The 114,370-nt window shown below is 57.2% G+C and carries 113 protein-coding genes, 2 tRNA genes and 2 pseudogenes (1 of these 117 cut by a window edge); 36 read left to right on the top strand and 81 right to left on the bottom strand.

All coding sequences use genetic code 11. The features are described 5' to 3' along the window. The 3 genes from ACW4YW_RS00585 to ACW4YW_RS00575 form a co-directional block, all read left to right on the top strand. Positions 1-236: the end of a cytochrome P450 gene (locus tag ACW4YW_RS00585; protein ID WP_457135771.1), read on the top strand. It extends 1,033 nt beyond the left edge of the window; the window shows 236 of its 1,269 coding nt (coding positions 1,034-1,269); its start codon lies beyond the left edge, outside the window; its stop codon occupies positions 234-236. Continuing rightward, entirely contained in the window at positions 223-417 is a 195-nt protein-coding gene (locus ACW4YW_RS00580) for a hypothetical protein (RefSeq protein WP_457135770.1), read from the top strand. Before ACW4YW_RS00585 ends, ACW4YW_RS00580 begins: the two co-directional genes overlap by 14 nt. A 169-nt stretch (positions 418-586) precedes the next feature. Continuing rightward, complete coding sequence (locus tag ACW4YW_RS00575) at positions 587-850, top strand: hypothetical protein (protein ID WP_457135769.1); 264 nt, start codon at positions 587-589, stop codon at positions 848-850. 80 nt (positions 851-930) lie between these two features. Here ACW4YW_RS00575 and ACW4YW_RS00570 read toward each other — a convergent pair whose 3' ends face one another. The 8 genes from ACW4YW_RS00570 to ACW4YW_RS00535 all read right to left on the bottom strand — a co-directional run bounded on the left by ACW4YW_RS00570 (position 931) and on the right by ACW4YW_RS00535 (position 8,656). Continuing rightward, positions 931-1,365 (bottom strand): GlcG/HbpS family heme-binding protein, encoded by a 435-nt coding sequence (locus ACW4YW_RS00570; protein WP_457135768.1) that lies wholly within the window; start codon positions 1,363-1,365, stop codon positions 931-933. 70 nt (positions 1,366-1,435) lie between these two features. Then, a complete protein-coding gene (locus ACW4YW_RS00565) occupies positions 1,436-2,338 on the bottom strand; it encodes a cytochrome c oxidase assembly protein (RefSeq protein WP_457135767.1) in 903 nt (300 codons plus the stop codon). Further along, positions 2,335-2,745 (bottom strand): hypothetical protein, encoded by a 411-nt coding sequence (locus tag ACW4YW_RS00560; protein WP_457135766.1) that lies wholly within the window; start codon positions 2,743-2,745, stop codon positions 2,335-2,337. The genes ACW4YW_RS00565 and ACW4YW_RS00560 overlap by 4 nt, the downstream gene beginning before the upstream one ends. Before the next feature lie 25 nt (positions 2,746-2,770). Then, positions 2,771-3,382: a cytochrome c oxidase subunit 3 gene (locus tag ACW4YW_RS00555; protein ID WP_457135765.1), complete on the bottom strand. Its 612-nt coding sequence runs from the start codon at positions 3,380-3,382 to the stop codon at positions 2,771-2,773. Continuing rightward, entirely contained in the window at positions 3,379-5,271 is a 1,893-nt protein-coding gene (gene ctaD, locus ACW4YW_RS00550) for a cytochrome c oxidase subunit I (RefSeq protein ID WP_457135764.1), read from the bottom strand. The genes ACW4YW_RS00555 and ctaD overlap by 4 nt, the downstream gene beginning before the upstream one ends. A 4-nt stretch (positions 5,272-5,275) precedes the next feature. Beyond that, on the bottom strand, positions 5,276-6,229 hold the full coding sequence (coxB, locus tag ACW4YW_RS00545; RefSeq protein WP_457135763.1) for a cytochrome c oxidase subunit II: 954 nt from the start codon (positions 6,227-6,229) through the stop codon (positions 5,276-5,278). A gap of 83 nt (positions 6,230-6,312) precedes the next feature. Next, complete coding sequence (locus ACW4YW_RS00540) at positions 6,313-6,822, bottom strand: c-type cytochrome (protein ID WP_457135762.1); 510 nt, start codon at positions 6,820-6,822, stop codon at positions 6,313-6,315. After that, positions 6,806-8,656, bottom strand: a complete 1,851-nt coding sequence (locus tag ACW4YW_RS00535; RefSeq protein ID WP_457135761.1) for a methanol/ethanol family PQQ-dependent dehydrogenase — start codon at positions 8,654-8,656, stop codon at positions 6,806-6,808. Before ACW4YW_RS00535 ends, ACW4YW_RS00540 begins: the two co-directional genes overlap by 17 nt. Positions 8,657-9,087: 431 nt before the next feature. Here ACW4YW_RS00535 and ACW4YW_RS00530 point away from each other — a divergent pair, with 431 nt between their 5' ends. Then, complete coding sequence (locus ACW4YW_RS00530) at positions 9,088-10,095, top strand: mechanosensitive ion channel family protein (RefSeq protein WP_457135760.1); 1,008 nt, start codon at positions 9,088-9,090, stop codon at positions 10,093-10,095. 37 nt (positions 10,096-10,132) lie between these two features. Here the strand turns inward: ACW4YW_RS00530 and ACW4YW_RS00525 are convergent, their stop codons facing one another. Continuing rightward, a complete protein-coding gene (locus tag ACW4YW_RS00525) occupies positions 10,133-10,408 on the bottom strand; it encodes a hypothetical protein (RefSeq protein WP_457135759.1) in 276 nt (91 codons plus the stop codon). 732 nt (positions 10,409-11,140) lie between these two features. Between ACW4YW_RS00525 and ACW4YW_RS00520 the strand changes: the two genes are divergently transcribed. After that, positions 11,141-11,491 (top strand): DUF3147 family protein, encoded by a 351-nt coding sequence (locus tag ACW4YW_RS00520; RefSeq protein ID WP_457135758.1) that lies wholly within the window; start codon positions 11,141-11,143, stop codon positions 11,489-11,491. Positions 11,492-12,726: 1,235 nt separating this feature from the next. Here ACW4YW_RS00520 and ACW4YW_RS00515 read toward each other — a convergent pair. The 3 genes from ACW4YW_RS00515 to ACW4YW_RS00505 all read right to left on the bottom strand — a co-directional run bounded on the left by ACW4YW_RS00515 (position 12,727) and on the right by ACW4YW_RS00505 (position 13,719). Continuing rightward, the gene (locus tag ACW4YW_RS00515) at positions 12,727-12,969 is read right to left on the bottom strand and encodes a DUF2442 domain-containing protein (RefSeq protein WP_457135757.1); all 243 of its coding nucleotides are present in this window, start codon (positions 12,967-12,969) and stop codon (positions 12,727-12,729) included. Beyond that, on the bottom strand, positions 12,950-13,186 hold the full coding sequence (locus ACW4YW_RS00510) for a DUF4160 domain-containing protein (RefSeq protein ID WP_457135756.1): 237 nt from the start codon (positions 13,184-13,186) through the stop codon (positions 12,950-12,952). The genes ACW4YW_RS00515 and ACW4YW_RS00510 overlap by 20 nt, the downstream gene beginning before the upstream one ends. A gap of 89 nt (positions 13,187-13,275) precedes the next feature. Next, positions 13,276-13,719 carry a hypothetical protein gene (locus ACW4YW_RS00505; protein ID WP_457135755.1) on the bottom strand — a complete coding sequence of 148 codons (444 nt, stop codon included), beginning with the start codon at positions 13,717-13,719 and terminating at the stop codon, positions 13,276-13,278. Between the two features lie 255 nt (positions 13,720-13,974). On the opposite strand from ACW4YW_RS00505, the gene ACW4YW_RS00500 reads away from it, so the two are divergent. Further along, positions 13,975-14,586, top strand: coding sequence for a DUF6680 family protein (locus ACW4YW_RS00500; protein ID WP_457135754.1), 612 nt, complete (start codon positions 13,975-13,977; stop codon positions 14,584-14,586). A gap of 276 nt (positions 14,587-14,862) precedes the next feature. Here the strand turns inward: ACW4YW_RS00500 and ACW4YW_RS00495 are convergent, their stop codons facing one another. The 5 genes from ACW4YW_RS00495 to ACW4YW_RS00475 form a co-directional block, all read right to left on the bottom strand. Then, positions 14,863-15,057, bottom strand: coding sequence for a DUF2158 domain-containing protein (locus ACW4YW_RS00495; protein WP_457135753.1), 195 nt, complete (start codon positions 15,055-15,057; stop codon positions 14,863-14,865). A 190-nt stretch (positions 15,058-15,247) separates the two neighbouring features. Continuing rightward, positions 15,248-15,508, bottom strand: a complete 261-nt coding sequence (locus ACW4YW_RS00490; protein ID WP_457135752.1) for a hypothetical protein — start codon at positions 15,506-15,508, stop codon at positions 15,248-15,250. Between the two features lie 133 nt (positions 15,509-15,641). Continuing rightward, positions 15,642-15,729, bottom strand: a tRNA-Ser gene (locus ACW4YW_RS00485). 55 nt (positions 15,730-15,784) lie between these two features. After that, positions 15,785-16,318 carry a peptide deformylase gene (gene def / locus ACW4YW_RS00480; RefSeq protein ID WP_457135751.1) on the bottom strand — a complete coding sequence of 178 codons (534 nt, stop codon included), beginning with the start codon at positions 16,316-16,318 and terminating at the stop codon, positions 15,785-15,787. Continuing rightward, complete coding sequence (locus tag ACW4YW_RS00475) at positions 16,308-17,054, bottom strand: S-methyl-5'-thioinosine phosphorylase (RefSeq protein WP_457135750.1); 747 nt, start codon at positions 17,052-17,054, stop codon at positions 16,308-16,310. The genes def and ACW4YW_RS00475 overlap by 11 nt, the downstream gene beginning before the upstream one ends. Before the next feature lie 99 nt (positions 17,055-17,153). Between ACW4YW_RS00475 and hpnC the strand changes: the two genes are divergently transcribed. The 5 genes from hpnC (at position 17,154) to glgA (ending at position 22,154) form a co-directional block, all read left to right on the top strand. Next, positions 17,154-18,008, top strand: a complete 855-nt coding sequence (gene hpnC / locus ACW4YW_RS00470) for a squalene synthase HpnC (RefSeq protein WP_457135749.1) — start codon at positions 17,154-17,156, stop codon at positions 18,006-18,008. Next, on the top strand, positions 18,005-18,841 hold the full coding sequence (gene hpnD / locus ACW4YW_RS00465; RefSeq protein WP_457135748.1) for a presqualene diphosphate synthase HpnD: 837 nt from the start codon (positions 18,005-18,007) through the stop codon (positions 18,839-18,841). The genes hpnC and hpnD overlap by 4 nt, the downstream gene beginning before the upstream one ends. Next, complete coding sequence (gene hpnE, locus ACW4YW_RS00460) at positions 18,826-20,154, top strand: hydroxysqualene dehydroxylase HpnE (protein ID WP_457135747.1); 1,329 nt, start codon at positions 18,826-18,828, stop codon at positions 20,152-20,154. Before hpnD ends, hpnE begins: the two co-directional genes overlap by 16 nt. Positions 20,155-20,165: 11 nt before the next feature. Then, the gene (locus ACW4YW_RS00455) at positions 20,166-20,576 is read left to right on the top strand and encodes a phage holin family protein (protein WP_407996626.1); all 411 of its coding nucleotides are present in this window, start codon (positions 20,166-20,168) and stop codon (positions 20,574-20,576) included. Between the two features lie 120 nt (positions 20,577-20,696). Next, entirely contained in the window at positions 20,697-22,154 is a 1,458-nt protein-coding gene (gene glgA, locus ACW4YW_RS00450; protein WP_457135746.1) for a glycogen synthase GlgA, read from the top strand. A 247-nt stretch (positions 22,155-22,401) separates the two neighbouring features. Here the strand turns inward: glgA and orn are convergent, their stop codons facing one another. Beyond that, entirely contained in the window at positions 22,402-22,950 is a 549-nt protein-coding gene (gene orn / locus ACW4YW_RS00445) for an oligoribonuclease (protein ID WP_309565302.1), read from the bottom strand. A 105-nt stretch (positions 22,951-23,055) separates the two neighbouring features. Between orn and ACW4YW_RS00440 the strand changes: the two genes are divergently transcribed. The 4 genes from ACW4YW_RS00440 to queD are packed head-to-tail and all read left to right on the top strand — an operon-like array spanning position 23,056 to position 26,604. Next, on the top strand, positions 23,056-24,309 hold the full coding sequence (locus ACW4YW_RS00440; protein ID WP_457136481.1) for a M48 family metallopeptidase: 1,254 nt from the start codon (positions 23,056-23,058) through the stop codon (positions 24,307-24,309). A gap of 2 nt (positions 24,310-24,311) precedes the next feature. After that, positions 24,312-25,184 (top strand): ribosome small subunit-dependent GTPase A, encoded by an 873-nt coding sequence (gene rsgA / locus ACW4YW_RS00435; RefSeq protein ID WP_457135745.1) that lies wholly within the window; start codon positions 24,312-24,314, stop codon positions 25,182-25,184. Then, on the top strand, positions 25,181-26,104 hold the full coding sequence (locus ACW4YW_RS00430; protein WP_457135744.1) for a histone deacetylase family protein: 924 nt from the start codon (positions 25,181-25,183) through the stop codon (positions 26,102-26,104). The genes rsgA and ACW4YW_RS00430 overlap by 4 nt, the downstream gene beginning before the upstream one ends. Before the next feature lie 59 nt (positions 26,105-26,163). Further along, positions 26,164-26,604 carry a 6-carboxytetrahydropterin synthase QueD gene (gene queD / locus ACW4YW_RS00425; RefSeq protein WP_457135743.1) on the top strand — a complete coding sequence of 147 codons (441 nt, stop codon included), beginning with the start codon at positions 26,164-26,166 and terminating at the stop codon, positions 26,602-26,604. 37 nt (positions 26,605-26,641) lie between these two features. Here queD and dnaQ read toward each other — a convergent pair whose 3' ends face one another. From dnaQ to ACW4YW_RS00410, 3 genes are read right to left on the bottom strand one after another with little or no spacing between them, the layout of a single operon-like run. Then, positions 26,642-27,331 carry a DNA polymerase III subunit epsilon gene (dnaQ, locus tag ACW4YW_RS00420; protein WP_457135742.1) on the bottom strand — a complete coding sequence of 230 codons (690 nt, stop codon included), beginning with the start codon at positions 27,329-27,331 and terminating at the stop codon, positions 26,642-26,644. Between the two features lie 8 nt (positions 27,332-27,339). Then, the gene (rnhA, locus tag ACW4YW_RS00415) at positions 27,340-27,795 is read right to left on the bottom strand and encodes a ribonuclease HI (RefSeq protein ID WP_457135741.1); all 456 of its coding nucleotides are present in this window, start codon (positions 27,793-27,795) and stop codon (positions 27,340-27,342) included. After that, positions 27,788-28,510 carry a methyltransferase domain-containing protein gene (locus ACW4YW_RS00410; RefSeq protein ID WP_457135740.1) on the bottom strand — a complete coding sequence of 241 codons (723 nt, stop codon included), beginning with the start codon at positions 28,508-28,510 and terminating at the stop codon, positions 27,788-27,790. Before ACW4YW_RS00410 ends, rnhA begins: the two co-directional genes overlap by 8 nt. 51 nt (positions 28,511-28,561) lie before the next feature. On the opposite strand from ACW4YW_RS00410, the gene gloB reads away from it, so the two are divergent. From gloB to ACW4YW_RS00385, 5 genes are all read left to right on the top strand, one after another. Further along, positions 28,562-29,314 carry a hydroxyacylglutathione hydrolase gene (gene gloB, locus ACW4YW_RS00405; protein ID WP_457135739.1) on the top strand — a complete coding sequence of 251 codons (753 nt, stop codon included), beginning with the start codon at positions 28,562-28,564 and terminating at the stop codon, positions 29,312-29,314. Between the two features lie 114 nt (positions 29,315-29,428). Beyond that, entirely contained in the window at positions 29,429-30,991 is a 1,563-nt protein-coding gene (locus tag ACW4YW_RS00400) for a LysM peptidoglycan-binding domain-containing protein (RefSeq protein ID WP_457135738.1), read from the top strand. Positions 30,992-31,003: 12 nt separating this feature from the next. Beyond that, positions 31,004-32,659: a peptide-binding protein gene (locus tag ACW4YW_RS00395; RefSeq protein WP_457135737.1), complete on the top strand. Its 1,656-nt coding sequence runs from the start codon at positions 31,004-31,006 to the stop codon at positions 32,657-32,659. 58 nt (positions 32,660-32,717) lie between these two features. After that, the gene (locus ACW4YW_RS00390; RefSeq protein WP_457135736.1) at positions 32,718-33,737 is read left to right on the top strand and encodes an ABC transporter permease; all 1,020 of its coding nucleotides are present in this window, start codon (positions 32,718-32,720) and stop codon (positions 33,735-33,737) included. Continuing rightward, a complete protein-coding gene (locus ACW4YW_RS00385) occupies positions 33,734-34,558 on the top strand; it encodes an ABC transporter permease (protein ID WP_457135735.1) in 825 nt (274 codons plus the stop codon). The genes ACW4YW_RS00390 and ACW4YW_RS00385 overlap by 4 nt, the downstream gene beginning before the upstream one ends. 14 nt (positions 34,559-34,572) lie before the next feature. Here ACW4YW_RS00385 and ACW4YW_RS00380 read toward each other — a convergent pair whose 3' ends face one another. From ACW4YW_RS00380 to ACW4YW_RS00300, 17 genes are all read right to left on the bottom strand, one after another. Continuing rightward, positions 34,573-36,315 (bottom strand): putative bifunctional diguanylate cyclase/phosphodiesterase, encoded by a 1,743-nt coding sequence (locus tag ACW4YW_RS00380; protein WP_457135734.1) that lies wholly within the window; start codon positions 36,313-36,315, stop codon positions 34,573-34,575. A gap of 434 nt (positions 36,316-36,749) precedes the next feature. Beyond that, entirely contained in the window at positions 36,750-37,124 is a 375-nt protein-coding gene (locus ACW4YW_RS00375; RefSeq protein ID WP_457135733.1) for a hypothetical protein, read from the bottom strand. 61 nt (positions 37,125-37,185) lie between these two features. Then, positions 37,186-37,956: an MBL fold metallo-hydrolase gene (locus ACW4YW_RS00370; RefSeq protein ID WP_457135732.1), complete on the bottom strand. Its 771-nt coding sequence runs from the start codon at positions 37,954-37,956 to the stop codon at positions 37,186-37,188. Beyond that, on the bottom strand, positions 37,947-38,723 hold the full coding sequence (locus ACW4YW_RS00365) for a TatD family hydrolase (protein ID WP_457135731.1): 777 nt from the start codon (positions 38,721-38,723) through the stop codon (positions 37,947-37,949). Before ACW4YW_RS00365 ends, ACW4YW_RS00370 begins: the two co-directional genes overlap by 10 nt. Positions 38,724-38,769: 46 nt before the next feature. Next, positions 38,770-39,141, bottom strand: coding sequence for a PilZ domain-containing protein (locus tag ACW4YW_RS00360; protein WP_457135730.1), 372 nt, complete (start codon positions 39,139-39,141; stop codon positions 38,770-38,772). 8 nt (positions 39,142-39,149) lie between these two features. Next, positions 39,150-40,154, bottom strand: coding sequence for a DNA polymerase III subunit delta' (gene holB, locus ACW4YW_RS00355; protein ID WP_457135729.1), 1,005 nt, complete (start codon positions 40,152-40,154; stop codon positions 39,150-39,152). After that, on the bottom strand, positions 40,151-40,762 hold the full coding sequence (gene tmk, locus ACW4YW_RS00350) for a dTMP kinase (protein WP_457135728.1): 612 nt from the start codon (positions 40,760-40,762) through the stop codon (positions 40,151-40,153). The genes holB and tmk overlap by 4 nt, the downstream gene beginning before the upstream one ends. Then, a complete protein-coding gene (gene mltG / locus ACW4YW_RS00345) occupies positions 40,752-41,756 on the bottom strand; it encodes an endolytic transglycosylase MltG (RefSeq protein WP_457135727.1) in 1,005 nt (334 codons plus the stop codon). The genes tmk and mltG overlap by 11 nt, the downstream gene beginning before the upstream one ends. A 1-nt stretch (position 41,757) precedes the next feature. Then, complete coding sequence (pabC, locus tag ACW4YW_RS00340) at positions 41,758-42,573, bottom strand: aminodeoxychorismate lyase (RefSeq protein ID WP_457135726.1); 816 nt, start codon at positions 42,571-42,573, stop codon at positions 41,758-41,760. 328 nt (positions 42,574-42,901) lie between these two features. Further along, positions 42,902-44,134, bottom strand: a complete 1,233-nt coding sequence (gene fabF / locus ACW4YW_RS00335; protein ID WP_457135725.1) for a beta-ketoacyl-ACP synthase II — start codon at positions 44,132-44,134, stop codon at positions 42,902-42,904. Between the two features lie 37 nt (positions 44,135-44,171). Next, on the bottom strand, positions 44,172-44,408 hold the full coding sequence (acpP, locus tag ACW4YW_RS00330; protein ID WP_011479726.1) for an acyl carrier protein: 237 nt from the start codon (positions 44,406-44,408) through the stop codon (positions 44,172-44,174). Positions 44,409-44,522: 114 nt separating this feature from the next. Further along, positions 44,523-45,257 (bottom strand): 3-oxoacyl-ACP reductase FabG, encoded by a 735-nt coding sequence (gene fabG, locus ACW4YW_RS00325; protein WP_457135724.1) that lies wholly within the window; start codon positions 45,255-45,257, stop codon positions 44,523-44,525. Between the two features lie 21 nt (positions 45,258-45,278). After that, positions 45,279-46,208 (bottom strand): ACP S-malonyltransferase, encoded by a 930-nt coding sequence (gene fabD / locus ACW4YW_RS00320; protein ID WP_457135723.1) that lies wholly within the window; start codon positions 46,206-46,208, stop codon positions 45,279-45,281. 43 nt (positions 46,209-46,251) lie between these two features. After that, positions 46,252-47,208 carry a beta-ketoacyl-ACP synthase III gene (locus ACW4YW_RS00315; protein ID WP_457135722.1) on the bottom strand — a complete coding sequence of 319 codons (957 nt, stop codon included), beginning with the start codon at positions 47,206-47,208 and terminating at the stop codon, positions 46,252-46,254. Positions 47,209-47,217: 9 nt separating this feature from the next. Next, a complete protein-coding gene (gene plsX / locus ACW4YW_RS00310; protein WP_457135721.1) occupies positions 47,218-48,261 on the bottom strand; it encodes a phosphate acyltransferase PlsX in 1,044 nt (347 codons plus the stop codon). Positions 48,262-48,334: 73 nt separating this feature from the next. After that, a complete protein-coding gene (gene rpmF / locus ACW4YW_RS00305) occupies positions 48,335-48,514 on the bottom strand; it encodes a 50S ribosomal protein L32 (RefSeq protein ID WP_230341835.1) in 180 nt (59 codons plus the stop codon). An 18-nt stretch (positions 48,515-48,532) separates the two neighbouring features. Beyond that, on the bottom strand, positions 48,533-49,036 hold the full coding sequence (locus ACW4YW_RS00300) for a YceD family protein (protein ID WP_457135720.1): 504 nt from the start codon (positions 49,034-49,036) through the stop codon (positions 48,533-48,535). Positions 49,037-49,130: 94 nt separating this feature from the next. Here ACW4YW_RS00300 and ACW4YW_RS00295 point away from each other — a divergent pair, with 94 nt between their 5' ends. The 5 genes from ACW4YW_RS00295 to ACW4YW_RS00275 all read left to right on the top strand — a co-directional run bounded on the left by ACW4YW_RS00295 (position 49,131) and on the right by ACW4YW_RS00275 (position 55,288). After that, positions 49,131-50,549 (top strand): acetyl-CoA carboxylase biotin carboxylase subunit, encoded by a 1,419-nt coding sequence (locus ACW4YW_RS00295; RefSeq protein WP_457135719.1) that lies wholly within the window; start codon positions 49,131-49,133, stop codon positions 50,547-50,549. A gap of 37 nt (positions 50,550-50,586) precedes the next feature. Further along, complete coding sequence (oadA, locus tag ACW4YW_RS00290; protein WP_457135718.1) at positions 50,587-52,437, top strand: sodium-extruding oxaloacetate decarboxylase subunit alpha; 1,851 nt, start codon at positions 50,587-50,589, stop codon at positions 52,435-52,437. 109 nt (positions 52,438-52,546) lie between these two features. Then, complete coding sequence (locus ACW4YW_RS00285) at positions 52,547-53,125, top strand: Maf family protein (protein WP_457135717.1); 579 nt, start codon at positions 52,547-52,549, stop codon at positions 53,123-53,125. Between the two features lie 25 nt (positions 53,126-53,150). Then, a complete protein-coding gene (locus tag ACW4YW_RS00280; protein ID WP_457135716.1) occupies positions 53,151-54,581 on the top strand; it encodes a DUF4139 domain-containing protein in 1,431 nt (476 codons plus the stop codon). Then, positions 54,578-55,288, top strand: a complete 711-nt coding sequence (locus ACW4YW_RS00275) for an SAM-dependent methyltransferase (RefSeq protein ID WP_457135715.1) — start codon at positions 54,578-54,580, stop codon at positions 55,286-55,288. The genes ACW4YW_RS00280 and ACW4YW_RS00275 overlap by 4 nt, the downstream gene beginning before the upstream one ends. A 49-nt stretch (positions 55,289-55,337) precedes the next feature. Here the strand turns inward: ACW4YW_RS00275 and rnhB are convergent, their stop codons facing one another. From rnhB to rpsB, 15 genes are all read right to left on the bottom strand, one after another. Next, positions 55,338-55,919: a ribonuclease HII gene (gene rnhB / locus ACW4YW_RS00270; protein WP_309565333.1), complete on the bottom strand. Its 582-nt coding sequence runs from the start codon at positions 55,917-55,919 to the stop codon at positions 55,338-55,340. Then, positions 55,916-57,052, bottom strand: a complete 1,137-nt coding sequence (lpxB, locus tag ACW4YW_RS00265) for a lipid-A-disaccharide synthase (RefSeq protein WP_457135714.1) — start codon at positions 57,050-57,052, stop codon at positions 55,916-55,918. Before lpxB ends, rnhB begins: the two co-directional genes overlap by 4 nt. A gap of 14 nt (positions 57,053-57,066) precedes the next feature. Continuing rightward, a complete protein-coding gene (gene lpxA, locus ACW4YW_RS00260) occupies positions 57,067-57,849 on the bottom strand; it encodes an acyl-ACP--UDP-N-acetylglucosamine O-acyltransferase (RefSeq protein WP_457135713.1) in 783 nt (260 codons plus the stop codon). Between the two features lie 2 nt (positions 57,850-57,851). Further along, entirely contained in the window at positions 57,852-58,313 is a 462-nt protein-coding gene (gene fabZ, locus ACW4YW_RS00255; protein ID WP_407996658.1) for a 3-hydroxyacyl-ACP dehydratase FabZ, read from the bottom strand. 29 nt (positions 58,314-58,342) lie between these two features. Beyond that, the gene (lpxD, locus tag ACW4YW_RS00250) at positions 58,343-59,395 is read right to left on the bottom strand and encodes a UDP-3-O-(3-hydroxymyristoyl)glucosamine N-acyltransferase (protein ID WP_457135712.1); all 1,053 of its coding nucleotides are present in this window, start codon (positions 59,393-59,395) and stop codon (positions 58,343-58,345) included. 20 nt (positions 59,396-59,415) lie between these two features. Continuing rightward, complete coding sequence (locus ACW4YW_RS00245) at positions 59,416-59,919, bottom strand: OmpH family outer membrane protein (RefSeq protein ID WP_309565338.1); 504 nt, start codon at positions 59,917-59,919, stop codon at positions 59,416-59,418. A gap of 71 nt (positions 59,920-59,990) precedes the next feature. Then, positions 59,991-62,321: an outer membrane protein assembly factor BamA gene (bamA, locus tag ACW4YW_RS00240; RefSeq protein WP_457135711.1), complete on the bottom strand. Its 2,331-nt coding sequence runs from the start codon at positions 62,319-62,321 to the stop codon at positions 59,991-59,993. Positions 62,322-62,338: 17 nt separating this feature from the next. Next, a complete protein-coding gene (rseP, locus tag ACW4YW_RS00235; RefSeq protein ID WP_457135710.1) occupies positions 62,339-63,706 on the bottom strand; it encodes an RIP metalloprotease RseP in 1,368 nt (455 codons plus the stop codon). After that, complete coding sequence (gene ispC / locus ACW4YW_RS00230) at positions 63,700-64,884, bottom strand: 1-deoxy-D-xylulose-5-phosphate reductoisomerase (protein WP_457136480.1); 1,185 nt, start codon at positions 64,882-64,884, stop codon at positions 63,700-63,702. The genes rseP and ispC overlap by 7 nt, the downstream gene beginning before the upstream one ends. Next, positions 64,884-65,714 carry a phosphatidate cytidylyltransferase gene (locus ACW4YW_RS00225; RefSeq protein ID WP_457135709.1) on the bottom strand — a complete coding sequence of 277 codons (831 nt, stop codon included), beginning with the start codon at positions 65,712-65,714 and terminating at the stop codon, positions 64,884-64,886. The genes ispC and ACW4YW_RS00225 overlap by 1 nt, the downstream gene beginning before the upstream one ends. A 1-nt stretch (position 65,715) precedes the next feature. Further along, entirely contained in the window at positions 65,716-66,468 is a 753-nt protein-coding gene (locus ACW4YW_RS00220; RefSeq protein ID WP_457135708.1) for an isoprenyl transferase, read from the bottom strand. A gap of 48 nt (positions 66,469-66,516) precedes the next feature. Beyond that, the gene (gene frr, locus ACW4YW_RS00215) at positions 66,517-67,074 is read right to left on the bottom strand and encodes a ribosome recycling factor (RefSeq protein ID WP_457135707.1); all 558 of its coding nucleotides are present in this window, start codon (positions 67,072-67,074) and stop codon (positions 66,517-66,519) included. 31 nt (positions 67,075-67,105) lie between these two features. Continuing rightward, a complete protein-coding gene (pyrH, locus tag ACW4YW_RS00210; RefSeq protein WP_407994912.1) occupies positions 67,106-67,822 on the bottom strand; it encodes a UMP kinase in 717 nt (238 codons plus the stop codon). Between the two features lie 108 nt (positions 67,823-67,930). Further along, positions 67,931-68,806, bottom strand: coding sequence for a translation elongation factor Ts (gene tsf, locus ACW4YW_RS00205; protein ID WP_457135706.1), 876 nt, complete (start codon positions 68,804-68,806; stop codon positions 67,931-67,933). 99 nt (positions 68,807-68,905) lie between these two features. Beyond that, entirely contained in the window at positions 68,906-69,655 is a 750-nt protein-coding gene (gene rpsB, locus ACW4YW_RS00200) for a 30S ribosomal protein S2 (protein ID WP_309565346.1), read from the bottom strand. Positions 69,656-69,876: 221 nt separating this feature from the next. Here rpsB and map point away from each other — a divergent pair, with 221 nt between their 5' ends. Then, positions 69,877-70,677: a type I methionyl aminopeptidase gene (gene map / locus ACW4YW_RS00195; protein ID WP_309565347.1), complete on the top strand. Its 801-nt coding sequence runs from the start codon at positions 69,877-69,879 to the stop codon at positions 70,675-70,677. A 5-nt stretch (positions 70,678-70,682) separates the two neighbouring features. After that, positions 70,683-73,253, top strand: a complete 2,571-nt coding sequence (locus tag ACW4YW_RS00190) for a [protein-PII] uridylyltransferase (protein ID WP_457135705.1) — start codon at positions 70,683-70,685, stop codon at positions 73,251-73,253. Positions 73,254-73,336: 83 nt separating this feature from the next. Here ACW4YW_RS00190 and ACW4YW_RS00185 read toward each other — a convergent pair whose 3' ends face one another. Continuing rightward, the gene (locus ACW4YW_RS00185; RefSeq protein WP_309565349.1) at positions 73,337-73,612 is read right to left on the bottom strand and encodes a cupin domain-containing protein; all 276 of its coding nucleotides are present in this window, start codon (positions 73,610-73,612) and stop codon (positions 73,337-73,339) included. A gap of 261 nt (positions 73,613-73,873) precedes the next feature. On the opposite strand from ACW4YW_RS00185, the gene ACW4YW_RS00180 reads away from it, so the two are divergent. Both ACW4YW_RS00180 and ACW4YW_RS00175 read left to right on the top strand, forming a co-directional pair. Then, positions 73,874-74,521, top strand: a complete 648-nt coding sequence (locus ACW4YW_RS00180) for a glutathione binding-like protein (RefSeq protein WP_457135704.1) — start codon at positions 73,874-73,876, stop codon at positions 74,519-74,521. A 1-nt stretch (position 74,522) separates the two neighbouring features. After that, the gene (locus tag ACW4YW_RS00175) at positions 74,523-75,293 is read left to right on the top strand and encodes a dienelactone hydrolase family protein (RefSeq protein WP_457135703.1); all 771 of its coding nucleotides are present in this window, start codon (positions 74,523-74,525) and stop codon (positions 75,291-75,293) included. A gap of 31 nt (positions 75,294-75,324) precedes the next feature. Here ACW4YW_RS00175 and ACW4YW_RS00170 read toward each other — a convergent pair whose 3' ends face one another. From ACW4YW_RS00170 to ACW4YW_RS00140, 7 genes are all read right to left on the bottom strand, one after another. Then, entirely contained in the window at positions 75,325-77,088 is a 1,764-nt protein-coding gene (locus ACW4YW_RS00170; RefSeq protein WP_457135702.1) for an ABC transporter ATP-binding protein, read from the bottom strand. A gap of 138 nt (positions 77,089-77,226) precedes the next feature. Beyond that, positions 77,227-78,396 carry an LLM class flavin-dependent oxidoreductase gene (locus ACW4YW_RS00165; protein WP_407994919.1) on the bottom strand — a complete coding sequence of 390 codons (1,170 nt, stop codon included), beginning with the start codon at positions 78,394-78,396 and terminating at the stop codon, positions 77,227-77,229. Between the two features lie 18 nt (positions 78,397-78,414). Then, the gene (locus ACW4YW_RS00160) at positions 78,415-79,479 is read right to left on the bottom strand and encodes an LLM class flavin-dependent oxidoreductase (RefSeq protein WP_457135701.1); all 1,065 of its coding nucleotides are present in this window, start codon (positions 79,477-79,479) and stop codon (positions 78,415-78,417) included. A 742-nt stretch (positions 79,480-80,221) separates the two neighbouring features. Further along, positions 80,222-80,878 (bottom strand): HAD family hydrolase, encoded by a 657-nt coding sequence (locus ACW4YW_RS00155; RefSeq protein WP_457135700.1) that lies wholly within the window; start codon positions 80,876-80,878, stop codon positions 80,222-80,224. 197 nt (positions 80,879-81,075) lie between these two features. Further along, positions 81,076-82,425, bottom strand: coding sequence for an LLM class flavin-dependent oxidoreductase (locus ACW4YW_RS00150; protein WP_457135699.1), 1,350 nt, complete (start codon positions 82,423-82,425; stop codon positions 81,076-81,078). 78 nt (positions 82,426-82,503) lie between these two features. Continuing rightward, positions 82,504-83,193 (bottom strand): class II aldolase/adducin family protein, encoded by a 690-nt coding sequence (locus tag ACW4YW_RS00145; RefSeq protein ID WP_457135698.1) that lies wholly within the window; start codon positions 83,191-83,193, stop codon positions 82,504-82,506. Positions 83,194-83,227: 34 nt separating this feature from the next. Then, complete coding sequence (locus ACW4YW_RS00140) at positions 83,228-84,295, bottom strand: ABC transporter substrate-binding protein (protein WP_457135697.1); 1,068 nt, start codon at positions 84,293-84,295, stop codon at positions 83,228-83,230. Between the two features lie 500 nt (positions 84,296-84,795). Between ACW4YW_RS00140 and ACW4YW_RS00135 the strand changes: the two genes are divergently transcribed. From ACW4YW_RS00135 to ACW4YW_RS00115, 5 genes are all read left to right on the top strand, one after another. Continuing rightward, positions 84,796-87,189 (top strand): TonB-dependent receptor, encoded by a 2,394-nt coding sequence (locus ACW4YW_RS00135; RefSeq protein WP_457135696.1) that lies wholly within the window; start codon positions 84,796-84,798, stop codon positions 87,187-87,189. Between the two features lie 152 nt (positions 87,190-87,341). Further along, the gene (locus ACW4YW_RS00130; protein WP_457135695.1) at positions 87,342-89,123 is read left to right on the top strand and encodes an ABC transporter ATP-binding protein; all 1,782 of its coding nucleotides are present in this window, start codon (positions 87,342-87,344) and stop codon (positions 89,121-89,123) included. Then, entirely contained in the window at positions 89,113-90,954 is a 1,842-nt protein-coding gene (locus tag ACW4YW_RS00125) for an ABC transporter ATP-binding protein (protein ID WP_457135694.1), read from the top strand. The genes ACW4YW_RS00130 and ACW4YW_RS00125 overlap by 11 nt, the downstream gene beginning before the upstream one ends. 226 nt (positions 90,955-91,180) lie before the next feature. Next, positions 91,181-92,224 carry an ABC transporter substrate-binding protein gene (locus tag ACW4YW_RS00120; RefSeq protein ID WP_457135693.1) on the top strand — a complete coding sequence of 348 codons (1,044 nt, stop codon included), beginning with the start codon at positions 91,181-91,183 and terminating at the stop codon, positions 92,222-92,224. Between the two features lie 152 nt (positions 92,225-92,376). Beyond that, positions 92,377-93,018 (top strand): peroxiredoxin, encoded by a 642-nt coding sequence (locus ACW4YW_RS00115; RefSeq protein WP_457135692.1) that lies wholly within the window; start codon positions 92,377-92,379, stop codon positions 93,016-93,018. Positions 93,019-93,199: 181 nt separating this feature from the next. Here ACW4YW_RS00115 and ACW4YW_RS00110 read toward each other — a convergent pair. Then, positions 93,200-93,275: transfer RNA gene (locus tag ACW4YW_RS00110), tRNA-Asn, on the bottom strand. Positions 93,276-93,522: 247 nt separating this feature from the next. Beyond that, positions 93,523-93,675: a hypothetical protein gene (locus ACW4YW_RS00105; RefSeq protein WP_457135691.1), complete on the bottom strand. Its 153-nt coding sequence runs from the start codon at positions 93,673-93,675 to the stop codon at positions 93,523-93,525. Between the two features lie 320 nt (positions 93,676-93,995). Between ACW4YW_RS00105 and ACW4YW_RS00100 the strand changes: the two genes are divergently transcribed. Then, a complete protein-coding gene (locus ACW4YW_RS00100) occupies positions 93,996-95,384 on the top strand; it encodes an exonuclease domain-containing protein (protein WP_457135690.1) in 1,389 nt (462 codons plus the stop codon). Here the strand turns inward: ACW4YW_RS00100 and ACW4YW_RS00095 are convergent. The 12 genes from ACW4YW_RS00095 to ACW4YW_RS00040 all read right to left on the bottom strand — a co-directional run bounded on the left by ACW4YW_RS00095 (position 95,381) and on the right by ACW4YW_RS00040 (position 108,538). Next, positions 95,381-97,219: an ABC transporter ATP-binding protein gene (locus tag ACW4YW_RS00095; protein ID WP_457135689.1), complete on the bottom strand. Its 1,839-nt coding sequence runs from the start codon at positions 97,217-97,219 to the stop codon at positions 95,381-95,383. The two genes, ACW4YW_RS00100 and ACW4YW_RS00095, sit on opposite strands and share 4 nt — an antisense overlap. After that, complete coding sequence (locus ACW4YW_RS00090) at positions 97,209-99,011, bottom strand: ABC transporter ATP-binding protein (protein WP_457135688.1); 1,803 nt, start codon at positions 99,009-99,011, stop codon at positions 97,209-97,211. The genes ACW4YW_RS00095 and ACW4YW_RS00090 overlap by 11 nt, the downstream gene beginning before the upstream one ends. 79 nt (positions 99,012-99,090) lie before the next feature. After that, positions 99,091-99,873 (bottom strand): ABC transporter permease, encoded by a 783-nt coding sequence (locus ACW4YW_RS00085; protein WP_457135687.1) that lies wholly within the window; start codon positions 99,871-99,873, stop codon positions 99,091-99,093. Further along, the gene (locus tag ACW4YW_RS00080; protein ID WP_457135686.1) at positions 99,870-100,688 is read right to left on the bottom strand and encodes an ABC transporter permease; all 819 of its coding nucleotides are present in this window, start codon (positions 100,686-100,688) and stop codon (positions 99,870-99,872) included. The genes ACW4YW_RS00085 and ACW4YW_RS00080 overlap by 4 nt, the downstream gene beginning before the upstream one ends. 147 nt (positions 100,689-100,835) lie before the next feature. Continuing rightward, positions 100,836-101,243 (bottom strand): ExbD/TolR family protein, encoded by a 408-nt coding sequence (locus ACW4YW_RS00075; RefSeq protein ID WP_457135685.1) that lies wholly within the window; start codon positions 101,241-101,243, stop codon positions 100,836-100,838. After that, positions 101,243-101,977 carry a MotA/TolQ/ExbB proton channel family protein gene (locus ACW4YW_RS00070; RefSeq protein ID WP_457135684.1) on the bottom strand — a complete coding sequence of 245 codons (735 nt, stop codon included), beginning with the start codon at positions 101,975-101,977 and terminating at the stop codon, positions 101,243-101,245. Before ACW4YW_RS00070 ends, ACW4YW_RS00075 begins: the two co-directional genes overlap by 1 nt. 37 nt (positions 101,978-102,014) lie before the next feature. Further along, positions 102,015-102,848, bottom strand: a complete 834-nt coding sequence (locus ACW4YW_RS00065) for an energy transducer TonB (RefSeq protein ID WP_457135683.1) — start codon at positions 102,846-102,848, stop codon at positions 102,015-102,017. A 34-nt stretch (positions 102,849-102,882) separates the two neighbouring features. Continuing rightward, the gene (locus ACW4YW_RS00060; RefSeq protein ID WP_457135682.1) at positions 102,883-103,722 is read right to left on the bottom strand and encodes an ABC transporter ATP-binding protein; all 840 of its coding nucleotides are present in this window, start codon (positions 103,720-103,722) and stop codon (positions 102,883-102,885) included. 414 nt (positions 103,723-104,136) lie between these two features. Further along, positions 104,137-105,183, bottom strand: a complete 1,047-nt coding sequence (locus ACW4YW_RS00055) for an ABC transporter substrate-binding protein (protein ID WP_457135681.1) — start codon at positions 105,181-105,183, stop codon at positions 104,137-104,139. Further along, positions 105,180-106,274 (bottom strand): ABC transporter substrate-binding protein, encoded by a 1,095-nt coding sequence (locus tag ACW4YW_RS00050; RefSeq protein WP_457135680.1) that lies wholly within the window; start codon positions 106,272-106,274, stop codon positions 105,180-105,182. Before ACW4YW_RS00050 ends, ACW4YW_RS00055 begins: the two co-directional genes overlap by 4 nt. Positions 106,275-106,736: 462 nt before the next feature. After that, on the bottom strand, positions 106,737-107,795 hold the full coding sequence (locus ACW4YW_RS00045) for an ABC transporter substrate-binding protein (protein WP_457135679.1): 1,059 nt from the start codon (positions 107,793-107,795) through the stop codon (positions 106,737-106,739). A 14-nt stretch (positions 107,796-107,809) separates the two neighbouring features. Beyond that, positions 107,810-108,538 carry a class II aldolase/adducin family protein gene (locus ACW4YW_RS00040; protein WP_457136479.1) on the bottom strand — a complete coding sequence of 243 codons (729 nt, stop codon included), beginning with the start codon at positions 108,536-108,538 and terminating at the stop codon, positions 107,810-107,812. 354 nt (positions 108,539-108,892) lie between these two features. Here ACW4YW_RS00040 and ACW4YW_RS00035 point away from each other — a divergent pair, with 354 nt between their 5' ends. Beyond that, complete coding sequence (locus tag ACW4YW_RS00035; RefSeq protein ID WP_457135678.1) at positions 108,893-110,053, top strand: sigma-54 interaction domain-containing protein; 1,161 nt, start codon at positions 108,893-108,895, stop codon at positions 110,051-110,053. Positions 110,054-110,106: 53 nt separating this feature from the next. Here ACW4YW_RS00035 and ACW4YW_RS00030 read toward each other — a convergent pair. The 6 genes and pseudogenes from ACW4YW_RS00030 to ACW4YW_RS00005 all read right to left on the bottom strand — a co-directional run. Then, positions 110,107-110,367, bottom strand: a pseudogene (locus ACW4YW_RS00030) (DUF5610 domain-containing protein); the annotation flags it as partial. Between the two features lie 303 nt (positions 110,368-110,670). After that, positions 110,671-110,805 (bottom strand): DUF2274 domain-containing protein, encoded by a 135-nt coding sequence (locus tag ACW4YW_RS00025; RefSeq protein ID WP_457135677.1) that lies wholly within the window; start codon positions 110,803-110,805, stop codon positions 110,671-110,673. Positions 110,806-110,908: 103 nt separating this feature from the next. Beyond that, complete coding sequence (locus ACW4YW_RS00020) at positions 110,909-112,189, bottom strand: TrbI/VirB10 family protein (protein WP_457135676.1); 1,281 nt, start codon at positions 112,187-112,189, stop codon at positions 110,909-110,911. Positions 112,190-112,191: 2 nt separating this feature from the next. Beyond that, complete coding sequence (gene trbG, locus ACW4YW_RS00015) at positions 112,192-113,184, bottom strand: P-type conjugative transfer protein TrbG (RefSeq protein ID WP_457135675.1); 993 nt, start codon at positions 113,182-113,184, stop codon at positions 112,192-112,194. Beyond that, positions 113,181-113,885: a conjugal transfer protein TrbF gene (trbF, locus tag ACW4YW_RS00010; RefSeq protein WP_457135674.1), complete on the bottom strand. Its 705-nt coding sequence runs from the start codon at positions 113,883-113,885 to the stop codon at positions 113,181-113,183. The genes trbG and trbF overlap by 4 nt, the downstream gene beginning before the upstream one ends. A gap of 24 nt (positions 113,886-113,909) precedes the next feature. Further along, positions 113,910-114,370: pseudogene (locus ACW4YW_RS00005) on the bottom strand (hypothetical protein); the annotation flags it as partial.

Genomic DNA, 114,370 nt, shown 5'->3' with positions numbered 1-114,370 from the left:
TGATCGCCAATGGCGGCGCAACCTATGAATACCATCACCGTTGCCCGGGGGAATGGATCACGATCGCGCTCATGAAGGCCATCACCCAGGTGCTGGTGCACGAACTGGAATACACCGTCCCTGACCAAGACTTGAGGCTGGACCTTGGCAGGATTCCGGCATCGCCGGAAAGCGGCTTCATTATCCAGCCTGCCATCACGCCTCGCTATCTGGAGAAACAACATGCAAGCCCATGAGCTGACGCCATTGCAGTGGAAAGCATTGAATAAAGTATGGCAAGCCGAACAGGAGGGCCGCGCGGCAGAAATTGCCGACGGCCTGCGCGATTTCCTGATCAAGGCAGAATTGATCTTGCCGGATATGGAGCAGCATCACCGCATCACGGAAAAAGCCAGGTCCATGCTCGTCAAACCCTGACCCAGGCTACCGTATGCATTGTTCCGCATGAACTCCTGAAACCGCACTGGCGTTGGCTTTTCAGACAAGCGTCCATGAGGTTTTCCAGCGCTGTTTCAGTGCCCGGACTACATTGCCTGCCACCTTGCCCGTTTATGCTGGAACTTCATTCATACGAAAGGAGCAGGCCGTGAAATCCATATTATGCATTGCCGCACTTAGCCTCAGCCTTGGCCTATCCAGCGCCTATGCGGCGGAAGAAATCAATCCGCGCGCGCTGGACGATGCCAATACGCCTCGCAACCAGGATGAAAAAGCATCGAAAGACGGCAAACAGAAGGCTATTGAAAACGCCACCGATCAACAGGCGGATCCGAATGTAAAACCTTCCGGTCATGACCAGCGCAACCATGGCTCGACAGAGCAGCCGCGCAGCAAGCAGGAACGCCGCTAATTCCGTTCAGTGGATTGAATCCAATCACGCGTGAATGCCCGCAGGCTCCCTCCTAAATAAAGAGCCTGCGGGCATTTGGTTTATGTACGCCAAGGATGCTTGGGCAGGTCGCAGCTGCCCGCCGCCTCGGCGCCGGCCTTGGCCACGATGTGGTCGTTCTCCACCGTATCGCCGCTGACGCCTATCGCGCCCACCAATATCCCTTCTTCATCCACGATGGGCAATCCGCCCGGAAAGGTGATGAGTCCTTCGTTGGAATGTTCTATGCCGTACAAGGGCTGGCCTGGCTGCGACAATTTGCCGATTTCGCCGGAAGGCATGGCGAAAAAGCAGGCGGTCTTGGCCTTCTTGATGGCGACGTCTATGCTGCCCACCCAGGCATCGTCCATACGCGAGAACGCCTTGAGGTTGGCGCCCGAGTCCAGCACGGCGATACAGCTTTTCACGCCGATGGCCTCGGCCTTGCGCGTGGCTTGTTCAATAATGGTTTTGGCTTGGTCTATCGTGACATGCATGGTGCTTCTCCTTTGCGGTTGATGAAGAAAGGGTCGTGCGGGTTGATTCGTTTATCCAGGTTGCCGATCGTTAGCCCGTCCGTCTTGCCAGCGGCCTCTCTTGGCTTCCCGTATTGAGCAGGCGGTAGCAGATTGCCAAAGCGACAATCAGGTAAGCCATGCCACCCGGTATCCACATGATGAGCCCGCCCAGCTGCTGGTCCTGCAAGGCCAGTTCCAGGCTGCCTGCGGGAATGATGTAGCTGTGGTACCAGACCCGGCTCGAGAAGGTCAGCAGCGCGCCGAGCAAGGCAGTGTGCAGCGCGGTGGTGAACAATGACACCAGGCCGGAGACGGCAGGGCTGCGCGTATTGCTCAGGCGCATGAGCGACCACCAGAACAGCAGCGCGGAGAAAAAGAAGCTGAGGTGCTGCAGGTCATGCACCACCGGGTAATGCAGCGCGGTTTCGAACAATTCCGGCACGTGCCATCCCCACAGCACGCCTGCATGTATGGTCCAGGCGGAGAGCGGGTTGGTGAGCAGGCGCCAGAAGCGAGAGAAGCCGGCACTCGACGTCGTCTTGCCGACCTTGACCGCCGCATCGGGAAAAGCCCATGCCCATATCGGCAGGGGGCGGGCAATGACGAACAGCGGCGCCGCGATGATCATCAACAGCTCGTGCTGCACCATATGCATGGAGAAATAGGCATTGCCCAGCGTATCCACCGGCGAAAACAGCGCCGCCACAAGCGTAACCCAGGCGAGCAGGAAAGCCTTGACGCGCATGGGCGCATAGCGGGTTGGCCTGCCTGCCTTGCGCGTCATGCGGTAGAGCCCGGCAAGGTAGAGGACAAGCGCCAGCCCGACCGGAAGCGCCACCCAGTAATCTTGCAGCAACTGCAGCCAGGGGCTGGCGTGCTGGTGGCCGCCGATCGGGTGCGCCCACGCCTGTGAGCCATAGAGGTAGAGAATGAAGGCGACAAGCCGCTTCATATGCATGGGTCCAGCACCAGGACGGGCAGCCACTGGATCACGATCACCAGCAGGAAGAACAGGCTGAGCATGAAGCCTGCCAGCGCCATGAACTGCCGCGGCGGCATCTCGCTTTCACTCTCGCTGCCGCGCTTGTGCGATTGCGGGTTTTCGTTGATGCGGGCCAGGGTCTTGTGCAGCTGCAGGTTGTGCCAGCTCAGATAGGCGCTGGCGGCGCTGAACAGGAAGGCAAGCACGGTCGCCGCATGCACCGGGATCAATTGCTCTTCCCGGCATGACCAGTCGAGGACCGGATAAGCCACGCTCAACTGCAGACTCCAGCTGACCGGGCCCGCCAGAATGCATATCCAGAGCAATGCGAGCGCAAAGCTGGGATTGTGTTCCGCGATTTTGATCGGGTCGCGCATATTGTTCCTTTACTCAGTCAAAACCTCAGCTCCAGATACGCGAGCCCAGGTAGATGGTCAGGTAAAGCGGTATCCAGGCCGCCGCGACGAAATACCAATACAGCCCGTTCACGGTGACGGCTATCCTTTTTTCCGGCGTGAAGTAACGCCTGCGGGCAAGGTAGACCACCACCAGCGTCTTTAGAATCACCGCGATGACGTGGGCGCTATGAAAGCCGATCATGAGCCAGACCACCGAGCCGTAGGCATGAGTGTCCCAGCGAAAATCGACGTGGCTGGCATATTCGTAGGCCTTGATGCCGAGGAACACCAGCGCCAGGGCGATGCTGACCAGCGGCATCCAGGCCAGCGGCTTGGGGTTGCCGCGTTTGAAGGCCTTGTCCGTGAGGTAGACCGGCACCATGCTGACAAGCAGGACCACGGTGGACAGGGTAGGCAGCAGCAATTCCGGCGGGCTGGTGCCCGCGGGCGGCCAGGCGGTATGGTTGCCTTGCAAGTAGAAGAAGCTCGCAATCAAGGTGGCGACCACCGTGCCTTCCACCGTCATGAGCCCGACGATGCCCCACCACAGGGGCGACCTGAACTCATAGCTGTAATCCGGCAGCTTGCTGGCGTCGATGTCGGCATGCAGGCTCATTTTGCCGCTCCCAGTTGTTTAGGCCATACCCAGCCCGTGATGGCGATAAAGCAAAGTAGAAAGCCCAGCAGCGGGATGGCAATGTGCGCCATCAGGCCGGCGAAGGTGACCGCGGTGGCGACCGCGAGCCAGAAAGGCCACGGCGACGGGCCGGGCAGCGGCTGCCTCGCTTCCGGGTGCGATTCGAGGATGGAGGTGAGCAGGATCTCGCGCCGGTCGCTGCGGATGCCGGTGACCACCGGGTTCTGCTCCAGCCCGCCGGTGCCGGACCATAAGGGGTAGCGGCTGTCCACGGTCCGGATGTGGCGGAAATTGTAGGAAGGTGGAGGGGAGCTGGTGGCCCATTCGAGCGTGTCCGCATTCCATGGGTTGTCGCCGGCGATGTTGCCGCGCTTGAGGCTGACCAGCGCATTGACCAAGGTCAGCAGCAGGCCCAGCGCGAATACGACCGAGCTGATGCTGATGAAGAGATTGGCCTCGTTCCAGCCGAGGCCGTCGAGATAGGTGTAGACGCGCCTGGGCATGCCTTCCAGCCCGAGCTTGTGCATCGGGAAGAAGGTGAGGTTGAAGCCGGCGAAAGTCACCCAGAACGCGATCTTGCCGAGGCGCTCGCTCATCATGCGGCCGGTGAACTTGGGATACCAGTAATACAGCCCGCCCAGCAGCGGGAACACCGCGCCGCCGATCAGCACGTAATGGAAGTGGGCGACGACGAAATAGGTGTCGTGCGCCTGCATGTCGAACGGCACCGAGGCTACCATCACGCCGCTGAGGCCGCCGATGATGAAGATGAGGAAAAAGCCCAGCACGTGCAGCAAGGGCGTGGCAAGCTTGGGCTTGCTGCCCCACAATGTGGCGATCCAGCAGAATATCTGCACGCCGCTCGGGATGGCGATCATGGCGCTGGAAGCCGTAAAGAAATTGGAGCCGAGCTGGGGCAGTCCCGCCGTGAACATATGGTGTACCCACAGCCCGAAACCGATGAAGCCGATGGCGACGATAGAGAGCACGATGGGGATATAGCCGAAGATGGGCCGCTGCGTGAAGGTGATGATGATGCTGGACACCATGCCCAGGGCCGGGATGAAGATGATGTAGACCTCGGGATGGCCGAAGAACCAGAACAGGTGCTGCCACAGGATAGGGTCGCCCGAGGCCGCGGTGAAGAAATGCATGCCGGCCATGCGGTCCAGCGCGAGCATCAGGCTCGCGATCACCAGCGGCGGCAGGGCGAACACGATCATGAACGACATCACCAGCATGGCCCAGACGAAGATCGGCATGCGGTTGAGCGACATGCCGGGCACCTTGCACTTGAAGATGGTGGCGATGAGCTCGATCGCGGCCACCAACGCCGAGATTTCCATGAAGGTGATCACCGTGGTGTAGAAATCCAGCCCCAGGCCAGGCGAAAAGCCGGCGCCCGCCAGCGGCGGGTAGCTGAACCAGCCCGCGTCGGGCGCGATCTTCAGCAGCAGCGCGGCGTACATCATGACGCCGGCGATGAGGTAGATGTAGTAGCCGAAGGCGTTGAGACGCGGGAACGTCATGTCGCGCGTGCCGAGCATGAGCGGGATGATGTAGACCGCGAAGCCTTCCATGACCGGGATCGCGAACAGGAACATCATGGTGATGCCATGCATCGTAAACACCTGGTTATAGGTTTCCGGGTCCATGAAATCGTTCTCGGGCACAGCGAGCTGCAGGCGCATCAGCAGCGCCAATATCACGCCCAGGATAAAGAAGATAAACCCGGTGACGATGAAGCGCATGCCGATATTGGTCTGGTTGACATGGGTGAACCAGGCGAAGAAGCCGGGCGGAGACGCCCAGGTGCGCTCCAGTTGCCGGGTTTCCTCGTCGTGGTGGATGGATGCTGAATCGGTCATTCCGCTACTCCAGGCTGAGCAAGTATTCGACAAGGTTGCCAAGGTCCTCTCCCGCCAGCACCGTCGCCGGCATGTGGCTGCCGGGCTTGAAGCTCTGCGGCGAGAGTATCCACGAAGACAATGTGCCGGGCATGTTCTCCAGCGTGCCCGCCGCCAGCGTCTTGCGCGAGCCGATATGCGTCAAGTCCGGCGCCACGCTGGCGAGGGCAGTGGTGCCGCGGATCGCATGGCACATGGCGCAGCTCGAGCGCAGGAACACCTGCCTGCCCCTGGCTTCGTTTTCAGTGGCTGGCTCGCGTGCCGGCTGCGCCTGCCGCTGCAGCCATGCCTCGAAATCCTCTTCCGGCACCGCATCCACGGTGAAAGCCATCTTGGCGTGCTGCTTGCCGCAGAACTCGGTGCACTGGCCGCGGTAGCTGCCGGGCCTATCGGCCTTGACCCAGGTCAGGTTGCGCTTGCCCGGCACCATGTCCGTCTTGCCATTCAATTGCGGAATCCAGAAACTATGGATGACGTCGCTGGCCTCGAGCGCGATGCGCACAGGCTTGCCGACCGGGATGCGTATCTCGTTGGCCGTCTTGGCGACATGCTTGCCTTCCGTATCGAGATAGTCCACTTCCCACCACCACTGGTGGCCCGTGACCTTGATGGTCAAGGCGCGCTCGGGCATGGGCGCGACGATTTCGCGGTTGACCGCGGCGCTGGAAATCACGAAGACGGTCAATATCAGGGCCGGAATTACCACGCCCGAGACGAAGACCAGGTTGCGGCTTTGCGTGAAGGTCAAGGGCCTGGGTTCGGCTTTATTCCTGGCCCTCAGCAACGCCACGGTCAGCATGGCCAACACGATGAACAGGATGATGCCGCCGATCGCCACCATGCCCCAGAACAGGTCGGCGATTGCCTTGGCCAGCGGGCCTCCGGGCTGCAGGGCGGATTGGCTCGCATATGCTGGCAAACAGACACATATGAACCAGACGTTGGCCGCGGCAATGCCAGGCAGCATAAATTTTTGTCGTAAGCATTTCTCCTGCGGCGGACTCATGGGGTTTCGCCCTCGTGCAGGTTTGAATCTGCCTGTTCCTGCAACGGCTTGCTGCTGGCGCCGGCGGGCAGATCCTTGTCGAGTCCGCCTAGCGAGCGGACATAGGCGACGATCTTCCAGGCTTCCTGCTCGGGGATTTTGCCGTGAAACGCCGGCATGCCGTTGGGGCGCCCTTCCATGATGGAGGCGAATATCTGCGCGGGCTCGCTGCCGTATATCCAGTGCTTGTCGATGAGCGGCGGGCCCATGCCGCCACCGCCGTTGGCATGGCAGCCGGCGCAGTTGAACCAGCTGTAAAGCCGCTTGCCCTCGTTGATCGCATGGCGGTTGTCCATGTAGGGATGTTGCTTGACGGCCGCATCCTCGGTGCCGGGGCCGAACTCCGTCATCCTGGCCGCAGGAGGCGAGGGCGGGTTTTCCGCATTGCGCAGGGCGGCCTGGTCCTCGCAGCCGCTCAGCAACAGTACGGCAAGCGCTGCTGTTAGCTTGTTAGAGGGAGAAAACATACAATTGTCCTCCCTTGTCGGTATGTTGCGGCAGGTCCTTCATGGCGTTGGCGAAGCCCAGCGCCGCTGTGCCGTCGCGCGCGTCCAGCCCGCCGGAAACGATGGCGCCGGACCAGCCGCCCACGCCCGAGAAAATGGCGACGTATTGCTTGCCGTCCTTGTCCTGGAAAGTGACGGGCTGGCCGACGATGCCGGAGCCGACGCGGAATTTCCACAACAGCTCGCCGGTCTTGGCATCCACCGCCTTGAACCAGCGGTCCATGGTGCCGTAGAACACGATGTCTCCCGCGGTCGCCACTGTGCCGCTCCAGACAGGGAAGTCTTCCTTGATGCTCCATACCTTGCCGCCGGCGACTGGGTCCCAGGCGGTATAGACGCCGCGGTGACCGCCCGGCCCGGCGAACATCTTCACGTCGGAGCCGACATAGGGCGTTCCGGCGATATAGTTGGCCTGGGTGCCGTGCATATCCATGCAGAGGTTGTTATGCGGCATATAAATAAGCCCGGTCCTGGGTGAATAGGCCGAAGGCTGCCAATCCTTGCCGCCCGGGGCGGCGGGGCAGATGTTGTGCACGGTCTTGTTGGTGCCGGGCCGCTTGTCCTTCACCTTGCGCAACTGCCCGGTCTTGAGATCGACGCCCTCAGTGACGTTGACCGGCACATAAGTATTGGCGGACAACACCTCGCCGCTGGCGCGGTCCATCACGTAGACATGGCCGTTGCGCTCCGGCCTGACCAGCACCTTGCGCTGCTCGCCGTTGATGGGCAGGTCGAGCAGCAGGCTTTCGTTGACGCCGTCGTAGTCGTAGAGATCGTGCGGCTCGATCTGATAGGCCCAGATCGCGCTGCCATCGTCCGGGCGGCGAGCGAACACCGTCAATGTCCACTTGTTGTCGCCAGGCCGGAAATCCGGGTTCCAAGGGCCGGGATTGCCCGTGCCGTAATAGACCAGGTCCAGCTCCGGGTCGTAAGAGAGCCAGCCCCATACTGTCCCGCCGCCGATCTTCCACATTTCCGGCGGCCAGCTGCTCGCGCCGAGGTCCTTGCCTTGGTCCTGCGGGTAAAACGGCCTGAAATCCTCGCCGATCAATACCTCCTTGTCCGGCCCGGTGCTGTAGGCGGTCCACAGCAGCTCGCCCGTTTGGGTGTCCAGTGCCTTCAGCCAGCCGCGCACGCCCATCTCGCCGCCGCTGTTGCCGACCAGCATTTTCCCCTTGACCACCAACGGCGCCATCGTCATGGTTTCCCCGCGCTTGAGGTCGCCGACCCTGGTCTTCCACAGCTCCTTGCCGGTAGCCGCCTCCAGCGCGATGGCATGATTGTCCAGCGTATTGAAGAACAGCTTGCCGTCCGCATGGACCAGGCCGCGGTTCACCACGTCGCAACATGCCATGCCTTGCGATTCCTGATGCGTGTCAGGCTTGTATTCCCATTTCTTGCTGCCGTCCAATGCCAAGGCATACACCGTATTGGGGTAAGGCGTGACCACGTACAGGGTATCGTCGACAAAAACCGGCGCCGCCTCATGCCCGGGCGTGAGGCCGGTGGAGAATGTCCAAGCCAGCTTCAAGTCTTTCACGTTGTCGCGGTTGATTTGCTCGAGCCCACTATAGCGGGTGCTGGCGTAGTTTTTTGCCGGCATGGTCCATTGGCCGTCCTCTTCAGAGTCCAACCAGGCGGGCGATGTTGATTTGTTATGGAGGCCATTTTCCTGAGTCACCTCAGGAGTAGGTGCAACAGGGTCCGACGGCGCGCTATCTTGACTACAGGAGGCTGTTAAAAAGCAGATCAACAACAACCCTGGATAAAGGAAAAAATCTCTGTAGCTATCCACTCGATAGTTCCTTTTAGCGAATTTATATGGAGATGAAAGATGGCTGGCTGCTCGATCATCACAGGAAGTTTTCCCTGTTGGTATAAATTACAGTCATTAAGTTTCAAAAAATATTTCAAAAAAATATCGTCTGTAATTTTTTGTAATGGATGCAGGATTGAGGTAAAAATGTTGAACGCGGTTGATACCGCTAAATTGCAGCTAATTCAATTTCTACCGTTAATGATCTCCGACAGAGAAATTAGAATTCTCTGATTGAACCAGCTGAAAAATCCCCTAGGCTTGTGTATTGCAGTGAGAATCCAAGGGCAGGGTAGAGGCCTCTGCCCTTGGATTTCCTTTGTTAAAAATAAAGCGATGGAGGGAATTGGATGCAGGAGTTTTTGGAAGTTACTAGCTTTATGGGACTGTCTTTATATCAATGGATTACAGTGAGCATCATTGCAATATCAGCCTATCTCATACTGCACACCATATGGCGCGTCGCCATCAATAAATTGTCGAGAGTTTCCGCCGGAACCCAGCATAAATTCAACAATACGGTTGCTGAAGTGCTTGGCAGTACGCAAAAGATTACCCTGGCATTGTTTGCATTGCTGATCGCACTGCAATTCCTAGAGCTCCCGGAAAAATGGGAGACTCGCCTGAGCCATTTGACCTTTTTCGTGATCGGCATCCAGATCGCATTATGGATAAGCAAGAGCATTACTATCTGGTCAAGCATGCAACTGACGGAGAAGGAAGGCCAAGTGCCTAATCCAGTGATTACCTCCATGCTCGGCTGGATATTGAAAGTCACCGTCTGGTCGATCGTGATATTGGCCATCCTTTCCAACGTGGGCGTCAACATCACTGCATTCATCGCCAGCTTGGGCGTAGGCGGCGTTGCGGTTGCGCTGGCGGTGCAGAACATTCTGAGCGATTTATTCGCCTCGCTGGCCATCGGCCTGGACAAACCTTTCGTCATCGGAGACTTCGTAGTATTCGGCGAAGTGGCAGGCAGCATTGAAAGAATAGGGCTGAAAACCACGCATATCAGGAGCATCAGCGGCGAGCAAATCGTGTGCAGCAATACCGAACTCCTGAAAAACATTATCCATAATTACAAGCGCATGTCGCAGCGCCGGGTGGAATTCAAGTTCGGCGTGACGTACGACACGCCAGCCACCATCCTCGCCAAGATTCCTGGCGTAGTGAAATCTGCAATAGAAACATCTGATCGTACCCGGTTTGACCGGGCTCACTTCAAAGGGTTTGGCACAAGCTCCCTGGATTTTGAAGTGGTCTACTTTGTGGATTCCAGCGACTTCAACTTGTACATGGACACGCAACAGGCCATCAACCTATACATGATCAACGAATTCAAGAAGCTGGGCGTTGATTTTGCATTGCCAACGACCAACATGCATATCCGAAGCCTGGAGGCCGCAGCAGCTTGAATGAGAAAGAAAAATAGGGCGTGGAAGCGGTTAACGACTAAAGCTGCTTGATACTGATAGGATTGCTTTCGCTAGTCTTCTTGTGCGAATCCTGGCTTGCCAGGATTTCGCTTACCTTGGCGTGAATCTCCTCTTCAAACTCCTCAAATACTTCGAGCTTCTTGAGGTCTTCCTTGATATCGATTTTGAGCAAGGCTGCACAGGTTTTCAACGCTGGCTCGGATAAAATGAAATGGTATGTATTACCATCTTCCAACGCTTTAAAATGCACTTCCTGATTGATCACGATCTTATCGAAAAAACTAGCGTTCATATGTTTCCCTTCTAAGAAATAAAATTCCAGTCTCATGATAGGGATGCGTTCCAATATCGTTGAAGAAGAAAACGCTGATATGAATGTAGGAAAAGCAAGCTCGATGAAATCTCCAACCTTCTAATCTTGCTATAAGGCATCTCTACACTGCATTGCCATTGTTTAACGAAGTGTGCTGAGTCTACGTGCCGGTTTTATTAGAAAGCCAATCAGAGATTGGAATCACAGCATACCTTGTCATGGAGCCGGGATGCTTTCCTATAGAAGCAAGGAGTTGAATATTAATAGAAAAAAATCTCCTAAATAAGGAACATTTAGGAGATTTGAGGGAACATCCAGCATCAGATAATTGGAGATGTACCTTCATACACCGTGGATGTTCAAATGCAATTCTGACCGGGAAAAATTCCCAGGTCAATCGCAATCGGTTTCATATAGCCATGCCATAGGCTGTTTATAGCCACTTCTTGCATGAGGTTTTTACCATAAGCGCATAGGGCGGACGCGGACCGCACCCGCGAGTTAAGCTCCTAAGGGTCGATATCTTCGACACATGCTGAAAGCTGATTGAGGCAGGTAAGCTGACGGAGTCCGCTAGGAGCATCAACGGTGCGGATGAGCACTGGATCAACCACATGCTAGACCTGCCGGTGCAAAGTCCTCGGATGCCTAATGCCCGCTGTCATTTGCCTCTTCATTGGATGATTTATAGAAAAAGATTATCATTCAATAATGCTATACATCATCGCTAAATACCTGATTACTGCTGCAATTGTTGTTGCTGTGTCTGAGTTTGCCAAAAGAAGTGATCAGCTTGGAGCTTTGATAGCATCGTTGCCTTTAGTGACAGTCTTAACCCTCATTTGGCTCTATGTCGAAGGCCAGTCATCAGAAAAAATCAGTAATCACGCGTTCTATACATTCTGGTTCGTGCTGCCATCGCTGCCTTTGTTCATATTATTCCCATGGCTGTATCAGCGTTTTGATTTTTGGCCTGCCTTAATGATCTCGTTGATTGGAGCTGTCATTTCAGTGCTGGTAACAGCATTGATCCTCAAGAAATTCGGAATCAACCTGTTTTAGCCGTTTTAATCACGCGATAAAAATGCCTACCTAAGGGTAAGGTATAGGCAACAAGAAAAAAATCGTTCCTGCATGGCGCATTTATACGGATTTCATCATCAAGGCGTTAACCGCCGTCCAGACTGGGTAAGTTACGAACTGCACCTGTGGTATTTCATGCTGCGCGTGGAAAAGCCCAAAGCTGCCAAGCGTAGAAAACTCTATAAAAGGAAAAACTGAGATTAGCAGAAATGGGGATCAATCAAAAGTTGATCGAGGTGACTTGCAGGTACTTAAGCAGCTATAGCGTCGTTGCAGGCAGGAGAATGATTGAATTGATGGATGCGCCGGTAGTGCAGTTGGGGCTTGATTTTTACAACCATGACGATTTTTAGATCTTCGTCTAATTTCGTATAATGTATATTATGTAAAATCAACGGGCAAATTATTATGGTTGGCTCGGTAGCCCAAATCGAGACTTTGTTGAGGACTCGGATTAGCCATGAGCTGCTCCAAACGCCTGCCGCTAACGACGCTCAGTTCACAGTAGTACCTGCATATCGCATTTACTAGTTCCTTTTCATATCCCATTTCTACCAGCCTCAGCTTTTCCTTGAATACATACCTGTAATATCGACGGCGCTTCACCTTGGAATGTCGCTCGATACGAATTACTCAGTACAAATGTCTTAATTTAGTCGCCCAATCAGGGACATCAACATACTGCGTTTGCTTTGGTGAATAACTCATCTATAGGAACGATTTTTTCTTGTTGCTTGATACCTTACCTTGGTCGCTGCATTTAAAACGCAGAATAACAGGTGTATATCCATTAATTTTTGACATTTACTAGCATTCGAGTATTTTCACAACTGCAGAGCTACTCATAAGCCTTGCTTTATTAATTTACTCATAAGGATTGATATGTTTTCCGTAAACAAATGTCCTAAGTGTGAAAAGCTAATAAGTCACGTTAATCTGGGAGATATGGATATCAAAGCTGGCTTGCAGTCAAAATGGCGCGGAATAAGCTACAACTGCCCATTCTGTCAGTCAGTATTAAGCGTAGCAATTGACCCTGTTGCTTTGAAAACAGACATTGTTAATGAGATTGTTAACAAACTACTCAGTTACCAAAGATAATTTCAAATCTCTGGACCCTAAGCACTATCGATGCCATAGCTGGTGTCAAACCAGGATCCTCGATCGGCAAGATCTGACACCAATAAAAAAGCCCTCATTGCGAGGGCTTTGTTCTAGCTGTTGCGCATCAACGTACTGACCGCGATATCTTCATCAATCTCCGGCCAATGCACCCCAATGCCCTTCCCAATCAGCCGCCAGTTATGGCGCTGTGCCTCGTTTGCATCGCGCAGCCTGGGGAACCACTCCAGCGGCGCGGAAATCTCGCGGCCGTCAGCCAGCACCATATGCAGCGCATCATTCGCAAAACTGACCTCAACAGCGTGAGCATCAAGCCTAATTGCTAAAGTACTCATTCCATCTCTCCAAAAACAGTTCCCGGTGTTCAATCACAAGCATCCGCAGCCGCTTCATCTCATGGCTACGGAACCCCTCCGAGCTGGCGAGCTCCACCGGGATCAACCAGTATTTAGCCACCTTGTCGCCATGCTCCACATGAATGTGGGGAGGCTCATTGCCCTCCATGCTGAAAAAGAAGAACCGGAAGCCCTGCGTCAATAAAATCGTTGGCATCTCAACTCCTCATACTGTCATCAATTATATATAAATTGGTGACAAATAATTACCTGGTGCATCACCAACTGTCACCAATTGGTGTCAACTCAGCGCTGTCCAGGAGAATACTGTACCCCATTCCCGAGATAATCCAGCAGGTTCATGCAGTGATACCCCGCAAGCTGCGATTGCCGCTGCAACCACTCCGCCCGCTCCTCCAGCTTCAGGTACTGCTCTCCCCTCTCGATCCCGGCCAACGCCTCGCGTACCTTCTCATCGTCCTGGCCGATATACACCCGCTTCCTCGGCTCCCCGTTTTTGCTCGGATAGACCAGGTACAAATATTTGCCGTTCTTCCAGGTTGTGCCAGCGTAGGTGAGGCCCTGCTTTTTAAGGGCCAGCAACTGCGCCTGCACCCGGTTCCACTCATCGCGCCGTTGCCTGATCCTCTCCGACACATCGAGTAGTTTGCTCTCCACCTTATCCATGCTGGGCCAATCCGCATCCAGTGCCATCTCCCTGGTTGAAACATCTACAAGCTGCTTTGCCATTGCATTAATCCTTTTCGCGTTGAAGGTCTGCCGTGTGGTGAAGGCAGCGTCCGAAGGATGCAGCCCTCGCCATACGGCATGGCCGACCAGCAACATGAGAACAAATAAGCATCAAGGGTGAAACCGGCGTAGCTGGGCGTATAAAAAGTGGAGCAAAGCGGAACGGCTTTATGCCGCCCCTTGATGCTTATTTGTTCTCATGGTTTCCGCGAGTACCTATAATGTAGGTGCTGGTGTTAGATAATGTTTTAACTTATGACGCTGATTAAAACTTTAATTTGCAAGGGAGGTTATATGTGGGAGTTTTTAGGAAGTTTGGGAGCTGGAAATTGGGCGATTATATTTGCTACTTTAATGGGACCAATTTTGGCAGTTAGAGCACAAAAATATATTGAAGAAATAAGGTCACACAGAGCGGGTAAAATTTATGTTTTCACTACGTTAATGTCGACAAGAGCAACAAATATATCAATAGAACACGTCAGAGCATTGAATTCAATTGATTTTGCATTTCATGGGAAAAAAGTGTTTGGGTTATACCATCATAGAACTCGCAAGGAACAATGTGTTCTCGATGCATGGAAAGAGTATTTAGATCATCTTGCTCCCCCAGCCGAAGGCAAGATACAACCATTAAATTGGAATGATACAAGGATAGAACTTATGACAAACCTTTTAGCTTTTATGGCTAATGATTTGGGTTTTTATTTTGATCGAGTGCATTTGAAGCGAGCTATTTATAGTCCTCAAGCTCATACTGATCTAGAGTCGGATTTATTAACAATTCGCAAAGACGTTATTCGACTATTATCTGGAGAGTTGCCGCTAAGTGTGAGAATTGATGATGTTGAATCTGAACTTCAATAATGATTCAAAGTTTGTGTGGGTTTATTTATTTCACAGAGTTTAAAACATTGGGGCCTTAAGGGGCCATTTAGGCCCCTATTTTTATTTACTTAAATTCCCATTATACGAAGTTAAGGATACGTATCCGGCGTCTCCTCTCAAGGCTGAAAAAGGACATTTTTGTCCGATACTTTACGTGTAACTGGCACGTAAAGTTTCTGTAGGATCCGGCGGCGAGATCTTGCGGCCGCAAAAACACAAAAACCTCCGTGGGATCCCATGGAGGTTTTTTATCTTTCAAGCGTTAGGATCTTCCCAATGCTTTAAAACATGACTGGGGAACGTTTCATATTTAATTTCTCCTGTTTTACGATCTCTCCAGCAACAAGTAATTTCAATGGTTCCATTCTCTTGTATATCAACTGCCGATACAGTCATTCGAAAGGAATCACTTTTTAAGGAAACAAAATCTCCATTTTTAAAACTAGCCATTTTCTTACTCCTAAATAATTATCAAGAGCTCGGATGAGCTCTCAACTAGAATATGGCGACGCGGTGGTTTGTTTCCCGATTGTTTTCGGTGAACTGCAGTTTTACTTGTCTACAGGGCGCGTTTAAACGGTCGGCTTGGTGCTCAGGTATCAATTCACGCGGAAAAACGCCTCAGTGCACCGGGACGAGATTACGAAAATAAAAGGATGATCAACGCTGTGATTGCTGGAATGAAAACGATTGAGAACCACCAATACCAGTGGGTGGATAAATCCCGCTTGATAAACCAGACGATGCTCGCATTCATGCTGTGGTGCTGTGCCTCATCCATATCCATATAGCCGGCATAGCGCATGATGACTTCTTGTTCCGTCCTATATACCATGACCGATGGGTAGTCCCCAGAGGCTTTGTAAACCGGGTAATAGAGGCGTTTAGGATAGTCAAACATATGAATGGCTTGCGAAATTCACGGCCATCATACTGTATTTGCCAACACTGAAACTTTCTCACCACAAAATCGGGATTTAATCCCAGGTTGATCCTGTTTTTTGACTTTGTATATAGGGAAAATATGAGGGAACTGGCGGAAGCGGTGAGATTCGAACTCACGAACCCTTGCGGGTCGCCGGTTTTCAAGACCGGTGCCTTCAACCACTCGGCCACACTTCCGTTTTGACATCAGTCATAGTGGTGACTGAAGAAAGGCCGCCATTCTATCACAAGATTAATCGTCTTCCACCACCATCCCGGGGAAAAGCACGTCGGTAAAGCCAAACTGGGCAAGGTCGCGGATCCGCATCGGATAGAGGATGCCGTCCAGGTGATCACATTCGTGCTGTACCACTCTTGCATGAAAGCCGCTTACCAAGCGATCAATCGGCTTCCCGTATTGGTCATAGCCGGTGTAGTGCAGCCGTTGGTATCGCGGTACCACGCCGCGCATGCCAGGGACGGAAAGGCACCCTTCCCAGCCATCCTCCAGATCTTCGCCTATCGGTGTCAGCGTGGGATTGATCAATACCGTATACGGCACTTGTTCGGCATCCGGGTAACGCGGGTTATGGCCAACGCCAAAAATCACGACCCGGAGGCTGACGCCGATTTGCGGTGCGGCTATACCGGCGCCGTTCAAATGCGCCATGGTGTCCTCCATATCCTTGATCAGGGCATGGAGTTCCGGAGTATCGAATTGCTGGACAGGCTCTGCCTTTTGCAGCAGCAGAGGCTCTCCCATTTTCAACACAGGTTTAACAGGCATGGCCTACCACTACCCTTTCTATCAGGTTTCGGACGCGTTGCATGGTTGCATTGAGGACATCGCCCATGTTTTCGTATTGAATGCCGTTCACGCTACTGCCCCGCCCTGCTGCATGATTGGCCACAGGGCAGATGGCCGCGTAATGCAGATCCAGCTCACGCGCGAGAGCGGCTTCCGGCATGCCGGTCATGCCGACCATGGTGGCGCCATCCCTTTCCAGGCGGTTGATTTCTGCTGCGGTTTCCAGGCGAGGGCCTTGCACACATGCGTAGACACCGCCATCGACAACTGATTCATCAATATTGGCCGCAGCCTCCAGGCACAAGCTGCGCAGCCTGTCGCTGTAAGGCACTGTGAAGTCGATATGCTTCACCGGCAGGTCGCCGCCGTCATAATAGGTGTTCTTGCGTGCATGGGTGTAATCGATGATCTGGTCTGGCAAAGCAATCACGCCCGGATTGAGGCTTTCATGGATGCCGCCGACGCTGGCGACGGAGACAATGTCGCGCACGCCTTCGGCATGCAGCGCCCAGATATTGGCGCGATAATTGACGATATGGGGCGGAATGGTGTGCCCATGGCCATGCCGGGGCAGAAAGATCACTTCATACCCGCAAATATCCCCGTAAGTTAAGGGGCCGGAAGGTTCGCCATAAGGCGTGCGTACAATCTGCCTGCGCTTGATCTTGAGATTGGCCAGCTTGGTCAGCCCTGTACCACCAATAATACCTAGCATGAAAACTCCACAATGAAGGATTGGCACATTGTAGCGCAACAATCTTCACTTGCCACAAAGCGCGATAACTGGCGTTTTATGGCATACTTTATGCCGCTTATGACCACATCAGACCAAGCCACTATCCAGCAGAGCATGGCGCTTGCCAAAGCCCATTATGAAAATTTTCCTGTTGCCTCTGTTCTCCTTCCCAAGGATTTGCGCGCTCCCGTTGGCTTGATCTACGCCTTTGCCCGCCAGGCCGACGACTTTGCCGACGAAGGCGAGCTGTTGCCGAAGGAACGGCTGGCATTGCTCGACGGCTTTCGCTCGCAGCTCGATCAAATCAGGGACGGTGTAACGCCTGACACGCCTTTGTTCCAGGCATTGCAAGCCATGATCAAGGAGCGTGGCCTGCCGCTGGCGCCGTTTTACGACTTGCTCTCCGCATTCAGCCAGGATGTGGTCAAGGCCCGCTACGCCAATTTCGGCGAGGTCATCGATTATTGCCGCCGTTCGGCCAACCCGGTCGGTCGGCTGATGCTGCACCTATACAAGGCCGCCACGCCGCGCAACATTGCCTTGTCGGATGCGATCTGCACTTCGTTGCAGCTCATCAACTTCCTGCAGGATGTCGAAATCGACTATCGCAAGGACCGCATCTATCTGCCGCTGGACGAATTGCAGAAATATAAGGTCTCCGAGCAGCAGATTGCCGATAAAAACAGCCAGGGCACATGGGCCCTGTTAATGGAGTTCCAGGTCAACCGCACGCGCAAGCTGCTGCAATCCGGGGCGCCGCTCGGGCTTGCCCTGCCCGGCCGCATCGGTCTGGAAATGCGCATGATCATTGCGGGGGGCGAACGCATCCTGCGAAAGCTCCATCATGTACGCGGCGATGTTTTCAACCAGCGCCCGGTTCTCAAGCCGGCGGACTGGGTTTATATGCTGTACCGTGCGGTGAGGAAAAAATGAGTCCGCAAGAATATTGCCAGAAGAAGGCCGCAGCCAGCGGCTCCAGTTTTTACTACAGTTTCCTGTTCCTACCGAAGCCCAAGCGGGAGGCCATCACTGCCCTGTATGCCTTTTGCCGGGAAGTGGATGATATTGCGGATGAGGTCCAGGATATCAACGTCGCGCAGACCAAGCTCAACTGGTGGCGCGGCGAAATCATCAATCTTTTCGAGGGCAGGCCGCAGCACCCGGTCACCCTCGCCTTGCAGGCACCGGTCACGGAGCTCAAGCTCAAGCAGCAGCACTTCCTGGACATCATCGACGGCATGCAGATGGACCTGGAGCAAAATCGCTACCGCGACTTTGCCGAGCTCGAGCTTTATTGCTACCGCGTTGCCAGCGTGGTCGGCCTGCTCTCGGCCTCCATTTTCGGCTACAGCAACCCGCAAACCCTGCAATATGCGCTGGACCTGGGCATGGCCTTCCAGTTGACCAACATCACGCGCGATGTCGGCGAGGATGCCCGCAGGGGCCGGATTTACCTGCCGCTGGACGAAGCCGCCCGTTTCGGCGTCAGCGAGCAGGATGTCCTGCAGGGCAGGTCCTCCGACAATATGCGGCAATTGCTGGAATTCCAGGCCGAACGCGCTGAACGCTATTATGACAAAGCGCTTGCCGAGCTGCCTCCGGAAGACCGCAAGTTCCAGCGCACCGGCCTCATCATGTCGGCGATCTACCGCACCCTGCTCAAGGAAATCAAGGCGGACGATATCCAGGTAGTGCTGAACGCGCGCGTATCCCTCACCCCTATCCGCAAACTCTGGCTTGCCTGGCTGACATGGGTTCGCAATTAACGCCGCATGTCGCGGTGATCGGCGGTGGCTGTGCCGGGCTGGCGACATCCGTTCGGCTCACGCAAGCCGGCATCAGGACCAGCTTGTTCGACTCCAGCCACCAACTGGGCGGGCGAGCGCGGGGTATAGACTGGCAAGGCCTCACGCTGGACAACGGACAACATATCCTGCTTGGCGCATACTCACAGACATTACAGTTTTTGCAGTCATGCGGCGTGGATATCGGTACCAGCTTGCTGCGCTTGCCGCTCAAGCTGGAAATACCAGGCAAGTTTTCGCTTGAAAGCCAGGCTGCCCTGCCGGCGCCATTGCATATCCTGGTTGGCCTGCTGCAAGCGCAAGGCCTCAGCCTGAGGGAGCGTCTGGCCGCAGTGCGCTTCATGGCCGGCTTGCGGCTCAAGCGATTTCGACTGGTAAAGGACGTTCCATTGCAGCAACTGCTGGCAAGCCAACCTCCCCGACTCACCGCCATGCTGTGGGAGCCGCTCTGTCTTGCGGCCCTGAATACCCCGATTGTCACGGCAAGTGCGCAAACATTCCTCAATGTGCTGCGGGACAGTTTCGCGCACAAGAAATCCGACAGCGACTTGCTGCTACCGCGCGCCGACCTCTCGGCCCTGCTTGCCGAACCCGCGGCCAGCTTCATCGAAGCGCATGGAGGTACAATCAGTCTCAATACGCCGGTAGAAAGCCTGCATACGCTGGATGATGGAATAAGACTGAAACTGAAGGACGCAGTGCAGGATTTCAGCCATGCGGTGATCGCCACCTCCCCCTTTCGCGTCGCCGCCTTGCTGTCCTCGCTGCAAGGCATGGAAAATGTCGTTGCCAGCTGGCAGTCGTTGCAATACCAGCCCATTTACACCGTCTACCTGCAATACCCTCACGACACAGTATTGCCGCAAGTCATGCATGGCCTAGCCGGCCAACTCGGCCAATGGGTGTTTGACCGTGGAAAGCTTTATGGACAACCAGGCCTGCTCGCCATTGTCATCAGTGCCGAAGGCAAACACCAGGCATTGACGCAATCCGACCTCGCCATCAAGATACACCAGGAGCTGCAAGCCGTTTTTCCGGCTATGCTGAAGGCAGCGCCCCTCTGGCATAAAGTCGTCGCGGAAAAACGCGCGACCTTTGCCTGCACGACGGGGCTGGATCGCCCGGGCCAAACCACTCCGCATCCGCGCATACAGCTGGCCGGGGATTATGTCGGCACCGGAAGCCCCTTATTGGATTATCCGGCCACGATAGAAGGCGCGGTCAGGAGCGGTTTCCAGGCGGCTGAAAATATTATTAAATCACATCAACTATAAATTTTAATATTATGATAATAAATGATATTTATGACTTCATTCTGCACTGGGGAATCATGAGCCTGTCCTTATGGGTCGCCAGCCTGATCTTCCCCGGAATCAAGTTTTCCTCGCGGCTTTCGCTGCTGATATCCGCCCTGGCCCTGGGTTTCGTCAATGCCGTCATCCGCCCTTTGCTGCTGGTTCTCACCTTTCCATTGACCTTGGTAACATTTGGCTTTTTCGCACTGGTCGTCAACGCCTTGATGATCATGCTGGTTGCCAAGCTGATCAAAGGGTTCGAACTCTCGGGCTTCTGGACGGCATTCTTCGCCAGTATCTTCATTGCCGTGTTGGGCTTCTTGATCGAATGGATACTGCCGAGCCAGGGGGTCGCCCTGATGGCGCCCATCAACAGCAACCCGGATACCATCTCGATCTAATGATCTTGCATTCAAATCCCCCTGGGCGGCGGATTCTCGCCCCCATGGTTATTTGATATGCTTGAACGATAGAAAAAGCCCAGCCCACTCCCAACTTCAAAAAAGCAAAGAGCACATACCTTGCGCATCCTTTTTGTTAGTTCCGAAGCCTACCCCTTGATCAAGACAGGCGGCCTCGCCGACGTCAGCGGCTCTTTGCCTGCCGCCATTCGCGATCTTGGCATCGACATCCGCATATTGCTCCCAGGCTATCCGGCCGTATTGGCAAAGCTGCAAGACAAGCGCCTGATCACGACAATCCATGAGCTGCCGGAAGTCGGCAGCATCAACCTGCTGGCAGGCAAGATGCCGGACACCGGCGTCGATGTCATGGTGATTGAAAATGCCCAGCTGTTTGACAGGCCCGGCGGCCCTTATAACGACAGCCAAGGCAACGACTGGAACGATAATGCCCTGCGCTTCGGCATCCTGTCCAAGGTGGGCGCCATATTGAGCAGCCAGCACTCGCCTTTGCGCGACTGGATACCCGACGTTGTGCACTGCAACGACTGGCAAAGCGGCCTGACACCCGCATTCCTGCACCATTCGGGCACTCCTCATGCCAAGTCCGTCATCAGCATTCACAACCTGGCATTCCAGGGCAATTTCGCTCCCGAATGGGTACAGCGCCTAGGCTTGCCCGCCCATAGCTACCAGGTAGACGGCCTGGAGTATTACGGCCAGATGTCCTTCCTCAAGGCTGGGGTCTACTATGCCGACAGCATCACCACCGTCAGCCCCACTTATGCGCGCGAAATCCAGACCGAACAATACGGCTTCGGCATGCAGGGGTTGTTGGCAACGCGCAGCCACGAGATTCACGGCATATTGAACGGAATTGAAACCCAGGAATGGAATCCGGCCACCGACCCTTACCTGGCCAAGACCTATAACCTGGAACACCTTGCCGACAAGAAGATCGTCAAGAAAGCGCTCCAGGTGCAATTGGGGTTGGAAGCCGCACCGCACAAGCCATTGCTCGGCGTCGTCAGCAGGCTGACGCACCAGAAAGGCCTGGATATATTCCTGGCCGTGGCGGAAAAACTGCTGGCAAGACATTGCCAGATCGCCGTGCTCGGCAACGGCGAAGCGCAGATGGAAAACGGGTTCAAGGAGCTGGCGAAACGGCACCCGCGCCAGGTGAGCGTGACGATCGGCTACAAGGAGCCGTTGTCGCACCAGATCATGGCCGGCGCCGATATGTTCATCATGCCGTCGCGTTTCGAGCCATGCGGGCTTAACCAGATGTATGGCCTGCGCTACGGCACCCCGCCGGTCGTGACCCGCACTGGCGGCCTCGCCGATTCAGTCAGGGACAGCAACAGCAACACGATGAAGAACAACACCGCGACGGGATTCGTGCTCGAATCTGCGGAACCCCAGCAGTTGCTGAACGCCGTGGAGCGCGCCCTCGTCTATTACCACGATCCCAGGGCATGGCGCAGAATCCAGCGCAACGGCATGCGCCGCGACCTGAGCTGGGCCGGCAGCGCGAAGCTCTACCTCGACTTGTACCAAAGCCTTGCCCAGCCGCGCTGACCAACCTGCTTTTTAATATTTACCGCGCAAATACCCACAATTAGCAAACTGTTACAACTATTTAACAGTTTGCTAACCATTTCGCCTGTCCCGGCAATAATTCAGCAACACTTCCGCCCTAATATGCTACCTAACGCAGAGTAAATGGCAGCAATGCTTTTATATGCGAGCTTTCTCCAAAGCTATACTTCTCCTCCCTTAGCGGGTGCGCCTGACGCACCCCTTTTTTTGCCTGTTATTCCTGACGTTATTCCATGCGGATGAAGTGTTCGCGGTAATACTTGAGCTCGTCGATCGATTCGTAAATATCCGCCAGCGCCTCATGCTTACTGCTTTTCTTGAAGCCTGCAATCAGGGCCGGGCGCCAGCGCCTTGCCAGCTCCTTGAACACGCTGACATCCAGGTTGCGGTAGTGGAAGTACGCCTCCAGCTCAGGCATGTAGCGCGCCATGAAGCGTCTATCCTGACAGATGGAGTTGCCGCACATCGGGGATTTCCCCGCCGGCACAAACTCCTTGAGGAATTCGATCATCTGTTGCGTAGCCGCGGCTTCGTCCAGAGTGGAAGCCTTCACCTTGTCGATCAGACCGGAACGCCCGTGCGTTCCCTTGTTCCAGGCGTCCATGCCGTCCAGCACGGCATCGGATTGATGAATCACCAGCACCGGGGATTCACCCAGCACATTCAGTTCGGCGTCGGTCACGACGGCAGCCAATTCCAAAATACGGTCGCTGTCTGGCTGCAAGCCGCTCATTTCCATATCCAGCCAGATGAGGTTGTCGTTGTGTTGTGACATAATGATTTCCATTAAAATGTGCGCGGATGCAAAGAAAGGTGAACCTTCCACCCCATTCTTGCTTCAAAATAAACATAATATTTTAACTGATAAATAAGCAAAATGATGGCTACGAATCTGACTATCCTGTTCATCTCGCTCCTGGTGCTCACCACAACGATCCGGCTCTGGCTCGGCCGGCGCCATGTCCACTATATCCAGCAGCACCGCGCCAACGTGCCGGAGGCGTTCAGTTCCAGCATCAGCCTGGGCGCCCACCAGAAGGCCGCGGACTACTCTTCTGCCAAGACGCGCCTCGCGCTCATCGAAACCACGGCCCAGGCCGTATTGCTCCTGCTGCTGACCGTAGGAGGCGGCTTGCAACTGATAGACGACGCTTGGCGCGGCGTCTTGCCGGAGCACGACATCATCCGCGGCGCGGCCGTCATCCTGAGCGCCTTGCTCGTCAGCAGCGTGGTGGACTTGCCTTTCGACTATTACCGCACATTCGTCATCGACCAGCATTTCGGCTTCAACAAAATGACGCCCGCGATGTACTTCAAGGACATGGTCAAGCACAGCATCGTCGGCCTGCTGCTGGGAGCTCCGCTGCTGTTCGTCGCGCTATGGCTCATGCAGGGTGCCGGGGACTACTGGTGGCTCTACCTCTGGGTGGTCTGGAGCGTATTCAACCTGCTGATGCTGGCGATCTATCCCACATTCATTGCGCCGATGTTCAACAAATTCTCCCCATTGGGTGACGAATCCCTCAAAAACCGCATCGAGGCCTTGTTGGCCAAATGCGGCTTCAAGTCGCAAGGGCTGTTCGTCATGGACGGCTCCACGCGCAGCAGCCACGGCAATGCCTATTTCACCGGCTTTGGCGCGAGCAAGCGTGTCGTTTTCTTCGATACCCTGCTGGAACGCCTGAACGGCGATGAGATTGAAGCCGTCCTGGCCCACGAACTCGGCCACTTCAAGCACAAGCACGTCATCAAGCGCATTGCCCTGATGTTTTTCGTCAGCTTCATCGGTCTGGCCCTGCTCGGCTGGCTCGCGCAGCAGGATTGGTTCTATGCCGGGCTTGGCGTGCAGCAGCCCAGCGACTATATGGCGCTGATATTGTTCCTGCTGGTGAGCCCGGTGTTTCTGTTCCTGTTGCGTCCGCTGCTTGCCGGCTATTCGCGCAAGAACGAATTCGAGGCGGATGAATATGCCGCGCAGAATGCCGACGCCCGCTATCTGGTCGAGGCATTGGTCAAGCTTTACCGTGACAATGCGTCCACGCTCACGCCTGACCCGCTGCATTCGGCGTTTTACGATTCTCACCCGCCAGCCAGCATCCGCATTTCCCGGCTCAGCACATTTACAGCGCACTAGCCTTGTCGAATGCGCTGTTGAACGGCCTGGTCGTAGCCTCCTACGGCAAGCGCTACGGAGTGGAGCTGGAGGACGGCGCCGAGTTGAGCTGCGTCACCAGGGGCAAGAAAACCGACCTTGCCTGCGGCGACAGGGTCAAGGTCAAGCTGACCGGCCCGAGCGAAGGCGTGGTAGAGCAGCTTGAATCCAGGAGCAGCCTGCTCTACCGCAGCAACAGCTTCCGCAGCAAGATGCTCGCCGCCAATGTCAGCCAGGCCTTGATCGTGCTGGCGACGCAGCCGAGTTTTTACGAGGAGCTCTTGAACCGCTGCCTGGTGGCGTGCGAGGCGGCAGGTGTCAAGGCGGTGATCGTGCTCAACAAATGCGATCTCGACAATGCCGATGACGTCATGTCGCGGCTGCAGGATTATGCCGCATTGGGCTACATCATCCAGCCGCTATCGGCACGGGATGATATCTCCCCGCTCAGGCAATGGCTCGCTGGGGAAACCAGCGTATTGGTAGGCCAGTCCGGCATGGGGAAATCCACCATCGTCAATGCGTTGCTGCCAGATAAGATGGTCAGGACGCAGGAGGTATCGACCGTGCTCGATAGCGGGAAACACACCACCACAGCCGCCCATCTCTACCACCTGGATGCGACAAGCAAGCTGATCGACTCTCCCGGCCTGCAGGAATTCGGCCTGCACCACCTCGACGGCGAGCAATTGGAATTGGCATTCGTCGAGTTCCGCCCCTACCTGGGCAAATGCCGTTTCAACAACTGTCGCCACCTCAAGGAGCCTGACTGCGCCATCCGGGCGGCAGCCGATGCAGGCGCGATATTGCCGCGGCGACTCGCCTACTACCAGCAGCTACGCCAGGAAATCGCATGACGACCGCACTGGTGTCCCATCCCGATACGCTGCTGCATGTCATGGATGGCAAACACCCCGAGTCGCCCGCGCGCATCACAGCCATCATGGATGCGCTTTCGACACAGCAACTGCTTGGCAAGCTGCAGCGCCACGAGGCGCCGCAAGCCGACGATGAAGCCCTGCTGCGCGTGCATGACGCCGCCTATATCGAGCATATCCGCAGCATTGCGCCCCGCGCTGGCATCGTGAGGCTGGACCCGGATACCGCCATGGGGCCGATGTCCTTGACGGCATGCCTGCATGCCACCGGTGCCGTCATCAAGGCTGTCGACCTGGTGATGAAAAAGCAGGCCGCCAATGCCTTCTGCTGCATACGCCCGCCCGGGCACCATGCAGGCAAGACGCGGGCGGCGGGTTTCTGCATCTTCAACCATATTTCCGCAGGCGTTGCCTATGCGCTTGCTGCCTACAAGCTGGACCGTGTCGCGATTCTGGATTTCGACGTGCATCATGGCGACGGCACCGAGGATATATTCCGCAACGATCCGCGCGTCATGTTGTGCTCCACCTTCCAGCATCCCTTCTACCCGCATAGCGGAGCGGACACGCGCTCAGAGCACATGGTCAACGTGCCCCTGGCTGCGGGGAGCGACGGTCAGGTATTTCGCGAAGCGGTCCTGAAGAACTTCGAACCGGCACTGCAACGCTTCCGTCCGCAGATGCTTTTCATATCCGCGGGGTTCGATGCGCATGAAAACGACCCGCTGGCGCACCTGAAGCTCAATAACGATGATTACCGCTGGATCACCAATTTCGCGATGACGGTTGCGGATCGATATGCGGCAAAGCGCATCGTTTCGGTACTGGAAGGCGGCTACCACCTTCCGTCGCTGGCAGAATCGGCGACGACGCATATCCGCACGCTGGCCGGGCTTTGATCGCCGGCAATACGCCAGGATGCTGAAGCCGTTGCGGGCTTTGCTGCTATAATCGCGCCATGCAAATTACCACCCGCCTTGAATTCGACGCTGGACACCGTATCCCTAGCCACAAAAGCCAGTGCCGCAACCTGCACGGTCACCGCTATGCCCTTGAAATCACGCTGTCGGGCAATATCATCGAGCAGGAAGGCGCCTCGGATAATGGCATGGTCATGGATTTTTCCGACGTCAAGGCCATCGCCAAGCGTTGCGTGGTGGACCAATGGGATCATGCCTTCCTGGTATACCAGGGCGATACCGCGGTGCTGGAATTCCTGCGCAGCCTGCCCGATCACAAGACCGTGGTCTTCGGCACCGTGCCGACCGCAGAAAACATGGCGGCGGAAGCGTTCCGCATTCTCAAGGCGCAATACCACGACACCTACGGCACCCAGCTCAAGCTGGAACGGGTGCGGCTCTACGAAACGCCCAACAGCTGGGCCGACGCGCTAACTTAGTCTAGTCTGACCTACCTCGGCGTCCGCCCGGCCATTGCTATTGCGTCCACACGCAGGCGCCGCCCTTGTTCAGGGCTTGCAGATATTCCTCATGCGCCGCCTGCTCAGACTCGCTGGCAGCGAGCACCTGCAATGGCTTGCTGCGCGTCAGCCTGATTTCCCCGTTGCCCTCTATCGGCCCGTGGTCCAGCATATCGATCATCAGGCTTTCCTGGCCGCGCGTCATGGCCATGTAGACGTCGGCGAGCAATTCCGCATCCAGCAAGGCGCCGTGCAGCGTGCGTGACGAATTGTCTATGCCGTAATGCCGGCACAGGGCATCCAGGTTGTTACGCTGCCCTGGGCGCATTTCCTTGGCCATTTTCAGCGTATCGATGATCTCCATCACGCTGTGCTCGATATTCTGACGCTCTATCCTATTGAGCTCGGCATTGAGGAAGCCGATATCGAACGGAGCATTATGGATGATCAGGTCGGCACCGGAAACGAATTGCAGGAACTCGTCCACGACATCGTGAAAACGCGGCTTGTCCTGCAGGAACTCCAACGTGATGCCATGCACCTCCTGCGCCGCCTCGTCGATCTCGCGGTCGGGATTGAGGTAGACATGGAAGTGATTGTTGGTCAGCCTGCGGTTGACCAGCTCCACCCCGGCGATTTCGATAATTCGGTGCCCCTGGGCGTGATAGAGGCCCGTGGTTTCAGTATCGAGAAAAATCTGTCGCATGCTCATCCTTATGCCACCTCGCGGCCCAGCACCTGGTCAACGCCCTTGTTCGCCAACGCATCGGCACGCTCATTGCCCACATTGCCTGCGTGTCCCTTGACCCAAACCCACTCGATCTGATGCTGCTGCACCAGGCTATCCAGGGTCTTCCATAGGTCGACATTCTTCACGGGTTTTTTGTCGCTGGTCAGCCAGTTTCTTGCCTTCCAGCCATGCACCCACTCGGTGATGCCCTTCTGCACATAGACTGAGTCCGTGTAGATTTTCACCACGCATTGGCGCTTCAAGGCTTCAAGCGCCCGGATCACCGCGGTGAGCTCCATGCGGTTATTGGTCGTCACCAGCTCACCGCCCCAAAGCTCTTTCTCATGCCCGGCAAATGACAGCCATGCGCCCCAGCCGCCGGGGCCTGGATTGCCCTTGCAGGCACCATCGGCATAAATTTCGATCACGCTACTACTCATGTTTTTTCTGTATATCCGTTTTTTGGGTTGGTGTGGGCAACAGGCCGGCCTTGAGCTTGGACTTGTTCCATGCAGGTTTGATCAGGCGCATGCTGACGACCCGTTTTTTCGCCAGCACAAAGTATACTCCACCCATCAAGGGCCAAAGCCTTTCCCCAAGACGTTCTGCCATCCGAAGGCGGCCGTGGCCGCTGCTATTGCGGAAAGGCGGCATATGGCATGCCATCGTCACCTCGCCGACTTCGAAATCCAGCAACGCCAGCCAGTCCTTGACCCGCATCAGGCTGAGGAAATTCGCATCCCAGGGATAAACGTCGTGGTCGCTGGCCAGGCGGCGTGCGCCCCAGGCGCTGAGCGGGTTGAAACCGGTGATGACGATATGCCCCTCCGGCACCAGGACGCGCGCGGCCTCACGCAAGGTCTGGTGCGGATGCTCGCTGAAATCCAGGGTATGAGGCAACAGCAACAAGTCCAGGCTGTCAGCCTGCAGCGGGAGCTGGTGCGACGCGCAGCGTATCATGCCATCCGCGACATCGGCATTGAATTGGTAGGGAATGCGGCAATGCCGCAACAATGGCATCTTCAGCATGCCGAACTGCATGGCGTTGAAGCCGAAGATATTGTGGACCACCCGGTCGAACAGTGCCTGCTCCTGCTCCTGCAAGTATTGTCCTAACGGGCTGGCAAGCCATTGCTCCTGTTTCTCTATTGACATCGGGCTTCCAACATATCATTAATAGACATCGCGCTTTGACCGATCACTTAGATGCCTGAGATTATCCCGATTCCCGCCTTCCAGGACAATTATATCTGGCTATTGCACCAGCATGGCCATGCCGTCGTGGTGGATCCGGGCGACGCCCAGCCCGTGCTGGAAGCATTGTCCGCAAATGATTTACAGCTGGATGCCATCCTGGTCACCCATCACCACATGGATCATATCGGCGGCGTGGAAGCGTTGATCCACGCCACGTCAGCCCGGGTATTCGCGCCCGAAAAAGAGCAATATCCGTTTCCGCACCAGCCTGTCGTTGTCGGCGACCGGCTGGATTTTGCCGAGCTTTCACTTTCGCTGGCAGTGCTGGAAGTCCCCGGGCACACCCTGGGCCATGTTGCCTATTGCGGCAACGGCGTGCTGTTTTGCGGCGACACCTTGTTTGGCGCGGGCTGCGGCCGCCTGTTTGAAGGGACGCCTGCGCAAATGTACGCATCGCTGCAACAATTGGCGGCATTGCCTGCGGATACAAAGGTGTACTGCGCGCATGAATATACCGAGCACAACCTCAAATTCGCCCTTTCCCTGCAGCCGGGCCATGTAGCACTGCTTGCGCGCCAGCAGGCGACCGGTATCTTACGGGCCAAAGGCCTGCCCAGCCTGCCTTCCAGCCTGGCGTTGGAGCTGGCCACCAACCCGTTCCTGCGTTGCCACGAACCTGGCGTGATCGCGGCATCTGGCGCTACAGCATCTGACCCGATGAGCGTTTTTGCGGCGATACGGGAAATGAGAAACCATTTTTAATCATTGAGATAATGAAGTTACTTCAAGTCAGGTGTTTATTTTTGCCATAGACTTGACGCTGCATTCCTTCATTCGCTACTATCCTAGCACCCGAAGCCATCACGAGAAGTGTGAATGACTGTGAAGTCCCTGCTGAAGCTGGTATTACTGGCGTCACCTATCATTACAGCTCCCGCAGCTTACGCTGTCACCAATGTGGTCGGCGACGAGATCGTGATTCTCGGCGATTATCCCAGCGATGATGTCGCAGGCTACATGCCTGACAGCGCCAGCCTGCAGGGCCAGGAAAACCTCGCCACCTTCGATTTGTGGCAGCGGATTCGCGACGGCTACGGCATCCCTGAACTGCAGTCCCCGATCACCAGCACGCACGAAAGCTGGTACTCTTCTCGCCCAGACTACGTCAAGCGTATGGTAGACCGCAGTCAGCGCTATCTCTACCATATCGTCGAAGAAGTGCAGAAACGCGGCATGCCCACGGAAATCGCGTTGCTGCCCATGATAGAAAGCGCATTCAATCCACAGGCGCTCTCGCGCAGCAGCGCCTCTGGCATCTGGCAATTCATCCCGTCGACCGGCAAGAATTTCGGCCTCAAGCAGGATTGGTGGACGGACGGACGCCGCGACGTCACTGCCGCGACCAACGCCGCGCTCAACTACCTGCAGAAGCTGTATATTATGTTTGGCACCTGGGACCTCGCCCTGGCGGCCTACAACGCGGGTGAAGGCACAGTGAGCCGCGCGATTGCCCGCAACCGCAGCCTGGGCTTGCCTACCGACTACCAAAGCCTGGAACTGTCCGACGAGACAAAAAACTACGTGCCCAAGCTACAGGCGGTCAAGAACATCATGACCAACCCGCAACGCTACGGCCTGAGCATACAAAGCATTCCCAACCGCCCCTACTTCGTCAAAGTCACCGCCCCGCAACAGATCGACGCGAAACTGGCCGCAGAGTTGGCCGAAATCTCCGCCGAAGAATTCGCTTCGCTCAACCCCGAATACAATCGTCCGGTACTCACCGCCAACGGCCAGGTGCATGAAATCCTGCTGCCGATCAGCGCGGCCGAGATTTTCACCAACAACCTGGCCGTCTACGACAAGCCGCTGGTCAACTGGCAAACTTATCACGCCAAGCGAGGCGAACGTATGGACAGCATCGCGCGTAAGTTCGGCATCGACCCGGCAAAGCTGCGTGACATCAACGGCCTGAGTGCGAACAACCTCAACAGCAACATGCCGCTGCTGGTTCCGGTACGGGCGGACACAGTCAGCGATGCTGCGATTGCCATCGCCGACCATGGGCAGATCGCGATTGCCGCCGCCAGCGTGACGCTACCCAGCACGATCAAGCACACGGTAAAAAGCGGCGATACCATCAGCAGCATTGCCAAACGCTACAACATCAGCAACCAGCAGCTGATGAGCATGAACGGCTTGAAATCCAGCACATTGAAGCCCGGCCAGACGCTCACCGTTACAGGGTCGCCTGCCGCATCTGCCGCAGCGAAGAAGATCGCCAGCCGCCACTACGTCGTCAAACGCGGCGACACCCTGGACAGCATTGCGCGCAAGTTCGACGTGCAAAGCAAGGATTTGAAGCGCTGGAACAACCTGACCGGCTCCCACATTGCACCAGGCAACAAATTGACGGTTTCCCGTCCCGACGAGGCTTGATGGCTTTCCCGCATGCGTGACCTCTTCCAAGCACTGAGTTGCCCTGCCGTCGTGACCGTATTGCTGGCCGCCTGTCTTGCAGCCTGCGGCCGCGCTCCTGTCGAGCAAGCGGTCAACTATGACCTCGAGTACCCGCCGGAAAACGGCGGCACGATGATCGACGCCACGCGCGGCGAACCCAGCGGCTTGATTACGATGATTGCTGGCGAGGCTGCCGCATCCGCAGTGGCGCAGAACATCTTCAGCAGCTTGCTGCGCTATGACAGAAATCTGGAATTCGAAGGAGAGCTGGCTGAATCATGGCAGATTTCCCCGGACCAGAAAGTCATCACCTTCAAGCTCAAGCCCAACCTGAAATGGGCGGACGGCAAACCCCTCACCAGCGCGGACGTCCTATTCACCTGGAAGCTCATCACCGACGACAAGACCAGGACGCCCTACGCCTCAGACTACAAGCTCGTCATCAAGGCCGAAACGCCTGATGCACGCACGTTCAGGGTCAGCTATGCCGAGCCTTACGCCCCGGCGGTCAACTCCTGGGCGGGGCTGGACATCCTGCCCAAGCACCTGTTGGAAGGCAAGGATATCAACAATACGTCCTTTGCCCGCAACCCGGTGGGTAGCCATTACTACAAGCTGGAGAAATGGCGTCCCGGCGAGCAGATTTCCCTCGTGAGCAACCCCCTTTCCACGCAAGGAACACCGAGGATAGAGCGCCTGGTGAGCAGGTTCATTCCTGACGAGGCTTCGCAGTTCCTCGAGTTGATGGCCAACAATATCGACACCATGGCGCTGTCGCCGGTGCAATACGCGCGCATCTTCCCCGCACGGCCAGAGCTGCAGAAAAAATTCTCGCTCTACAAGGAGCTGGGCAATAGCTACACCTACCTTGGCTTCAACCTTAAGCGCAAGCCTTTCAACGATGTCCGGGTGCGCAAGGCCATCAATTACGCCATCAACAAGCAGGAGCTGATCGACGGCGTGTTGCTGGGCATGGGGGAGCCGGTCGCCTCCCCTTACAAGCCGGGCACTCGCTGGTCCAATCCCAACCTCAAGCCATACAGTTACGACCCCGCCAAAGCCAGGGCCTTGCTTGAGCAGGCCGGGTTCAAGAAAAACAGGAACGGCATCCTGGAACGCAACGGCAAGCCGCTTTCCTTCGAGATTCTTACCAACCAGAACAAGCAGCGTGAAATGAGCGCAGTGCTGATTCAGCGCCGACTCAAGGAGATCGGCATCGATGTGCAGATCAGGGTGCTGGAATGGGCCAGCTTCATCGGCCGCTTCATCAAGACCGGCGATTTCGACGTGGTATTGCTCGGCTGGCAATTAGCGGTCGACCCGGACCAGTATGCCATCTGGCACTCATCCCAGCAGGCACCCGGCCAGTTCAATTTCATCGGCTACAAGAACCAGCGCGTTGACCGCCTATTGGAGCGCGGACGCATGGAGCTCAACCCGGACAAGCGCATGAGCACCTACCACGAATTCGCGGAGATCCTGCTTGAGGATAGCCCCATCGTTTACCTGTTCGCAGGCTACGGCCTGCAAGCCATGCACAAGCGCATCAAGGGCATAGACAACCCTGCCCCGCCTGCCGGGATCGGGCACAACTCACAGGACTGGTACATTCCCAGGCCATTGCGACGCACGGAGATCAGCCAGTGATGTCGATTGCTGCCAATATGTTCGCTGACCTTGGACCTTCTTTCAGGAAGGCCTGCGCATGTTGAAATACCTATTAAAGCGCCTGTTCTGGATGGTGCCGCTGCTGATCGGCATCAGCCTGGTTTCTTTCCTGATCATCCATCTCGCGCCTGGCGACATCACCACCACCGAGGCCGGCTTCGACCCCAAGGCCAGCGAGGAGTCGCGCCAGAAGCTGCGCGAACTGTACAACCTGGACAAGCCCGTGATCGTGCAGTACGGCCTGTGGCTGCAGCGCATGGTCAAGCTGGATTTCGGCACTTCATTCGCCTCTCATCAACGCCCGGTGTTCTGGCAGACCAAGGACAAGGATGGCAACGTCACACCGGGCATGATCCAGGAAGCGCTGCCCATTACCCTGCTGATCAATGTATTGAGCCTGGGCTTGATCATCGTTATCGCGCTGCCGCTAGGCGTCGTCTCGGCCTTGACGCAGAATCGCCTGCCGGACCGCGCCATCACGCTGTTCGTCTTCGTCGGGTTTGCCATCCCGGGCTTCTGGCTGGCATTGCTGCTGATGTACTGGACCGGCGTCATCAATGACTGGCTGCCCATTTCCGGGCTGCACAGCCAGGGCGCCGAGCATATGCATTGGCTCGCCTACACCTGGGATGCGTTGAAGCACCTGGCATTGCCGGTCTTCATCTCGGCATTGAGCGGCTTGGCGGGCATTTCCCTGTTTGTGCGCAACGGCATGCTGGACGTATTGCACCAGGATTACATCACCACCGCGCGCGCCAAGGGCCTGCCGGAAAACACCGTGGTCTATGGCCATGCCTTGCGCAATGCGTTATTGCCGCTCATCACGATTTTCGGCCTCTCCATTCCCGGCCTCATCGGCGGCTCCGTGATCGCGGAATCCATCTTCGCCATCCCCGGCATGGGCAAGCTGTTCTATGACGCCGTATTGATGCGAGACTTCCCCGTCATCATGGGCATACTCACCATAGGCTCGGCGCTGACGTTGCTGGGCAACCTGCTGGCCGACCTTGCCTACGCCTGGGCCGATCCGCGCGTACGCCGTGGAGTGATGCAATGAAGCGCGCGCTTTCGAATCCCCTGGCCTTGGCCGGTTTCATCATCATCGTCAGCATTTTCCTGCTGGCATTGCTGGCGCCGTTGATCGCGCCGTACGAACCGGATGCCATCGACGTCAAGGCGATATTGCTCAGCCCTTCGTCCAGCCACTTGATGGGCACTGACGCGCTGGGTCGCGACGTATTCTCGCGCATGCTGTACGGTGCGCGCATCTCCCTGCTTGTCGGCTTGGTCGCCGTCGGCATCGCCACGGCGATCGGCATCGTCCTCGGCGCGATCGCCGGCTATTACCGCGGCTGGGTGGACGTGCTGATCATGCGGACGGTCGACGTGATGCTGTCGATTCCCACCTTCTTCCTGATCTTGGCGGTCATCGCATTCCTGACGCCCTCGATCTGGAACATCATGATCATTATCGGCCTCACTTCCTGGATGGGCGTCACCCGCCTCGTGCGGGCCGAGTTCCTCAGCCTGCGCAACCGCGAGTTCGTCATGGCCTCGGAAACCCTGGGGGCCAGCGACAACCGGTTGATTTTCAGGCACTTGCTGCCCAATAGCATGACGCCCGTGATCGTTAGCTCGGTGCTCGGCGTGGCGAGCGCAGTGCTGATCGAGTCCGGCTTGAGCTTCCTGGGGCTGGGCGTGCAAGCGCCGCAAGCGTCATGGGGCAACATCCTCACCGACGGCAAGGAATATATCCAATTTGCCTGGTGGCTATCCCTGTTCCCCGGGCTGGCCATCCTGATTACCGTGTTGGGTTACAACCTGTTCGGCGAGGGCTTGCGCGACGTATACGACCCGCGCTCGTCGCAATCGCGCTAGTTTTTGCGCCTGCATCAATGCAGCAAGCCCTGAAATTCCTCCAGCGGTAGCGGTCTGGAGAAAAGGTAGCCCTGGAATGCCGTGCAGCCGTACTGTCGCAGCATTTCCATTTGCTCACGGGTTTCCACCCCTTCGGCAATCACTTGCAGGTCCAGCGCTGCCGCCATCGCGATAATGGCTTTCACGATCACGGCATCGTTGGCGTTGTGCACGATATTGCCGACGAAGCTGCGGTCTATCTTGAGCTGGTTCAACGGCAAGCGCTTCAGGTGCACCAATGAAGAGTAGCCGGTGCCGAAATCATCCATGGCAAAATGAATCCCGAGCTGCTGCAGCTCGAGCATTTTCTGCGCATTGTCCGAGGTTCCTTCCATGACAAGGCTTTCTGTCAGCTCGATCTTCAGGCGCGCCGGATTGATCTTGGTCGCTTCCAATATATCCCTGATCTGCTTGACGAAATCCTCCTGGCACAGCTGGCGGATGCTGATGTTGACCGATAGCACCAAATTGCGGGTATGTTCATGCCGCTCCCACGCCTTGAGCTGCCGGCAGGCTGCGCTGAGCACGTAATGGCCGATGGGCAGGATCAGCCCGGTTTCCTCGGCGAGAGAGATGAATTGAGCCGGAGGCACAAGGCCACGCACTGGATGCAGCCAGCGCAGCAACACCTCTGCCCCGTAAGCGTGTTGCTCCGCGTCTACCTGAACCTGATAATAAAGCAGAAGCTGGTTTTGGCTGACTGCCATGCGCAGGTCCGCCTCCAGCCCTGCCTTGCGCTCTATCATTTCCTGCATGTGGGGGTCGAATAGGCAAGAGGTATTGCGCCCGGTCTGCTTGGCCTGGTACATCGCCGTATCCGCACGGCGCAGGATTTCATGGATGTTGTCTTCGCCGCTCAGGATGCTGATACCGACACTGGCCGTGCAGTGGTAGCGGTAGCCTTTTAGCTCGTAGGTATGGCTGATCGCCTGGCATACCTTTTCCGCCACGCGCAAGGCTCCTTGCGTCGCAAGCTGCTCATCGCCGCTGATGTCTTCCAGCACCACCAGGAACTCGTCACCGCCGAACCTGGCCACCATGTCGTTTTGCCGCACCGAGCTGCGCAGCCTGGAGGAAACCTCGGTCAGCAGCAGGTCGCCGAAATCATGGCCCTTGGTATCATTCAGCGTCTTGAAGTTATCCAGGTCGATGAAGAAAATGGCGCCATAGGTTTTATTTTGCTGGCTGTTGACCAATGCCAGCGAAAGCCGGTCCATCAGCAAGCGTCGGTTGGGCAACTGGGTCAAAGGGTCGTAGAAGGCCAGGCGATAGATATTTTCCTTGGCCTCTTTCTGCTGGCTGACATCGGAAAAAGTGGCGATGTAGTTGATGATGTGGCTGCGGTCATCGGTGATTGCCCTGATCGTCAGCAGCTTGGGGTAAATGGTGCCGTCCTTGCGTTTGTCCCAGACTTCGCCCTGCCAGTAATGATGCTCGCGTAACTCATTCCACATCCTGCGGTAAAACAACGCATCCTGCCGGCCGGACTTCAGTAGCGAAGGCGTCATGCCCACCACCTCGTCCTGGCGGTATCCAGTCAGGCGGGTGAAGGCGCTATTGACCTTCAAAATGATATTGTTGGCATCCGTCACCAGAATGCCGTCCTGGCTTTCAAAGGCGTGGCGGGTAATCCTGAGTTCGCTCTCTGCCTTCAGCAGGCGTTTTCTCAACTCGGCGACTTCGTGTTGCAGCAGTTCACATTGATCCCGCAGTTCCATGCTTGGCAGCAAATGGTGCAGCAACCTGCTCAGCCATCGCGGACATTTAAAGCCTTGTAAAGTGGCAGCCAGGGCACCGGTCCGCACAACAAAGCCTACGTCATTCATATTCCCCGTGAAAAACGCCATTTCATCACTTTCGGTGTTATTGATATTGTGACTACTGCAAGACACATAACCACTATTTTAAAATGGTTATTTTGATAAAAAAATATCGCTTGTTTTTACAACGATTGCCATGCGCCTTGAATGCTTGCAATCGAAGCTATGAAGCTTTAATCAATAGTTAAATGTTAAATTGGCGACAAATAAAGCGTCAATCGATTTCCACAATTTGAGAATAGTACATTTGGCCTATTCAATTGCCTTACACAAAATAAATCCTGATTACTTCATTGAATAAAAACAAAAAAGCCGGGATTTCCCGGCCTTGATTATCTGTTGTTGAAAAATGCAATATTGACACATCGGTCATTTACAAAAGTCAACTCGATGGTTTTATAAGTCCGCTTAGGGTCATATTTCACCAAGTCCTTGTAGTACCACATCTCCACCTGGTCAGGCTTGCCCTGCTTGTCCGTCGGGCGTCCAATGACGGTGGACGCGTTGCTTGGCTTGACGGACTGCTCCTTCTTGAGCGGCTCGCCAAGCTGCTTGGCGACAACGCTGCGCGTCTTGTTGCCGAATGCGCTGAGGAATTCCTCTTCGGTGTAGGTCGTCTTTTTAGGCTCGGCCATCACGGGAGCAGCCACCATGATAGATGCGAGCAACGCGCCAACCACCAGTAAACACTTCTTGTGCAATGCCATTACAACAACTCCTTCTTCCTCTGTATATAGGGCCCATCCGTCATGCGGCAAGCCCTTTTCATTAAAAATCAGCTATTTCAAGCTTGAGTCCATCATACCCTACCTGTACGGAGGATGGCAGCATTTTGCTGACCGCCTCGTACTCCATTTCATGGGTCATATGGATGAGGTAGGTTTGCTTCGCGCCGATGATGGCTGCTTGTTCCAGGCTTTGTTCAAGGCTGAAATGCGTATAGTGCGGAGTGTAGCGCAAGCAATCCAGCAACAAGACATCAAGGCCGTGCAACAGTTCCATCGATGTATCGGGAATGGCGGAGGCATCGGTCAGGTATGCCATCCTGCCAAACCGGTATCCATACATTTCCAAGGTGCCGTGCATTATCGGCACCGGGATTATCCGGGCACCGAACAAATCGAATGCGCGCTCGACCGGGTTCACGCTCAGGATGGGCAAGTCCCAGTAACTCCCGGGTTCGCGAATCGCGTAGCCGAACTTGCTGACGATATGCGCCATCGCGTCCGGCTTGCCATATAGGGGGATCTGTTGGCGCTGCTTCTGGCAAAAGGCGCGCAAGTCGTCAATGCCATGCAGGTGATCCGCATGCGTATGGGTGTAGAGCACGGCATCGACACGGGTCATGCCTTCGCGCAATGCCTGCAAGCGAATATCAGGGCCAGTATCGATGAGGATGTTCTTGCCATTGCCCAGGGTGATTAACGAGGAACAGCGGCTGCGCTTGTTCTTGGGGTTGTCTGACAGGCAGGTGGCGCACTGGCAGCCGATCACCGGCGTACCGGCGCTGGAGCCGACGCCCAGCATGGTCAGGCGCACGGGCGCGCATCCTTGAACAGGCGGAAAAAGTTTTCCGTGGTCGCCTGCTCGACTTCCTGATAGCTAATGCCGCGCAGATTGGCGATTTCCTCTGCGACATAGCGCACGTAGGCAGGCTGGTTGAGCTTGCCACGAAACGGTACCGGAGCCAGGTACGGGGAGTCGGTCTCGACCAGGATACGGTCCAGCGGCAATGTCTTGGCCACCTCTTTCAATGCCACGGCATTCTTGAACGTCACGATGCCGGAAAAAGAGATGTAGAAGCCGAGCTCTATCGCAGCCAGGGCAACTTCCAGGCTTTCGGTAAAGCAATGCATGACGCCGCCCACCCGCTCCGCGTGCTCTTCCCGCATGATGCGCAGCGTATCCTCCGCTGCATTGCGCGTATGGATCACCAGCGGCTTTTGCGCACGGATGGCCGCCCGGATATGCGTACGGAACCGTTCCCGCTGCCACTCCAGGTCGCCGGTAAGGCGGAAATAATCCAGGCCGGTCTCGCCGATAGCGACTACCTTGGGATGCGCCGCCAGTTCGACCAGTTGGTCCTCGGTGAAATCCGGCTCGTCTTCATAATCCGGATGCACGCCGACAGAGGCATAGAAATTATCATAGGCTTCAGCCACGGCGAGGACGTCGGGAAAATCAGGCAATGTCACGGAGATGCATAACGCATGCCCGACCCGCTCTTGCTGCATGGTGCCACGCAGGGCCTCAAGGTTTTGACGCAACTCTGGGAAATTCAGGTGACAGTGGGAATCAACCAACATAAAACAAATAAATCAATAAATTAAGAATTAGTATTAAAGCAAACTATTACATCGTGTGTGTAGGCCGCTGCGACTTCAACGCATTACCCAACAAGCCTTCGATCTGGTTGCGCGCCTGCAGGCCGCCGTCCTTCTCGCTCAGCTGCACACCTATCCCCTGCGGGCGGTTGCCATGCGCAACCGGGCTGATCCAGACCACGCGGCCGGCGACTTTGAGCTTGTCGGGGTTGTCAAGCAGGCTAAGCAGCATGAAGACCTCGTCGCCGATATGGAACGACTTGTTGGTCGGGATAAACAGCCCTCCCCCCTGGATAAAAGGCATATACGCCGCATACAAGGCCGCCTTTTCCTTGATCGCAAGCGACAGCACGCTGGGCTTGTGCGTTGCCTGCTTGTCTGCGCCTTCTTGCTCGCTCATGTTGACCCCTATGCGGAAAACAGCTTGCTGTACTGCAGTAACAAATGCTCGAGTTGCAGTTCGTTATTCAAAGGATGGCTGGCTGAACGCCTCGCCTCGTCAACCTGGCGCTGGAACGCCAGCAATGCGCTCAAGTCTACGCTTTTGCTCAATGCTTGCAAAGCCGCGGTATCCCGCACATGGTAACGCGGGTTCGCACCCAAGTTGACGGCGACAAGGTCGTACAGCCATTTCTGCAAGGCGGTCGCCGCCTCTTCCATGCCGATGGCGGCAAACTCGCTGGCCGAGCCGAACGGATCGAGCTTCTGGCCCTGGGCAAGCCGTGCTGGCACTAGTTGCACCTTGTCGCTGCCGGCAGCCGCCTCCGCGGCGCTGAGTGGCGACCCTCCGCTATACGCCAGCCAGTACTGGGCATCGCTTATGCCTTGCTGCTCAAGCCAGGTCAATGCCTCCCGCTCCGAGGGAGCCGGCATTTCCAGTTGCTGGCAACGGCTCATGATGGTGGGCAGCAGGCGTTGCGGATGGCTGGTCACGAGAATGAAAATGACGTCGGCCGGCGGCTCTTCCAGCATTTTCAGCAAGGCATTGGCTGAAGTCTGGTTCAAGGCGTCGGCCGGATGGATCACGACGATGCGCAACCCGTCGTTCTGGTGGCTGGAAAGCTCCAGGAAGCCGGCAAGCTCGCGTATCTGCGCCACAGATATCTGCGTGCTCTTGCGGGCTGGCTTCTTGCTGGCAGCCGAAGGCTCGGCAGCATCCTCCTGCTCCGGCGTCAGCAGGCGGTAATCGGGATGGCTGTTCTGCACGAACCAGCTGCAACTGACGCAATGGCCGCAGGCATAGCCATCATCAGCGGGCGACTGGCACAACAGCGACTGTGCCAATGTATTGGCGAACTCCAGTTTGGCGATGCCCTGTTTTCCCCTCAGCAGCAAGGCATGGTGCCTGCGTGCGCGCGACTGCTGCAAACGCTGCCAGGTGCTGGCATGCCAGGGATAACGCTGGCTTGTCATGCTCCGAACTTCTGCATGATATCGAGCACATCCACCCTGACCTCATCCAGCGGGCGGTTGCCGTCAACCAGCCGGAAACGTTGCGGCTGGGCCTCGGCGCGCGCAAGATAGCCATTGCGGATGCGGCGGAAGAATTCTGCGCTTTCGCGCTCGAACTTGTCTGGCGTCCTGGCCGCGGCCAGCCGTGCCACGCTGATTTCCACCGGCACGTCGAACAACAGGGTCAGGTCCGGCTGCAGGCCCTGCTGCACCCATGTCTCCAGCGCTTCGACCTTCTCGCGCGGCACGCCGCGCCCGCCGCATTGGTAGGCGAACGAGGCATCGGTGAAGCGGTCTGACACCACCCAGGCACCACGCGCCAATGCCGGTTCTATCACTTCGGCAATATGTTCGCGCCGTGCCGCGAACATCAGCAGGGTTTCGGTTTCCGCATGCATGCGCTCATGCAGCAGCAATTCGCGCAATTTCTCCCCCAATTGGGTGCCGCCGGGCTCGCGTGTGGAAACCACTTCCAGCCCGCGGGCCTTAAGCGCTGCGATGATGCCCTCTATGTGCGAACTCTTGCCCGCGCCATCCATGCCTTCCAGCGTAATGAATTTACCGCGCATTTCCGCCTTTCAATTGATATCGCACCACTGCGCGATTGTGTTCGGTCAGGGTACGGGAAAATTGATGGCTGCCATCGCCCTTGCCGACGAAATACAATGCATCGGTCTTGGCCGGGTGCAATGCCGCGGTAATGGCGGCCATGCCCGGCATGGCAATAGGCGTGGGAGGCAAGCCGACCCGCGTATAGGTATTGAACGGCGTATCGCGCAACAAGTCCTTCTTGCGCAGGTTGCCGTCGAACGCTTCGCCCATGCCATAGATGACGGTGGGATCGGTCTGCAAGCGCATGCCGATGCGCAGGCGGTTGAGAAATACGCCTGCAATGACGGCGCGCTCGCTCGCCTTGCCCGTCTCCTTCTCGACGATGGAGGCCATGATCAAGGCCTCATACGGAGAGCTGTAGGGCAAGCCTGCCGAGCGCTGTTCCCATGCCGCCTTCAGGCGGTTCTGCATCGCGACGTTCGCACGCTTGAGGATGTCCTGGTCGCTCATGCCCTTGCTGAAGAAATAAGTATCGGGAAAGAACAATCCTTCAGGGAGACTGCCGGCAGCGCCTATGTTGCGCATGATCTCTTCATCGGTATACGCCATGGTGAGGTGGCGCACCGATTCGTGGTTGTTCAGCGCCTGGCGCATCTGAGCAAAGGTCCAGCCCTCGATGAAGGTAATGCTGTCCTGGGTTACGTTGCCGTTGCTGAGGGTGATGAACAGCTCGTACGGCGTCTGGCCCGACTCCAGCAAATAGTTACCGGCCTTGATGCCGCCGGCCATTTTCATGGCCCTGACCAGCAGGATGAAGCTCCACGGCTCCTTGAGCACGCCCTGGTCGACCAACTGCTGGGAAATGGTGCGCAGGCTGCTGCCCATGCGCAAATCGAACTCGACCGTCTTGGTGGGAAACTGCAAAGGGGTGGTAACAAAATAAGCCATCCATGCGGCAAATGCGATGACCAGCAAGGTCACCAGCACAAACAAGCTCTTCAATATGCGCATGCTATTCCTGCAAAATTCGCCGCAACCTGCCAGCCAGTTGGCCTGCCGGCCAGGTTCGACCATTGAAATCCACAACCTGCCAAGCGCCGTAAAGGCTATTGCACATCAGCACCTCGTCGGCGTTCATCAGCTCGGTTAGCGTCAACGAGGTGATCACGGGAGTCAATCCAAGGCCGGGCGCAATATCCAGAATACGTTGGCGGGTAATACCAGCGACACCGCAGCGCTCAAGGCCGGGCGTCGCCAATATTGTACCTGAGCGTGCCAGGATATTGCTCATTACCCCCTCAATCACCAGGCCGTCCTGGTCCAGCATCACCCCTTCGCTGATGCCAGGGTCGGTCCACTCCTGCCTGGCAAGTACATTTTCCAGACGGTTGAGGTGCTTGATGCCGGCCAGCAGTGGTTGGTGCGATAGCCTGGTGCTGCAAAGATGTGCTCGAATACCTGCGTCGACATTCTGTTCAGGATAGCTGGGCAATGGGCTTCGGATGGCGATACGCGTGACGCTGACGCAATCGGCAACCGCATATCCGCGCTCGGCGATGCCGCGGGTCAATATCAGCTTGGCGACGCCATTGCCCTGGTCCGCAAACAGCCTGGCTATATCGGCTTGCCAGGTAGGTTCGTCAGGACACGGCAGTTGGAGGCGCCTGCTGTCGTCGGCCAATTTGGCATAGTGCTCTGCCCAGGCTGCCGGCTGCCCCTGCACCACGCGTATGGTGCGAAACACGCCATCGCCGTAGGCAAGGCCGCGATCCAGCGGGGATACCGCCGCATCGGGAACACCGTTAATCAGGAAGGTCGTTGTGCTCATCGGGATATGTAAAATCAACAGCCGCCCATGCTAAAGCATATGCACGGGCTTAGAAAGATTTTCTCTCCACAAAAGCTGTGGATAATTTTGTGGATGGACTTCGGAAAGCACTGCTAAGCTACCGTTACCATTATAGTTTTTTTGAATCGCCCAGTTTTTAGGCAGATAATTTTATTATTAAAAATCAATAACTTATAAAAATGTCTATATAAACAAGCAGTAAAGCCGACATCTTATTGTCATATGCCACAAATCTGTGCATAAAGGCCCGTGGCTCTTGACAGGAGCACACGGGCCTTTATGGAGGTTACTTCGTTTACAGCGTGAATTAAATCTTGCGGAAAACCAGGCTACCGTTCGTACCGCCAAAACCGAAGTTGTTTTTCACTGCCGCGTCAATCTTCAAATCCCTGGCTTCATTGGCACAGTAATCCAGGTCGCATTCAGGGTCCTGGTTGAAGATATTGATGGTCGGCGGCGATACCTGGTGATAGATGGAGAGCACGGTGAAGACCGACTCCAATCCGCCCGCACCGCCCAGCAAGTGACCCGTCATCGACTTGGTGGAATTCACCACCAGGTTCTTGGCGTGGTCGCCAAATGCAGCCTTGATCGCGTTGGTTTCATTCGTGTCGCCCAGCGGCGTGGAGGTGCCGTGCGCGTTCACGAACTGGATCTGGTCGGGATTGAGGCCCGCATTCTTCAATGCATTGACCACGGAGCGGCGAGGACCATCCATGCTCGGAGCCGTCATATGGTAAGCATCGGCGCTCATGCCGTACCCTACCAGCTCCGCATAGATCTTGGCGCCACGCTTCTTGGCCGACTCATACTCCTCCAGCACGAGAACGCCAGCCCCTTCGCCAATCACGAAACCATCGCGGTCGACGTCCCAGGGACGGCTTGCCGTGGCGGGATCATCGTTACGGGTTGACAAGGCACGCGCGGCAGCAAAGCCGCCCACGCCAAGCTCGGTAATCGGCGCCTCGGCACCACCGGCCACCATGATGTCGGCATCACCATATTCAATCATGCGGGCTGCGTCGCCAATCGAGTGCGTGCCTGTAGTACAAGCCGTCACGATAGCGACGTTCGGCCCCTTGAATCCATACATGATGGAGAGGTTGCCCGAAATCATGTTGATGATGGTGCCGGGAATGAAGAAAGGATTGATCTTGCGCGGACCGGACTCATGATAAATCTTGTCCGTATCCTCGATCAATTGCAGGCCACCGATGCCGGAGCCGATGGAGACCCCAATGCGTTCGGCATTTTCCTCAGTCACTTCGATACCCGCATCCTTCACCGCCTCGATCGCAGCCGCCATGCCGTATTGGATGAAAGTATCCATACGACGGGCTTCCTTGGCAGGGAGGTATTGCGAGACGTCGAAGTCCTTCACTTCGCCCGCAACTTGCGAGGCGAAAGGAGTGGCATCGAACTTGGTGATATTGGTGATACCGGATTGACCGGCCACAAGATTGGCCCAGGATGTTTGTACACCGATACCGACTGGTGACACAACGCCTAGGCCAGTTACAACTACCCTACGCTTGGACAAGGCAACTCCAAGTAAAAACGGAAATTGGGAAAAAAGCTTACTTCAGGTTTGCGTTGACGTAGTCAATCGCTTGCTGAACTGTCGTGATCTTTTCGGCTTCTTCGTCAGGAATTTCGCAGTCGAATTCTTCTTCCAGCGCCATCACCAATTCCACGGTGTCGAGAGAATCAGCACCCAGATCGTCAACAAAGGAGGATTCGTTCTTAACGTCAGCCTCGTTTGCACCCAGTTGTTCGGAAACGATCTTTTTAACGCGTTGTTCGATGTCAGACATCTAAATTATTCCTTTCAAGTTTAAGTCGCTTAAAAAAGCTCGGGCTATTCTATCAAAAGTCCCGAGGAATTCAAAAACAGAATGACTAAGTGGTATAGGCCGCCATACAGGGCATTACGCCATGTACATGCCGCCATTCACATGCAGGGTTTCGCCGGTGATATAACCCGCAGCCCGAGACGCCAGGAAGCCGACTGCAGCAGCAATATCGGCCACGTCGCCAAAACGACCGGCCGGCACGCGCTTCAAGAGTTCTTCGCGTACATTGTCTGGCAGTTCGCGCGTCATGTCGGTATCGATAAAACCTGGCGCCACGCAGTTCACGGTAATGCCCCGGCTGCCGACCTCTGCCGCCAGCGAGCGCGTGAAGCCCGCCATGCCGGCCTTGGCCGCCGCATAGTTGGCCTGGCCGGGATTGCCCATATGGCCCACCACGGAAGAAATATTGATGATACGGCCGCTCCTCGCCTTCATCATCGGGCGCAGCACCGCCTGCGACATCCGGTAGACGGAAGTCAGGTTGGTCGCGATCACGGCGTCCCAGTCTTCGTCCTTCATGCGCATCAATAGGGTGTCGCGCGTGATACCTGCATTGTTCACTAGGATGCTGACATCGCCAAACTGGCCGGCAATGTTCTTCAATACGGTCTCGACCTGTCCGGCGTCATTGACATCCAACGCCAGGCCAATGCCGCCGTGTGCGCTCAACGCCTGCGTAATATTGGCAGCGCCGGACTCACTGGTCGCAGTGCCGACTACCTTGGCGCCCTGCTTTGCCAGCTCCTGCGCAATGGCGGCGCCAATACCGCGGCTGGCGCCTGTAACAAGTGCAATTTGCCCTTCCAGCATGATTGCCCTCCTCCTCGATGATTATTGATTGAATTGCGCCAGGGCTTCCGCCAGCGCTTCCTGGTTGACCAATGCGATGCATGGCAGCTCGGCCACCGTGCGCTTGACCAGCCCGGCCAATACCTTGCCAGGACCGCACTCCGTGCTGGCAGTCACGCCGGAGGCATGTACCGCCTGTACGGTCTCCACCCAGCGCACAGGGCTGTAAAGCTGGCGCACCAAGGCATCCTTGACCTTGGCCGCATCTTCATATGAAGCCACGTCTGCATTATGCAGCACTGGGATTTGGGCGGATGCGAACCCCACATCCTTGAGATACTCGGCCAGCTCATCCGCCGCAGGCTTCATCAGGGCGCAATGGGACGGCACGCTGACCGGCAGCAGCAAGGCGCGCTTGGCGCCCTTCGCCTTGGCGGCCTCGATACCGCGCTCAACCGCAGCCTTGTGCCCGGCGATCACGACTTGGCCAGGGGAGTTCAAATTGACTGCTTCCAGCACCTCTCCTTGCGCCGCCTCGGCACAGGCCGCACGGACGGCATCGTCGTCCAGCCCGAGCACGGCCGCCATGGCGCCGACGCCTTCGGCCACAGCACGCTGCATGACGTCGGCACGGAAACGCACCAGAGGCAATGCCGCTTCGTAGGACACGATGCCGGCCGCAACCAGCGCGGTGTATTCGCCCAGGCTATGGCCAGCCAACACGGTAGGCAGTGGCCCGCCCTGGGATTGCCACGCGCACCATGTCGCAACGCCGGCGGCCAGCATCAACGGCTGGGTATTGGTGGTCTGGTTGAGCGCATCGTTGGGCTCGGTCGCCATGCGCCAGAAATCAACGCCAAGCGTATCGGATGCCTCGACGAATGTGTCCTTGATCACGGCAAGGTCGCCAAAACCCTGCATCATGCCGACGGATTGCGAGCCTTGCCCGGGAAAGAAAAATGCGAAATTCATGAATGCGGCCTTTTTTTAGGTCGTAAGGAATCGTTTGAATGAATTAATACTTGAGGAGCACGGAGCCCCAGGTAAAGCCGCCGCCGAATGCTTCCATCAGCACGGTTTCGCCACGCTTGATGCGCCCGTCGCGCACGGCGAGATCCAGGGCTAGCGGTACGGATGCGGCGGAAGTGTTGCCGTGCTTGTCCACGGTGACCACCACCCGGTCCATGTCCATACCCAGCTTACGCGCGGTCGACTGCAGGATGCGGATATTGGCCTGGTGCGGCACCAGCCAATCGATGTCCGATTTCTGCATGCCGTTGGCCTCCAGCGTTTCATCGACGATAGCGTCCAATGTATTCACCGCGATCTTGAACACGGCGTTGCCTTCCATATGGATGGTCTTTTCCTCGCCGCGGTTGGAAACGCCAGTCGGCACATTGAGCAGTTTTGTGTAGCTGCCGTCGGCGTGCAGATGGGTGGAGATGATGCCCTGCTGGTCGCTGGCACCCAGCACCACCGCGCCGGCGCCGTCCCCCCAGAGGATACAGTTGCTGCGGTCGGTCCAGTCGGTGATGCGCGACATGGTCTCGGCGCCCACCACGAGCGCGGTGCGCGCCGCGCCGCTACGGATGAAATTATCGGCAGTGGCAATCGCATAGATAAAGCCGCTGCATACCGCCTGCACATCGAACGCAGGCGCGCCTGTATTGCCCAGCTTGTGCTGCAGCAGGCAAGCCGTGCTCGGAAACACGCGGTCGGGCGTCGTGGTGGCGACGATGATCAAATCCACGGCATCCGCGGTGACGCCCGCCGCCTCCAGTGCGCGCTGCGCGGCATGGAAGGACAGGTCGCTGGTGAATTCGCCCTCGGCGGCAATATGGCGCTGGCGGATGCCGGTACGGGTATAGATCCACTCATCCGTTGTATCGACCATGCGCTCAAGATCAGCATTGGTCAGAATCTTCTCCGGCAAATAGCTGCCGGTTCCCAAGATGCGCGAATAGATGGTCATATGCCCTCTTTATATATTCTCGGCACCCGGCGCAGCGGGCTGCGGCTTGAGGTGCTCGATTTCGAGTTGCTCGGTGATACGGTTCAGGACGCCGTTGCGCGACTCTTCCGCCGCCGCCTGGATCGCATATTGGAACGCCAGGCTGTCCGCGCCGCCGTGGCTCTTCACCACGACGCCGCGCAAGCCCAGGAAGGTGGCGCCGTTATAGCGGCGATGATCCAGTCTTCGCTTGAAGGCCTTGAGCACAGGCATGGCGATCAATGCCGTCAGCTTCGTCAGCCAATTGCGCTTGAATTCCTGCGTCAAAAACCGATTGACCATCTGGGCCAGGCCTTCCGAGGTCTTGAGGGCGACATTACCGACGAAGCCGTCGCAGACCACGACATCGGTCGTGCCCTTGTAGATGTCGTTTCCCTCGATATTGCCATAGAAATTGAGATGGCTCGCGCGCAGAAGTTCGCTCGCCTGCTTCACCACCTCGTTGCCCTTGATGTCCTCGGAGCCAATATTGAGCAGGCCCACGGTAGGCCGCTCCTTGTGCTCGACGCAGGACACCAGCATGGCGCCCATGATGGCGAATTGCAGCAAATGCTCGGGAGTGCAGTCGGCATTGGCGCCGAGGTCCAGCATGTAAACCCGGCCTTTTTGGGTTGGCAGTATGCCTGCGATCGCAGGCCTGTCTATGCCCGGCAGTGTCTTGAGGACAAAACGCGCCGTCGCCATCAGGGCTCCGGTATTGCCGGCGCTGACGCAGGCATTGGCCTCGCCGCTCTTGACGAGGTTGATGGCCACGCGCATGGATGAATCTTTTTTGTTCTTGAGCGCGCTCTGGGGAGATTCGTCCATCGCCACCACTTCAGTGGCATGGTGAATTCTGAGGCGCGGGCCTGCCGCTGCCTTGTTGGCAGAAAGCTCGGCCTCGATCACATCCTTCAGACCGACAAGAATGATGTTTAATTGGCTATCCTGCTTGATAGCGTTGAGCGCGGCGGGAATGGTGACATGAGGGCCATGATCGCCTCCCATCGCGTCGATAGCAACAGTTATATCCATGCTCACAATCGGAGGTTAAATACAAAAGCGCCAGCCGTAAAGGCTGGCGCATATACCTGCAAATCCAGGGAGATTACTCACCCTTGGCTGGCAATACCTTGCGGCCACGGTAGTAGCCGTTAGGGCTGACGTGATGACGCAGATGGGTTTCGCCAGTGGTTGGCTCAACTGCCAGCGGCGGGTTGGTCAGGAAATCGTGGGAACGGTGCATGCCACGCTTGGATGGTGACTTTTTATTTTGTTGAACGGCCATAATTTGCTCCTAATTAAACTAATCGTTTTGGCTTTTGCCAGCTTTAAAACCTTTTAACACAGCAAAAGGACTTGGTTTTTCCAACTCGACCTTGCCCGCGCCGCCGCACGCCTCTTCAGCATGCTTGGGTGCCAACGGCAAAGTCAGCAATATCTCGTCTTCTACCAGGTCTATCACCGGCATTTGCGTTTCCGCCACCAAGTAATCCACCTCATCGTCATATTCATCTGAATCTGGCGATGGAATCGCATCTTCACTGGTGACGATCACAAAATCTGCAGCCACATCCAGCGGGTATTCAAATGAATCCAGGCAACGCTGACAAGTCAGCTTGAGCGCACCGTGCACTTCTAAATGAAGCGTGGGTTTGCCCGACTTGTCCGCCCTACCATTCAAGGTGATTTCCAGCGAACCATCGGTATCGGCCAGATACTCACCCAAGCGAGAAAATCGCAAGAGCGGGATTATATCATGAAACTCTTGCGCTTTTCTCGAGAAGTCGAGACTGTTGATAACAGGCATGTGGATTGCTTGTGCAGTCATAAGCCGCGCATGATATAATTTGCGGGTTTCCCTGTCAAAAATCAGCACTATTTTTCAGGTTTAGGTTTACTACGTGATCAAAAAAATTCTAATTGCCAATCGTGGCGAAATTGCCGTGCGTATCGTGCGCGCCTGCTCCGAAATGGGCATCAAGTCTGTTGCTATATATTCTGACGCTGACCGCCACGCATTGCACGTCAAAAAGGCGGACGAGGCCTACAACATTGGATCCGATCCGGTGCTGGGCTACCTGAATGCACATAATATCGTCAATCTTGCCGTTGCGTCGGGGTGCGATGCATTGCACCCTGGCTATGGCTTCCTTTCCGAGAACCCCGAGCTCGCCGAAATCTGCGCGCGCCGCGGTATCAAGTTCATCGGGCCAGACTCCAAGGTGATTCGCCAGATGGGGGACAAGATCCAGGCGCGTACCGCCATGATCAAGGCCGGCATCCCCTGCGTACCAGGCAGCGACGGCAACCTCGAGAACCTGGAAGAAGCCCGCAAACTGGCGGGCAAGATAGGTTACCCTGTCATGCTGAAAGCCACCAACGGTGGTGGTGGCCGGGGTATTCGCCGCTGTAACGACGAAAAGGAGCTGCTCGGCAATTACGACCGCGTGATTTCCGAGGCCAGCAAGGCATTCGGCAAGCCTGAGGTATTTCTTGAAAAGTGCGTGGTCAATCCGCGTCATATTGAAGTGCAAGTACTGGCGGATAGCCACGGCAACGTCATCCACCTGTTCGAACGCGACTGTTCGATCCAGCGCCGTAACCAGAAGCTGATCGAGATTGCGCCTTCTCCGCAATTGAGTAAGGCGCAGCGCGAGTATATCGGCAACCTGGCCGTTAAGGCGGCCAAGGCCGTAGGCTACAAGAACGCGGGTACGGTCGAGTTCCTCCTTGATTCCGACAATAACTTCTATTTCATGGAAATGAACACCCGCTTGCAGGTGGAGCATACCGTGACCGAGCAGATCACCGGCATCGATATCGTGCAGGAGCAGATCCGCGTTGCCGACGGCCAGCGCCTGCAGTACAAGCAGTCGGAAGTGCAGTACCGCGGCTTTGCCATGGAATTCCGCATCAACGCGGAAGACCCCAAGAACGACTTCCTGCCCAGCTTCGGCAAGATCACCCGCTACTACGCCCCCGGCGGCCCAGGTATCCGCATGGATGCCGCCATGTACAGCGGTTACGTGATTCCGCCCTACTACGATTCCATGTGCGCCAAGCTCACCGTTTGGGCGCTGAATTGGGAAAGCGTGGTGGAGCGCGGCCGCCGCGCCCTCAATGACACGGTGGTGTATGGCGTCAAGACGACGATTCCTTATTATCAGGAAATCCTCAAGCACCAGGACTTCCGCAATGCCCAGTTCAACACCAGCTTTGTCGAGTCCCATCCCGAGCTTGCCAACTATGCAACCCAGTTCCCGCGCGAACTGATTGCTGCGGCGATTTCAGCCGCCATAGCTGCCCACGAGGGTATCTGAGGCTTAAAATTAACACCTTGAAGTGGTAGAAAAGATTATGGCAAAAGTACATGTAACCGATGTAGTTCTACGTGATGGTCACCAGTCGCTGATCGCGACCCGCATGCGTACAGACGACATGCTGCCCATCTGTTCCAAACTCGATGCAGTCGGCTATTGGTCGCTGGAAGCCTGGGGCGGCGCCACGTTCGACGCCTGTGTGCGCTACCTGCGCGAAGACCCCTGGGAGCGCCTGAAGAAATTGCGCAAGTCATTGCCCAACACCCGCATCCAGATGCTGCTGCGCGGCCAGAACCTGCTGGGGTACCGCCACTACTCGGACGATGTCGTTCGCGCCTTCGTGCAAAAGTCTGCCGACAACGGTATCGATGTGTTCCGTATCTTCGACGCCATGAACGACCTGCGCAACCTCAAGGTATCCATCGAATCGGTCAAGGCGGTAGGCAAGCATGCGGAAGGCACCATCAGCTACACTACCAGCCCCGTGCATGACATCCCCTACTTCGTCAATCTGGCGAAGGAACTGGAAAGCTTCGGTTGCGACACCATCGCCATCAAGGACATGGCCAGCCTGCTCACGCCGCAGGTAACGGGGGATCTCGTCAAGGCCTTGCGCGAGGCGGTCAGCCTGCCTATCCACTTGCATGCCCATGCCACTTCCGGCCTGGCCAGCATGTCGATCCAGCGTGCGGTAGACAACGGCGTTGCCATCGTCGATGGCTGCATTTCCTCATTTGCCGAAGGCGCCAGCCTGCCTACTACCGAAAGCATCGTTGCGGCGCTCAAGGGCACTGAATACGACACTGGCCTTGATATCGGCCTGTTGCAGGAAATCTCGGCCTACTTCCGCGAAGTGCGCAAGAAGTACTGGCAGTTCGAAAGCGAATTCACCGGCGTGGATACCCGCGTGCTGGTCAACCAGGTGCCGGGCGGCATGATTTCCAACCTGTCCAACCAGTTGAAAGAGCAAGGTGCACTGGATCGCATGGACGCAGTGCTGGACGAAATCCCGCGCGTACGCGAAGACCTCGGCTACCCTCCGCTGGTCACTCCCACTTCCCAGATCGTCGGCACCCAGGCGGTGCTGAACGTCATGACGGGCGCGCGCTACAAGTCCGTGACCAACGAAGTGAAGAACTACCTGTTGGGCCATTACGGCAAGGCGCCTTCCACAGTCAACCCGGACGTCCGCAGCCTGGCCGTCGGCAATGCGCAAGTCATCGAGTGCCGCCCTGCCGACCTCCTGACCGCGGAAATGGAAAAGCTGCGCAATGAGGTGGAAGGCCTGGCCAAGAGCGAGGAGGACGTGCTCACCTACGCCATGTTCCCTGACCTGGCCAAAACCTTCCTGCAAGAGCGCAATGCGGGCACGCTCAAGCCCGAGCCACTGCTGGACAAAGAAGCCGTCACCTCCAGCGAATCCCATTCTCGCTTCGCGCCTACCGAGTTCAATGTCACATTGCATGGCGAGACTTTCCATATCAAGCTGACCGGCAGCGGCCACCATGGCGAAGAGCAGCGCCCATTCTATGTTTCGGTGGACGGCGTGGCGGAAGAGGTCGTCGTGGAAACCCTCAATGAAATCGAGGTGTCCGGCGGCCAAAGCAGCGGCGAAGCGAAAAAGAAGGCAAGCAACACTACCGGCAGCGGGCGTCCTCGTCCGACTCATGCCGGCTGCGTCACCACCGCCATGCCCGGCACCATTGTGGACGTCAAGGTCAACGTCGGCGACAAGGTAAATGCCGGGGATGCGGTTCTCGTGATCGAAGCCATGAAGATGGAAAACGAAATCCAGGCTTCCAAGAGCGGTGTTGTCGTGGCGATTAACGTCAAGAAGGGCGATAGCGTCACGCCGGATGAAGCCCTGCTGGAAATCCAGCCCGACTGAGAGCGTTGAGCTTTCTGCCAAAAGCCGGCCCAGGCCGGCTTTTTTTATTGCTATTTTTGCCTCATCAGTAACGCCGTGCCACAATAAAGTTTTGACCGTTCAACTTTGTATGCCGCCCTTGATCCTTGCTTCCTCCTCACCTTACCGGCGTGAACTGCTCGCCCGCCTGCAATTGCCCTTCAGCGTGCAATCCCCCGATATAGACGAGACGCCACAGCCCGGCGAAGCTCCGGAGCATACCGCACTGCGCCTTGCCCAGGCCAAGGCCAGAAAGGTGGCCGAAGTATTTCCCGATGCATTGGTCATCGGCTGCGACCAAGTGGCGACCCTGGACGGCCTGCAGCTCGGCAAGCCCGTGACGCATGACAATGCCGTGAGGCAATTGACCTTGATGCGCGGTCGCAGCGTGGTTTTTCATAGCGCCCTGTGCGTCTACAATGCTGCCACACAGGAAATGCAGGCCGATGTCGTGCCCTATACCGTGAAATTCCGCGACCTGAGCGACCGGCAGATCGAGAACTATCTGCGAAAAGAACAGCCTTATCAATGCGCCGGCAGCGCAAAATCGGAAGGGCTTGGCATCGCCGTGATCGCCGCCATGCAGGGCGACGATCCTAATGCGCTGATTGGCCTGCCTTTGATACGCCTCATCGACATGCTGGCCAGCCAGGGTGTCGACGTCATATAAACAGAGTTCCCCCAGAGGAGATTCCATGATCTTGAAACGCACCATGATTGCCGCGAGCCTGATGGCCGCCTTCCACGCCGTTGCAGCTCCCGATGAAATCCGCAGCACCCTGCATGACCAGCAAAGCGTCGCCGTGACGATTTACAACGGCGACCTCGCCCTGGTGAAAGACCAGCGCAAGGTCAACCTGCAATCGGGCCTCAATGCATTGGCCTTGCGCGACGTCAGTGCGCAGATCCGCCCTGAAACTGCATTGTTGCGCAGCTTGAGCGGGCAATTGCAGACATTGGAGCAGAATTTCGACTACGACCTGCTCAGCCCGGAGAAACTCCTGGAGAAATACATCGGCCAGACGGTGCAGGTGATCCGCACCAACCCCGCCACGGGCGCTGAAACCGTAGAGCAAGCCTACGTGCTGGCCGCCAACAACGGCACGGTGCTCAAGATGGGCAACCGGATAGAAACCGGGATTCCCGGCCGCATCGTGTATCCCGACGTGCCGGAAAACCTGCGCGACCGCCCGACCTTGGTGACCCAGGTCAACACCAGGCAATCCGGTCCGCAGGATGTCGAGCTAAGCTACCTTACCCATGGCTTGAGCTGGCAGGCCGACTATGTCGCCGAGCTCAATGCGGCAGAAGACCGTCTTGACCTATCCGGCTGGGTCACATTGTCCAACACTAGCGGCACCACATACCAGGATGCCAAGCTACAATTGGTCGCTGGCGACGTCAACCGTGTCGCCCCGCCGCCTGCGCCAATGGCATTGATGCGCAAGAACGAGATGATGGTGGCGGATGCCGCGCCTGCCATGGCCCAGGAAGCGTTGCTCGAATATCACCTCTATACGCTCGAACGCCCCACCACCCTCGCCGAAAACCAGACCAAACAGGTGGCTTTGCTTAGCGCCCAGTCAGTGCCTGTGCGCAAGGAGCTGGTATTGAGAGGTTCTCCCTACTACTACCAGTCCAGCCAGGGAGACCTGGGCCAGAAACTGAAAGTGGGAGTTTTCGTCGAGTTCGATAACAAGGAAAGTGCAAAGCTCGGCAAACCCATTCCCAAGGGCATCATGCGGGTATACAAGAAAGATAGCCAAGGCAACGCCCAATTTGTCGGCGAGGACAGTATCGACCATACCGCAAAGAACGAAACCGTACGCCTCAAGCTCGGGGAAGCCTTCGACGTCACCGCCAACAAGAAACAGACGGATTTCAAGAAGCTGCCCAATCCTGCCAAGGGCAACAGCCAGTTCGAGAGCGCTTACGAAATCGTGATCAAGAATGCCAAGAGCCAGGCTGTCAGCGTCAAGGTCGTTGAACCGATTCCCGGCGACTGGAGCCTGCTGGCACAAAGCCATCCCAGCACAAAAACCAGCAGCAACACGGCCACCTGGAATATCAATATCCCGGCGGAAGGCAGCGCCACGCTCACTTACCGCGTACAGGTGAAGCATTGAGCACTGGCACGCTATACATGCTCCCGGTGACGCTGGGCACGGACAATATCCAGCAAGCCTTGCCGCAGGAAGTCATTCAACTGGCACAAAGCCTGGAGACCTTTATTGTCGAGAACGAGAAAACCGCACGGCGTTTTCTCGGCCTGGTCAAGACGGCCAAACCCGTCCGGGAGCTGGCACTGCTGACACTTAACGAGCATACGACGGATGCAGAGCTGCCTGCCTTATTGGCGCCGTTGCTCGCCGGGCAGGACGTGGGGCTGATGTCTGAGGCGGGCTGCCCCGGGATTGCCGACCCTGGCGCTCGCCTGGTGGCACTGGCCCACAGAAAGAACATCCGCGTCGCCCCGCTGGTCGGCCCCTCCTCCATCCTGCTGGCGCTGATGGGGTCGGGACTGAACGGGCAGCGTTTCGCATTTCTCGGCTACTTGCCTAGCGACAAGCAAGCCAGGATTCAGAAGCTCAAGGATATCGAGCGCCAATCGAGGCAACAGCAGGAAACGCAGATTTTCATCGAGACGCCTTACCGCAACCAGCACCTGCTGGAGGACATGCTCGCCCATTGCGCAGCGGAAACCAGGTTGTGCATCGCGCGCAACATCAGCCTGCCGACCGAGCTGATCGTCAGCAAGCCCATCAAGGATTGGAAAAAGTCGGAATTGCCGGAACTGCACAAGCAGCCAACGGTGTTCCTGCTGCTTGCATGAAACACCGGGCCTGAATTCTTAATTCCTAGGCCCGGCATTAGAAACCTACCTAGACCAGACCCAGCACTTTCTTGACCGGCGCGTAGCTGCGCCTATGGATCTCGCAGGCGCCATGCTCTGCAAGCAGCCTGAGGTGGTGTGCTGTCGGATAGCCCTTATGCTTGGCGAAGTCATACTGCGGATAACGCGCATGCATTTCCACCATTTCATAGTCGCGCGCCGTCTTCGCCAGGATGGAAGCCGCGGCAATCTCCTGCACCTTGCTGTCCCCCTTGACGATGCCTTGGGCGGGTATCGTGATCTTGGGGCAATGCAGGCCGTCGACCAGTACCTGCATAGGCATTACCGTCAATTGATCGATCGCGCGCTTCATCGCCAGCAGGCTTGCCTGCAGAATGTTGATCTCGTCGATCTCTTCGGCGCTGCACGAGGCAATCGCCCAGGCCAGCGCATGCTGCTTGATCTCGATTGCCAGCGTATCGCGCTTTTTCTCGCTGAGCGTCTTGGAGTCTGCCAGTCCTAGGATAGGACGCTGCGGGTCCAGGATCACGGCTGCGGCATAGACGGCACCCGCCAGTGGGCCCCGGCCGGCCTCATCCACGCCACAGATAATTACGCGTTCATTGCTCATTTGATGAAAGACAGCACTGCCTGCGCCGCCTTCTCCTCCGTATTTTGTCGCAGCAGCTCATGCATGCGGCGAAACTCCGTTTGTATGTCGGCAATCCGGGATTTGTCGTTGAGCATCTCCAGCAAGGTCGCTGCCAGCTTTTCAGGCACGGCGTCATGCTGCAGCAATTCCGGCACGATGAAGCGCCCGGCCAATACGTTCGGCAAGCCGACGTAAGGCAGGTATTTCATGCGCTTCAATATCTGCCAGCTCAGATTGGGCATGCGGTAGGTAATGATCATGGGCCGCTTGATCAAGGCGGCTTCCAGGGTCGCGGTACCGGAGGCCACGATCACGGCATTAGCTGCCTCCATTGCCTGGTGCGCATGCCCGAACATGATGCTGACCGGCAAGTCATAGCCTTCATTTGCATATAAGGCGCGCTCGAAGATGGCGCGCGTCTCGCGGGTGATCAACGGCACCAGGAAGCGCGCATCGGGCCGCTCGGCAAATATGAGTTTGGCGGTCTTGATGTAAAGGTCGGCTAGTTGCTGCACCTCGCTCTGGCGGCTGCCCGGCAGCATGGCGATGACCAGGCTGTCCTGCGGCAGCTTGAGCTCTTCGCGCGCGCCCTCGATATCGGGCTCCAGCGGCAGCATGTCCGCCAGGGGATGGCCGACATACGAGACGGGGACCCCGGCCTGACGGTAGATTTCCGGCTCGAACGGGAACAGCGCCAGCATGTGCGACACCGACTGCTGGATTTTCTTGATCTTGCCGCGCCGCCACGCCCAGATCGAAGGGCTGACATAATGCACGGTGGGAATACCCTGGCGCTTGAGCTTGCGCTCCAGCGTGAAATTGAAGTCCGGCGCATCAATCCCGATAAACACGTCAGGACGATGATCGAGGAAGTATTGCGCCACTTCCTTGCGGATCTTGAGCAGCCCAGGCAAATGGCGCAGCACCTCGACGTAACCGCGTACGGAAAGCCGCTCCATCGGGAACAGGGTTTCCGCCCCCTCGGCGATCATCTTGGGGCCGGCAATGCCAACGAACTTGAGGTCAGGCCGCTGCTTTTTCAGCGCCCGGATCAGATGGCTGCCCAACAAGTCGCCAGAAGCCTCTCCGGCCACAATACCAATGGTCGGCATGACACACCCTGCTTCTAGCGGACGATGCCGCGGGTTGATTGGTTGAGGAAATCAACCAGGAGATCCAGCTCTGGCGATGTCTTGCTTTGCTCCGTCAATTGCTGCTTGGCTTCTTCCAGCGTCAGGCCGTTGCGGTACAAGGTCTTGTACGCGCGCTTGATCTGCAGGATATTGTCCGCAGAGAAGCCCCGGCGCTTCAGCCCCTCGGAGTTGATGCCGTGCGGCTTGGCATCATAGCCGGCAGCCGTGACGTAAGGCGGAATATCCTTGAATACGACTGAGCCCACCGCGGTGATCACATGGGAGCCGATCTTGCAGAACTGGTGGATCAGGGTGAATCCACCGAGGATAGCATGGTCATGCACGTCGACATGTCCCGCCAGCGAAGAATTGTTGGCAAAAATGGTATGGTCGCCGACCACGCAGTCGTGGGCGATATGCACGTAGGCCATGATCCAGTTGTGGCTGCCGATCTTGGTTGTGCCCTTGTCCTGCACGGTGCCGCGATTGAAGGTGCAGAACTCGCGGATGGTATTGCCGTCGCCGATTTCCAGCAGGGTTGGCTCGTCCTTGAACTTCTTGTCTTGCGGCACCTCGCCCAGGGATGAGTACTGGAATATCTGGTTGTCCTTGCCGATGGTGGTAGGCCCCTTGATCACCACATGGCTCGCGACGCGGGTGCCGGCGCCGATACGGACACCTGGCCCGATAATGGTGAATGCGCCGACTTCGACGCTGGAATCGAGCTCGGCCTTGGGATCAATAATCGCGGTAGGATGTATCCTCGGTTCGGCCATGCTTAGTCAATCGCTTTCAGGATACACATCATTTCCGCTTCAGCGACGACAGCGCCATCCACCAGGGCCTCCCCCTTGTATTTCCAGATACCGCGCAATATGCGGTCTATACTGACCTTGAGAACAAGCTGATCGCCAGGCGACACCGGCTTCTTGAAACGGACATTATCCATGCCCGCAAAGTAGTACACGGACTTGTCGTTGGGCTTGGTGTCCATGGTCTTGAACGACAGGATGGCGGCAGCCTGGGCCAACGCTTCCACGATCAACACGCCTGGCATGACTGGATGGTAGGGAAAATGGCCCGGGAAGAAAGGCTCGTTGATCGTGACGTTCTTCACGGCCACGATCTCTTTGTTCAGTTCCAGCGAAAGCACACGATCCACCAATACAAAAGGATATCGGTGTGGCAGGTAATTCAGTATTTCATGAATATCCATGCTCGTAATAGCTTGTTCAGTCATGGCTTTTCTCGTTTCTCAACATCAAATTATTATTTATCTCTCTGGATACCAGATGCCTGCAAGGGCGCCAATTGCTTTTCCAATTGCTTGACCCGCTCAGCAAGCTCTCCCAATCGTCTGATACCTGCAGCAGTTCTGAGCCAGTCTTCATGGCTCTGGAATGGCATCAATGCCGTGTAGGTGTCCGCCTTCGTCAACGAACGTGTAATCATACTCCCAGGCGACACGGTCACGCCATCGGCGATTTCAAGGTGGCCCAGTATCATGGCAGCCCCGCCGATACGGCAATGCCTTCCCAATACGGCGCTGCCCGCAATGCCGACGCAGCCCGCAATCACGGAATGCGCGCCGATGCGGCAGTTATGGCCGATCTGCACCAGGTTGTCGATCTTGCATCCTTCATGGATGATGGTATCGTCGATCGCGCCCCGGTCGATGGTAGTATTGGCGCCGATATCCACGTCGTTCTCGATGACGACGCGCCCGACCTGCGGGATCTTCACCCAACGGCCATTCTCAGGGGCATAGCCAAACCCGTCCCCGCCAATGACGCTGCCAGAGAATATACTGCAGCGTTCCCCGATCACGCAGTGGTGGTAAATCGTGACGTTGGCGTGCAATACCGAATGCGCGCCGATTTCCACGCCCTCGCCGACAACGCAGCCTGGATGGATGACCACATGCTCGCCCAGCACCACATTGGCGCCGACCACGGCTTTCGCCATGATGGTACAGCTGGCCGGCACTTGCGCGCTGGGGGCAATCGCGGCAGTTTCATCCACCCCAGGCACATATTGCGGCCTAGGATTTAGCAAATCCGAGACCTTGGCAAAATAGGCGTATGGATTGTCCGTGAGTATCCTCGGCAAGGCCGTGAGGTCACGGTTGTCTGGAGTCAATATCACCGCACTTGCCTTGGTGGCGGCAAGCACGGATCTATACTTGGAATCGGTGAGGAAACTGATCTGCCCTGCCTGGGCATTGGCAAGGGAAGCAACGCGAGAGATCAGGATGTCATCCTGCCCCACCACATCGCCTCCCAGTCTGGATACGATCTCCCGCAGGGAATACGACGTACTCATTGAATGGCTACTGGCTGGGCTTACTTCTTGCCCAGGGATTTCAATACCTTGTCGGTAATGTCGATCTTCTTGTTGGCATAAGCCACGCCACCGTAAACCACCAGGTCATAGCCCTCGGCTTCGGAAACAGCCGTGACCGCCTTGTTGATCCTGTCCTGCAGCACGCCCAGCTCTTCGTTCTTGCGCAGGTTGACATCTTCGCGCAGCTCGCGCTGCTTGCGCTGGAACTCGATCTTGAGGTTGGAGGCATCGCGTTCCTTGTTGCGACGGTCAGCTTCCGACATGGTCAGGCTGTCCTTTTCCAGCGCAGTCTCCAGATCGCGGATCTGTTTTTGCAGGCGGTCAAGCTCGTTGGTACGCGGGCCGAACTCCTTTTCCAGCTTCTTGCCGCTCTCGGCAGTTTGCGGCGCTTCCTGCAAGATCTTGTCAACCTGCACATAGCCGATTTTCAATTCGGCGGCCTGGGTACTGGCTGCGAAAGACAAAGCAGTGGCAACCAACAGACTTTTCAACAACTTATTCAATTGACTTTCTCCTGATATACAAGCTTTTGCTTCAATAATTTCAAATTAACCATACAGTATTCTAGACCAGCTTAGAACTGCTGCCCCATCTGGAATTGCAGCATCTGGGTACGATCGCCATCTTGCTTGTTGAGTGGCTTGGCCAGCACCAGCTTGATCGGGCCGAACGGCGACAGCCAGCTGACCCCGACACCTGTGGAGTAGCGCACATCGCTCAGGCTGGTGGAATAATTATTCCCCGACTCATTAATGCCGTCACCGGCAATCGAGCCTGCATCGATAAAGGTGCTCAAGCGCAAGGCATTGTTGTCCTTCATGCCCGGGATCGGGAAATACAATTCCGCGTTCGCGAGCAAGCGTTTTGTACCACCGGCGGCAAAATCACGATAGCCCAGACCGGTCGTGTCATAGATACGAGGGCCGATCGAGCTTTGTTCATAACCGCGTACCGAGTTCACACCACCGGCATAGAAGTTCTTGAAGAACGGGAAGTCCTTGTCGCCATAGGTATTGCCATAGCCGATTTCACCGTTCAGCATCAAAGTGACGCTCTTGCTGATGTCCTTGTACCAGGCATGCTTGTATTCCAGCTTGTAGTACTGGAGATCCAGGCCGGGCAAGGCAACCTCGGAGCTGATGCGCTGCAACACCCCTTTATTCGGGAACATGATGTTATCGCGCGTATCGTGCGTCCAGGCCAGGTTAACAAACCAGGAGCTGTTGCTGCAACTGTTAGCGTCTTCGGAACTGCTGCAATAACGCCTGAACTGTGGCGGGCTATTGCTGCTCAGCTCAACGTCCGTGTAATCAAAGGTCAAGCCGGCGCTGACGAAATCCCGCTCATTCAACGGCATGCCGAAGTTCACGCCTGCACCGTAAGACGCGGTCTTGTAGTCGCCGGTACGCAGGTAAGTCGTATCGACCTTGCGGTGGTAGACGTTGAAGCCGCGGCTGATGCCGTCCGGGGTGAAGTAAGGGTCCGTGTAAGTCAACGAGTATACAGTGTTGATGCGGCCGGTATTGACCTGCGCAGCCACGCGGTTACCCGTGCCAAGGAAGTTGTTCTGGTTGATGGTCACGCCCAGCACCACGCCTTCATAGCTGGACAGGCCGGCACCGAACATGACGCTACCGGTCGAACGTTCCGTCACGTTGATATTGAGGTCAACCTGGTCGTTAGTGCCCGGAACCGCAGGCGTTTCGACGTTGACGTCAGAGAAATACTGCAATCTCTCGAGACGCTGCTTGGAGCGCTCGATCTTGTCCGCGCCATACCAGGCAGACTCCAATTGGCGCATTTCGCGGCGCAACACTTCGTCCCGGGTCCGCGTATTGCCGGTCAGGTTGATGCGGCGCACATAAACGCGGCGGCCCGGGTCGATGTAGAAAGTGAATGCGACGGTATGCTTTTCCTTGTCGACTTCGGGAATCGCATTGACGTTGGAAAAGGCATAACCCTCATTGCCCAGGCGGTCATTGATCGCCTTGCTGGATTCCGTGACGCGCTGGCGGTTGAACACCTCCCCTGACGAAACGGAGATCAGGCTGCGCGCCTCGGCTTCGGGAATCAGCATTTCACCGGCCAGCTTGACATCGGTCACGGTGTACTTCTCGCCCTCGGTGACATTGATCGTGATGTAGATATCCCGCTTGTCCGGCGTGATGGATACCTGGGTCGAATCGATATTGAATTCCAGATAGCCCTGGTTCATGTAGAACGAACGCAGCGCTTCCAGGTCGGCTGTCAGCTTCTGGCGGGAATACTGGTCGTTCTTGTTCCACCAGGTGAGCCAGTTGGGCGTGGTCAGCGTCAGCTTTTCCAGCAGCTCTTCCTTGGTGTAATCCTTGTTGCCGACGATATTGATATTGCGGATCTTGGACACCGCGCCTTCTTCGATGTCGAAGCGCACGGCGACGCGGTTACGCTCGAGCGGGGTCACCGAGGTCTTCACCGAGGCGCCATACTTGCCCTGGGATAGGTATTGGCGCTTGATTTCCTGCTCCGCGCGATCCAGCATGGACTGGTCGAAAATCAACCCTTCTGCGAGGCCGATCTGCTTCAGGCCTTCTTTCATCTTGTCCGTGGGAAAGGATTTGTTGCCATTGAAGACGAGCTGGGCAATGGCCGAGCGCTCCTGCACCATCACGACGACGACGCCGTTGTCGGACTCGATCCGTACGTCCTTGAAGAAGCCGGTGCCGTAGAGCGACTTGATCGCCTGCGTGGCTTTTTCCTCTGTCATGGTATCGCCCACACGCACGGGCAAATAGTTGAACACCGTACCGGCTTCAGTCCGTTGCAGGCCTTCTACACGGATGTCCTTGACCACGAAAGGATCCTGAGCCAATGCTGAAGTGGAATAAAGAGCCAGGATTAGTAATGGGATATGTTTAAGCTTCATGCCAAACTTCATTAAGATCAACCTGTTATAAACCTGGTTATGTCATTGTAAAAAGCGACTGCCATCAATAAAGCCAATATCGCCAAACCTATACGCTGGCCCACTTCCATGGCGGCTTCAGAGACCGGGCTGCCCTTGAAAATCTCTATCGTATAATACAGCAAATGCCCCCCGTCCAACACTGGCACGGGCAATAGATTAAGCACCCCGAGGCTGATACTGATCAAGGCCAGGAAGCCGATGAACGACTTCCATCCGATATGGGCGCTCTGGCCGGCATAGCTCGCAATCGTCACCGGGCCGCTCACGCCTTTCCACGAGGCCTCGCCGGTCACCATGCGCGCCAGCATCTTGATGCTAAAGACAGATGTTTCCCAGGTTTTATCCACCGCCCGGGTAAAAGATTGCAAAGGCCCGTAGCTCACGGTCACGCTCAACTTTTCAACCAGCGCTTCGTCCACCTGGTAGGCGGCGCCTATCCGGCCTATTTTCGTGCCGTTTTCATCCACGGCCTGCGGAATGACGACCGCGTCCAGCTCCCGCTCACCGCGCTTCAACCGTAATGTCAGCGGCTGCTCAGGCTGCTCGCGCACCAAGGTGACAAACTGCTCCCACTCAGCGATCGGCTTATCATTGACCGCGAGCACTTCGTCACCGGTCTGCAAGCCGGCCCTGGCCGCCACGCTGTCGGGCATGATGTCTCCCAGGCGCGCCGGCATAGCGGGACGGAAAGGTGCCAACCCCAGCTTTTCCAGGAAGTCGGACTCGAAATCCTCTTTTTCGATGCTATCCAGCTTCAGTTCGGCTTCATGCTCGCGCTGCGCCTCGTCCCTCACCTTGACTGTCACCGCTGGGGACTTGATCGCCTCCTGCAATAATATCCAGCGCACGTCAGTCCAGCTCGCGACCGGCTCGCCGGCCACGGCAGTGATCAAGTCGTTGCTCTTCAGCCCCGCTTGAGCGGCAGGCGTTTGGGCAGGCACGTCCCCAAGCACGGGCCGCATGCCCGGCACGCCCTGCATGAACAATACCCAGTAGAGGAAAATCGCCAGCAGCAGATTGGCCGCCGGGCCTGCAGACACGATCGCAATCCTTTTCCAGACGGATTGCCGGTTGAACGCCCGTTTCAATTCGGCTTCGCTGACGCTGCCGGGCACCGGCAGTTCGCGTTCGTCCAGCATCTTGACGTATCCGCCCAGCGGCAAGGCCGAGATCACGAACTCGGTATTGTCCGCGCCAAAGCGCCGCCTGAAAATAGGCCTGCCGAAACCCAGGGAGAAACGCAGCACCTTGACATTGCACCAGCGCGCCACCTGGAAATGGCCGTACTCGTGCACGGCGATGAGGATGCCGAGGGTTACCAGAAAGGCGAGCAAGGTCAGCATGCTTCCAACTGCCTCCATTCCAGGGCATGGGAACGGGCCAAGGCATCGGCCTCGACCAATTGGGAGATGGATGTGACGGCCTCGATACTCATGGCCGTCAGCACGGCCTCGATCAGGCGCGGGATATCCAGGAAACCGATATTGCCGTTGAGGAAGGCGTCCACTGCCACCTCGTTCGCAGCATTGAGGATGGCCGGCGCGGTTCCCCCGTGACGCAAGGCGTCGAAGGCGAGCCGCAGGCATGGAAAGCGTGCAGTATCCGGTGCCTCGAAGTCGAGCCGACCGATCTTGAACAAATCCAGGGCATTGACGCCCGCCTCCAGCCTTTCAGGATACGCGAGGCCGTAGGCAATCGGGGTGCGCATGTCAGGATTGCCCAGTTGCGCCAGCACTGAGCCGTCTACATATTCCACCATGGAATGGATCACGCTCTGCGGGTGCACCACCACTTCGATTTTCTCCGCCGGCGCATTGAACAGCCAGTGCGCCTCGATGACTTCCAGCCCCTTGTTCATGAGCGTCGCGGAATCGATCGTGATCTTGGGTCCCATGACCCAGTTGGGATGGTTCAGTGCTTGCGCGGGTGTCACCGCCATCAGCTCGGCAGTACTCGCCTTGCGGAAAGGGCCGCCTGAAGCGGTGAGCAGGATACGCCTGACGCCGCCGTCCTCAAGCGCGGCCAAACGCGCGGGCGGCATGACCTGGAAGATCGCGTTATGCTCGCTGTCGATCGGCAGCAAGGTGGCGCCGCCCTCCTCCACCGCCTGCATGAACAGCTTGCCCGCCATCACCAACGTTTCCTTGTTGGCCAGGAGTATCCGTTTGCCGGCATATGCCGCCGCCATGGCAGGCTTGAGCCCCGCAGCGCCGACAATGGCCGCCATGACCACATGCACCTCGGGATGCGCCGCAACCTCTTCCAGCGCCTCCAGGCCTGAAAGCACCTGCGTTTCCGTGCCTTTCAGCCTTTGCTGCAATTTTTCCGCCGCGGCGCTATCCAGCATGACGGCATAACGGGGCTGATATTGCAGACAGAGTTCAGCCAGCTCGTCGACCCGGGAGTTGGCCGTAAGGGCAAACACGCGATAGCGTCCAGGATGCCTGGCGATCACGTCCAGGGTATTGAGGCCTATAGTGCCGGTGGCGCCCAGAATGGTGACGTTTTGTAGCATGGGCATCATGACGCGGAATGCATCCACGCGTGGTAGTAAAGAGGCAAATGAAGAAAAAATGCCGCCAGCGGCAGGCTGGAAGTCAGGCCATCGACACGGTCGAGAATGCCGCCATGGCCGGGCAGCAGGTTGCCGCTATCCTTGAAGCCTGCCTGGCGCTTGATCAGGGACTCGAGCAGGTCGCCCATAATGCTGAACACCGTCAACAGCCAGAACCCCGCAATCAACAATGCATTCAAGTCAAAAGCCATGCATAGCGCCAATCCGTACAGGCTCACGGCGACCAATGCGCCGAGCACGCCCTCCCAGGTCTTGCCCGGGCTGATACTGACCGCCAGCTTGTGCCTGCCGAAACGCTTGCCGGCGAAATAGGCGGCACTATCGGCAATCCAGACCACGAGCATGATCGCCAACAGCAGCCAGGGGCTGATCGCGCGCAAGCTGACGAGCGCCAGCCATAAAGGCAGCACGATCCACCATCCTGCAAGCATCATGAGATAAGGGTTCTTTACCTGTGTACGGCGCCATAACCAGATCGGCACGATGGCAATCCAGAAAACCGCCGCCAGGGGCAAACCCCAGTAAAGCGCATACTCTTGCATGAAGGCGTTTGCCGGCCCTTGCCAGAAGGCGAAGAACACCCCGGCGATGGCAGAGGCGGCAATATACAGGTAGCGGACAGCGGGCTTGAAGCCGGCCATGTGGGACCACTCCCATAGGCCGATCAGGACGCCGATCAGCATTAACAGGGACCAGTAAGGCTCCGGCAACAGGAACAGCACTGCCAGGAATGCGGGAATCAGGATGGCTGCCGTCAGCAAGCGGGTCTTCAGCATATCAGTCCGCGACCAGTTGCTCGCTCGTGCGTCCAAAGCGGCGTTCGCGCTGCTGATAGGACGCAATCGCGCGCTTGAACTCGGCCTCGTCGAAATCCGGCCACAAGGTTTCAGTGAAATACAACTCGCTGTAGGCGAGCTGCCACAGCAGGAAGTTGCTGATACGCTGCTCTCCGCCGGTACGGATGAACAAATCCGGCTCGGGCGCGTAATGCATGCTGAGATAGGCTGCCAGATCGGCTTCCGTGAAACTTTGCGCAAGTTCGGGTTTTTCCGCCAGCAGGCGCTTCATTGCCTGCATGATGTCCCAACGGCCGCCATAGTTGACCGCAATCGTCAGGGTCAGTCCGTCATTGCTTGCCGTCTGCGCCTCGGCCTCTGCGATCTTGGCTACCAAGGCAGGGTCGAAACGGGAGCAATCCCCGATCATGCGCAAGCAGATATTGTTTTCGTCGAGCTTGCCGACTTCTTGCTGCAGCGCTTCCATGAATAGGCCCATCAAGAAACTGACTTCGTCCGCAGGACGGCGCCAGTTTTCACTGCTGAATGCAAACAGGGTAAGGTATTTCACGCCATGGTTCGCACACAGGCGCACGACTTCGCGCACGACCTCGACGCCGCGCTTATGCCCTGCGACTCGAGGAAGAAAGCGCTTCTTGGCCCAGCGGCCATTGCCGTCCATGATCACGGCAATGTGCTGGGGAATCTCGCCCGTTACCGGGATGGTCTGGGTGGAGCTGGAAAAAAGTGCCACTCAATGCTCCATGGGATAAAAACAATATAAAACCACTGGCTGCCGCAATTAAACAGCCATCAACTCGGTTTCCTTGGTCTGCAGCAGCTTGTCGATCTCCGCCACAAACTTGTCCGTGAGCTTCTGCACGTCATCCTGCGCGCGACGTTCGTCATCCTCACTGATTTCCTTATCCTTGACCAGTTTTTTCAGCGCATCGTTGGCATCGCGGCGCACGTTGCGTACCGCCACCTTGGCATTTTCCGCCTCGCCACGCACCACCTTGACTAGGTCGCGGCGGCGCTCTTCAGTCAACATCGGCATGGGAACCCGGATCACGTCGCCGTTGGTGGCGGGATTGAGGCCGAGGTCGGCATCGCGGATCGCCTTTTCCACCTTGGCCGTCATGTTCTTTTCGTATGCCTGCACGTTAAGGGTGCGCGCATCGCCCAGGCTCACGCTGGCAACCTGGTTGATTGCCACCATGGAACCGTAATATTCGACATGCACATGGTCGAGCAGCCCGGTATGCGCACGACCGGTGCGTACTTTGCTCAAGTCGGCCTTCAAAGCCTCTATGGACTTCTGCATTTTCTGTTCTGCAGTGTTTTTTACGTCTTGTATCATGATGTCTCCTGCTAAGCATGTATCCGGGGATTTAAGGCAGAACGCGCGTTCCCTCGTCTTCGCCCAGTACGACCCGTTTCAGCGCTCCTTGGCGGAAAATGCTGAAAACGGAGATTGGTAACTTCTGGTCGCGGCACAATGTCAATGCCGTCGCATCCATGACTTTCAGGTTCTTGACGATCGCCTCGTCGAATGTCAGCGTCTTGTAGCGCATGGCTTCGGGATTCCGTTTCGGGTCATCCGTATACACGCCGTCCACCTTGGTCGCCTTGAGGACGATCTCCGCATTGATTTCCATGCCGCGCAAGGCAGCTGCGGTATCGGTGGTGAAGAACGGATTGCCCGTCCCTGCGCCGAAGATGACCACGCGGCCCTCTTCAAGATAGCGGATGGCCTTGCCGCGAATGTAGGGCTCGGCCACCTGCTCGATATTCAGTGCGGACTGCACTCGGCTCACCAGGCCTACATGGCGCATCGCGTCCTGCAGTGCCAGGGCATTCATGACCGTTGCCAGCATGCCCATGTAGTCAGCCGTCGCCCTATCCATGCCTTCTGCCGCCGGCGCCACGCCGCGGAAAATATTGCCGCCGCCGATCACCACTGCCACTTCCACGCCGAGATCGACTACTTCCTTGATCTCTTCCACAATCCGGGAAATGGTCGCTCGGTTGATACCGTAGCTGTCGTCGCCCATCAGGGCTTCACCAGAGAGTTTCAATAAAATGCGTTTATAGGCGGGAGTGCTCATGGGGCTCCTTATTGTTATGCAAATTGTGCAAAACGTGAATCATCCCACATATCAAGACGATCCACGTTCGTTTACTACCAGCAGGCCGCAACGGGTGCGACCATTAGTTTACACCTTTGCTGCAGCAGCAACTTCAGCAGCAAAATCGGTGACGACCTTTTCAATGCCCTCACCGACCACATACATGGTGAAAGAAGCGATGCTGGCATTGTTGGACTTGAGCAGCTGCTCGATGGTCTGCTTGTCGTCCTTGACGAAAGGCTGGCTCAGCAAGGTCACTTCCTTGAGGAACTTCTGCACGGTGCCGTCGGCGATCTTGTCCAGCATGGCTTCCGGCTTGCCGGCTTCCTTCGCCTTCTCGATCGCGACGCGGCGCTCGGCTTCGATCAGCTCGGCAGGAATGCCGCTGGCGTCCAGGGACTTCGGCTTTGCAGCGGCGATATGCATGGCAATATCCTTGCCCAGCGCTTCGTCGCCGCCAACCAGGTCGACCAGCACGCCGATCTTGCCGCCGTGCACGTAGCTCACGAGCTTGCCCTTGGCTTCGGTGACGACGAAACGGCGCACGGTGATGTTTTCACCGATCTTGCCGATCAATTGCGTACGGATATCTTCCACGTTGCCGCCCTCGATATTGAGTGCGGACAAGGCAGCCACATCGGCAGGCTTGTTCGTGGCGGCAGCTTCGGCCACCTGGTTGGTGAAGGCGAGGAAATCCGCATTTTTGGCACAGAAATCGGTTTCAGAATTGATTTCAACAATCGCGCCCAGCTTGCCGTCGGCCTTGATGCTCACGGCCACGACGCCTTCAGCGGCCACGCGGCCGGCAGCCTTGCTGGCCTTGTTGCCGAAACGCACACGCAGGATTTCTTCCGCACGCGCCATATCGCCTTCAGCTTCTGTCAGCGCCTTCTTGCAATCCATCATGGGCGCATCGGTGCGCTCACGCAATTCCTTGACCATGCTTGCGGTAATTTCAGCCATTGTTTTACTCCTTGAATATTTTTTGTTGGCGTTAGCCAGGTTTCATTAACCAAATTCGGGTACAAAAAAAGGGGGCCAGAGCCCCCTTTTGACAGGGTCTTACTCTGCCGCGGCTTCTTCAACCTCGACAAATTCCTCTTCAGAGGCTGCCTTGACGATTTCGTTGATGCTTTGGTTACGGCCTTCCAGCACTGCATCGGCAATGCCACGCGCATAGAGGCGGATTGCACGGCTGGAGTCGTCGTTGCCGGGGATGACGTACGCTACGCCGTCCGGGGAGTTGTTGGTATCGACCACGCCGATCACAGGGATGCCCAGCTTGGCTGCCTCAGTGACAGCGCCGCTTTCGTGGCCGACGTCGATAATGAAAATCGCGTCTGGCAGGCCGCCCATTTCTTTGATGCCGCCGATGGAGCGCTCAAGCTTCTCGACTTCGCGCTTGTAGCCCAGGGCTTCCTTCTTGCCGAACTTCTCGATGCCACCGTCTTGCAGCAAGGCTTCGTATTCGTTCAGGCGCTTGATGGACTGCTTGACGGTCTTGAAGTTGGTCAGCATGCCGCCCAGCCAACGGTGGTTGACGTAGGCGCAACCGGCGCGCTGTGCTTCTTCCTTGACGATTTCACGCGCTTGGCGCTTGGTGCCGACAAACAGGATGCGACCCTTGTTTGCAGCCAGTTGACGCACGTACTTCAATGCGTCTTCGAACAGCGGCAGGGTTTTTTCCAGGTTGACGATATGAATCTTGTTGCGGTCGCCGAAGATGTATTGGGACATCTTGGGATTCCAGTAGCGGGTTTGGTGGCCGAAGTGCACACCGGCTTCCAGCATTTGACGCATAGTAACGGACATTTTAATCTCCAGTAAGGGTTATTGCTTCCATACGCCCAACAACATCCGCGTTTTCGCGCGGACACCCTGTACGGGGCGCATGTGCAGATTTGCAGCCTTGCCGTCGCGGCTGGCTGCGGGATTCCACCCGGCAAGCATTATTCCTGCCAAATGGGTGCGGTATGCTACCATAAGCAGCTGTACGAACTCAAGGAAAACCTGGGCGCAAGCCTTGCAATACAATGGCAATCAACATCAAGACAGAAAAAGATATCGAGAAAATGCGCGTGGCCTGCAAACTGGCCGCCGAAGTCCTGGATTTTATCACACCGCACATTCAAGCCGGCGTCACGACAGGCAAGCTCGACGAGCTATGCCACGACTACATGGTCAACGTGCAGAAGACCATCCCGGCCCCCTTAAACTACGCGCCCCACGGCCACACCCCGTACCCGAAATCGATCTGCACTTCGGTCAACCATCAGATATGCCATGGCATCCCCGGAGCCAAGGTATTGAAGAACGGCGACATCCTCAACATTGACATCACCGTCATCAAGGACGGTTATTACGGCGATACCAGCCGTATGTTCCATGTCGGCGACATCTCGATCCAGGCCCAGCGCCTATCGGACATTACATATGAATGCATGTGGCTGGGCATAGACCAGGTCAAGCCAGGCGCGACATTGGGCGATATCGGCCATGCCATCCAGACCTATGCTGAGAAGCAAGGCTTCAGCGTCGTGCGCGAATTCTGCGGCCACGGCATCGGCAAGAATTTCCACGAGGACCCGCAAGTGCTGCATTACGGGCAGCCCGGCAAGGGCGCCGTGTTGAAGCCCGGCATGATTTTCACCGTAGAACCCATGATCAATGCCGGCAAGCGCGATATCAAGCAACTGGGCGACGGCTGGACCATCGTCACCAAGGACCACAGCCTGTCCGCGCAATGGGAGCATACCGTGCTGGTGACCGACGACGGTTATGAAGTCCTGACCGTTTCCGCAGGCACGCCTCCCGCCCCCGCCTTCATCAAATAAGCAGCATGCAACCCGCCGCACGCGCAGACAATACGCTTGCACGCCAATGGCGCCAGGAACTGCAAGCCGGGCAACATGCGCTGAAGCAGGAATTCCTGCACAAACCCAATGTCAGCCGCCTGCTGCAAGCCCAGGCGGCGCTGACGGATCGCGTACTGCGTGCCCTGTGGCAGGCTTTCGAGCTGGACGCCGAGGCCTGCCTGATCGCCGTCGGCGGTTACGGCCGCGGCGAGCTGTTTCCCTACTCCGATGTCGACATCCTGATCCTGCTGAATAGCGAGGCTTCCGCATCGACCAACCGCAAGATAGAGGAATTGGTCGGCGTCCTGTGGGATACCGGGCTCGCCATCGGCCACAGCGTCCGCACCTTGACCGAGTGTATCGTTGAGGCGCAAGGCGACGTCACAATACAGACCAACCTGCTTGAGGCTCGCTACCTGGACGGCCACGCCACCTTGTATGGCGATTTCCTCCAGGCTGTGGCATCCGTCATGAATGTCGCCAAGTTTTTTGAAGCCAAGGTGGAAGAGCAGCACCGCCGCCATGCCCGCTTCAACGATACGGCGTACAACCTCGAGCCCAACATCAAGGAAAGCCCGGGCGGGCTGCGCGACCTGCAGAACATCATCTGGATCGCACGCGCGCTCAATCTTGGCAGCAATTGGCGCGAGCTGGTCAAGAACCGCATCCTGTCCAAGCATGCCGCGCAACAAGTGCGGCGCCACGAACGCAACCTGCAGATGCTGCGCACGCGCCTGCACTACCTGGCCAACCGGCGCGAAGACCGCCTGCTGTTCGACTTCCAGAACGAGCTGGCATCCCAGCTCGGCCTGGTCACGACCAAGCGCAGGCGCGCCAGCGAGCAATTGATGCACAGCTTCTACCAAAGCGCTAAGTTCGTGGGCCTGATCAACGAAATCCTGCTCCAGGTGCTGCGCGAGCGCATCTATCCAGAACAGCATACCGTCGTCAGCCTCAACAACCGTTTTGAGGCCGTCAACGGCCTGCTGGAAACCAAGAGCCCGACCCTGCTCTACGATGAGCCTTCCGCTATCCTGGAAAGCTTTCTCGTCCTGCAGCAGCACCCCGAGCTCAAGGGCATGGGCGCCGAGCTGCTGCGGGCATTGCACCGCACCAAACATGAAATCACGCCCCAGTTCCGCGCCAACGCAAAGAACAAGGCGTTGTTCATGCAAATATTGCAGCAGCCCAAAGGCATTACCCATACGCTGAAACTCATGAACCGCTATGGCGTGCTCGGGCGCTATATCCCCGCTTTCGGCCGCGTATCGGGCCAGATGCAGCACGACCTGTTCCATGTCTACACCGTGGACGAGCATATCCTCAACGTGCTGGCCAACCTGCGCCGTTTTGCACTGGCCGAGTTCGCGCACGAATTTCCATTATGCAGCCGGCTGCTGCGCGAGTTTCCCAAGCCCCACCTACTGTACCTGGGCGCCCTTTTCCACGACATCGCGAAAGGCCGCGGCGGCGACCACTCCACGCTCGGCGCCGTCGATGCCCGCCGCTTCTGTAAGCAGCACAACCTTCCGGCAGAAGACGGGGAGCTGGTAGCTTGGCTGGTCGAGGCCCATTTGGTCATGTCGAGCACGGCGCAGAAGTCCGACTTGTCCGACCCCGCAGTAGTGGAAAAATTTGCGCATTATGTAGGCAGCGAATACCGCCTGATTGCGCTATACCTGCTGACCGTAGCCGATATCCGCGGCACCAGCCCGAAGATATGGAACGCATGGAAAGGCTCTCTGCTCGAAAACCTGTTCCGCGCCACCCAGCGCATCCTGCGCGGAAGCAATCTGAACGAAGAGCTCAGCGCCCGCCAGCAGCAAGCCAAGGAAATCCTCAGCTATTATGGCGTGGTGGAGCAAGCCTACCAGCCGCTATGGCAGCAACTGGGTCCCGCCTACTTCCTGCGTCACGAAGCGCAGCTGATCGCCTGGAACACCCGGCTGCTGCTCACCCACATCGATACCCAGGCACCGATCGTACGCGCCAGGCTCAGCCCGGCTGGCGACGGCATCCAGACCATGATCTACATGCCCGACCAGGCCGACATATTCGTCCGCATCTGCAGCTTCTTTGGTCGGCTGGGCTACAACATCGTGGAAGCCAAGGTGCACACCACCCAGCATGGCTATGCGCTTGATAATTTTTTGGTTCTGGATCAGTCAGATAAAAATATAACTTATCGTGATTTATTAAGTTTCATCGAATACGAGCTGACGCAAAAACTGCTCAGCCAGGCGCCGCCGGATGCACCGGTGCAAGGCCGCATTAGCCGCCAGGTAAAACACATGCCGATCAAGCCCGAACTCACCATCGCGCAGGAAGCCGAAGGCCCCAACACCGTACTGGACATCGCCACCAACGACAGGCCGGGCCTGCTGTCGCGCATCGCCCATGTCCTGCAGCAACACCATATCCGCCTGCATACGGCGAAAATCAATACGCTCGGCAACCGCGCCGAGGATACTTTCCTGATTTCCGACCAGTCGGGACAGGGCTTGAACCCCGACGTCCTGACGGCATTGGAAGAATCGCTCCGCTCGCAGCTTTAACTTGCCAGGATATATAGATTTAGCTGCAATAAAAAAGCCCCGTCATTAAGACGGGGCTTTTTTATTGTGCGGTTAGTGCGAAATTAACCGTGCTTGTAGTGCTTGCGCAGTGGCTTCACTACTTCCCAGCTGCTTTGCAGGCCGACAGGGAATACAACCAGGTCGCCTGGAACGATGCGAACAGGTTCGCCGCCCTTTGGCGTTACCAGGATTTCACCTTCCAGCACATATGCTGTTTCCTTGATGCCGAAGTCCAGCGGGAACTTGGACACTTCCTTTTCCCAGATGGACCAGTTTGCCACACCCAGTTCCTTCAATTTCTCTTCACTTGGGTTGTGCTCGATAATAATTTGACTCATTTAAAAATCCTTGATTAATCAACAAAAACTGGACGAAAAAACAGCCGTAATACCAGCTTGCACGAGATTCTAACATGCGACCGTAGTCAGGCATACCTGCCGCTGCCAAACTGTTTCCAATAAAACACCTAAGTGTCAATCTGTCCGAAATTAAAACACCAAAGCACGAAATTCAACAGTTCTGCCCAGTACGATCAATAGCTTAGCCACCGGCACATTTTCTGCATATTTCCGAAGTTATTGCAAAACAATTAAGGACGCATGATGACAACATTGTATATTTCTCCAGGCGCCTGCTCCCTGGGGGCGATTGTGACCCTCAAAGCCCTGGATATTCCTCATCGGCTGGTACGCGTCGCCTTGCGCCAGGCAGGCTCCCAGATCTACGACATCAACCCTTTGGGTAGAGTGCCCACACTGCAACTGGATAACGGCAATGTCATTACCGAGAATGCCGCCATCCTTCCCTACCTGGCCGACAGCAAGCCTGAGGCCAATCTGTTTGCCCCCGCAGGAAGCCTGCAACGCGCGCATATCCAGGAGTGGCTAGGCTTCGCCAATTCCGACCTCCATCCTGCGTTCAGGCCGGTGACGCGCCCCGAGTTGTTTGCCGATCACCATGAGGCGCAACAGCAAGTGCGCAAGAAAGGCCTGGAACGGCTCAACCGGCTGTTATCCCACGTGGAAAAACGCCTTGTGGCGGATCAATGGCTGGTAGACGGGCGTTTCACGATTGCGGACGCCTACCTTGGGGTGTTCCTGGGCTGGCTGCCGCGGGCCGATATCGAGGCTAAAGACAAATACCCGGCGATCCATGACTATCACAAGCGCTACCTGAGCCACCCCGCAGTGCAGGAGGCGCTTGCTGCCGAAGCACAGCTGCGTGCCGGCGATCAAGCGCAGGGCTAATATGGGCATTTTTTCGCAATTACTCCTGGCCTTGTCCGGCAGCCTGCTACTTTCAACCACGGCCAATGCTGGAAGCAGCCTTTTACTGACAACGCCACGCGGCGCTACGATTGAAATCATAGAGGACAAGCCATCCGGTGACGGGCCCTTCCCTGCCGTGATCCTGGGCTCGGGTTCCAACTATGATGCCAGGCTGCCCCTGCAGGAGCAGGTTGCCAGACAGCTGGCCGAGGCCGGCCTTGCTACCATCCGCTTCAACTGGGCATACCACGTGCAAGACCGGGAAAACGGCAAGCCCTCGCTTGATAGGCAGCCGGAAATCGAGGATATGCAAACGGCCATCGCCTATGCCAGGCAGCAATCCTGGGTAGACAATCAACGCATCGCCGTGGCAGGAAAATCGCTGGGCTCGATTATCGGCTGGAGAGTATTTCAGGCTGATCCGGAACTCAAGGCGGCCATATTGCTGACGCCCGTATGCAGAACGCCTCCAGGGCTTGCGCAGCAATATGCAAATGCCGCAGACGAGACCAGGCCAAGCCTGTGGCTGCTGGGCAATGCCGATCCCGTCTGTGTGACTTCAGACCTCTATAGCTATCTGGGAATCAAGCCCAGCCCGGCGCGCATTGCCGTAGTGGACGGCAACCATGCGCTGGCGCAGGAAGGCCAGCCTGCAGATCCCGACAACTTGGCCTTGGCGGCAAAAATAGCAGCGCAATTTGCCGCAACAGCCATCATGCAAGGAGTAAATCAAATAGATACAGGCAAATGAAAATATAATACTTTAGCAATCTATTTTTTCTTCAGAGCTCACCTGTCTGCAATTTCCAAAGCTCTGCATAAGGCCCGCCGCTTTCCAACAATTCTGCATGGCTTCCCGACTGGATTATCCGGCCGTGTTCCAGCACATGGATGCAATCCGCATGACGGACAGTGGACAATCGGTGCGCAATGATGATGCTGGTACGCCCTACCACCAGCTTGTTGAGCGAGCGCTGGATGGCGGCCTCGGTTTCGTTATCCACCGCGGAAGTCGCCTCGTCGAGGATCAGGATCGGCGGATTCTTGAGGATGGCGCGCGCCAGGGCCAGGCGCTGGCGCTGCCCGCCCGAGAGCTTCATGCCGCGCTCGCCCACCTGGGTATCGTAACCTTCCGGCAGCCGCTCAATGAACTCGTGGGCCTCAGCAGCCTTGGCGGCGGCGATAATCGCATCAATACCCGCATCAGGCTGCCCGTAGGCAATGTTCTCGGCAATGCTCGCATCCGTCAGGAAGGTGTCCTGCGCGACATAGCCGATTGCGCGGCGCAATTGCTGCAGGTCCAGGGAGGCGATATTCTCCCCGTCGAGCAGGATCTGGCCTTGCTGCGGGTCGTAAAACCTCAGCAACAGCTTGGTGATGGTGCTCTTGCCGCCGCCGGTCGCACCCACCAATGCCACAGTCCTGCCGGCCGGGATATGCAGGTCAAACCCATCAAGCGCGGGCTGGCCCGATTGGGCATCGTAGGCGAAACGCACTCCCGCAAAGCGGATGTCGCCTTTCACCGAGTCCAGCCCCAGGGGCTTGCCGCCGTACTGGATCGCCAATGGCGAATCCAGTAAATTCATCACGCGCTGGATGGAAGCCATTGAGCGCTGGTAAAGGTCGGTCAGCTCGGCCAGGCCGGTCAATGGCCACAGCAGGCGCTGGGTCAGGTAGACCAATGCGGAATAGCTTCCCACGCCCAGCTCGCCATTCAAGGTCATGAAACCGCCGTAAAGCAAGGTCACGGTAAAGCCTGCCAGGATCGCAATGCGGATCACCGGCGTGATCGCGGCGGAAAGGCGGATGGCTTCCGCATTCTTCTGGCGATAGGCATCGGAAGCGCTGCGGATATGCTGGGACTCGATCTCCTCTGCAGCATAGGCCTTGACGGTGGCGATGCCGAGCAGGTTATTGTTGAGGCGCGTCGCCAAGGCGCCAGCCGCCTCCCTGACCGAGGTATAGCGCCTGGCAAGACGGGACTGGAACCAGAATGCGCCATAGAGGATGAACGGCACGGGTATCAATGCGAGAAACGCCAGTTCCTTGGTGAGGAAGAAGAACACGCCACCTACCATCACCGAGCCAAAGAACACCTGGATCAGGCTGTTGAATCCGCCATTGAAGAAGCGCTCCATCTGGTTGATATCCTCATTGAGGATGGCCAGCAGGTTGCCGCTGCGGTTGCGCTCGAAGTAGGCAAGCTCGAGCTGCTGCACGTGCTGGTAGGCCTCCATGCGCAAGTCGTGCTGCAGGTTCTGCGCGAGGTTGCGCCAGCGCACGTCATACAGGTATTGGAACAGGGACTCCCCGACCCAGATCAACACCGTCAATGCGGCAAGCAATAGCAGTTGGTCGCGTGGCTCCGCGATGCCCAGCCCAGCCAGGAAGGAAGCCTTCTGGTTGACGACGACATCGACCGCCACGCCGATGAGTATCTCGGGCAGGATGTCGAAAATCTTGTTCAGCAGGGAATAGATGGAAGCGATCCACGCATCGCGCCGGTATTGGCGGGCATGGTTGAATAACCGTCGAAGAGGATGCATATGGGATGTAGTGGGCAAAGTTTTGATTTTATCAGCCAGGCATAAAATATCAGCCACATTGTGACTGCGGGTTTGACCGCCTGGAAACGTAAAAACCCCATGCCTCAGCATGGGGTTTTCTTGAGCGACGGTAGGAGATTAACCGACTGCGCGCAAAGCAGGCGCGCTATCATGGCCGCGCACCAAGGGCAGTACTTCCTCCCCTACCCGGTAAGCCTCTTCCAGGTGCGGCGTGCTGGCGAGGATGAAAGCATCCGCGCCGAGCCTGACCAGGTCATCCAGGCGCTCGGCCACCTGCTCATAGCTGCCAACAATGCCCTGGGTCTGCCCGCCGCGTAGCAGGCTGAGACCGGACCAGACGTTGGGATGGATGATGAAGTCTCGGTAATCATTGAGCTCCTTCGGCGCATTGCTGCGCTGGCGGCTGGCGCCGACGGAATCCCCGGTTTGCTGGGCAAAACGCTTGTAGCGCTCGCGCGCAGCGTCATCAAGGTTTTCAAACCCGCGCTGCACTTCGCGCCAAGCCTCCTCCTCGGTGCGGCGGGCAATGATGTCCACGCGCACTGCGCATTTGATCTTGCGGCCCAATGCGGCAGTGCGCTCCTTCACGCGGTCGAACTTGTCGCGCAACTGGTCGAAAGGCTCCAGCCATGAAAGGTAATAGTCCGCATGCTTGGACGCGGAAGCCAGGGCCGCGTCGGACGAGCCTGAGAAGTAAATCTCAGGGAAATCCTGGCCCAGGAGCTGGGCCGGCAGGGCCGCATTCTCCACCTGGTAGAACTTGCCCTGGTAGGAAAAACTGTTCCCGCTCCATACGCCGCGCAATACGTCCAGGAATTCTGTCGTGCGCGCATAGCGGTCGTCGTGCGGCGCCACGTCGCCCCACCACAGCTGGGCAGGGCCGCCGCCGCCGGTAATTACGTTGTAAAGGGCACGGCCGCCGGTGGCGCGTTGCAGGCTGGCCGTCATGCGCGCAGCCACAACCGGGTTCAGGAAGCCGGGCTGGAACGCAATCATGAAACGGAAAGTACTGGTCTCGCGCGCGAGGAACGAGGAAATCGCCCACGGCTCGTCGGTCATCGGGAAGGAAGGGATCAAACCGCCTTGGAAGCCCGATATCTCGGCGGCACGCGCCACCTCGGCGATATAGTCGAGGTTGTTGAAGCCGTCGCCATGGCCACCGCTGAGGCCTTTCTGCACGATATGGTCGCCTTGCTGCTGCGACCAGTCGCCGCGGTGGTGCAGCTTGTTGCGCAGCGAGCTTGGCTCGCCGTGCGTTGGAATTCTCCAGAAAACATCAATTGCCATAATATATCGACTCCTCTATCAGGCTGCGCGCTGGCTGGCGCCATTTATCAGGGAACGCAGCGGCGGCAGGACATTCTCGCCAATGCGGTAGGCCTCTTCCAGGCTGGGGACGGCGCCCAGGATGAACTGCTCGACGCCCGCTTCCGCCAGCGCGGCCAGCTGTTCCATAACTTGCTCGAAGCTGCCGACCAGGGCGGCGCTTGCGCCGGTGCTGGCTGTGGTCAAGCCCTGCCACAACCCTGCGGTATTACTGTCATCGGCCTTATGGTCGGTCTGTTCGGCATAACGCTTGGCGTCGAATACCGCTTCTTCCTCGGTTTCGCGCGCCAGGACATCGACGCGCAGGCCGATTTGCAATGTACGGCCCTGCTTGCTTGCCAGGTTGCGTAAAAGCGAGATTTTCTTTGCGACTTCGTCCAGAGGCTGCGCTTCCAGCACATGCACATCGGCAAGCTTGGCTGAGAGGGCGTATGCCTCGTTCGTCTCGCCGGATAGATAGATGGGAGGAACCTTCTGACCGGAAAGGGGCCCTTGGAAGCCGCCTTGCAACACCTGGAAGAAGCGGCCGTCGAAGTCGTACCCGGTCGTGGTGATGACGTTGCGGGCCACGGTGACAAACTCCTCCACCCTTGGATACAAGTCCGCCTGCGCCGCGAAGTCGCCATGCTGCCTGCGCTTCGCCTCATCGGGCTCCACGCCGATCTGCCAGGCAAAACGGCCTTCGGTAAAGCGCTGGTAGCTCACCGCGTTCTTGGCGGCATAAACCGCCGAGCCGCGCGAGGCGTCGAACTCGGCCAGCACCGTCAGGTAGCGCGTCGCGCGGCTGAGGTAGCCGGCGACGATCCAGGATTCGTCGCCTTCAGGATCGTTCCTGACCTTGATGCCGTCGAACTTGGCCAGTTCCACCGCCTTGGCGATCTGGTGCAAATGGTCGAAATAATTGAACCGCTGGCCGCGAGGGTCGGTCACGCCCGGCAGGAAATAAGGCCGGCTGTCGGCCCTTTCGCCCCGGATGCGTTTTTCGGCGTCGGCATAGCGCCCATCCCCTGAGGTCGGCGCTTGCCAGAAAAATTTAACTGTCATGCATATCTCCGCGATATTTCTACTTAGATCATTATCCTTATCGCAGAAACCATGCCATTCGCCTTTAATTCCCATAATTATTTTATGGGAATTTACAGAGGTTTGAATCCTTTAGCTTATTTTACAGATTCATATTGCACGGGATTTTAATGCTGGACTTGAGGCAGGCATATTCGCGGCCCGAACTGTTTATATAAAAACACTTTAGCCCTTTAATTTGCTCCAAAATAAACAGTTGCTCCAAAATAAACAGTTGCTCCAAAATAAACAGTTTCTACTCAATAAGCAGCCATCTCTCGATTAAACAAGACTTGGTTACGGACTCTTTTTTGACCTGTAAAGATTAATGCTGTCTTTCAAATCGATTGTCACGGAGCGCGCGACCTCAGCGTAATCGGGGTCTTGGGAAGCATATAGGATTGCCCGTGAAGAGCTGATAATCAAGCCGGTGCCGTTTTCAGTCTGGCCTGCCTTGGCCAGTTCTCTGCGGCTTTAAAGCCCCCCCAATATCATGAGTCGCGTCGACAATGTTCTTTAAAAAGCCAAATATCGCGTCTGTTTGGCTTTTTAAATGTGCTCAGGAAACCAGAACAAGTCAGGGTCGAGCTACACACAATGAATTGCTTTCCTCACAGGATTTCTCTAATTTTTCAATAAAGTTCATTTTTACTCAGCATTAGGTTGCCACATTTTCATCCGGTCCATTTTCAACAACGCTTTCTGTGCAAAACTACGGTTTATCCTATCCGTCTAAACCACGCCTGATGATGTCAGACAGCAGCAGCATGTCATCCACCGTCCGCTCCGCGCCTGCCTCCAGCAATCTGTCGGCTGCCATGGTGCCGGTATAGGCACATACCCGCATGTCGGCGGCGACCGCCGCCGCCACGCCGACATCGGTATCCTCGATTACCAAGCAGGCGGAAGGCTTGACTCCCTGGCTTTCTGCCGCCTTGAGATAGACGTCGGGCGCCGGCTTCGGCCTGCCCAGGTCTGCGGCACTGAATATCCTGTCGTTGAAATAAGGCAGCAAGCCGGTGATATCCAGCATTTCATGCACTTTGGCGGCACTGCTGTTGGAAGCCACGCAGTGCGGCAACTGTAGCTGCCGCAACACCTGCTCTACGCCGGCGATAGGCTGCAAGCCGTTGCGCAATGCGGCATCGCGCCTGGGCCGGTAGCGGGCAAGAAAATCCGCACCCGGCCGGCGGCCATAAATGCGGGCGATGATGTCCATGCACTGTTCGAGCGAATGGCCGACAAAATGCCTGGCCATCTCCTCGATCCGGGCAGGTATGCCTTCCTCGTTCAATACGTCGACAAATATCTGGTTGGTGATTTTCTCGCTATCGACCAACACCCCGTCACAGTCAAACACGACTAATTCATAAGCAGGCATGATTCCCTCATTGCCCAGGAGCCGTTAACAAAACCCTGCCGGCGTTGTGGCCCTGCCTTGCCGTACTACATGTACTGCTGCTTTTGGTAGGACGGCTAGCCATAATCGCCGAGCTTGGTTGGCGGCTCTAAGGTACGCTGTTCAAAGCGCAGAATGATGCCTTAAAACCAGGAGCTGTGCAGCTCCCGGCGTTCATCTTAAGCGCGCAATGCTTCCGGCGACGCCTGGGTGTTTGGATTGGCTGGCCGGTCCAGCCCCAGCCTTTCGCGGTAGGTATTGCCGCTGTACTCCTTCTGGAAGATGCCGCGGCGCTGCAGCTCTGGCACGACCAAACGGGCGAAGTCCTCCAGCCCCTTGATGGAGTAAGGCGGCACAACATTGAATCCGTCCGCACCCTTCTCGACGAACCATTGCTCGATCAAGTCGGCCACGGTTTTTACCGAGCCGATGGCCTGGATATGGCCGCGCGCCACCCGGAACTTGAGCACCAGTTGGCGGATGGTGAGGTTTTCGCGTCGGGCCAGCTCCAGTTGCTGCTGGAAGCGGCCGCGCCCGTTCTCGCCCGCGTCGTAAGGCAAGTCCGGCAACGGGCCGTCCAGGGGATATTGCGAAAGGTCGAAACCGCCGAATTCCAGGTCGCTGAAATCCACCAGCTCCTGCAGCTCGCCGTATTTGTCCTGCGCTTCCTGGTCGGTTTCCGCCACCACCACGTTCAGGCCCGGGGTAATCTTGAGCTGGTCTTCCGCCCTGCCGTATTTCGCCATGCGGCTCTTGACGTCGGCATAGTAATCCTGCGCCACCTTGAGCGAGGTTGCCGAGCTATAGGTCATTTCCGCCACGCGCGCGGCAAACTCCCTGCCGGTATCCGAATTGCCCGCCTGCACGAATACGGGATATCCCTGGATCGGCCTTGGATAATCGAGCAAGCCTTCGGAAGAGAAATAGTTGCCCTTGAAGCTCACCGGGTGTGCGGATGCCAGGTCATAGAAGTTGCCGGCGTGCCTGTCGGGATGGTCGAATGCATCGTCGTCCCAGCTGTCCCATAACGCCTTGGCCAGGTTGACGAACTCTTCCGCGCGATCGTAGCGCTGCTCGTGCGAGCGATTATCCTGTATGCCGAAATTCTTCACCGTGGCGGGATTCAAGGACGACACCACGTTCCAGCCGGCGCGACCGCCGCTGATATGGTCGAGCGAGGTAAACTGCCGGGCGATGTTGTAGGGCTCGGAGAAGTTCGTATTGACCGTGGCGACCAGGCCGATATTCTTGGTCTGCGTCGCAATCGCGGAAAGCAAGGTGAACGGCTCGAAATGGAAGTTGGACGGGTTTTTGGCCGCCTGCGGCGTCAGCTCGCCTGAACGGCCGATGAAATCGGCCACGAAGAAGGTATGGAACTTCGCCTCCTCCGCGATCTTCGCGGCGCGTATCCACCATTGCAAGTCCGGGCGGCCGTTTTCCTTCCAGACCGGATGCAGCCAGCCCGCAGGATGGTGCCCGTAGCGGAGCAGGAATACGTTCAGGATCAATTGGCGCTTGTTGTCACTCATATGGAGGCTCTCTTAAATATAAAAAGCCGGGCATCGAGGCCTATTGACCCTAGCCCGGCTATGTCGCGAGGTTGAAGCCTAGACGATATCTTCCAGATAACGGCCGCTGTAGGCCTTGGCCTTCTCCAGCAAGCCGGTGCGCTTCCACTGCACTTCCAGCGCGCCTGGCGTGTAGTGCTGGGCGCCGCCGATCTGCTCGGCGATCGCCTGGTAGCGCGCGGCCTCTTCCACGAACAGGATCAGCTCCGAAGTGCGGATGATGCCCTTGCCCCAGAAATTGACGCCGCCGTTGGACTCCAGCAAGGCTGGCGGAGGTGCCAGTTCAGGGTGCTTATCCAAGCGCTCCTTGATGACATCCAGAACGCTGCGCGTACGGTCGAGGTGGTTGGGAATTTCGCGCGCCAGCAAATGGCGGGCCGCGGCGACATATAGGATTGGGAACGGCTTGTGCGCCAGCGACCATGCCGACAGGAAGTTGGTATGGATATGGATGGCGGTGTCCGCATCCAGGCGCGACTCGTTCAGGATATGGCTGCTTTCCTCGGAGAACTTGCTGATACGCAGGCTGGGGGTCTGGTCACGCGCAAGCCCGCCCGGGAAGCGGATATGCAAAAGATTGTCGTGGCCCGGGATCTTGTGGGAGATATGGAAGGTCAGGCTCGCGGACAAGGTGCCGTTCTCGCGCAATACGTTGAATGCATGGATCGCATCGGCCTTGGCTTCGTCCACATAAGACACCAAGTCGATTTCGGATAGGTTTTCACTCATTTCACATCCTCCAGTTAAAAATTAAATACCGCTGCTAAGCAGCTATGTTGTCAGGGAAATTGGCAAACTTCGGTTGTGCTTCCACCAGTTTTCTGGCGGCTTCCAAGGGTTCATGGACTATCCAATCCCTGATATCGAAATCGTCCGCAAAATAGCCCCACTCGTGCAGAAAGTCCTTTTGCACTTCCAACCCGCGGATATATTCCTCGGATAATGACGGGGTGAACGACAGGTGCACATCCTTGCCATGCGAGCCGACCACATCTTCGGCAGAGGCAGCCCGGCCTTCAGGCAACAACAGATTCAGGACCTCTGCGGGGTGCTCGGCGGCCCAGGCGGCTGTCCTGAGCAGGACGGCCAAGTAGCGGGCCACGATATCGGGATGCTTTTCAAGGAAGGCACGGTCGACAGTCACCGGACGAGGCGTACCGTTATTCACGCGCAACAAGGGATCTGCCAGGTCGTTGATATTGAGCAGTTGCCGGTAAAACGGATTCTTGGCCAGTTGATAGCCGCGGGCAAACCGGACAAAAATCGCATCCGCTTCGCCGCTGTCCAGGGCATCCAGCTCAACGTGCCGGTATTCACGCGAGATTCTCGGGCCTTGCTGCGTATCGTAATTTTCCGCCTTGATATCGACGAAGTGCGCATCCTCGCGCCCTAACCCGGCAAGCTTCAAGGCGGTGGCAAAACCGTGCTGCGCGGCGCCACGCTGGAAATCGATGACAGCGCCGGCGTGGTCAGGGATAGCCAGGCGCTTGCCCTTCAGGTCGGCTAGCTCATGAATATCGCTATCCGCCTTGACAATAATGCCTTGATACTCATCGAGCCAGGTAATCGCCACGACCACAGTATCCTGGCCGGTCCCCTTGGCCCATATCGGCGGGATATTCCCGCCCTCGCGGAACAAACCCGACTGCTTATGATGAAAATGCGCGTTGCGCAACTCGAGGCTGTCAGAATCGCGCAGCGAGTTGAGGATAGTGCCGTCCTGGGCAAACTCGGCCTGCAGCCAGCCTTGGCGGATCGCCAATGCGGAAGCCGTGGCGGCACCGCAACGGGTGTACCAGAGGCGAATTGGTTCTGCTGGGTTCTGTGCCATATACATCCTTAACCACAAGTCATCTGAACCCATTCATTCGCAAGCACTATGCCAGCATCAACTTAAGCAGGATAAGGCCACGATATTTAAAAATTAATCTATTTTATAAAATAAATTTACCAAATTATTATTTTTTATATGAAATTTACTATCTACAACTGCTAAAAAATTACGATAAACACTCTCAATATCAGTGACCAGAAATCAACAATCTCCTCAATAAGCCATGCTGCCTCTGCTGAAAAACAAACATATCCTGACTTGTCGCTCGCAATTGCTGCTTGAAAAACAACATTTGTTTAAAAATAAACATCTGGCATTGCTCCCAAAACAACAGCGCTACTGATACAAAAATAAGAGAAAAATAAATTTCCAATATAATTCAATTGGTTAAGATATTTACATAAAGAAAAAAAGTACTGGCACGAATCCTGCCGATAGTTTTGCCTGTGCACAGCAATGCGCTGGGCCATTCATTTCATTATTAGCAGGAAAATTCAATGTCCAGGAAAAGCACGACCTTGCCAACGGAGTCGGTCCCAAGCCCATTTGTCAAACGACAACTCACAATCGCCGTAGCCGCCGCATTTGCAGGCAGTTTTTTTATCGCTCCCGCATTTGCGGCCGATGAGCAAACTCCTCAAGCCACGGATACCGCTACGACACAAGCAGCATCAAACAACGAAGAAACCACTCCTGCCGAAGCAAAGGATGTCGAATCATCCCTTGGCAGCATTGTGGTGACCGCCCAACGCCGTGAAGAAAATGCGCAGGAAGTACCAACCGCCATTTCGGTATTGGGAGGCGAAGAATTCCAGCAAAGAGGCATAGGCCGTTCTGCAGGCGAAATTCTGAACAACGTTCCCAACTCGTCAGCCGGCACCATCCAGAATGGCCGGCCACGCTGGTGGATCCGTGGCGTGGGCGCAGGCCAGCAGCAGCTGGACTTCCCCAACCCCATCGGCTTCTATATTGATGACGTATTCATCAGCAATGCCAGCGCCACCGGTATCCCCATTTTCGACCTGGAACGCGTGGAAGTCTTACGCGGCCCGCAAGGCACGCTCTGGGGCAAGAATACGACTGGCGGCGCTATCAATATCGTTTCCAAGAAACCTACCTTCTCGGAGAATCCTGAAGGCTATGCCAAGGTGGATTACGGCAGCTTCGGTGACAAGGTAATCCAGGGCGCAGTGGGAGGCACTATCGTCGACGAGCGCATCGCAGGCCGTATTTCCTTCTATAACCAGGACCTCGATGGCCGCTTCAGCAACCAATTCAATGGTAAAACCAGCGGCGGCGTTGAAGACTCGGTCATTCGCGGCCAATTGTTGTTTGCGCTGACGCCTGACCTCGATGCCTTATTGAACGTTTACCACCGCAAGTACAAAACCGACGGCAACGTCGGTACGGTATACAGCCGGACAGGCGAGTTCCGCAATGGCTACCGACCTAGCCGGAATATCAACCATGTCAGCAGCAATGCGGAAGATAGCAGCGATGTCACACAAAACGGGATTTCGTTGAACGTCAATTGGCAGATTGGCAAACTTACACTGACATCGATCACTGCCTATGCTGATTACAAGGCCGAGACGCTCAGCGATTCAGATAATACCCCTTTGGAAATCGGCCGCGGCTACACGGATGCGAAAAGCAAGCAATGGACGCAGGAGTTCCGCCTGGCGTCCCCTCGTGAAGACCGTTGGAATTGGCTGACAGGTTTCTTCTATTTCAAGGAGGATATCGACTCCTTCACGGCAGCTGCAAGACTGCCCAATGGTGTTGTGCCGCAGCTGGCAGGCTCTTCCCAGGCTCCAACCTTCAATAGCAGCGACTTGTCTCACAAAACCGAAAGCTACGCTATCTTCGGTAGCACTACCTATAACTTTACCGACAAATTCGACACCACACTTGGCGCACGCTGGACGACTGAGGAAAAGGAATATGACCTCAATCGCCGTAGCAATGCGCAAATCGGCACCGGCGCGGATACCAGCTGGTCTGACTATGGATCATGGTGGAGTTCATATAATGGGGGCATTGGCGGTACCGGGACTTTCACCGACGCACGTGATAAGCGCTGGAACGCTTTTACTTACGACATCACCCCGCAATTCAAGATCACGGACACTGACCGCGTTTACTTCAAGTTCTCCCGCGGCATCAAGTCCGGCGGCTACAATACCGCTGCCGCCAACCCACTGGCATTGAATACATTGAAGCCGGAAGAATTGAACGCCTACGAAATCGGCTATAAGTCCGAATGGTTGAATGGCCGCTTGAATTTCAATGCCAATGCCTTCTACTACGACTACAGCAATGTACAAGTCAATGTCGTGGGTACCAATCTTGCCGTGCCGATTTCCTACTTGCAGAACGTGGAAAAAGCCAGCGTCAAGGGCGCCGAATTCGAAGTCGAGGCATTGCCGACCAATAACCTGCACTTGAATGCCAATATCGGCATACTCAAGACCGAGTTCGAAAAGTTCGACATCCAGAATGGCGGCGGCAACCACGATGGCAACGAGTTCGTGCGCGCCCCACGCTGGAGCGCCCAATTGCGCGGCACCTACAATATCCCACTGGAAAACGGCAGCAGGATATTGCTGGGAGCCGATGCACGCTATCTGGGCAAGCAGTATTTCTTTGTCGTACCGCAAAACAACGACTTGCTGAACCAGGGCGCCTACACCTTGGTGAATGCACGCGTAAGCTACTTGACCAAGAACGACAAGATCGAGATCACCGGCTACGTCAACAACTTGTTCGACAAGGAATACCGCTACCACGCCCTACCAGCAAGTGCTCCTGCAGGCACCGCCATCTCTGGCAACACTGTGTATTGGGGCAACCCAAGAACGATAGGCGCGTCCTTGACCTACCGCTTCTAATAATTTCAGTCAACTAACCTAAACACTGTACAACTTTGTTCAAGAAACAGCCTGGAAACAGGCTGTTTCTTTTATTGAGCTCTAGCGACATCAATGCAATCGAGCGTCCTGCCAAATTATTCGTATCTTTAAACCACGAGCACTCAATCAGTATGAAGCAATACCCCCTCATCCGCTGCCTGCTTTTGTATCGCTACATGCCATACAAATTTGCCTTGACCGCTGCCTTGTTCACCCTCGTCAATATCGGCATGGCGTGGCAGCTATGGCTGGTCGGCCAAGCGGTCAACGATGTCCAGAGCGGCAATGCCATTACCAGGCTGGCGGATGGCAGCCTGGAATATTCACAAGCGCTGCACTGGATACTCCTGCTGCTCGCGGTCGCTGCGGCACGCGGAGTGCTGCAGTATATCGGCGGCCTGATGTCGCTGGTGATCGGCCAAGACCTGCTCACCATCCTGCGCGAGCGCATCCTGCACCAGGTGCAACGGCTGGATCTCGCCTACCACTGGCGGCACGGCATGGGCGAAATGGTCACGCGCACCACGCGGGATGCCGACAAGGTGCGCGACGCCCTGATCAACTTCTGGCGCCAGGTGTTCGAGGCCAGCCTGTGGGTGCTGGTTTCCGTCGCCCTGCTCTCCTGGTATCACCCATGGCTGGGCCTGGGTACGCTGACATTCACGCTGGGCGGCATTGCATTATTCGTCACCCAGACAGAAAAATTGGTGACGCTGGATAGGGCCGTAGGCGCGGCCTATGACGCGGTCAATCAGGAACTCAGCGAAGGAGTGAACGGCGTGCGAGTCATCAAGTCCTTCGGCCTGGAACAGCAGCGCGTCGCGGTTTTCACGACGCTGGTGCAGAGCTTCATGCAGAACGCGCGCAGCGCACTGGCCTATGCCGCCTCGCGTATTCCCCTGCCACAGACCGTGGTTGCCTTGAGCCATGTCTGGATCCTGGCTGCGGGGGCATACCTGGTGCAGCAAGGCACGCTCAATATCGGCGAACTGGTTGCCTCGATGCTGGTCGCCAATGCGCTGGTGTTCCGCATCGAGGGCATCGGCCGGGTGATCCAGATTTTCGCCGATGCGCGCGCCTCCGCCGCACGCATCTGGGAACTGCTCGACGAGCAGCCGACGATCAACTCAGGCGCCGACTCCGTTCCAGAAGGGGCATTGGGCATCCGGCTGAATCATGTCGGCATTCAATCCCCTGGCCAGGGCAATGCGATATTGCAGGATTGCAATCTGGAAGTCGCCCCAGGCGAGGTGGTGGCGATCGTGGGCATGACGGGCTCCGGCAAAAGCAGCCTGGCGGGATTGCTGCCGCGCTTGCTGGATGCGGATGCCGGCAGCGTGGAAATCGGCTCGCCCTGGGCAGGATGGAACAATATAAAATCATTCAAATTAAATGAATTAAGAAAAAAAATTAATGTCGTTCCTCAAGAAAGTTTCTTGTTCTCCGACACTTTGGAGGCCAACCTGCGGCTAGCCAAGCCGGAGGCAAGCGAGCAACAAATCCTGCAAGCCTTGGAGCAAGCGGGTGCAACGGAAGTGCTCGACCGCCTGAGCGACGGCCTGCAGACCAGAATCGGAGATCGCGGCATCACCTTGTCCGGCGGGCAGCGGCAGCGCATCAGCCTGGCACGCGCGTTTCTCGCCGAGCCTTCCATCCTGGTGCTGGACGACGCCACCAGCGCGCTGGACGCCATTACCGAGCGCCAAGTGCTGGACAACATCCGCCAGCTGCGCAACAGCAACGGCCAGCCCATCACCGTCATCCTGATTGCCAGCAAGCTCTCCACCATCCTGCTCGCCGACCGCGTCGCCATGCTCGACCAGGGCCGCATCAGCGACCAAGGCACGCATGAGCATTTATCCACCACCAATGCGCAATACCGCGACCTGCTGGGAGTCAGCCATGGCAAATGATTTCCGCGGCGACAAGCCGCTCAATGACATCGAGCTGGAACAGGCATTCGCGCGCAAAAAGCTGGACCGCAGCATGTTCTGGCGTCTGCTGCCGTTGCTGCAGGATGTGAAGGGCCGGATTCTCGCCGTGATCCTGCTCGAAATCGTGCTGGTGGGCGTGATCTTCATCCGCCCGTGGTTCCTGCGCGAGGTGATCGACAACGGCTTCATCCAGACCGCGCAAGGCATCGTCCTCAATACCCCGCTGCTGGTCTGGATGTCGGTCGCCACCGGCTTGAGCTGGGCATTGCGCTTCAGCCTGGGCAGCTTTTCGCAATACCTCGCCGGCACGGCGGCCATCGACATCCTCAACAAGCTGCGCATCCGCGTGTTCAGCCATGTGCAGGCATTGAGCGTGCGCTATTTCGACCAGACCAAGGCCGGCCGCATCATTTCACGCGCCGACCGCGATATCGATACGTTGGAGCCCTTGCTGGTGCAAGGCCCGCCCGAGCTGTTCTCGGCGTTGCTGCGCCTGGTCGTGGCCTCGATCGCCCTATGGTGGATTTCGCCCAAACTGTTTCTAGCCCTAGCCAGCATCGTGCCTTTCCTGATTTTGGGCACCTGGCTGTTCAAGCGCATCTCGGAGAAAATCTGGGGCCGTGTCGCCGAAGCGCGCGCGCGCTTTACCGCGCACCTAGTGGAAACCGTCTCCGGCGTGCGCATCCTCAAGCAGACGGTCAACGAATCCAGCAATGCGCGCCGTTATCGCGGATTGCTGGAAGACTTCAACAATATCCTTATCAGGGGCTCCATGAAGTCAAGCTGGTTCCTGCCATTGACGCAGGTGCTCAGCACGGTCGGCATGGCCTTCCTGCTCATGGTGGGCGGTATCGGCATCGCGGACCAGGAAATGACGGTCGGCCAGCTCGCGCAGAGCCTGTTCTATGTCCAGCTGTTCCTCGGCCCGCTGCAGGAGCTGAACGATTTGTTCGAGCGCTACACTTCCGGTGCCTCGTCGGCGCAGCGTATCTTCCTGATGCTGGATACCGAGCCTGAAATCCAGGACCCGGCAACGCCTGCGACACCCAAGCAGGAATCCGGCAAGGTCGAATTCGACAACGTCATTTTCGGCTACCTGCCGGAAAAGCCCGTTATCCGCGGCTTCAACCTCGACATCCATCCTGGCGAAGTATTGGCGATTGTCGGGCCGACCGGCCATGGCAAAAGCACATTGGTACAGTTGCTGACGCGTTTCTATGAGGTCAATGCGGGCGCGGTCAGGATCGACGGCCAGGACGTGCGCGAGTATGCGCAGCAGGATTTGCGCCGCAAGGTGGGCATCGTGCTGCAGGACAACGTCCTATTCTCCGGCACGGTGCTGGATAACCTGCGCCTGGCAGCTCCTGAAGCCAGCGATGAAGCCCTGATTGCCGCCGCGCGCGAACTGGGTGCCGATGAAGTGCTGGAGCGGCTGCCTGCGGGCTACCGTACCGCAGTCGGCCCGCTAGGCGCATTCCTCAGCCACGGGCAGCGGCAACTGGTCTGCCTGGTGCGCGCCTATCTCGCCAACCCGGCCGTGCTGGTGCTAGATGAAGCCACTTCTGCCGTGGATATCCATACTGAACGCCGCATCCAGACCGCCTTGCGCCGCTTGTGCGAAGGCCGCACCGCCATCATCATCGCGCACCGGCTTGCCACCATCCGCGATGCAGACCGTATTGCCGTCATCTGGGACGGCAATATCCAGGAGCTAGGCAACCATCAACAGCTTATCCGCCAGGGCGGCGCCTATTCCCGGCTTTACCAGGCATACGAAGAAGCCTCCAACGCCAACAACCAGCCTGCCTAGCCTCAGCCACGATCAGGGATACTGTTTCATAATCAACAGTATCCCTGGCTACTGTTGATTTACAATCACCACCTAATAATAAATAACATTAATAAATTATATTAATCAATTGATATATAGATAATTTCAACAATTAATACTTCTATGTTTACCCTGGCATGGAACATGCCACTAATAAGGCTCCAACCTGTCCATCTGCGCAGGCTCAATTACAAGGAGACTCTTCATGTCGTCAGCAAGCTCTCAAAACACATCCGTTGATACCCTTTGGTATACACGCTGCCCGGTCCCCACCCCGCTCGGCCTTGCAGCCCGCCAGGACTGGTTCAAGCAGGAATTCCAGCCCGACAACATCACGATCAACACCCTGCAGGAAACCCGCGACCCGGAACTGCTCGAATCGCACTATGACCACAAGCTGCCGCACTCCTTCCGCCAAGGCGGCAACGTCCCGGCCATCTGGGCCCGCGCCAATGGCGCAGATACCAAGGTCATCGGCCTCAATTGGGTCGACGAAGCCCAATTGCTCCTTGCCCTGCCTGCTTCCGGCATCAAGGAGCCCAAGGACCTCAAAGGCAAGAAAATCGCATTGCCATTGAACCGCATCAGTATCGACCATCAACGCGCCAGCGCATTGCGCGGCATTGTCGTCACGCTGGAAATAGCAGGCCTTTCCACCAAGGATGTGGAATTGATCGACTTTGAAGTGCCGCAATCCGCGCCTGGCTTTGGCTGGGGCAATGGCACCCGCGTTGCCTATGCAACCGAGCTGGAAGCTCTCAAGAGCGGCAAGGTCGATGTCATCTTCACCAAGGGCGCACGTGGTTACGAAGCCGCCGAAGCCAACGGCCTGACCATTGTCTACGACGTACGCAACCACCCCGACCCGAAAGTCCGCGCCAATAACGGCGCCCCACGCCCCATCACGGTCGATGGCGAACTCCTGCGCCAGCGTCCTGACCTGGTAGCCCGCTTCCTGCGCCGCATCGTCGATGCCGGCGACTGGGCAGCGGCCCACGAAGCTGAAACCGTGGCTTACATTGCCAAGGAATCCGGTTCTACCGACGAGTACGTGCGCAAGGCCTATGGCAACGACATCCACCTGCACCAAGGTACCGATCTGAACCCGGAATTCATCGCCGCGCTGGAAGGCTACAAGAACTTCCTGCTGGAATGGGGCTTCATCAAGGCGGACTTCGACGTCAAGGCATGGATAGATCCGGCCCCTCTGGCTGAAGTGCTGCGTTCGCTTTCGCAAAAGGCGGCATAATAAGCATATAACAAATAACCATAACAACTGCTGGCGCAGTATGGTTAAAATCGAGGCAGCCTTCATACAATGAGGGCTGCCTTATTCATTTGACGGCCGTTGTAGAACCAGGCCATCAATACTAGTCAGAGAATCAATCAGGAGGCCTCAACATGGCAACACTACGCTTGGGTGACACCGCACCCGACTTTACCCAGGATTCCAGCATCGGCACTATCTCTTTCCATGAGTGGCTGGGCGATAGCTGGGCCATCCTGTTCTCCCATCCTGCTGATTACACGCCCGTTTGCACAACAGAACTCGGCGCTACCGCCAAGCTTGCGGAAGAATTCAAGAAGCGCAAGGTCAAGCCCATTGCGCTCTCCGTCGACCCGGTAGACTCGCACAAGGGTTGGATCACCGACATCAACGAAACCCAGGACACGGAAGTCAACTTCCCCATCATTGCCGATGCCGACCGCAAGGTGTCGGAGCTCTACGACCTGATCCATCCCAACGCCAGCACCACCGCCACCGTGCGCTCCGTATTCATCATCGACCCGAACAAGAAAATCCGCCTGACGCTGACCTACCCCGCAAGCACAGGCCGCAACTTCAACGAAATCCTGCGCGTGATCGACTCGCTGCAACTGACCGAATACCACAGCGTTGCTACCCCCGCCAACTGGGAAGACGGCGACGACGTCGTCATCGTGCCCTCGATCACCGACCCGGAAGTACTCAAGCAAAAATTCCCCAAGGGCTACAAAGCTGTCAAGCCTTACCTGAGGCTCACCCCTCAGCCCAATAAATAAGGATTGATTGATCCAACGAATGCCCGGCTAGTCCGGGCATTTTTTATTGATTTCAGAAAATACAGGTTCTACGGGCTCACTTAATGGATGTTGCTAGAAAGCAACACGATACGGACTACGATGAAATTTTAGATAAAACTGAAAGAAAAAAGGCCCACATTGCTGTGGGCCTTTCTCTATTTGGCTCCCCGACCTGGGCTCGAACCAGGGACACACGGATTAACAGTCCGTTGCTCTACCGACTGAGCTATCGGGGAATCGAGAAGCCGCTACTATACTGGCCTGGCGAGGCGTGGTCAACTATTTTCTGCAAAAAATAGGCAGAATTTTCCGACCCGAAAATACCCTATTCCAGCTTATCGAGAATTTCCTTTTCTAATCAATTATTCATATGCAAAGATCATGGTCGAGCATAGCAATGCCAAAAAACCGTACTCGACTTAACAAATGAAAAAGGCTTGCGACATGCAAGCCTTTTTCATTTGCTCCCCTATTAAATCCAACTCAATATCCTACGCTTTCATCTATCACGGACTGAATAATGTCATCAGTAAAAGGCGTGCCGGCAGCCCGTAAAGCAATTACGAGGTCATCGACTTCGTGTACTTTGTCAGAATCATCGGTTGCAACCAACTGATTATATTCCACTTCATCCATAATACTCTCCTTTATTCATGTGGGTAAATTAATCATAAGCAGGCCATGTGAAAGCTGTATTACAAAACATCTCTTAATAGATTTCTTCAACCTGACTCTTAATCACAATAATGAAACTACTATGTTAGAGGCTCAATAGCCTGTTTGCACTAATGCAGTCATATACCGATATGACCTTGTCTGATGTTATATAAGCATTAAGCATATCTCGTGCCACAAGACTGAGTTCGGCTACTCTGGTCACATATGAGTTGCGGGTGTTCGATCAGGCGTTTGGCCTGCTGTACAATCATCCATATATTCGAGTTTCCCCCGCACCTATGTTGCCCGCTTACGTACTGCTAGACCTTGAAACCACAGGCGCTACCCCTGTGACGGACCGTATTACCGAAATCGGCCTGATCCGTTACGAGAACGGGGTCGAGGTCAAACGCTGGCAGACCTTGGTCAATCCTGAAATGCACATTTCGCCTTTCATCAATGCCATTACCGGCATCAGCAATGCCATGGTGAAGGATGCACCTTTGTTCCGAGATGTCGCCAACGAGCTACTTTCCCACCTGCACGGGGCGGTATTGTGCGCGCACAACGTACGCTTCGATTACGGCTTCCTCAAAAACGAGTTCAAGCGCCTGGGCATGACGTTGCGACAAAATGTGCTTTGCACCGTCAAGCTGTCGCGCCAGCTTTATCCCGAATACAAGCGCCACGGCCTGGATGCCATCATCGCGCGCCACGGCATCGTCTGCGCGGCACGACACCGTGCCATGGGCGACGTGGATGTGATGGCGGAATTCCTGCATATTGCAGAAGCCGAGCATGGATTGGAAACATTGCAAGCCACGGCCGAGGAGTTGCTCAAAGGCCAGTCGCTACCTGCCGACATTGATCCACAATTGATAGAAGGCATACCGGAAACACCCGGCGTTTATTTCTTTTACGGCGAAAACGCCCTTCCCCTCTATGTAGGCAAGAGCGTCAACCTACGCAATCGCGTGTTGTCGCATTTCAACAGCGACCATGCACGCGCACGCGGCATGCGTATCGTCCAGGAAATCAAGCATATCGAATGGATAGAGACTGCCGGGGAGTTTGGCGCGTTGTTATTGGAAGCCAGGCTGGTCAAGGAGCGCCAGCCGATACATAACCGGCAGTTGCGTCGCGAGCAGCAGCTTTGCTCATGGCACCTGGCTCCATCCGCCGGGCAGCATCCCCTGCTGACCCTGGTCGCCCAGGAGGATATGACGCAAGACTTGCTGGGCGAACTCTACGGCAACTATCGCACCAAGCGCCAAGCCATGGACGCTTTGCGCCAGCTTGCCCAGGAGCACGGGCTTTGCCCGCAACACCTTGGGCTGGAAAGCGGCAATGGCCCTTGCTTTTCATATCAGCTCAAACGTTGCAAGGGGGTATGCTGCAACCAAGAGCCGCCGGAGCTGCACTACCTGCGCCTGAAGCAGGCGCTGATCGGCCTCCGGTTGAAGCCATGGCCTTACCCCGGCAAGATCGGCATCCGCGAAACCAATGCCAAGAATGGAAAGTCCGCAGTGCATGTGTTTGAGCACTGGTGCTACCTTGGCACGGCGGACGACCACGACAGCCTGGATATGATGCGCCACACCAAGACGGCGTTCATCTTCGATATCGATACCTACAAGCTGCTGCTGAAACAGCTCAACAAACCCAACCTGCAATTGCTGCCGCTTTAAAACTCCTGCCCGGCCTCATAGGCATGATACAGCGCGGCATAATGCCCGCCCTGGCGCATCAATACGTCATGCGCGCCCTGCTCCACCACCTGGCCGTCGCGGATCACGGCAATGCGGTCGGCATCGCGGATAGTGGCAAGCCTATGGGCGATGATGATGGCGGTCCGCCCTTCGCACAAGCGCCGCAAGGCATGCTGTATCTTGCGCTCGGTCTGGATATCCACGGCGGAAGTAGCCTCGTCGAGGATCAGGATAGCCGGGTCTGCCAGATAGGCCCGTACCAGGCAGACCAGTTGCCGCTGCCCATGGCTTAAATGGCTGCCGAGGGCGCCCACCTCGGTCTGGTAGCCATGCGGCAAGCGGCTGATGATGTCGTGCACGCCCAATGCCTCCGCGGCGGCGATCAGCTCCTGTTCGCTGGCGTGCGGCCTTGCCAGCCGCAGGTTGTCGATGATCGTGCCGCTGAACAGGACGTTGTCCTGCAGCACCACGCCGACATGATGGCGCAATTCATGCTGCGCCACGGATTTCACGTCCTTGCCGTCGACCAGGACCGCGCCGCCCTGCACCTCGTAGAAGCGCGTCAGCAATTGCACCAGCGTGCTCTTGCCATGGCCCGTAGGCCCGACGATCGCCAGCACCTCGCCTGCCTCCACCTTGAGGTTCAGGTTGCGTATGACCGGGTTTTCGCCGTCCGGATGATAGGAGAACACCACGTCGCGGAATTCGACATCGCCCCGCACCTGCGGCAACGGCGTCGGATGCTCGGCATCGCGGATCTCCGGCTGGGTGTCGAGCAGCAGGAAGATGCGCTGGGCAGAGGCCACGCCATTGATGTAGCGCTCGAACAAATCACCCAGTTCCTGCAACGGCCCGAGGAACATGAAGACATAGAACATGCTGGCGGCCATCTGCCCAAAACTGATATGTCCCAAGGCGACTTCATGGCCGCCGAAGACGATGAGCAGCATCATGCCCAATGTCGTCAGCACGCCGGTAAAATGCGAGAACCAGCCCGACATCAGGGTATTGCGGATCAAGGCGTTGATGAAGTCCTGGATCAGCACGCGATAGCGGGCGCGGTTGTTTTCCTCCTGCACCGCCTGCTTGATCAGGCGTACGCCGGCCACCGTCTCGACCAGGTGCGCAGTGAAGCGCGCGCGGTTTTCCGCCACCCTGGCGTAATTGCTCTGCGCCAGGTATTTGAACAGCCATGTCGCCCCGAACAGCAAGGGAATCACCGAGGCCAGACTGAGGAACAACACCGGCGAGGTCAGCCATAGCAGTATCCCGGCCACCACGCTGCGCAGCAAGGCCGACAACAGCTCGGGCGGCCCTTGTATCATCAACGGCTCCAGGCTGTCGACGTCGCGGTCTATGCGCGAGACGATGCGGCCGGACTTGGTACGGTCGAAATAGCCCACGCTCAAGTGCTGCACATGGTTGAACACGCTCACGCGCAAGCTGTTCAACACCCGGATCGCCGCCGAGCCGGACAGGAATTGGGAAACGCCTGCCAGACCGAAACGCCCAGCCCAGGAGATGGTCATGCCGACCAAGGCCCACAGGATGATATGGGTATTGAGGCTATAGCCTCCCGCCAGTCCTTTTACCAGGCCATGGTCAATCACCTGCTCGATCATGTAAGGCCGCAGGAACACGAGCGCGACCAGCACTATCTCAGCAATGATGGCCCCGGCCACGAAATGCTTCACCGGGCGAAGCAAAGGCAGCAGGCGCCAGAACATGCCGCGCTGCAATTTCTGCTGCGCCAGCATTTCCTCCAGCTCGATGTCTGACATCACGCGCAGTGCGGGTGTTTTATCACTGGCCACTATCCACCCCCATCAATTCACTGTATTCCGCACTGTCTTCCACCAGGCTTGCGTGCGTCCCTTCCGCAATGATCCTGCCGCCCGAAAGCACCAGCACGCGATCCGCCAACAGGATGGTGGATAGCTTGCTGGCAATCATCAGCACCGAAACCGCCTGGCCCTTGTCTTCAGGCAGGCGGCGAATATTGTTCAATACCGTGCGCTCGGTCACGGCATCCAGCGCACTGGTGGCATCGTCCAGCACCAGGATCGAGGGCTTGCCTATCAAGGCGCGGGCAAGGCAGATCCGCTGCCGCTGTCCGCCCGAGAGCGTAATGCCCCTATCGCCGATTCGCGTCTCCAAGCCCGACTCCAACCGTGCCAGCACCTCTTCTGCCGACGCCATGCGCAATGCCCACAGCAGCTCCTCATCCGTTGCGTCCTGGCCCGCCAGGCGCAAATTGCTGGCCAGGCTGTCGGAAAACAAGAAACCTTCCTGCGGCACGACATGGATCGCGCGCCTCAAGGCGTCCAGGGTGAAATCGCGGACATCGTGCCATTCATCATCCCACCTCAGCTCGATCTTGCCCGCCTTGGCATCGGCAAGCCTGGGCAGCAAGCTTGCCAGGGTACTCTTGCCTGAGCCTGTCGCTCCGACCAGCGCCACGACCTCGCCGGGCTTGAGTTCAAAACTGCATTGGTCAAGCACCGGATTGCCTCCGCCTGGAGGCTCGACGCCCACCTGCTGCAGCCGGACGCCAAGCGCCTTGCCTTGGGGAATATCCAGCGTTCCACCTTCAATCTCGGGCAAGGCGTCCAGCAACTCCCATATGCGCGCCGCCGACGAACGCGCATCGGCAAACACCTGCATCACCCTTCCCACCCCTTCCACCCTGAATACCAGCGTGGTAGCCATCAACAGGGAAGCCACCAGCTCCCCGTAATTCAAATGCCGGGTGTAGACCAGATATGCGCCCACGCCCAGCACCCATACCTGCCCGAGCCCGACGACGAACTGGGGGATGGGTATCCTGCTTGCCGAGTAGCGCAAGGCTTCCAGGGCCTGGCCGACAAAGAAGCGGACATGGCGCTCGAACTGCGCCACGCGGGTGGATTCCAGGCTGAAGGCCTTGATCACGCGCACTCCGCTCACCCCTTCCGTCAGGTCCTGGTTCACGCTGTCGAACGCCTGCCCCACGGCACGGTCGAGCTGTACCAAATGGTCGGTCTGGCGGAATAGGATGTAGAAGCCCAGGGTCGTCAATAACAAGGGGCCAATGCCCAGCAACGGGTGATACCAGAACAGGAAGCCGACTGCGGCGATGACGATGAACGAGGTGTCGACCACCTGCCGCCAGAAGCTGATCAAGGCATCGCGCAGCTTATCAGCGTCGCGCGTGGTGCGCGTGACGATCTCGCCCGCGCCGTGCAGCCAGTGGTAGGCCAGGTCCAGCCGCTGCACCTGCACCAGGATCATCTCGCGCAAATATCCCAGCAGGTCTTGCTGGATCACCAGCGACAGCCAGCCGACAAAGTACATCAGCAATGCCCGGGCTGCGGCAATGCCAACAATGACGAGCAGCCAATGCCAGGCAACGCTGGCATCCAGGTTGCCAGCCGCATCCGCGACAACGGCCACGCTCTGCTCCACATCGTGCACGGCACGCGCGATCATGCCTTGCTGCCAGGCCAGCATGAAGTTGGCGAGGGCAAACAAGGCGGCGGAAATCCAGAAACGTACGGGCGTACGCCGATAGAGCCACAAACATCGCAACAAGGGATAGGAACGGAGATTCACAAACCGGGCTTTCATACAGCAGGGTTATGCGCCATGCCCGGGGAGCCAGGCATGGCGGCAGTGCAGGAACGCACTGCGTTATTTGGGATATAGACTAGCGCAGATTACGCCAGCGGAACAAGTAGCGGCCCACGCGCTGGATGACCAGGTTCATCAGGTAGCCCAGCAAACCGATCAAGGCGGTGAGGATAATGAGGATATCCATGCGTGACGCGGCCTGCGCATTCATCATGATATTGCCCAGTCCAGCACCGGCGCTGAACAGAATCTCGCTGCCGATAGTCGCCAGCCAGGCAAACGCCAAGGCGAACGAAACACCGGTAAAGATGCTGGGCAATGCCGCGGGCAGGAGTATCTTGAAGAAGGTCTTGCGACGACCCAGCTTGTAGACATCCCCGACTTCCTTGTACTTGTCCTCCACCTGGTGCAGGCTTTCGTAAGTCGCCAGCACCATGGGATAAAACGCCGACAGGCACACCACCACCAGCTTGGACGGGTCGCCATTGCCCAGCCAGAGGCTGAACAGGGGCACCAGCCCCATCAGCGGCACCTGTCGCAACATATGGTAGAGCGGCCCGATCAATACATCCGCCACACGCCATAAGGCCATCACCGCACCGACCCCGAAGCCGATCGAACCGCCGATGAGCAGCCCAAGGAAAGCGCGCTGGAGGCTGGCAGCGATGCCTTGCTGCAGCTCGCCTGTCGAGATGATCTCCAGCAAGCCGTGGTAAATCTGCGAGATAGAGGCGAATGCATAGGCATGTTCCGCGCTCTGGCGCGACATTACTTCCCACACAAGCAGCAGCGCAAGCGGGATCAGCCAGCCGCGGCCGCTTTGCAAAATACGGTATCTGGATAAAGTCTGCGTTGTCATTTTGCTTCAACCTTGCGCCAGGGAATCAGATTGGCCTCGCCCCACTTGAACAGACGGTCGATGCCGAAACCGATGAGTCCGGTCAGCACCACGCCGACCATCACGATATCAATGCGAAAAATCTCGCGCCCCATCTGCATCATATGGCCTAGCCCGCTGTCGGCGGCAAGCAGCTCCGCCGCTACCAGGATGGTCCATGACCGTGCAAAGGCAATGCGGAAGCCCGTCAGGATGGGCGGCAGGATCGCGGGGATCACCATCTTGGTGTACAGGGTGCGGTTCGGCAGCCGGTATGCCTGCGCCACCTCGAAATAATGCTTGGGTATGCCCTTGGTGGCCTCGTATGACGACAGCGCCACGGTAAAGAAAGCGGCCTTGACCACGATGGCGATCTTGAACACCTCCCCGATGCCGAACAGCAGGATGAAGATCGGGATCAAGGCGATGGTCGGCACTTGGCGCAATGCCTGGAACAACGGCGAGAAAAAGTCCTCCACCGTGCGTGACAATGCCATCAGGATGCCGAACAGCAGGCCGGAACCCGCGCCGATCAGGAAGCCCATCCCTAAACGAGACAAACTGACTGACAAATGCGCCCACAATTCGCCCGAATCCAGCAGCTCATGCAGGCTGGCGAGCACTTCCGACGGCGAAACCAGTAATTGCGGAGAGAAAATCTCCAGCTTGGTGACCCATGCCCACAGCAAGAGAAACGCAATCGGGGAGATAAACGCCGCCAGGCGCAACCTGCTGCGACGGCGAAACACCGGGTCGGCCTGGTTGATGCCAAGTGCGACCCTGATACCTATGCTCATAAATATAGCTCTTTCCCGCTAGATGATAGAAGCCGCTAGAGCGGCTAACAGAACTCAGCGCAACCCTCTCCCCTAGCGAGGCGCTCTGCCGAGTACAAGTAGTAGGGCTCGGCAGAGCAGCAATGCCAGGAGGGTTTATAACCGCCCTTATTCCGCCTGGGTCAGCACGGCCAGCTTGGTAATGCCGGCGCGTTCAATGGAAGCCATGACCTTGGCCACCACGCCGTAATTCACGGCTTCGTCGGAACTCAAGTGCAATGCCAGGTCGGGATTGGCCGCATGGCGCGATTTCAATTCCGACTCCAGTTGCGTCACCGGTACCTCTTGCTTGTCCACGAACACCTTGCCTTGCGCATCCACGCTCACCGTCACCGGCTTTTTCGGCTCGGGCGGCTGCGTGGCCGCCGTCTTGGGCAGGTTCACCGTGATGGCGTTATTGAGTACCGGGATGGTGACGATGAACGCCACCAGGAGCACCAGCATCACGTCCACTAGGGGCGTAATGTTGATCTCGCTCAATACGTCATCTGATTCGCTAGTTGTCGAGAAAGCCATTATGCAACCGCCTCATTTTTCAGGTTGACCACGGAAGAAGAAGTCTCTTGCTTGGTTGAACCAAGCTCGACAGGCTTGCTGCCGGCAAAGTTGGCCTTGCGGGAAAGGCGGATCAGGTCGGCGGCAAAATCATCGAGGTCGCCGTTGATCAGCTTGAGCCGGCGGGTGAAGAAGTTGAATGCCAGCACCGCAGGCACCGCAACCGCAATACCGAGGCCAGTCGCCACCAAGGCTTCGCCGATCGGGCCGGCGACGACTTCCAGGCTGGCGGAGCCCAGCGCGCCGATATTGGTCAGCGCGTTCATGATGCCCCATACCGTGCCGAACAGGCCGACAAACGGCGAGGTGCTGCCGATACTGGCCAATACGGCAAGGCCGCTGTCCAGGCTGCGACGTTCCTTGAGAATTTGCTGGCGCAGGGAGCGCTCAAGCAGGTCCTGGCGGTCGCCGGTATGCTCGAGGTCATGCGAGGCATGGCCGTCCACGTCGCGCAAGGTGTTGAAGCCCGCCTGCGCCACGCGTGCCGCGGGACCGTCGACATCCTGGATCTCGGAGGCGGCAATGATATTGGGAGCGCTCCAGAACGCCTGCTTGTAACGCTTGGTCTGGCTGGCTGCGCGCCAATGCTGGTAGCCCTTGACCAACAGCAAGGTCCAGGTCACCACGGAAAATGCAATCAGCGCATAGAGCACGCCGTCGACAATTAATGAATTGGATTCTGAAATATCAAACATCTTTAATGTTCCTTCAAATATTTACGTCAAATAAGGTTTATGAAGCCAGCTTGAATTCAATCGGCACGGTAGCCCAGCCATCGATCGGGGTATTGCCGCGCTTAGACGGCGCAAACTCCCAGCCTTTCACCGCCTCTATCGCAGCCTCGTCCAATGTCTTGCGGCCGCTGGATTTCTTGATTTCCACGCCCTGGACCTTGCCGCTGGCCAATACCCGCACCCGCAATACCACCGTGCCTTGCCAGCCTTGACGTTGCGCGAAGGATGGATACTTCGGCGCAGGGTTGTTCAAGTAGCCTGCATAGCCCATAGCCTCGGTCACCGGCTCTTCCTTCACTGGCTCGGGCGGTGGTGGGGGCGCGGGCGGCGCTGCCTCTACCGGCGCGGTGGTTCTTTCCGCCGTGGTGTTTTCCTGCACCACGATGTCGTCCGGCTTGATGTCGGGCTCGGCCTCCGGCGTCTTCAACGCCGGTTGCGGCTTGGGCTGTGGCGGCGGCTGCTTCACCACCTTCTTGGGCGGTGGTGGAGGTGGCGGCGGTGGCGGCTTCACCTCGGGCGGCGGCTCGATCACCGGCTTGATGATCTCGATTTCCACCGGCCGCGGCTTGGGCACGATCGGCGCATGATCCGCATTGATATAGAAATAAGCCCCGACCACATGCACGGCAATCACCACCAGGCCCAGGGCCAGGTAATTCCTGCCGCCGCCCGGGACGGCCGCTTCTTCCTGAAATTCTTTCTGGCGCAAGGCAAACGCCTGGTCCAGCCGCTTGCCTGCCTCGGCAACGCGCTTCGCCAGCTCATCCCTTTTCGGCAGGATGTCGCCACTCTCAAGCAACCTGCCAGCAGGCCTCAAGGCAGATGTAGACACGTATATCCTCCTTTGTATGTTCCGTTGCGGCGTGCTAGACGAAATCCGTCAGCACGTCATCCTTGATACGCTGGAATTCCAGCGTGGAACGCACGCGCGGACGCGGCAGGTCGACGGGGACGATGCGCTTGATGCAGCCTGGGTGGGATTGCATCACCACTACGCGGTCCCCCAAAAACACAGCCTCCTCCACATCATGGGTCACCAGGATGGTGGTCAAACCCTCCTGCTCCCATAAGCGTTGCAGTTCCTGTTGCAGTTTCAATCTGGTCAAAGCGTCCAGTGCGGCAAATGGCTCGTCCAACAGCAGCAATTGCGGACGCAATACCAACGCCCTGGCAATCGCCACGCGTTGCGACATCCCGCCGGAAATCTGGTGGGGATAGGCTTTTTCAAAACCCGACAATCCCACCAGGTCGATCTGCGCCTGCACGCGGCGCTTGCGCTCGGCCTTGGTGGTCTCGGTGGCGGCAAAAGCCAGCTCGATATTGGCCTCCACCGTCAACCAGGGAAACAAGCGGTGTTCCTGGAACACGATCCCGCGATCGAGGTCGGTACCCTGGATGCGCTTGCCCTGGTATACGATGTCTCCGCCATAGTAGGTATCGAGCCCGGCGATCAGCTTCAGCAAAGTCGATTTGCCGCAACCACTGGCGCCCACGATCGAAATGAACTCGCCTGCGCGAATGTCCAGGTTGATGTCGGACAGCACCTGCAGGCGCTCCCCCGAAAGCTGGAAGGCTTTTTCGACACGCTCTATCGTTAAGGCGACTGGCCTCAGGTTTAATTGCTGCTTTGCGTTTTGCTCGTTTTGCAGTTCATCATGCAGTGCCTGTTCCCGTTTAAAACTCAGCACTGTATTCAATGCACTCATTCTTGCTTCTTTCTGCCGCCTGGGCTTTTGGGTGCCCTGCGGCACATCACTCCAAATAACTTTTTCTAATATCTCTTAATAAAAACATATAAAGAGAATTAAAAATACAATTTGGTTATATATAAGCAATCCCCGTGCCAAATCCTTGGGAAAATCGACTTGTTATTAAAATTCATTGGCTTGGAAAAATCCGGAACAGTCACCAGCGACCAAACTGTTGCCTTAGAAGCAAAAAATACAATCTAAGTGTTGCTATAAAAACAGGACCTACTGGTGGAAATGAAACAGCAGCGTAAAAGTAGCGCTGCTGTTATAAGTTGCAATCCAGAGCAATTAACGAATTATCCAGGCGTCGTACCCTGCCTTTGCCTTACGACTACCTCCGACAGAGCCATATAGCCTGGATCGCGGCCCTTAGTGTGGAGCCCAGAAACCTTCGAGCTTGAGCTCCCGCAATGCCGTGGTGACAAATCGCGGATTCAGCATCTGCTGGACGTCCGCTTGCGTTCGCGTCAACCCTGATGCCTGCGCATAGGCCACCGCCTTACGGTAATGCTCCTGCAAGGCTGCATCGTAGAGCGGCGACCAACGCTGGCGCCAGCTGACGTTGTCCTGGTCGTATTCTCTGCGGTTCACGCTTTCGGGATAGATCTTGTTGGAATATTCCCGGATGTAGGTTTCTTTGTTTTCATCCTGCGCCACCCAGTGCACGCTTTTCAGGTAGGCAGTGACGATGGCCTGGGTCACCTCGGGGTTCTGCTTCACAAAATCATTGCGCGCCCATACCCCGCCCATCAGCTTCCAATCGACCGGCGCGGTCTTGGTGGACCAGATGATTTTGCCTACTCCCCTATCCTCCAGGATATAGGAATCGAACAGGCTGAAAAAACCATCGACAGTGCCGCTCGCCAAGGCGGCAGCGCCGACTTGCGGGTTGACATTGACGATCTTGAAGTCCTTGAACGTCAGACCTTCGCTCTGCAACAGGTTGGAAAAAGCCAGCTCCCACGGGCGGCCACGGTGCAAGGCGATCTTTTTGCCCTTCAGGTCCTTGATGCTCTTGGCTGTAGAGTTCTTGGGCACAACCAAATAGGAATTGGAAGTCGTGCCCCAAGGTGCCACCAGCTGCACGGTGGGCTTGCTGGCATTGAGGATGATGGGCGGCAAATCGCCGTAGATGCCGAAATCGATCTTGCCGCTGGCAAAGCCTTCGTTGATCACGGGGCCGACCGATGCCATCGCCGCAGGCACCCATTCCACCTTGATGCCCTGCTTGCGCAACTCTTCCGGGAAAGCACCATTGACGACAAGAGAAGCACTACCGGTATACACCGTCTTGCCGCCGACGTTGGTTGCCACCGAGGCGATACGGACCACCTTGAGGTCTTCGGTATGGGCAGTAGGAAAATAGCCCAGGAACCCTGCCAGCAATAAGGCAGGCAATACAGTCAACTTCATCATTTCCCCTTACCCATTGCTGGACTAAGCTGAGCCTGCTTGATCTGCTGGCTTTGCCAGTAATGCTCAAGGTTTAGCTCCTTGAGCGCATGCTCGACGAATTGCGGGTTAAGCAATTGATCCAGCTTGACCTCGTTGCGCACCAAGCCTGATTGCTTGGCGTAACTCGCTACACGGCGGTAATGCGTCTTCAGGGCGTCATCATATAGCGGGGACCAACGGTCCTTCCAGGCGACGATGTCATTGTCGTAATCCTTGCGCACCACATCTTCCGGCAAGGCATTGGTGGCATATTCCTTGATGTACTTGTCCTTGTTCGCATCCTGCGAAGTCCAGTAATTGGTCTTCACATAGGCCGTCACGATGGTCTGGGTAAGCTCGGGATATTTCTTAATAAAATCGTTGCTGGCCCATAGCCCGCCCATCAGTTTCCAGTCTGGCGGCGAGTTCTTGGTGGACCAGATGATGCGCCCGACCTTGCGCTGCTCCAGGATATGCGCATCGTTGAGGCCGAAGAAGCCGTCCACCGTGCCGCTAGCCAATGCAGCTGCACCGACTTGGGGATTCACGTTGACGATCTTGAAATCCTTGAAACTGAGGCCCTTGGACTCAATCAGGTTGGCAAACGCGATTTCCCAGGGGCGGCCGCGGTGCAAGGCAATCTTTTTGCCTTTCAGGTCCTCAATGGTACTGGCCTTGGATTTTGCCGGCACCACGAGATAGGAATTACCGCTGCGTCCCCAGGGCGCTACCAATTGCACAGTGGGCCTGGAGGCATTCAGGATCACCGGAGGCAAGTCGCCATAAGAGGCGAAATCGATTTTACCGCTGGCAAAGCCTTCGTTGATGATCGGGCCAACAGCGGAATGGGAGGCAGGCACCCATTCGATTTTCACGCCTTTTTTCGCGAGCGTCTCTTCCAGCCCGCCTTCGGTCAGCACTGCGGCGCCGTTGAGGTAAGTGGTCTTGCCCGCAATATTGTATACCACTGCGGCAATCCGCACGACCTTGGGTGTTTCCTCGGCAAAGCCAACAGAAGCCGGCAATGCCATCATGGCGGCCAGCGCCAGATGATAAATTTTTCTATGCAACATTTAAATCACTCCAAAACATGTCAGTCCTGCTTCAAAATCCAGTGCCGGGTATTCGAAGCTCACGAGCATTCAATGAAAAAACAGTGCGCTCGCCCGTTGTCGGGTAAAACACACCGATTAAGAGCCTGTTCCATGTCTTTTTATAGGGTGCGTTGTTCCTCCAGTGCTGTCGATGCAAGGCGCAAACCGCAGACGTGCTCATTGCCCGGCGAGGATTTGCAACGTAGCAGCGGCTGCACTGGAGGGCAACCCAAAGGGCATAGCATCAAAACGCGGCTGCTCTACGTTGCAGTCCTTGGCGAGGCAATGAGCATCACCTGCGGCCTGCGCCTTGATCAGCCGCGTTTTGATGCTATGCGCACCCTATGAAAAGACATGGAACAGGCTCTCAGGAGACAGTCTTGAAAATCATTACTGTTGCTCACAACCTTGTTACTCAAAATTAATGATGTCGTGCCAAGATCAGGCGACCTTTGCTTCTAACTGCTTCTTGGCTTCCTGCAACGGACGTTGATCTACCCATGCGTCAAAATCGAAATCGCGGTCTAGCAGGCCATGAATCCACATGAAACTCTTCTGTTTGCGGAATAGCTCGAGACGATCGGGTGACAATGTCGGCTCAAGATGCAGGTGGAAATCGTTGCGGTATGCCGTCGCCACGCTCTCGGCGCCGGCAAAGGTCTCGTCCTGCAGAATGCTGCGCACGCCTTCCAGGTTGTGCTTGGCCCAATCAGCCGCACGCAGCGTCTGGTAAAGGAAGCGGACCACCAGGTCGAAATGGTTCTCCAGCAAATCCTCATGCACCGTGATGGGCCGCGGCGTGCCATTGTTCACCCGCACGCTCTTGTCGGGATAGCTGTCGAGGTCAATCCCGACCACAAGCCCTAAGCGCTTGGCTGCCTCGACGGCGGAAGCGCCCTTGACGTAGACCGCATCGACATTCCCTGCAACCAGTTCGTCCAGCCCTGCCCACAGACTCCCCACCACCTCCCGGCTGCGCCTGCCATCTCCACGGCCTGCCCCGGCTGCGGCCACTTCGACGAGCTCGACGTCATCCAGCGTCAAGCCTGCGATGCCGAGCGCGCCTTTGTATCCATGCAGGCTCATGCCGCGCGCGATGCTGCTGCCGCGCACGTGGTCCTTGATCGGGTGATCGACGAAGGCAGGCAATGCCAGGCGTTTGCCTTTGAGCTGGTGCGGCTCGGTAATTCCGGAATCCGGCCTCACCAGGATCGCCTGCCACTCGTCTATCCATGTTAGCCCGATCAGGCGCGTAGGCGCATATTGCGCACGGGCGGCGATCGCCAGCAAATTGCCTCCCTCACGGATGAGGGTAGGCAACTGGTGGTCATAGTGATGCCGGTTGTACTCGCGCGGGCCGTCCTGCAGAGTGGAGACTGTAATGCCATCCTTTGCAAATTCCTCATCCAGCCAGCCCAGCTTATAGGCAATGCCGGTCGCGGTCGGTACCGGACAACGGGTAAACCAGATCTGGTCTACACTATTTATTAGCTCGCTCATTGCCGACCCCTCGATTAACCCAGGTCAGTAGCTGGCAGCAGGTTCAAGCCCTTGGCCTGGTCGTAAATCTTGGCCATCCTCCATTGCTGCGCCAATACGCCAGGACCGTAATCGCGGGATCCGCCGATCGCGTCTGCCAAGGTCTGGATTTGTGCGCCTTCTTCAAGAATGAGGATGAATTCGGCGGTCTTGCGCAAACCCTGCTTGCCCCAGACGGTAGAGCCGCCATTGGCCTCCAGGATTGCCGTGTTGTGCGGATTGAGCTTGATCTGGTCCAGGATAAAATCCACTTCCTGCTGGCGGCGGTCGATATATATAGGAATTTCACGAATCAGGTTATAACGCTGCACCGGAACATAACGAATTGGCAATGTACGGTGGGTTTGCGCCCAAGCGCCGAGATACGGGGAGTGCACATGTGAAATCGTCGTGATATCCGCATGCTCCTTAAAGAGCTTGGTGTAACGGGTCGAGCCGGCTCCGCTGCCCTTGCCCAGCACCACATTGCCCTCAAAATCCACGACAACCGCATGCAATCCGCGGCCATCCCAATTGAACGGGCCGGGATCGTTCACGATGACCAGCTTCTCCTCGCCGGGCACGCGCTCGACAAAGCCTACCGTCCCGTTTGCAGTAATGGTGCCGGTGTTGCGAAACGCGGCAAACGCGATCTTGGCATCAGCCAAGACCTGTGCAGCAAAAGCTTCTAGATCGTTTTCTGTCTCAATTGCGGTTATGGTCATCATTCACCTCTGTAGTCATCATGAAAGGCAGGCGGAGCTGCCGGGCATTTTGATAACTAAAGTGGCAAAACACATGCCAAGACCAATCCATCCTATAAAATTGCACAATACCCTATGTATTTCATACACATACATCCAATATAAAAAGTATTGGACTCCAACCCATCTGTTTCAAAATCAACAGTTGTTGCAATACAAACAGTGAATGCCATTGAATAATTGCTCAGGAAACAACAACCGTTTTCCAACAGCTTTTTATTCCAAAAAAGAATATAAATATAAAAATATAGTTTTAGACCAGCTAAAGGATTATGCGTATATTGTGGGAAGTTTCTACATAGAAAGTCCTAAGCAATGCATGCTGAACTATGGAATTATGAGCGGGCATTCGAAAGCGCTGATCACGTCATCACGCACCCCAATCCCAGCTCTGTCAGCTTATCCGTGCGCGCAAGCGCGCTGGTTTTCAGCGACCCCAGGTCCCAGGGGTTATTGAACCTGATTGAAAAAATTGCCGCCAGCAACGCCACCGCCCTGATCATTGGCGAAACCGGCACTGGCAAGGAGCTGATTGCCCGTCATATCCATGCGCTAAGCAATCGGCGCGACGGCCCTTTCCAGGCCATCAATTGCGGAGCTTTTTCAGAAACCCTGGTGGAAAGCGAATTATTCGGTTACGAACGCGGCGCCTTCACAGGCGCAACCAGCGCCAAGACCGGTTGGTTTGAGTCCGCGAATGGCGGCACCCTGTTCCTTGATGAAATAGGCGACCTGCCCCAATCAACCCAGGTCAAACTATTGCGGGTGCTGCAAGAGCGCGAAGTCGTGCGCCTGGGCTCCCGTAAATCCACACCGATCGACGTCCGCCTGATAGCCGCCACCAACGTGGACTTGGAAGAAGCCGTGCGCGCCGGGCGCTTCCGCGAAGATTTGTACTACCGCATCAAGGTGGTGCCTGTCGATTTGCCACCGTTGCGCGAGCGTCCGGGCGATATCCTGCCGCTGGTCGAGCATTTCCTGAATGTCTACAAGTCGCGCCTGCACACCGACATCCCCAAGCTCGCGGCAGAAACCATTCAGCAATTGCTTCATTATCCGTGGCCGGGAAATATCCGCGAGCTCGAGAATGTCATCCACCGCGCATTATTGATTTCAACCTCAGGCACCCTCTATCCCAAAGACTTGGGCTTGCCTCCGATTGGAACAGTACCGCTGGAAAAGCAAGAAGCAAAGCCTGTATTGACAACGTACGCAGGCAACAAGCTGGGCAGCGGAACGCCTCATGCTCACTATCCTGCGCAGCCCCTTACCACGCTAGAAACCTATCAACTGGAACGTGTCCTCGGCCAGTTTTTTGAATCGCCCCCGCCCAATCTCTTCGAGCTGGTCAACGCGGTTCTGGTGGAAAAGGCCTACGAGTTCAGCAACAAGAACCAGGTTCACACGGCCAAGTTGCTGGGCATTAGCCGCAATATCCTGCGGGCAAGGCTGAAGGAACTGAAGCTGATTGCTTGACGAACAAAATAAAAAACCACCCTTGGGGTGGTTTTTTATTGCCTTAAAGACTCTTACTCTTGAGGCCTGCTTGGCTGGTCGGTGCCGCCACGGATCGCAGAGAGTTTAGCCTCGAGAAAATCGTCATATCCCTTCTGTACCAGATCATATGTCTTGGCAATCCCTGCCGCAACGGCACTGCCCTCTCCCAGCACATTCAAGCCGCTAAGAATATCCTTAGCTTCGGCATAGCCTTTCTCGAACCCGCCCCGGATCAACGCCACAAAATCGCGTGCCACCGTTTCCGCATCCTTATCCGGATAACGCGCGGCATAGGCTTCAAAAAAGTTCTGGTGTCAAGTCCTTCGTGAAAATCACGCAGGACTTGAAACCGCATATGGGACAGTAGGTTAGCTCTTTTCTCGGCCACTTTGGCGAGGTGTGGCCTCATGGGCTAGGAGCCACATAGGAGCGTTGGGAGAGAAAGCCGCATCGCACTGTGTCGTGCTGGATTGCCGAGGGACGGCGGGCTTGTTTTGTCATCATAGCCCAGGCGGCTCTTGGTGGCATCCAGAATGAAAAACGCGCGGCCTTGGGCCGCGCATTTGATGGATGCTGCTGGGCAGTGTCCGCGGCCATCATGTCGGCTTGGACGGCACGCTTCGCGTCGTGGTGCCCTTCCTGAAGCCCCGATCCCCTGCCATGAACGCCTCCAGCATGTGCGGGATCAGTGTCGCCGCATCGACCGCCTCGCCATACGCCTGCGCGTGCATCGCGGCGTAGCGGTCGAGGTCGGCTTTCAGGCTGTCCGGCAGGCAAAGGTCAGCTTGACGTTCTCGGTCTTGGGCAGCGGCCCGAGCCGCAGTTTCTTCGTGCTCATTGCGAAGCCCCCCGGTTGAAGAACAGCGGCTGGTACGGCCGCAGCACCAGATCCCGGTTCACGATGACGCGAACCGGCAGGCCCGGCCTGATGGTCAGCGTCGGTTGGATGTCCATGTTGCGCCGGGTAATCTCCTGGCCGACCTGATTGATGCTGTCCTGGGCGCTGTCGCGCCCCGCGATGATGATGCGGTTGCCGTCCTGGCGGTTCTCCGGCGCGGCCAGCTCGGCACCGACACCCAGCAGCGTCGTCAGCACCGCGCCCGCGACGATGCGATCCCAGTGCCAGTCCACGTCATCTTCCAGGCCGGAGTAACCGGCCGGGTCGGTGCCGATGAGGTTGTCGAGCGTCAGCGAGGACGTGTCGGGCAGGATGACCCGGTTCCACACCACCTGCACGCGGCTCTGCCCGTGGCTGACCCGGCTGTTGTAGCGCCCGAGGATGCGCGATCCCTGCGGGATCAGCAGGAACTTGCCCGTGGCCGAGTCATAGACTGGCTCCGTCACCGTGGCGATCACGTCGCCCGGCAGGTCGGACTTGATGCCCGTCACCAGTGCGCCCGCGATCACTGTCCCGGCCATGACTTGATACGGCGAGGCCGGCAGCGCCAGATGGCCTGAATTGCGGGTTTCCGTAGAACCGCTTTGCAGGAACGCCTCGTTCTGGTCTTGCCGGCTCTGCGCAGCGGCTGGGGCGGCAAGCTGGGCCGCCACAGAGGCCGGCCCGGCGGCGAGCGGGTCGAAGGCCGCGAGTGCGCTGGCAGCACCAGGGGCACCCGGCGTCGCCTGCGCCACCGTGGCCGTGGGGGCGGCCTGGCCCTGGCCGCCCGAGCGGAAGAACACCGACGAAGCCGCTGCGGCTTCCGCCTCCTTGCGCAAGGCGTCGTTGGGATCGTGGCCGGGGGCCGCGTAAGCGGCCACGGCCGGCTGCTGCGAGGCGACGATGGCCGGGCCGAGGTCGCCCGGCAGCGGCGGCCCCAGCTCGGGCACCTTCGGCGGCAGCTTCGAGTAGTCGGACGGCAGGCCGTCCAGCCCTTCGGACTTCGAGACGCGATCGACGTTGTAAAGCTCGGTCTGCTCGCCCGCGCCGCGCCGGTGCGGTTGCAATGACCAGATCGTGGCCCCGAGCACGGCGACCGACAGGCCGCCGACGAGGACGGCCAGCGTGCGCCGGTTCAACCGGGTCACGGCACGCGGCTGGGCGCGAAGCGCCACCGCCTCGGGCGCGACCTTGCCTGCCTGCGGCGTGGCGAGGTCGGGGGTGTCGTCCTGGCTCATGGTCAGTTCCTCCGTGCCACGCCATCCGTGCGCTCGATCCGCACCACGTCGCCTTTGTCACCGCCCAGGCGCAGCTCTGCCGCGCCAAACAGGCGATCCACGATGTAGTACGGCGAGCGGAAGCGGTAGTTCACCAGTTGCCCGTCACCTTCCGGCCCGATCACGAACAGCGGCGGCAGGTCGCCTTGCGCGATGCCAGCGGGAAACTGGATATAGACCTTCGCGCCATCATCGAAGGCGCGCAGTGGCTTCCACGGCGGATTGCTGCCGCTGATCGCGTAGCGGAAGCGCAGGTTCTCCAGCGACAGGCCGCTATCGACCGGCGCGGCGGCGCTGGCCGCCTGCGCCTGGCGCTGCAAGGCCAGCATCCGGTCGCGCGGGTACTCCCAGGACACCGACGCCATCCACGTCTTGTCCGTGGAAGTCAGCTCCAGCAAGTACGTCCTGCGGCTGGTGGTGATGACCAGATTGGTTTTCAGGCCCGAGCGGATGGGCTTCACCAGCACGTTGACGCGTAGGTCGGCACCGCTGCCGCTGGACGTGTCACCCACGATCCAGCGCACCGTATCGCCGGCAGCCACCGTCACCAGTTCCTCGCCCGGCTGGAGCGACACCACGGTCACGCGGCCCACGGCCGCATAGACCTGATAGAGCGCGCCATCGGTGAACGGCCACACCTGAATCGCGTTGACGTAGCCCTCGCGCGTGGGCGCGACGCGGGCCTCGGCATTGGCCCGCGAAACGCGCACCTTCTCGTCGGCCGGCTCGGGCGTGGGCTTGGCGTCCTCGGCCTCGGGAACCGGCATCAACTGCGCCGGCATCGGCAGCACTTCGGGAACGGCCACGACTTCCACCGGCGCGGGCGGCTCCGGCAGCGGCTGGGCCTGCACCGGCTCATCGAGCGAGATGGTCGGCGGCGGCTTGCCCTGCGTGGCGCAGCCCGCCAGGGCAACAAGCATCAACGGCAAAGCGTAAAAGCGGAAAGACAGGTTCATGGTTTTGCTCCTTCGGAAGAATCCAGTTCACGGCTCCACGACAGGCCGTTGACGTAGATGCCCAGCGGGTTCTTGCGCAGGCGTTCTTCGGTGCGCGGCGGCTGGAGCACGATGGACACCACGGCCGTCCACCGCTCCAGGCCCGCCGCGGCGCCGTTGACGTAGCGGCGCTCCGTCCACCGCATCTGGAACGACGATTCGCTGGCGCGCACGACGCTGGTGATCTGCACCGTCACCGATTCCTTGCCGATGCGCGCAAACGGGTCGTTGACCCGCGCGTAGTCGTTGAGCACGGCCGCGCCCTTGTCGGTCGTGTAGTCATAGGCGTCCAGCCAGTTTTGGCGGACGACGATGGGGTCGATGGACAGCGAGCGCACCAGCGTCACGAAGTGCGCCAGGTGGTAGGCGGTCTGCGCATCGTTGGGCCGGTATGGCGTGGCGGCTTCGCCCACGGCGCGCACCTGGCCCGCGTTGTCCACCTCCACGACGTAGGGCGTGACGATGGACTGCGCCGAGCGCCACACCAGGCCGCCGGCCATCAGCAGCGCTAGCGTCAGGCAGCCGAAGGCCATCAGCCGCCAGTTCTTCGCCTGCACGCGCGACGAGCCGATACGGTCGTCCCACACCTGGCCGGCGGCTTGGTACGGCGTGGCAGGCTGCGGCGTGTCGGCGTAGCGCACCTGCGGTTTCTTGAATCGCATGGTCAGTTCTCCTTGTGAATCGCGTCAGTCGTCGGAGCCGCGCAGGCTCGGGCCTTGCCCTGAGCCGCCGCCATCGCCACCGCGCAGCGTGTGGGCGGTGGTGGTCGCGGCATGGGTGAGTTGCTGGCGGCGTTGCAGCCGCTTGGCCCAGGCAGGCTGCTCGGGGGGCTGTGCAGCGGCAGCGCCTGCGGGGGCTTCGCTGGTGGCGGCCTGGCCGGCTGACGCGCCGGCGTCGCCATTCCAGCCCGCGCGAAACGGCGCGACCATGCGCTGCCCGGCAGCGGAAGCGCGGGATGCGGCAGCGCGTCCGGCAGACTGCGCGCCGGTCTTGGCGACGTTGCCCAAGCCCGCCATCGCACCTTTGGCACCGCCGCCTGCTGCGGCGGAACCGGCCTGGAACGCCGACTTCGCGCTGCCGCATCCCGCGCTTCCGCTGCCGGGCAGCGCATGGTCGCGCCGTTTCGCGCCGGCGTCGCCATTCCAGC

The organism is Methylobacillus pratensis (genome assembly GCF_054072455.1).
This window is presented reverse-complemented; position numbering and strand designations above follow the sequence as displayed.

Bases quoted from the DNA above. Each gene is read 5' to 3' on its own strand.
- ACW4YW_RS00580 (WP_457135770.1), top strand. From the start codon at position 223: ATGCAAGCCCATGAGCTGACGCCATTGCAGTGGAAAGCATTGAATAAA.
- ACW4YW_RS00570 (WP_457135768.1), bottom strand. From the start codon at position 1,365: ATGCATGTCACGATAGACCAAGCCAAAACCATTATTGAACAAGCCACG.
- ACW4YW_RS00565 (WP_457135767.1), bottom strand. From the start codon at position 2,338: ATGAAGCGGCTTGTCGCCTTCATTCTCTACCTCTATGGCTCACAGGCG.
- ACW4YW_RS00560 (WP_457135766.1), bottom strand. From the start codon at position 2,745: ATGCGCGACCCGATCAAAATCGCGGAACACAATCCCAGCTTTGCGCTC.
- ACW4YW_RS00555 (WP_457135765.1), bottom strand. From the start codon at position 3,382: ATGAGCCTGCATGCCGACATCGACGCCAGCAAGCTGCCGGATTACAGC.
- ctaD (WP_457135764.1), bottom strand. From the start codon at position 5,271: ATGACCGATTCAGCATCCATCCACCACGACGAGGAAACCCGGCAACTG.
- ACW4YW_RS00540 (WP_457135762.1), bottom strand. From the start codon at position 6,822: ATGTTTTCTCCCTCTAACAAGCTAACAGCAGCGCTTGCCGTACTGTTG.
- ACW4YW_RS00525 (WP_457135759.1), bottom strand. From the start codon at position 10,408: ATGAACGCTAGTTTTTTCGATAAGATCGTGATCAATCAGGAAGTGCAT.
- ACW4YW_RS00520 (WP_457135758.1), top strand. From the start codon at position 11,141: ATGCTATACATCATCGCTAAATACCTGATTACTGCTGCAATTGTTGTT.
- ACW4YW_RS00515 (WP_457135757.1), bottom strand. From the start codon at position 12,969: ATGAGTACTTTAGCAATTAGGCTTGATGCTCACGCTGTTGAGGTCAGT.
- ACW4YW_RS00510 (WP_457135756.1), bottom strand. From the start codon at position 13,186: ATGCCAACGATTTTATTGACGCAGGGCTTCCGGTTCTTCTTTTTCAGC.
- ACW4YW_RS00505 (WP_457135755.1), bottom strand. From the start codon at position 13,719: ATGGCAAAGCAGCTTGTAGATGTTTCAACCAGGGAGATGGCACTGGAT.
- ACW4YW_RS00500 (WP_457135754.1), top strand. From the start codon at position 13,975: ATGACGCTGATTAAAACTTTAATTTGCAAGGGAGGTTATATGTGGGAG.
- ACW4YW_RS00495 (WP_457135753.1), bottom strand. From the start codon at position 15,057: ATGGCTAGTTTTAAAAATGGAGATTTTGTTTCCTTAAAAAGTGATTCC.
- ACW4YW_RS00490 (WP_457135752.1), bottom strand. From the start codon at position 15,508: ATGTTTGACTATCCTAAACGCCTCTATTACCCGGTTTACAAAGCCTCT.
- def (WP_457135751.1), bottom strand. From the start codon at position 16,318: ATGCCTGTTAAACCTGTGTTGAAAATGGGAGAGCCTCTGCTGCTGCAA.
- ACW4YW_RS00475 (WP_457135750.1), bottom strand. From the start codon at position 17,054: ATGCTAGGTATTATTGGTGGTACAGGGCTGACCAAGCTGGCCAATCTC.
- hpnC (WP_457135749.1), top strand. From the start codon at position 17,154: ATGACCACATCAGACCAAGCCACTATCCAGCAGAGCATGGCGCTTGCC.
- hpnD (WP_457135748.1), top strand. From the start codon at position 18,005: ATGAGTCCGCAAGAATATTGCCAGAAGAAGGCCGCAGCCAGCGGCTCC.
- hpnE (WP_457135747.1), top strand. From the start codon at position 18,826: ATGGGTTCGCAATTAACGCCGCATGTCGCGGTGATCGGCGGTGGCTGT.
- ACW4YW_RS00455 (WP_407996626.1), top strand. From the start codon at position 20,166: ATGATAATAAATGATATTTATGACTTCATTCTGCACTGGGGAATCATG.
- orn (WP_309565302.1), bottom strand. From the start codon at position 22,950: ATGTCACAACACAACGACAACCTCATCTGGCTGGATATGGAAATGAGC.
- ACW4YW_RS00440 (WP_457136481.1), top strand. From the start codon at position 23,056: ATGGCTACGAATCTGACTATCCTGTTCATCTCGCTCCTGGTGCTCACC.
- ACW4YW_RS00430 (WP_457135744.1), top strand. From the start codon at position 25,181: ATGACGACCGCACTGGTGTCCCATCCCGATACGCTGCTGCATGTCATG.
- queD (WP_457135743.1), top strand. From the start codon at position 26,164: ATGCAAATTACCACCCGCCTTGAATTCGACGCTGGACACCGTATCCCT.
- dnaQ (WP_457135742.1), bottom strand. From the start codon at position 27,331: ATGCGACAGATTTTTCTCGATACTGAAACCACGGGCCTCTATCACGCC.
- rnhA (WP_457135741.1), bottom strand. From the start codon at position 27,795: ATGAGTAGTAGCGTGATCGAAATTTATGCCGATGGTGCCTGCAAGGGC.
- ACW4YW_RS00410 (WP_457135740.1), bottom strand. From the start codon at position 28,510: ATGTCAATAGAGAAACAGGAGCAATGGCTTGCCAGCCCGTTAGGACAA.
- gloB (WP_457135739.1), top strand. From the start codon at position 28,562: ATGCCTGAGATTATCCCGATTCCCGCCTTCCAGGACAATTATATCTGG.
- ACW4YW_RS00400 (WP_457135738.1), top strand. From the start codon at position 29,429: ATGACTGTGAAGTCCCTGCTGAAGCTGGTATTACTGGCGTCACCTATC.
- ACW4YW_RS00395 (WP_457135737.1), top strand. From the start codon at position 31,004: ATGCGTGACCTCTTCCAAGCACTGAGTTGCCCTGCCGTCGTGACCGTA.
- ACW4YW_RS00390 (WP_457135736.1), top strand. From the start codon at position 32,718: ATGTTGAAATACCTATTAAAGCGCCTGTTCTGGATGGTGCCGCTGCTG.
- ACW4YW_RS00385 (WP_457135735.1), top strand. From the start codon at position 33,734: ATGAAGCGCGCGCTTTCGAATCCCCTGGCCTTGGCCGGTTTCATCATC.
- ACW4YW_RS00380 (WP_457135734.1), bottom strand. From the start codon at position 36,315: ATGGAACTGCGGGATCAATGTGAACTGCTGCAACACGAAGTCGCCGAG.
- ACW4YW_RS00375 (WP_457135733.1), bottom strand. From the start codon at position 37,124: ATGGCATTGCACAAGAAGTGTTTACTGGTGGTTGGCGCGTTGCTCGCA.
- ACW4YW_RS00365 (WP_457135731.1), bottom strand. From the start codon at position 38,723: ATGTTGGTTGATTCCCACTGTCACCTGAATTTCCCAGAGTTGCGTCAA.
- ACW4YW_RS00360 (WP_457135730.1), bottom strand. From the start codon at position 39,141: ATGAGCGAGCAAGAAGGCGCAGACAAGCAGGCAACGCACAAGCCCAGC.
- holB (WP_457135729.1), bottom strand. From the start codon at position 40,154: ATGACAAGCCAGCGTTATCCCTGGCATGCCAGCACCTGGCAGCGTTTG.
- tmk (WP_457135728.1), bottom strand. From the start codon at position 40,762: ATGCGCGGTAAATTCATTACGCTGGAAGGCATGGATGGCGCGGGCAAG.
- mltG (WP_457135727.1), bottom strand. From the start codon at position 41,756: ATGCGCATATTGAAGAGCTTGTTTGTGCTGGTGACCTTGCTGGTCATC.
- pabC (WP_457135726.1), bottom strand. From the start codon at position 42,573: ATGAGCACAACGACCTTCCTGATTAACGGTGTTCCCGATGCGGCGGTA.
- acpP (WP_011479726.1), bottom strand. From the start codon at position 44,408: ATGTCTGACATCGAACAACGCGTTAAAAAGATCGTTTCCGAACAACTG.
- fabG (WP_457135724.1), bottom strand. From the start codon at position 45,257: ATGCTGGAAGGGCAAATTGCACTTGTTACAGGCGCCAGCCGCGGTATT.
- fabD (WP_457135723.1), bottom strand. From the start codon at position 46,208: ATGAATTTCGCATTTTTCTTTCCCGGGCAAGGCTCGCAATCCGTCGGC.
- ACW4YW_RS00315 (WP_457135722.1), bottom strand. From the start codon at position 47,208: ATGACCATCTATTCGCGCATCTTGGGAACCGGCAGCTATTTGCCGGAG.
- plsX (WP_457135721.1), bottom strand. From the start codon at position 48,261: ATGGATATAACTGTTGCTATCGACGCGATGGGAGGCGATCATGGCCCT.
- rpmF (WP_230341835.1), bottom strand. From the start codon at position 48,514: ATGGCCGTTCAACAAAATAAAAAGTCACCATCCAAGCGTGGCATGCAC.
- ACW4YW_RS00300 (WP_457135720.1), bottom strand. From the start codon at position 49,036: ATGCCTGTTATCAACAGTCTCGACTTCTCGAGAAAAGCGCAAGAGTTT.
- oadA (WP_457135718.1), top strand. From the start codon at position 50,587: ATGGCAAAAGTACATGTAACCGATGTAGTTCTACGTGATGGTCACCAG.
- ACW4YW_RS00285 (WP_457135717.1), top strand. From the start codon at position 52,547: ATGCCGCCCTTGATCCTTGCTTCCTCCTCACCTTACCGGCGTGAACTG.
- ACW4YW_RS00280 (WP_457135716.1), top strand. From the start codon at position 53,151: ATGATCTTGAAACGCACCATGATTGCCGCGAGCCTGATGGCCGCCTTC.
- rnhB (WP_309565333.1), bottom strand. From the start codon at position 55,919: ATGAGCAATGAACGCGTAATTATCTGTGGCGTGGATGAGGCCGGCCGG.
- lpxB (WP_457135714.1), bottom strand. From the start codon at position 57,052: ATGCCGACCATTGGTATTGTGGCCGGAGAGGCTTCTGGCGACTTGTTG.
- lpxA (WP_457135713.1), bottom strand. From the start codon at position 57,849: ATGGCCGAACCGAGGATACATCCTACCGCGATTATTGATCCCAAGGCC.
- fabZ (WP_407996658.1), bottom strand. From the start codon at position 58,313: ATGACTGAACAAGCTATTACGAGCATGGATATTCATGAAATACTGAAT.
- lpxD (WP_457135712.1), bottom strand. From the start codon at position 59,395: ATGAGTACGTCGTATTCCCTGCGGGAGATCGTATCCAGACTGGGAGGC.
- bamA (WP_457135711.1), bottom strand. From the start codon at position 62,321: ATGAAGCTTAAACATATCCCATTACTAATCCTGGCTCTTTATTCCACT.
- rseP (WP_457135710.1), bottom strand. From the start codon at position 63,706: ATGCTGACCTTGCTCGCCTTTCTGGTAACCCTCGGCATCCTCATCGCC.
- ispC (WP_457136480.1), bottom strand. From the start codon at position 64,884: ATGCCCATGCTACAAAACGTCACCATTCTGGGCGCCACCGGCACTATA.
- ACW4YW_RS00225 (WP_457135709.1), bottom strand. From the start codon at position 65,714: ATGCTGAAGACCCGCTTGCTGACGGCAGCCATCCTGATTCCCGCATTC.
- frr (WP_457135707.1), bottom strand. From the start codon at position 67,074: ATGATACAAGACGTAAAAAACACTGCAGAACAGAAAATGCAGAAGTCC.
- pyrH (WP_407994912.1), bottom strand. From the start codon at position 67,822: ATGAGCACTCCCGCCTATAAACGCATTTTATTGAAACTCTCTGGTGAA.
- tsf (WP_457135706.1), bottom strand. From the start codon at position 68,806: ATGGCTGAAATTACCGCAAGCATGGTCAAGGAATTGCGTGAGCGCACC.
- rpsB (WP_309565346.1), bottom strand. From the start codon at position 69,655: ATGTCCGTTACTATGCGTCAAATGCTGGAAGCCGGTGTGCACTTCGGC.
- map (WP_309565347.1), top strand. From the start codon at position 69,877: ATGGCAATCAACATCAAGACAGAAAAAGATATCGAGAAAATGCGCGTG.
- ACW4YW_RS00190 (WP_457135705.1), top strand. From the start codon at position 70,683: ATGCAACCCGCCGCACGCGCAGACAATACGCTTGCACGCCAATGGCGC.
- ACW4YW_RS00185 (WP_309565349.1), bottom strand. From the start codon at position 73,612: ATGAGTCAAATTATTATCGAGCACAACCCAAGTGAAGAGAAATTGAAG.
- ACW4YW_RS00180 (WP_457135704.1), top strand. From the start codon at position 73,874: ATGATGACAACATTGTATATTTCTCCAGGCGCCTGCTCCCTGGGGGCG.
- ACW4YW_RS00175 (WP_457135703.1), top strand. From the start codon at position 74,523: ATGGGCATTTTTTCGCAATTACTCCTGGCCTTGTCCGGCAGCCTGCTA.
- ACW4YW_RS00170 (WP_457135702.1), bottom strand. From the start codon at position 77,088: ATGCATCCTCTTCGACGGTTATTCAACCATGCCCGCCAATACCGGCGC.
- ACW4YW_RS00165 (WP_407994919.1), bottom strand. From the start codon at position 78,396: ATGGCAATTGATGTTTTCTGGAGAATTCCAACGCACGGCGAGCCAAGC.
- ACW4YW_RS00160 (WP_457135701.1), bottom strand. From the start codon at position 79,479: ATGACAGTTAAATTTTTCTGGCAAGCGCCGACCTCAGGGGATGGGCGC.
- ACW4YW_RS00155 (WP_457135700.1), bottom strand. From the start codon at position 80,878: ATGCCTGCTTATGAATTAGTCGTGTTTGACTGTGACGGGGTGTTGGTC.
- ACW4YW_RS00150 (WP_457135699.1), bottom strand. From the start codon at position 82,425: ATGAGTGACAACAAGCGCCAATTGATCCTGAACGTATTCCTGCTCCGC.
- ACW4YW_RS00145 (WP_457135698.1), bottom strand. From the start codon at position 83,193: ATGAGTGAAAACCTATCCGAAATCGACTTGGTGTCTTATGTGGACGAA.
- ACW4YW_RS00140 (WP_457135697.1), bottom strand. From the start codon at position 84,295: ATGGCACAGAACCCAGCAGAACCAATTCGCCTCTGGTACACCCGTTGC.
- ACW4YW_RS00135 (WP_457135696.1), top strand. From the start codon at position 84,796: ATGTCCAGGAAAAGCACGACCTTGCCAACGGAGTCGGTCCCAAGCCCA.
- ACW4YW_RS00130 (WP_457135695.1), top strand. From the start codon at position 87,342: ATGAAGCAATACCCCCTCATCCGCTGCCTGCTTTTGTATCGCTACATG.
- ACW4YW_RS00125 (WP_457135694.1), top strand. From the start codon at position 89,113: ATGGCAAATGATTTCCGCGGCGACAAGCCGCTCAATGACATCGAGCTG.
- ACW4YW_RS00120 (WP_457135693.1), top strand. From the start codon at position 91,181: ATGTCGTCAGCAAGCTCTCAAAACACATCCGTTGATACCCTTTGGTAT.
- ACW4YW_RS00115 (WP_457135692.1), top strand. From the start codon at position 92,377: ATGGCAACACTACGCTTGGGTGACACCGCACCCGACTTTACCCAGGAT.
- ACW4YW_RS00105 (WP_457135691.1), bottom strand. From the start codon at position 93,675: ATGGATGAAGTGGAATATAATCAGTTGGTTGCAACCGATGATTCTGAC.
- ACW4YW_RS00100 (WP_457135690.1), top strand. From the start codon at position 93,996: ATGTTGCCCGCTTACGTACTGCTAGACCTTGAAACCACAGGCGCTACC.
- ACW4YW_RS00090 (WP_457135688.1), bottom strand. From the start codon at position 99,011: ATGAAAGCCCGGTTTGTGAATCTCCGTTCCTATCCCTTGTTGCGATGT.
- ACW4YW_RS00085 (WP_457135687.1), bottom strand. From the start codon at position 99,873: ATGACAACGCAGACTTTATCCAGATACCGTATTTTGCAAAGCGGCCGC.
- ACW4YW_RS00080 (WP_457135686.1), bottom strand. From the start codon at position 100,688: ATGAGCATAGGTATCAGGGTCGCACTTGGCATCAACCAGGCCGACCCG.
- ACW4YW_RS00075 (WP_457135685.1), bottom strand. From the start codon at position 101,243: ATGGCTTTCTCGACAACTAGCGAATCAGATGACGTATTGAGCGAGATC.
- ACW4YW_RS00070 (WP_457135684.1), bottom strand. From the start codon at position 101,977: ATGTTTGATATTTCAGAATCCAATTCATTAATTGTCGACGGCGTGCTC.
- ACW4YW_RS00060 (WP_457135682.1), bottom strand. From the start codon at position 103,722: ATGAGTGCATTGAATACAGTGCTGAGTTTTAAACGGGAACAGGCACTG.
- ACW4YW_RS00055 (WP_457135681.1), bottom strand. From the start codon at position 105,183: ATGATGAAGTTGACTGTATTGCCTGCCTTATTGCTGGCAGGGTTCCTG.
- ACW4YW_RS00050 (WP_457135680.1), bottom strand. From the start codon at position 106,274: ATGTTGCATAGAAAAATTTATCATCTGGCGCTGGCCGCCATGATGGCA.
- ACW4YW_RS00045 (WP_457135679.1), bottom strand. From the start codon at position 107,795: ATGAGCGAGCTAATAAATAGTGTAGACCAGATCTGGTTTACCCGTTGT.
- ACW4YW_RS00040 (WP_457136479.1), bottom strand. From the start codon at position 108,538: ATGACCATAACCGCAATTGAGACAGAAAACGATCTAGAAGCTTTTGCT.
- ACW4YW_RS00035 (WP_457135678.1), top strand. From the start codon at position 108,893: ATGCATGCTGAACTATGGAATTATGAGCGGGCATTCGAAAGCGCTGAT.
- ACW4YW_RS00025 (WP_457135677.1), bottom strand. From the start codon at position 110,805: ATGCACGCGCAGGCGTATGGCGAGGCGGTCGATGCGGCGACACTGATC.
- ACW4YW_RS00020 (WP_457135676.1), bottom strand. From the start codon at position 112,189: ATGAGCCAGGACGACACCCCCGACCTCGCCACGCCGCAGGCAGGCAAG.
- trbG (WP_457135675.1), bottom strand. From the start codon at position 113,184: ATGAACCTGTCTTTCCGCTTTTACGCTTTGCCGTTGATGCTTGTTGCC.
- trbF (WP_457135674.1), bottom strand. From the start codon at position 113,885: ATGCGATTCAAGAAACCGCAGGTGCGCTACGCCGACACGCCGCAGCCT.